The sequence below is a fragment of the Sulfitobacter sp. 1A12779 genome (assembly GCF_043557315.1).
GTDB lineage: Bacteria > Pseudomonadota > Alphaproteobacteria > Rhodobacterales > Rhodobacteraceae > Sulfitobacter > Sulfitobacter faviae.
The window spans coordinates 55549-166981 of the sequence record NZ_JBIFFU010000003.1 but is presented as its reverse complement, the minus strand read 5'-3'; the positions used below and the strand labels follow the sequence as shown (position 1 = coordinate 166981).

The window sequence follows — 111433 nt, the reverse complement described above, 5'->3', positions numbered from 1 at the left end:
ATAATCTTAGCCAGCGCAAAGGCGAAATGTTAAGCTATAGTTAAGAATTATAGCGATGCCCGTTGTTTAAGCAACATCCAAAATGGCGGATTGTTCCCCATCCCGGATGCTCAAATTCCATACAGTTCCGTGAACTTGTTTTCTAGGTAGGTCAGCAACGGTGCCTCCGTCGGCGGCTTCCCGCAAGCGCGGGTGATTACCTCACGCGGCTCATAAAGGCCCCCATGCTTTTGCACGTTTTCACGCAGCCAACCGGTAGCGGCGCTCGTATCTCCCCGTTCCAAGGCTTCGTCGAGATCGGGTACGGCCTCCCGCAATGCCTCGTGAAGGCATCCCGCATATACATTGCCGAGGCTATAGGTCGGGAAATAGCCCAGAAGCCCGACCGACCAATGCACGTCCTGCAAGACACCGTTTGACGGGCGGTCGACCGGATAGCCGAAATCAGCTTCGAAGCGATCGTTCCACGCCGCTTCCAACCCGTCGACCTGCAGGTCGCCCGACATCAGCGCCCGTTCAAGATCGAAACGCAGCAGGACATGGAGATTGTATTGAAGCTCATCCGCCTCGGTCCGAATAAAACCATCCGACACACGGTTGACGATCCGGTAGAAGGTCTCGGCATCCGGCACGCCGAAATCGCCATAGACCGCTTTCATCTCACCAAAGAGCCACCCGGTGAAGGCGCGGCTGCGGCCGATTTGATTTTCGTAGATGCGGCTTTGGCTTTCATGCACCCCCATCGACACGCCCCGGCCCAAGGGCGTCAGCAGATAGGCGCTGTCGATCCCTTGCTCATAGGCCGCATGGCCAACCTCATGCACGGTGGAATAAAAGCAGTTGAACGGGTCCAGGGCATTGGTTCGCGTGGTGATCCGCACGTCCAGCCCCGACCCGGAGGAGAAGGGATGCACCGCCTTGTCGATGCGCCCGGTGGCCAGATCATAGCCAAAACGCCGCGCCAGTTTGGCGGTGAGGGTCATCTGCGCCGCTTCGTCAAAGGCACCCTCCAACACCGGCGGCGCTTCGGCATCGCGGACGGCGGCGCGCAGTTCGGAGAGTTTTGGCCGCAACGCGCCGAACATGGCTTCGAGATCCGCCGCAGTGGTGCCGGGCTCGTAATCCTCTAGCATGGCGTCGTAAATCCCGATCCCGCGCCCTTCGGCCAGCGCGGCCCCCTCTTCGCGTTTGAGCGCGATCACTTCTTTCAAAGTAGGCGCGAAGGCCGGGAAGTCATCGGCGGCGCGGGCCTCGGCCCAAGTGCCTTGGGCGGCGGAGGTGACGCGGGCGATACGCGCCGCCAGATCGGCGGGCACGCGGGTGGCGCGGTCAAAATCGCGTTTGATGTGGCGCAGGTTCGCCTGCCCGACCGCGTCCAACACTGCGGGCTCGATCTGGGCCAGCCAATCCGCGATGCGCGGGTCGATGCGGCGGGCGTGGAGGACGCTTTCCATCGCCGCCATCTCCTCGGCCCGCTGCGGGGCCGCGCCCCGAGGCATGACCGTTTCCTGATCCCAGCCCAAACGGCCTGCGACCTGCGCCAGCGCCTCGGTGTCGCGCTGAAAAGCCATCAAATCATCATATGCAGTCATGTCTCAGCCTCTCAGCGATGTGGCGACGGGATAGGCCGCGAGGAAACGCGCGCGCAGGATCAGCACCCAAAGCAGCACGGCCAGCGCCTGATGCGCGAGCGCCAGATGCACGGGCGCGGCATAGAGCACGGTGGTGATGCCCAGAACCACTTGCAAAAACAACGCTGCCATCACGGCGTTGAAAGCAAAACGCGTGCGGGCATGGGCCGAGCGGCGACCGCGCAGCCAGACGATGACCCCGAAAGCAAAGAGCAGATAGCCCGCCATCCGGTGCATGAATTGCACCAACCCCGGGTTCTCAAAGAAATTCCGCCATGTCGGCGTGATGTCGAATGCCTCGGGCGGGAAGAACTGCCCCTGCATCAGCGGCCAATCGACAAAATAGCGACCTGCGTCAATCCCCGCGACCAGGGCGCCCAGCAGGATTTGCAAGGCAGCGAAGTGCAACAGGCCCGTTGCCATGCCGAATTGCTTGGCCTCCTTGGCGCGGCGGGCCTGAATCAGGTCGCGTTCGCTGCGGCCCAGCAAGAGCACATACCAAGTGATAAAACCGAGGATGACAAAGGCCAGCCCCAGATGCGTCGCCAAACGGTAGGAGGCCACATCCGTCACCCCCTGCCCGCTGGTCACGCCCGAGGCGACCATCCACCAGCCAATCGCCCCCTGCGCGCCGCCCAAAGCGCCGATAAAGAGCAGCCGTTTGGTCCAGCCGACAGGGATTTGGCGGCGCAGGAGGAAGTAGAGAAAGCCCAAGACCCAGACGAGGCCGATCACCCGGCCAAGCTGCCGATGCCCCCATTCCCACCAGTAAATGCGTTTGAAATCAGAGAGTTCCATCCAAGAGTTCTGGACCTGAAACTCATCGATCTGCTTGTATTTCTCGAATTCTGACTGCCAGTCGGCCTCGTTCATCGGCGGCAAGGCACCGGTCACCGGGCGCCATTCCGTGATGCTGAGGCCGGAGTCAGTGAGCCGCGTGAGCCCGCCGACGGCGATCATGACAAAGACCAGCGCAAAGAGGATCATCAGCCAGACCCGGATCGGCCCGCGCGCGCCGCCCCGGCCCTTGTCGATCGTGCCGGTTTGCACCGGGGCACGGCTAAGTTGGTCGGACCCGACCTCTTCGAACAGTTTGCGTTTCTCCGCCATGGCGCGCCTCTTTTTCCGTTTGGATAGAGTGGTATGACATGGGCAGAGAAAGGTCTAGCGGGGTGGGGTCGCCAGACAGGTGAGGACCATCGCCTGCCCGGGGGTGGCGATCCGGCGGGGTCGTCATGCCACTTTATGGCTCAGCGATGGTGCAACATGCGTAAGGCGTTGCATTGCTTTGCAAAATCGCCTCCCCGTGGGGCGGGCAGGCGATGACCCGGCGCCTGCGGCTTGATTCCGGGCCAGGCTTCGGCTCAGCTCTTCTCCTTCCAGCGGACCATTTGCCGCAGGATGCCATGCAACATCTGCACATCCGCCCGCGTCAACGGCATCCGCGACCACATGTTGCGAAGGTTAAGCTTCATCGAGGCGACCTTATGCTCGGGGAAGAAGAACCCGGCCTCCGTCAACTGCTCTTCGTAATGCCGCGCAAGATGGTCGATCTCGGCGCCCTTGGCCCAATCGGTGCCCGCCATCTCGACGACCTCATGGGTCACCTCGCCCTGCGCCCGCATCCATTCGTAAGACATCAACAGCACGCATTGCGCAAGATTGAGAGAGGCGAACTTTGGGTTCACCGGGACCGAGACGATGGCGTTGGCCTGCGCGATATCATCATTCTCAAGCCCTGCCCGTTCGGGTCCGAACAGCACCGCAACCCGTTGGGCCGCCGCGATTTTCTCTGCCGCCAGCCGCATCGCGGCTTCGGGGCTGTAGACCGGTTTGGTCAGGTCTCGGCTGCGCGCCGTGGTGGCAAAGGTGAAATCGCAATCGCCAAGCGCTTCGGGCAGATCGGCGCAATGCTGTGCCTCGTCCAACAGCCGCCCCGCCCCCGAGGCCATGGCCACGGCGGATTGACTCGGCCAGCCGTCGCGCGGGGCCACGACCCGCATGTGATCGAGGCCAAAATTCCACATCGCGCGCGCCGCGGCGCCGATGTTCTCGCCCATCTGGGGGCGGATAAGCACGATGGCCGGGATCGGCGCGGCCTGAACGGGGGAGGAGGATGTCTCTGTCATGCGCGCCTCATAGCCCCTGCGCCTGCGCACCGCAAGAAAGCCCGCGCGACGCACGCATATCCGTTTTCTTTTGCAACGCTCTGCGCTAGTCAGGCGCTCAGACCCGATTAAGGCCTAAGACTCGATTAAGGCCCCAGACTCGATTAAGGACAGTGACCATGGACGCGCCAGAACAGCCGCAGATTTACCTTATCACCCCGCCCGAAGTTGAGCTGAGCCAATTCCCCGCGCAACTCGCCGCCGTGCTCGACGCCCATCCGGTCGCCTGTGTGCGCATGGCGCTTTCGACCCGGGATGAAGACCGCCTCGCCCGCGCCGGTGACGCGCTGCGCGAGGTGACCCATGCGCGCGACGTGGCCTTGGTGATCTCGGATCATCTGCTGCTGGTCGAAAAGCTCGGCCTTGACGGCGTGCACCTGAGCGATGCCGCCCGCACCGTGCGCCATGCCCGCAAAGAACTGGGCGAAGATGCCATCGTCGGCGCCTTCTGCGGCACATCGCGGCATGAGGGGATGGCGGCAGGCGAAGCCGGGGCAGACTACATCAGCTTTGGCCCGACCCAAGCCAGCGCGCTTGGCGATGGAAGCTTTGCCGAGGCCGATCTGTTTCAGTGGTGGTCCGAAGTGATCGAAGTGCCTGTCGTCGCCGAAGGCGCGCTCGACATCAACATGATCCGCGATCTCGCCCCCCGGACCGACTTTTTCGGCATCGGGACCGAGATTTGGGACAAGGACGATCCGGTGGCCGAACTCGCCACCCTGATCGCCGCCATGCAGGGCTAAGCGGCCCCGAGGGCAGCCCGGTTAAAGGCTGCCCGCGCGCTTACAAAAACACCCGTTCGATGAACCAATAGGCCCCGACCGCCGCGATGACGCAGGAGGCGGGGACAGCGATGGCCCGGCGGTACCAATCGCGATTCATTGCCCAGCCGACCAGTACGAAGGCGATGGCGATCACCGCAAGCTGGCCCAGCTCCACCCCGATGTTAAAGCCGATGAGCGCAGGCACGAATTGCCCCGTAGGCAGGCCGAAGTCCCCCAGCACCGAGGCGAAGCCAAGCCCGTGCAACAGCCCAAAGCCAAAGATCACCAAGGGCCGCCAGCGGTTCAGGGCGGAGTGAAAGATATTCTCAACCGCGACATAGGTGATTGAGGCGGCGATCAGCGGCTCGACGATGGCACCGGGCACGTTGACCCAGCCCAAAGCCCCAAGCGCCAGCGTGACCGTATGGGCCAGCGTGAAGGCGGTGACCTGCCAGATCAAAGGCCGCAGACGGGTCGACAAAAAGAACAGGCCCAAGACGAATAGGATGTGATCCAACCCTTTGGGCAGGATGTGGTCGAACCCAACCGGGATGTAGCTGACGAAGGCCTGCCAGCCGCTTTCGGCATCACCGCCCCCAAGGGCGATTTCGGGGCTGGTCTCACCGCCCGACAGATAGCCCGTATAGGGCGCCTCCACCCCTTGCTGGCGCAGCACCAGCGCGCCCGCGCCATCCGGCCACGTCACCTGTACCTCTTCGGCGCCCCCAGGCACCGCGCCCTCCAGCCGCCACTGGCTATCGCGCGGCAGTTCGGCGTCGACCCCTTCGGGCACCTCGAGTGTCACACTCTCCAACGGCACGGCGGTACCATCGACGCTGAGCAGCGGCAGGCTGTTCCACTTCGGCAAAAGCTCGGGCGCGCGGTCGGCGATGCGCGCCGCGGGCAGGCTGCGCAGCGCATCGTAATCGCCCGCATTCTCGGCATTGTCGGTGTCGTCGACGGTATCAAGGTCGATGCCCGCCAAGAGCGCTTCGAGGTTGATGTCCAGCGCCAGCACCGCCCGCCCGTCGGCCACGGTCAAATCCGCGATCGTGGGTTTGACCTCATGCGCCTGTGCACCCGCGCCTGCCGAAAGCAGTACCGCGCTTGACAACAGCCACAGCAACGCCAGCTTGGTTCTTAACAAAATGAAAGTTCGCTTCATGAAACTATCCCAGTTGTCCGCTATTATTTTCAGTATCTTATCGGCGGCGCCTGCCTTTGCACATGAATACTGGCTGTCCCCGGTAAACTATCAAGTGGAAAGCGGTGAAAAGATCGCGGCGCATTTTCGCAATGGTGAGGAATTTACCGGCGCGGCCTTCCCCTATCTGCCCAACCGGTTCACGCGTTTTGCGGTCAAAATCGGCGGGCGAGAGGTCCCGCTATCGCCGCGCGCGGGCGACAGCCCTGCCCTGAGCTTCCCCGCACACGAGGGTGACGCGCTGGTGGTGGCGGTGGCCGAAACGACGCCCTCCAAAGTCACCTATGAGGACTTCGACAAGTTCCTCCGTTTCGCCACGCATAAGGACTTCCCCAAGGCCGAGAGCGATCACCGCGCGAACGGATGGTCGACCGAGAAGGTCGTCGAGAGCTACACCCGCCACGTCAAGACCCTGATCGCCCTCGGCGCGGGCGCAGGGCAGGATGCGCCCACCGGCATGGCGACGGAGTTCGTGGCACTGACGAATCCCTATGACGCAGATTTCGCGGGTGAGATGAAGGTGGCACTCCTCTATCAAGGCGCCCCCCGCCCCAACGCGCAGATCGAAGTTTTCGACCGCGCGCCGGATGACAGCGTGACCATCTCCCTCCACTGCACCGATGCGGCGGGCGAAGCGCTGATTCCGGTCACGGCGGGACATGAATACCTCTTTGACGCGGTGGTGCTGCGCCCGGCGGCAGAGGCGCAAAGGGGCGCGGGCTACGACCCCGATCAACCGGTCTGGGAAACGCTCTGGGCGGCGCTGACATTCGCGGTGCCACAATAACGCCGCTTGCGCGTGGGGAGATTTGGCGGCTAGAAGCGCCGCATGACCAAGACAGCTGACATCCTTTGCATCGGCTCCGTCCTTTGGGACGTGATCGGCCGCTCTGAAAACGCCATGCGCCAAGGCTCTGACATGCCGGGGCGGATCACCCGCCTGCCCGGCGGCGTGGCCCTGAACATCGGCATGGCGCTGGCCCGCTTTGGGCTGACGCCCGCGCTGCTTTCCGCCGTGGGGCGCGATGCGGAAGGGGATGAGTTGATCGCCGCCTGCGCCCTGCGCGGGCTGATCACCGATCACGTCTACAGCTCGGACGATCTGCCGACCGACCGTTACATGGCCGTCGAAGGGTCCAACGGGTTGATCGCCGCGATTGCCGATGCCCATTCGCTGGAGGCTGCGGGCGACAAGATCCTGCGCCCGCTGGAGGATGGCAGCCTGCCCAGCCCCTACGAAGGGGCCGTGGCGCTCGACGGCAACCTGACCGTCGAACTGCTGGCCCGCATGGCGCAAAGCCCGCTGTTGGCAAAGGCCGACCTGCGCGTCGCGCCCGCCTCTCCCGGCAAGGCGCTGCGGCTGACGCCCTTCCTCAAGGCCGGGCGCGGCACGCTTTATGTGAACCTCGAAGAGGCCGGGCTACTCTGCCAGTCGAGCTTTGACGATTCCCCCACCGCCGCCCGCGCCCTGCTGGCCCGTGGCGCACGCCGTGCCGTGGTGACCGACGGCGGCAACCCCGCCACCGTGGGCCAAGGGGACGAGATCATCACCCTCACCCCGCCGCAGGTGCATGTCGCCCGGGTCACGGGTGCAGGCGATACATTCATGGCGGCCCATGTGGCTGCTGAACTTGGCGGTGCTATTGCGCAATCCGCCCTCAAGGCAGCACTCGATGCCGCCGCCCTTTACGTTTCCGGAGAGACCAAGATATGACCACCGCCACATCCGCCCTGCCCCTGACCTTCAGCGCCGAGGTGGCCAAGGCCCGCGAGAACGCCGCGCCGATCGTGGCCTTGGAAAGCACCATCATCACCCATGGCATGCCCTATCCGCAAAACCTCGAAGTGGCGCGGCAGGTCGAACAGGACATCCGCGACGCAGGCGCCGTGCCTGCCACCATCGCCGTGATCCGCGGCGCGCTGCACATCGGTCTGGACGATGACCAACTGAGCGATTTGGCTCAAGCCAAGGACGTGGCCAAACTGTCGCGCGCCGATATGGCCGTCTGCATCGCTTCGGGCGGGACAGGTGCCACCACCGTCGCCGCCACCATGATCGCCGCCAATCTTGCGGGCATCGAAGTTTTCGCCACCGGCGGCATCGGTGGCGTGCATAAGGGCGCGGAAGAGAGCTTTGACATCTCCGCTGATCTCATGGAACTGGCCCAAACCCCCATCACCGTCATCGCGGCGGGCGCCAAGGCGATCCTCGACGTGCCGAAGACGCTGGAAGTGTTGGAAACCCAAGGCGTGCCGGTCATCACCGTGGGCCAAGACAGCTTCCCCGCCTTCTGGAGCGCAGGCTCGGACCTGCAATCGCCGCTGCGCCTTGATGATGCCGCAGCCCTTGCCAAAGCCCACCGCACCCGCGCCGCCATGGGCCTGCCCGGCGGCCAGTTGGTGGCCAACCCGATCCCCGCGGCAGAGGAAATCCCCGCCGCCGAACTCGCCCCGATCATCGCGCAGGCCCAGTCCGAGGCCGATGCCCAAGGGGTCCACGGCAAGGGCGTGACCCCCTTCTTGCTGCAACGCATCTTTGAGCTGACCGAGGGCCGTTCGCTGACCGCCAATATCGCACTGGTGCGCAACAATGCCCGGCTGGGGGCCAAGATCGCCGCAAACCTCGTCAACCTGCCGCGTTAAAGGCGAAAAACACCGCGGAGCCATTGCCGGGCCGGGGCATACGCCTTAGCTATGTTGCGATTAACTCTTCGGAAAACGGCGCAGATGAACACACCTTTTGATCCCGACCCAACGCAGGTTCGGCGTAGCCTTGTCGCAAGGCTACGCGCGTCTTTCCTGACCGGTCTGGTCGTGATTGCGCCTGTCGGGCTGACCATCTGGCTGATCTGGAGCGTGGTCGGCTGGATCGACGGTTTCGTGCTGCCATTGGTGCCCAAAGCCTACCATCCCGACCGGCTGCTCCAAGATTTCTTGGGCCTCGACCCGTCGATGCAGTTCAACGTGCGTGGCCTTGGGGTGGTGATCTTTCTGATCTTCACCGTCATGGTGGGCTGGGCTGCGAAAGGGCTGATTGGCCGTTCGATGATCCGCTTCGCCGAAAGTCTGGTGGAACGCACCCCCGTCGTTCGGACGATCTATTCCGGCATCAAACAGATTTCCGAGACGATCTTCGCCCAGTCCGAGCGAAGCTTTGAGACCGCCTGCCTGATCGAATACCCCCGGCGCGGCATCTGGGCGCTTGGCTTTATCTCGACCGAGGCGAAGGGAGAGGTCTTGGCCCGCACCAACGCGGGGGGCGAGATGCTCTCGGTCTTTCTGCCGACCACGCCGAACCCGACCTCGGGCTTCTTGCTGTTCCTGCCGCGGGAGGATGTGATCGAACTCGATATGAGCGTCGAAGACGCGGCGAAGCTGGTGATCTCTGCCGGGCTGGTCTATCCGCCGCGCCCCGGTGCTGATCTGCCCGAGGCGCTGGCGCTGTCGGACCCCGAAAGCTCAGCCGAACATCGCGGGTAGATCGACGCTGCTGCGCTGATTCAGATCGTCGAAGTGCTCCTCTAGAAACCGATCCGCCGCCGCCATGCCTGCCTCATGCAGCGCCCGGATCACCGCCGGGTTGGGCATCAGTTTCGTCGCCACCGACAGCTGCGCCATCAGCGCGTCATCGGCGATCATATGCATGTGCACCCGCTTCATCCGCCCCTCCGGCAGGGTGCCATCCGCAATCAGCCGCTGAACGAAGTCAATCGCCCGCATCTCGCGCAAGAGGCTGGAATTAAAGCTGATCTCATTGATCCGGTTCTGGATTTGCTGGGGCGTGACCGGCAGGTCTTCGCGGTCGAGCGGGTTGATGTTCACCACCACGATATCTTCGGGCAGGTCATCGCGGAACAGCGGAAACAGCGCCGGGTTGCCGGTATAGCCCCCGTCCCAAAACGCCTCGCGCTGGCCGGTCTGGGCGTCGTCAATCTCAACCGCCTTAAAGATCGTCGGCAGACAGGCTGAGGCAAGCAAGGCATCAGGCCCGATCTCATCCCCCTCAAACACCCGGATCTTGCCGTTGCGGACCCTTGTGGCGCAGACGAAAAAGAACGGCGGCTTATGCGCGCCCACTTTGCCGTAATCGAACCGCGCCACGACATCTTCGAGCGGATTGCGATAGAACGGGCCGTAAGCATAGGGCGACACGACTCGCGTCAGCGAATCCGAGATTGCCATGGGCAGCGAATATTCCATCGCCTGACTGAGCTTGTCCAAACCGAAAGGCGCCAGCCAATGGGACAGCCGCAGGTCCGAAATGCCAGAGACCTGCGCCCAAAGCCAATCAAGGTTCTCCCGTGCGCCCGCGCGACCGCCCGAGATCATCCCCGATTTCAGCGCCGCCCCGTTCAGCGCCCCCGCCGAGGTGCCCGAGATCCCGCAGATATCCAGATCGTCCTGCTGCAACAGCCGGTCGAGCACCCCCCAAGTGAAAGCGCCATGCGCGCCGCCACCTTGGAGGGCAAGGTTGATGCGTTTCTTGACCGCCACGGCGCTTACAAGGCCGTCCAGCCGCCATCGACGCTGATCGTCGTGCCGGTGATCTGCGCCGCTGCATCCGAGCATAGGAAGGTTGCCGTGCCGCCCATCTGTTCAACAGTGGCGAATTCGCGCGACGGCTGCCGGGTGAGCATGACCTGTTCGATCACCTCTTCGCGGCTCATGTCGTATTCCTTCATGGTGTCGGGGATCTGTTTCTCGACGATCGGGGTCAGCACATAGCCGGGGCAAATGGCGTTGCAGGTGATCGGGTCTTTCGCCGTCTCCAGCGCTGTGGTCTTGCTTAGGCCGACAATCCCGTGTTTCGCGGCGATATAGGCGGATTTATAGGGCGATGCCGTCAGACCATGGGCCGAGGCGATGTTAATCACCCGGCCCCACCCCGCCTTGCGCATCATCGGCAAAGCCTCGGCGGTGGTGTGAAAGGCTGACGACAGGTTGATCGCGATGATCGCGTCCCATTTCTCGGCCGGAAACTCAGGGATTGGCGCGACATGCTGGATGCCCGCGTTGTTCACCAGAATGTCACAGACCCCGGCTTCGGCAATCAAACGCCGACAGTCCGCCCCCTTGGACATGTCGGCCTTGATGTAGCGGGCGGTTACGTTGCATGTCTGCGCAATCTCCTGCGCCAGCGCATGATCCGCCTCGTCATCGGTAAAAGAGTTCAACACGATATCGGCCCCGGCGCGCGCCAATTCCCAGGCGATGCCCAGTCCGATTCCAGAGTTCGATCCCGTGATGACGGCTGTCTTGCCGGACAGGTCGATGGTGAAAGCCATGGCGCGTCTCCTTGTTCATGCTGCGCCTGCATCATGTACTGCGCGCGCGCCAAAGGGAAAGGGTTTGCGCGAAGGAGCTTAAGGGTCGGTGAAAATTGGCCAAAAAAAACGCCCGCGCGAGGCGGGCGTAAGTTATTGAGGCAGGTTTCATACAGGCAAGAAACCTATCGAGCAGTGACCTCTGTATACGCCTTTCACGCTCACAATCCAAGCTAAAAGTTTGATAAGGCGAGAATCCGCGGGTATGGAATAACTCCAACAAAATAAGGGCAGATCGTGATTGTTTCAAAAATGAGCTGGGAATTTTTCTCGAAAGCACGGGGCGTTGCGGCCCTTTCTTCACTGATTCTGCTCTCGGGGGCGGCATGGGCCGCCCCGCAACATGGAATCGCCATGTATGGCGAGCCTGATCTGCCGACCGATTTTGACGCCCTTCCTTATGTGAACCCCGAAGCCCCCAAGGGGGGTGAGATCGTGCTGGGCAATACCGGGGGATTCGACAGCCTCAACCCCTTCGTCCGCAAGGGCACCGCGCCTTGGCAGTTGCCGCATTTCACCCATGAGACCTTGATGGGGCGGTCCTGGGATGAACCCTTCGCGCTTTACGGGCTGCTGGCCGAGACGATCGAGGTGCCCGAGGACCGCTCTTGGGTGGAATTCACCCTGCGCGAGGAGGCGCGGTTTTCCGATGGCACGCCCGTCACCGTCGAGGATGTGATCTTTTCTTTCGATCTGCTCGGCACCGAAGGCCATCCCCGCTACCACGGGCTGCGCCAGCAGATCGACAGCATCGAACAGACCGGCCCGCGCAGCCTGCGGATGACTTTCAACAGCGACAACCGCGAGCTTGCCCTGCTCGCCGGGATGCGCCCCATCCTCAGCAAGGCGCAATGGGAGGGGCGGGACTTTGCCAATGCCCCCCTGTCCGAAATCCCCTTGGGCAGCGGCCCCTATACCATCACCGACTATCAGGCGGGCCGCCATGTCACGCTGACGCGCAATTCCGATTACTGGGGTGCAGAGGTGCCCTTTCGCCAAGGCACGCATAACTACGATGAGGTAAAGATCGACTTCTACGGCGATGCCAATGTGCTCTTCGAAGCCTTCAAGGCCGGTCAAATCTCAGCCGTGCGCGAATTCAACGCCGAGACTTGGGCCACGCAATACGACTTCCCTGCGATCACCCGCGGCGAGGTGGTGAAATCGACCTTCCCGCATAGCAAACCTTCGGGCATGACCGGTTTTGTCATGAACGCCCGCCGCGCGCCTTTCGACGATTGGCGGGTGCGCGACGCGCTTATTTCGGCCTTCAACTTCGAGTATATTAACGAGACGCTTACCGGCGGCACCCTGCCCCGGATCACCTCTTATTTCTCGAACTCCGACCTTGCCATGCGCGACGGTCCGGCGTCGGGGCGGGTTTTCGATCTGCTGGCCGATTACGCCGACACGCTGCCGCCCGGCACGGTGGATGGCTATCGGCTGCCGGTGGGTGACGGCTCTGCCCGCAACCGTGCGGGCATCCGCGCCGCGATGCAGCAGTTGAATGCCGCAGGCTATGAGGCCGAAGGCGGCGTCATGCGCCGGGGCGACGGCACGCCGCTGACCTTTACCATCCTTCTGTCCAAGGGAAGCCGTGAAAACCTAGCGATTGCAGAGCTTTACACGCAGGCCCTCAAGCGACTTGGCATCACCGCCGAGATCGAAACCGTGGATGATGCGCAATTCGTCGCACGGCAGAACAGCTATGATTTCGACATGACAACCTTCCGCCGCGCCCTGTCGCTCAGCCCCGGTACAGAGCAGCGTTTCTACTGGGGGTCGGAGGCCGCCGATCTGCCCGGCACGCGCAACCTCATGGGCGTGCGCTCTCCGGCGGTGGATGCGATGATCGACAGGATGTTGCAGGCCCGCGAAACGGCGGATTTCGTCGCCGCGACCCGCGCGCTCGACCGTATCCTCACCGCAGGGCGCTATGTCATCCCCTTTTGGCAGTTCGACGAAGGGCTGATCGCCCATGACGCGCGCATGGCCTACCCCGAGACGATCCCGCTTTACGGCGATGGGCCGAACTTCATGCCCGAGGTCTGGTGGTGGCAACCGGCGGAGGGGTCAGACCAGTGAGGTCACCCAGAGGATCGTCGCATCCTCATCGCTGAGCGAGACAACGTTATGCCCCATGGTGGCGTCGTAATAGGCGCTATCGCCCCGGCGCATGTCGACGGGCTCATAAAACTCGGTAAACAGCCGCACCATGCCGGTCAGCACATAGAGGAATTCCTCGCCGTCATGGCGCACCCAGCCGTCGAATTCCTCCATCCGGCGGGCGCGGATGCGGGCGCGGTAGGGCAGCATCTGCTTCTTGCGCAAGGCGTCGGCCAGCAGCACATGCTCATAGGTGCCGGTGGCCTTGGGCGCGCCTTCCTCGGCGCGGGTCACGGCCATGCGACCGGTGATCTTCTCCCCCGCGGGCGGGGTGAAAAGCTGCGGCACGGTGATCTCCAGCCCCACGGCGAGCTTTTTCAGCGCGTCATAGGTGGGCGACATCAGCCCGTTCTCGATCTTGCTCAGGGTGGAGCGCGCCAGCCCCGCCTGCCGCGCGGCCTGTTCCAGCGTCCAATTGCGCGCCTTGCGCAACTCGCGCACCCTTGCGCCAAGGTCGACCGGCGGGGCGGTCTCGCTCGCGCCGCTTTCGCGGGCGATCTGGATCAGGGATCGGGGCGGCGTATCTGTCATGGACCTGCTATAGCCGCGCCATGGGGCGCTTGCAACGCTGCCCGCTTGCGATACCGGCCCCGGCCCGCTATGCCCGTTGCGCAGCAATAGATGGGGCGCATCATGGCCGAAGCGATCAAACTCGATATCATGTCAGACCCGATCTGCCCGTGGTGCTATATCGGCAAGGCCCATCTGGACCGCGCATTGCAAGACCACCCCGACCATCCCTTTGCCATCGAATGGCACCCGTTCCAGCTCAACCCCGAGATGCCGCGCGAAGGCATGGACCGGCGCAGCTATCTTGAACGTAAGTTCGGCGGCAAGGAAGGCGCCGTGCGCGCCTATGCACCGGTCGTGGAACATGCCGAGAAGGCCGGGCTGAAGATCAACTTCGAGGCCATGCAGCGCACGCCCAACACGCTGGATGCGCACCGTCTGATCCACTGGGCCGGGATCGAAGGCCGCCAGACCGCAGCCGTCTCTGCCCTTTTCAAAGCCTATTTCGTCGATGCCCGCGATATCGGTGACGCCGAGGTACTGGCCGATATCGCCGACAGTATCGAGATGGACGCCGCCGTGGTCACCCGCCTGCTGAAATCCGATGTCGATGCGCAGGACATCCGCGACCGTGATGCCCATAGCCGCAAGATGGGCGTGAACTCGGTGCCGACCTTCATCGTTGCCAACACCCATGCCGTTCCCGGCGCGCAACCGCCCGAGCTATGGGCGCAGGTCATTGCCGATCTGACCAATCAGCAGGGCTAAACAGGGCGGCAATCATTGCCAAGTTAAGCGTTCTCGACTATCGAGAGCGCAACCACAAGTTATTCCCTGAATCCTGCCCAAACGGATCCGCCGTTCGGGACAATCGCCGGAGTGCGCCTTCGTGACCACCGAAAATCCAAAATTCTCCATGGGGCGGATCGAATTCGTCGGCCTTATCGCGATGATGATCGCCACCATCGCCTTTTCCATCGATGCGATGCTGCCCGCCCTGCCCGAGATCGCGGCGGAACTCTCGCCCGAGATGGCCCACCGCGCCCCGCTGATCCTGACAGCCTTCGTGCTGGGCATGGGGCTGGGCACATTCTTTAGCGGCGCGCTGTCGGATGCATTCGGCCGCCGCAACGTGGTCTTCGGCGGGGCGGCGCTCTATTGTCTTTCGGCCTTCGTCGCTTGGATGAGCAACTCACTCGAAGTCATGCTCGTAGCACGCATCTTCCAAGGGCTTGGCGCTTCTGGCCCGCGTGTGGTGGCCGTGGCGATCATTCGTGACCTCTATGCGGGGCGCGAGATGGCGCGGATCATGTCGGTGGTGATGATGGTCTTCGCGCTGGTGCCTGCCTTGGCCCCGATGCTGGGCGCGGGGATCATCCTGACGGCGGGCTGGCGCGCGATTTTCATCGCCTTCATGGCTTTCTCGCTCATCTCGGTCATCTGGATGGCCCTGCGTCTGCCCGAAACCCTCGCCCCCGAAGACCGGCGCCCGCTGCGCGCACGGCTGATCATTGGCGCGGTGCGCGAGTTGGTGGGTCACCCCACGGTGCGCCTGTCGATCCTCGTGCAGTCGCTCGCCATGGCGATGCTCTTCTCGATGCTGATGCTGGTGCAGCCGATCTATGACACCGTCTATGGGCGCGGCGAAAGCTTCCCGCTGTGGTTCGGCGGCATCGCCGTGGTGGCGGCCAGCGCCAGCCTGATCAACGCGCTTTTGGTCGTCCGCTACGGCATGCGGCGGCTGGTGACCATCGCCTTGGGCGTGCAAATCCTGCTGTCGGGCGCCATGTATTTCCTCAACCTCGGCGCCCTGCCCGACCCTTACGGCTTCGCCGCCTTCGTGTTCTTCCAGACCTGCCTGTTCTTCCAAGCGGGGCTGACATTGGGCAACCTCAACGCCATCGCGATGGAGCCGATGGGCCATATCGCAGGCATGGCGGCTTCGGTCGTGGGGGCAATTTCCACCGTGCTGGCAGCGCTGATCGCCTCCCCAGTGGGATTGATGTTCGACGGCACGACCAAGCCGCTGGCGCTGGCCATGCTGCTGATGGCAATCGCGGCCTATGCGCTGATGCTCTACATGGGGCGGGTGGAGAACCGGCAGCCGGCGGCGGCGGAATAACCGCCGCCTTTCGAAGGGCTTAGCCCTTCGCCTTGGCCTTTTTTGCGGTCTTTTCCTTGGCGATCACATGTTCGGCCAAGTCGCGTGCGATGGCAAAGGCGCCTTTGATCTTATCGGCATCCGTCTTCCAATCCCGGCGCACGACGATCTTGTTGTCCTTGACCTTGGCAAGCCCGCGCTGATCCTGAATGAACTTCACCAACCCCTCGGGCGAGGCGAATTTGTCGTTGTGGAACTGGATCGTCGCCCCCTTCGGCCCGCCATCAAGCTTGGCGATCCCGGCGCGTTTGCACATCGCCTTGATCCGCACCACCAGCATCAGCGTGTTGACCTCTTTCGGCAGCTTGCCGAAACGGTCGATCAACTCGGCGGCAAAGCCTTCCAGCTCGACCTTGGTCGAAAGCTCGCTGAGACGACGGTAGAGGCCAAGCCGCACGTCAAGATCGGGCACATAGTCCTCGGGGATCAGCACCGGCACGCCAAGGTTGATCTGCGGCGCCCATTGCTCGTCGGCCTCGGACAGCCCCTCAAGCTCGCCTGCCTTGATCTTGGCAATCGCCTCTTCCAGCATGGACTGATAAAGCTCGAAACCCACGTCGCGCATCTGGCCGGACTGTTCTTCGCCCAGAAGGTTGCCCGCACCACGAATGTCGAGGTCTTGGGACGCCAGCGTGAAGCCCGCGCCGAGCGTGTCGAGGCTGCCCAGCACCCGCAGGCGCTTCTGGGCCGTGTCGGTCAGTTTGGCGCGTGGCTTGGTCGTGAGATAGGCATAGGCGCGCGTTTTTGAGCGCCCCACCCGGCCCCGGATCTGGTAAAGCTGCGCCAGCCCGAACATATCCGCGCGGTGCACGATCATCGTGTTGGCGGTGGGAATGTCGAGGCCGGATTCCACGATGGTCGTGGCCAACAGAATGTCGAACTTTCCGTCGTAGAAAGCGTTCATCCGGTCGTCGAGCTCCCCCGGCGCCATCTGGCCGTGGGCCACGACGTAAGAAAGCTCGGGCAGTTGCGCCTTCAAAAACTCTTCGATCTCGCGCAGGTCGCTGACGCGCGGCACCACGTAGAAGCTCTGTCCGCCGCGGTAATGCTCGCGCAAGAGCGCCTCGCGGATGGTCACCGCGTCGAACTCGCTGACATAGGTGCGGATCGACAGACGGTCCACGGGCGGCGTGCCGATGATCGACAGATCGCGCACGCCGGTGAGCGACAGTTGCAAGGTCCGCGGGATCGGCGTGGCGGTCAGGGTCAGCACATGGATGTCCGTGCGCAGCGCCTTCAACCGCTCCTTATGGGTGACGCCAAAGTGTTGTTCTTCATCAATAATCAACAGGCCGAGGTCGTTGAAACGAATCCCCTTTGCCAGCAGCGCATGAGTGCCGATCACGATATCGACCGTGCCCTTGGCCATCCCCTCACGCGTCGCCGCTGCTTCCTTGGCCGAGACGAACCGGCTAAGCTGACGGACGTTGATCGGGAAGCCGCGGAAGCGTTCCGCGAAGCTCTTGTAGTGCTGCCGCGCGAGCAGGGTCGTCGGCGCGATCACCGCGACCTGCACGCCCGACATGGCCGCGACGAAGGCCGCGCGCATCGCCACCTCGGTCTTGCCGAACCCCACATCGCCGCAGACCAGACGGTCCATCGGGTTGCCGGAGGTCAGATCGTCGATCACATCACCGATGGCGCGGAGCTGGTCGTCGGTTTCCGTGTAAGGGAAACGGGCCGAGAATGCGTCCCACATCCCCGGCGGCGGGTCGAGCACGGGCGCCTTACGCAGGCTGCGTTCGGCGGCAATGCGGATGAGCTTGTCCGCCATCTCGCGAATGCGCTCTTTGAGCTTGGCCTTTTTCGACTGCCATGCGCCGCCGCCGAGTTTGTCGAGAAGCCCTTCCTCATGCCCGTAGCGCGACAGCAGTTCGATATTCTCCACCGGCAGGTAAAGCTTTGACTGTTCGGCATATTCCAGCACAAGGCACTCATGCGCGGCGCCTGCGGCGGTAACGACCTCCATCCCGTGATAGCGCCCGATGCCGTGGTCGACATGAACCACCAGATCGCCGGGGCTGAGGCTTTGCGCCTCGGTCAAGAAGTTCTCGGCCCGGCGCTTGCGTTTTGGCGCACGGATCAGACGGTCGCCCAGCACGTCCTGTTCTGAGATCACCGTCATCCCCGGCGCCTCGAACCCATGTTCCAGCGCCCAAACCGCCAGATGCAGCCCGCGCTTGCCGATGCGGGTGGCATCCATCACCGGGATCGCCTCGGCCAGACCTTCGTCTTCGATCAGCCCGGTCAGGCGCTCCCGCGCGCCTTCGGAGTAGCTGGCGATCAGCACCGGCCCAACTTCAAGCTTTGCTTTAATATGCGCGGCCAAAGCACCGAAAAGGCTAACGGATTCCTGCTGACGCTCAGGGGCGAAATTGCGCCCGAGCCGCGCGCCTGCATCCAGCACCCCCGGCCCCGTGGGCTGCGGCAGCGGGTTGAACTGGATCACCCGATGATCCAGCAACGCTTGGGTCCAAGCCTCATCGGTCAGGTACAGCCCCTCAGGTGGGGCAGGTTTGTACACGCTGTCCATCTTCGAGCGCGTCTTCATCGCCAGTTTGCGGGTCTCATACTGGTCTTCGATGGTTTCCCACCGCGCAATCCGCATCGGGGTCAATTGATCGTCTAGAGTGACCGTGGCCTTGGGCAGATAGTCGAAAAGCGTTTCCAGATCGTCGTGGAAAAACGCGAGCCAATGCTCCGCGCCCTGATGTTTGCGGCCCGCGCTGATTGCCTCGTAAAGCGGATCATCGGTGCCAGCGGCGCCAAACTCGATGCGGTAGTTCTGCCGGAACCGGGTGATCGCCGCCTCGTCGAGGATGACCTCGCTCACCGGGGCAAGCTCGACCAGATCAAGCTTTTCAGTGGTCCGCTGCGTCGCCGGATCAAACCGCCGCGCGCCATCCAGCACGTCGCCGAAAAGATCAAGCCGCACCGGGCCAAGATCGCCGGGCGGGTAAATGTCGATAATCCCGCCGCGCACGGCGTAGTCGCCCGGCTCCATCACCGTGGGGCTTTGCACAAAGCCCATGCGCACCAAAAACGCGCGCAACGCCTTTTCGTCGATCCGGCTGCCCACGCGGGCGGCAAAGGCCGCGTCGCGCAGGGTGTCGCGGGCGGGGATGCGTTGGCTGGCCGCGTTCAAGGTCGTCAGCAGGACGAACTGATCGGGCATCCCATGCACCAGCGCCGCCAGCGTCGCCATCCGCCGGGCCGAGATATCGGCGTTGGGTGACACCCGGTCATAGGGCAGACAATCCCAGCCCGGGAAGGTGACGACCGGCATGTCGGGGGCGTAGAACCGCAAGGCGGCCTGCATCGCCGCCATGCGTTTGTCATCACGCGCCACATGGACCACCGGCTGGCCGCCCTTGGCGATTTCATCGAGGATGGCGCGGGCATCATAGCCTTCGGGAACGCCGGAGAGGGTGATATTGCGCGGATCGTTCATCGGGTCTCAATTGGCCCTCGGAGGGGGGCTGTCAACCCGCCAGCGGGCCGATGCTTAGATTTTGATACATTCCCCAAAGCGCGGTCACGAAGATCGAGACCATGCCGATGATCTGGGTGTAAAGCCGGTGCCGCATCAATCGCCGCCGCAGCACCTCACCGGTTGAGCCTTCGATGCGAATGAGCCGCGCGGTCGACAGGCTTAAAAGCCCCACCAGCGACATGGGAAAACCCAAGAGCAGCAAGGCTTGGGCGAATTCGATGCCATAGACGAACCCCAAGAGCACCAGAGAGGTCAACGCGAAGAACCCCAGCCCCAAGAGCCACAGCCCCGAGACCTGCGAGATATAGAGCATTCGGTTCACGTTGATCCGCACGATGTCTTCCAGATCGGCCTCGGCCTCTCCGCCATAGCGGCGGGCGCGCAGGACCATGTCGAAGGGCACGCCCAGCACCCAGTGGCTTGCCGTTGACCACATCACAGCCAGCGCGATCCAGAACCAAAGGTTCGAGAAAGAGCGCATGTCGATCATTTCGAAAAGGGTTTGATACCAGTCCAAGGCGTGCTCGTCCGAATATTGAGTTCGGATCTCTTAGCGGTCCGGCGCGACAATTCATAGGGTTGAGGCGTTCAAAAATACATGGCAAGCCCTTGCCGAGCCATTCTGAGGTATAATTGATGCAACCCGTCCACGCCCCCTTCCCCGCCACACGCCTGCGCCGCACCCGTGCCAATGCCGGTATCCGCGCGCTGGTGCGCGAGAATGACCTGCACTTGGGCGATCTGATCTGGCCGGTTTTCGTGCGCGAAGGCGAAGGCGTGGAAGAGCCGATCCCCTCCATGCCCGGTGTCATGCGCCGCTCGGTCGACACCTTGGTCCCGGCGGTGCGCGCAGCCGCGGATCTGGGCATCGGCACGGTCTGCGTCTTCCCCTACACCGGGCCTGAGGACCGGACCGAGGATTGCGCCCGCGCATGGGATCCGCAGAACGCCACCAACCGCGCCATCGCCGCCATCAAAGAGGCGGTGCCGGAGATGGTGGTGATGACCGATGTGGCGCTCGATACCTATAACATCAACGGCCATGACGGTTTCGTCGAAGACGGCATAATCGTGAATGACCGCACGGTCGAGGCGCTGGTCAAGATGGCGCTGGCACAGGCCGAAGCAGGGGCGGATATCATCGGGCCTTCGGATATGATGGACGGGCGCATCGGCGCGATCCGCGCAGGTCTCGAAGAGGCCGGGCATCAAGATGTGATGATCCTGAGCTACGCCGCCAAATACGCCAGCGCCTTCTACGGCCCCTTCCGCGACGCGGTTGGCGCCTCTGCGGCCCTGACCGGCGACAAGAAGACCTATCAGATGGATCCGGCCAATAGTGACGAGGCGCTGCGGCTGGTGGCGCGCGACCTCTCGGAAGGCGCGGATATGGTTATGGTGAAACCGGGAATGCCCTACCTTGATATCTGCCGCCGGGTGAAAGACGCCTTCGGCGCTCCGACCTTCGCCTATCAGGTCTCGGGCGAATACAGCATGATCAAGGGCGCGGCAGACCAAGGTTGGATCAACGGCGAACGCGCGATGATGGAGAGCCTTCTGGCCTTTAAACGCGCGGGCTGCGACGGCGTGCTGACCTATTTCGCCCCCGATGTCGCCCGGCTTTTGCTCAAAAGCGCGTGACCTAAGGGCGTAAATCTGCGCAAAGGGGCCAATCAACATGACAAGCCGCGTGATTATGCGTAATCTCCCGCATAAGTCGGGAAAACCGGCAGCAGGCAACCGATCTTGAATATACAGGCAGAAAAGATGACCAATCAGACATACAACCGGCGCTTCGTGACATTGGGCGCCCTCTCGGCGCTCGGCGCGACCGCGGCCTGCGGCAATGGCGTGGGCGGACGCGGCAGCGCGATGATCGACGCGCGCGTGGATGCAACACTGGCCGAGATGTACCGCGGCTATCCCAACACCCGGCAATTGGCCGAAAAGGCCAATGGCATGTTGGTCATGCCGCTGGTGACGGAAGCGGGCCTCGGCTTTGGCGGTGCCTATGGGCGCGGCGCGCTGCGCGTGAACGACGTGACGGTGGACTATTATTCGGTGACCAAAGCCTCGGGCGGCTTGCAGATCGGCGCGCAGCAATATGCGCATGTGCTGTTCTTCATGACCGAACCCGCCCTGCGCGAATTCCGCCGCTCGCCGGGCTGGGCCGCGGGTGCCGGGCTGGAATACGTGATCTCCGACAAGGGCGACAGCGTGAACGCCGATACCACGACCGTGATGGCCCCGGTTCTGGCCGCCGTCTTTGGCCGCGCGGGCCTACGCATCGGCGCGACGCTGGAAGGCACGAAATACACGCGGATCATTCCCTAAGGGGCACCCGCGCCTGCGGAAAGCGAACGCCCGGCTTTAAGCCGGGCGTTTTTGTTTGGGGCGATGGGCAAAGCTGCCCGTCGCGGGTTACCCGAGGTTCTGCAACCGTTTGAACAGGCTCGACGTATCCCAACGCCCGCCGCCCATCTTCTGCACGTCCTTGTAGAACTGATCGACCAGCGCGGTCACCGGCAGGCTCGCCCCCGTCTCATCCGCCGCATCGAGACAGATGCCCAAATCCTTGCGCATCCAATCCACTGCAAAGCCGTGATCGAACTTGTCGTCGAGCATGGTCTCATAGCGGTTTTCCATCTGCCATGAGCCTGCCGCACCTTGGCTGATCACCTCGACCACCGCGCGGCCATCAAGCCCCGCCTTCTCGGCGAAATGCAGCGCTTCAGAGAGGCCCTGCACCAGCCCCGCGATGGCGATCTGGTTGCACATCTTGGTCATCTGGCCTGCGCCGCTCTCCCCAATGCGGCGGCAGATTTTCGCGTAGACCTCCATGATCGGCAGCGCCCGGTCAAAAGCGCCTTCGTCGCCGCCGCACATGATCGACAACTGGCCGTTTTCCGCACCCGCCTGACCGCCCGAGATCGGCGCGTCGACAAAGCTCACCTGCGCCTCATCGGCGGCGGCATAAAGCTCACGCGTCACGGCCGCCGAAACGGTGGTGTGATCGACAAAGATCGCCCCCGCCGTCATGCCGCCAAAGGCCCCGTCTTCCCCCAAACAGACCGAGCGCAGATCGTCGTCATTGCCCACGCAGGCGATCAGGAAATCCGCATCCTTTGCCGCCGCACGCGGGGTCTTGGCCATGGCGCCGCCATAGGTTTTCACCCAGTCGTCCGCCTTGGCTTCGGTGCGGTTGTAGACGGTCACATCGTGGCCCGCCTTTTGCAGATGCCCCGCCATCGGAGCCCCCATGACCCCCAGTCCCAAAAACGCGAGCTTTGCCATGTGCTTTTCCTTGTCATTCAGTTGCGTTATTCCCTGTCACTACACCTACCACCCTGCGCGCTCCGGTCAATCTGCGCGCCAGTCGAGGATCCCCCGATGGCATTGATGTTTCGCTGGCTTATCCGATTGGCGGTGTTTCTCGTCACGCTGAGCGTCGTGGTTTTGGTGCTGGTCTATTGGTTCGCCGCGCGGTCCCTGCCCGACTATGACGATACGGTCGAGGTCGCAGGCGTCAGCGCCCCGGTCGAGATCGTGCGCGACAATGCCAATGTGCCGCATATCTTCGGGCAGAGCGATGAGGATGTCTTTTTCGGCCTCGGTTTCGCCCATGCCCAAGACCGGCTGTGGCAATTGATCACCCTACGCCGCACCGCGCAGGGGCGGCTGTCCGAGGTTTTCGGCACTGCCACCATCACCACCGACAAGCTGATGCGGCGCTATGACATCTACCGGCTTGCCGTGGCAGCGGCGGATAAGCTCGACCCCGAAACCGAAGCGGCGCTTGAGGCTTATTCCGCCGGGATCAACGCGCGTCTCGACCAGATCAACACCGAAGCCTTGGGCCGCGGTGCGCCCGAGATGTGGCTCTTCAATGCGCCCATGGCCCCGTGGCGGCCCGCGGATTCACTCGCGATCACCAAGCTCATGGGCCTGCAAATGTCGGGCCATCTGGAGGCCGAGGTGCTGCGCGCGCGCGTGTCCTTGGAGTTGAGCGATCCGGACCGTCTGCGCGATATCCTGCCCGAAGCGCCGGGCAGCGGGGTCGCCGCCCTGCCCGAATATGCCGCCCTCTTCCCCGAGGTCACCCGCAGCCACGCCGCCGCAGCGCCGATAGCGCGACACCCGCTGTCGCCCTTCAAACGGCAGGCCTTCGCCGGGGCTTCCAACGCTTGGGCCGCCGCGCCCTCGCGCTCTGCCGCGGGGGGCACGCTTTTGGCCAATGACCCGCATTTGGGCTTCACCGCCCCCGCGATCTGGTATCTCGCCCGGTTGGAGCTTGAGACCGGCGGCGTGATCGGTGGCACCATTCCGGGGATGCCGGTGGTGCTTACGGGTCGCAGCGCCGACCTGGGCTGGGGGCTGACCACCGCCTATGTCGACGATCAAGACGTCTATATCGAAGAGCTGAACCCCGACAACGCCGAGGAATATCGCACCCCGGATGGCTTCAAGAAATTCCGCAAACGCGCGTCGATCATCAATATCGCCGATGCCGACCCGATCACCGTCACCCTGCGTTGGACCGACAATGGCCCCGTGCTGCCCGGCAGCCACTACAACCTTGGCAGCATCACCCCGCCGGGGCATGTGGCCGCTGTCGCCTCGACCCTCTTTACCGAGGAGGACACTTCGCTGGCCGCCGCGATGAAGGTGATGCGCGCGAAATCGGTGCAGCAGGCGATCAATGCCGCGACGGACTATGTGGCGCCAGCACAGAACCTCACGCTGGTCGACCGCGATACCATCGCGATGAAGACCATCGGCGCCATGCCGCGTCGCGATGCCAATCACCAAAGCGAAGGGCGCATGCCCAGCCCCGGTTGGATCGCCGCCAACCGCTGGGACGGGATGCTGCCCTATACCGCGAACCCCGAATTCATCGCCCCCGCAGGCGGCATCCTTGGCAATACCAACAACAAGACGGTCGACCGCCCCTTCCCCAACCATGTCTCCTTTGTCTGGGGCGACACGCAGCGGGTGCAGCGCTGGCAACGGCTGATGCAGAACCGCGAGGTGCACACCCGCGACAGTTTCATCGAAGCGCAGCTCGATACCGTCAGCCCCACGGCCCGCTCGCTGCTGCCGCTCATCGGCGCCGAGCTGTGGTTCACCGGAGAGGCCGCCCCCGACGGCACGCCGGAGCGCCAGCGCCAGCGCGCGCTGGATCTGCTCGCCGGTTGGTCGGGTGAGATGAACGAACACCTGCCCGAGCCGCTGATCTATGCCGCGTGGATCCGCGCCTTGCAGGACCGGCTGATCCGCGACGAATTGGGACCGCTGGCCGAGGAGTTCACCCATATCCAGCCGCTCTTCATCGAACGCGCCTTTCGCGATGTGCAGGGCGCTGCGAAGTGGTGCGACGTGCGCCAATCCGCCCCGGTGGAGACCTGCCACGACATGGCGCGGCTGGCGCTCGACGACGCGCTGCTCTGGATCAACGAAACATGGGGCACGCAGCTTGAATCCCTCCGCTGGGGCGACGCGCATCAGGCGACTCATGACCACCCCGTGCTGGGCGAGGTGCCGCTTTTGCGCTACTTCGTGAACATCCGCCAGTCGACCTCGGGCGGGGACAATACCCTGCAACGCGGGCTGACACGCGGCACCGGCAAAGACCCCTTCTTTAACGTGCACGGCGCAGGCTATCGCGGCGTTTACGATTTTGCCGATCCCGACAGTTCGGTCTTTGTCACCTCCACCGGGCAATCGGGGCATTTCCTGTCGCGGCATTACGATGATATGGCGCAACTCTGGCGGCGGGGCGAATATATCCCGATGTCGCTGGACGCCGAACTGGCCCGCGCCGCTGCCGTGGGCGTGACCCGATTGGAGCCTGCCCAATGACCGCCCGCGTGATCCTGCTGAACAAACCCTATGGCGTGCTGTCGCAATTCACCGACAAGGGCACCGAAGGCAGCACGCGGCCCACCCTCTCGGCCTATGTCGATGAAAAGGGGTTTTATCCTGCCGGGCGGCTCGACCGCGACAGCGAAGGGCTTTTGGTGCTGACAGACCACGGCCCGCTTCAGGCCCGCATCGCGCATCCGAAATACAAACGGCCCAAGAGCTATCTGGTGCAGGTCGAAGGCACGCCGGATGCCGCGGCGCTCGACGCGCTGCGCAAAGGTGTCGAACTGAAGGACGGTCTGACGAAACCCGCCCAAGTGGATCAGATCGACGCGCCTGATCCGCTTTGGCCGCGCGACCCGCCGGTGCGCTTTCGCAAGACGGTCCCCGACGCTTGGCTGCGCATCACCATCCGCGAGGGTCGCAACCGGCAAGTGCGGCGCATGACGGCCCATGTCGGCTTGCCCACCCTGCGGCTGATCCGCGAAAGCGTGGGCGATTGGACGCTGGCCGGGCTGCAGCCCGGCGCATGGCGCTGGTCGACCGAGACGGGCCGTTAGGTGAACGCACGGGTGATCGCCACACCCGCCGTCGCCGCCGTCCCGGTCAAGACCGAGCCCCAAGTGAAGTCGCGCGCGACCATGGCCCATGTCCAATCCTTGAGCGTCGCCAAATTGGTGAACTCATAGGTGCCATAGCCCATCGCCCCGATCAGCAGCGCATTGCCAAAGACCCAGAGCAGCGAATGATCCTGCACCATCGCGGGCCAAGACACGAACCACAGCACCACGGCCACGAAGAAGGCATAGAAGATCAGCGCCGGGGCCATGCGGAATTCATCCAACAGCCAGTTGCCGATATCACGCTCGAACGCAGGTTTGATGAGATAGGTCAGGCCAAGGTAATCCAGCCCGAGGAAGATGACGACGGTTGAGATATAGAGGATAACGAGGGTCATGTGGCGCGCTCCGTTTTTGGTCATAGGACCATATGCGGCGCGGGACCCGGAATTCGATGCCGGGGGCGGCAAAATTTCACCGCCCATGGCAAACCCGTCAAATTTGCTGGTATTCCGCCTCTTGCCGCGCGGACCAGCGCACGGTGATCTCGAACCCGTCGTCGGTCTGGCGCTCGCCCTCGACCACGTCCTGCGCAAACAGCCACGCGCGTTTCTTGCCGTCGGCGAAACCGAGGGTCAGCACAGCCTCGCGCACCGCACCTTGCAGCGCCTCGGCGATGGTTTCTTGCAGCGTCTCCAGCCCCTCGCCGGTGATGGCCGAGATCGCCAGCACATCATCATTGCGCGCGGCACGGGCGCGCATGGCCTCGGCCCGGTCTTCGGGCAGCAGGTCCAGCTTGTTCCAAACCTCGAAACTGCGGGTCTCTTTCGGCACGCCGAGAGAGGCGAGAATATCGCGCACGTTCTGGGCCTGCTCCTCGGTCTCGGCGTGGGAGACATCGCGCACATGGCAGATGATATCTGCGGCCAACACCTCTTCCAGCGTGGCGCGGAAGGCGGCGACGAGTTCCGTGGGCAGATCGCTGATGAACCCAACCGTGTCGCTGAGGATGATCTCAGGCCCATCGGGCAGCACGAGGCTGCGCATGGTCGGGTCGAGCGTGGCAAAGAGCATGTCTTTGGCCATGACCTCAGCCCCGGTCAAGCGGTTGAAAAGCGTGGATTTCCCGGCGTTGGTATAGCCCACCAGTGCAACGATTGGGAACGGCACCTTGGCCCGTGCGGCACGGTGCAACGCGCGGGTTTTCACGACCTTTTCCAACTGGCGGCGCAGGCGCACCAATTGGTCGTCGATGGCGCGGCGGTCAGCCTCGATCTGGGTCTCACCCGGACCGCCGACAAAGCCCAAACCGCCCCGCTGCCGCTCAAGGTGGGTCCATGCCCGGACAAGCCGCGTACGCTGATAGTTCAGCGCGGCCATCTCAACCTGAAGCACCCCTTCGCGGGTCGCCGCACGGTCACTGAAGATTTCGAGAATCAGCCCGGTCCGGTCGAGCAATTTGACGCCCCAAGCCTTCTCTAGATTGCGCTGCTGCACCGGGGTCACGGGGCCATCGACCAGCACGAGGTCGACCTCTGCCCCCTTCATGCGCTGCTCAAGCTCTTCGATCTTGCCCTTGCCGAACAGCATACCCGCATGCACCGTGCGCAGGGGCACGACTTCGGAGCCGACGACCTGCAACTCGGGCAGCGCCTCGGCCAATGCCACGGCTTCAGCCAGCGCGGGCTCTGGCGCGCGCCGGTCGTTGTCGGACTTGATATCAGGATGCAGCACCCAAGCGCGCGTTACGCGGGGCCCGTCGCTGTTGTCGATCTGAAATGCTGGACGGCTCAAGAAGCGTCTTCGCCCTCATATAGGCTGATCGGCTGGCTTGGCATGATGGTCGAAATCGCGTGTTTGTACACAAGTTGCGATTGACCGTCGCGGCGCAGCAGAACGCAGAAGTTGTCAAACCATGTAATGACGCCCTGCAATTTGACGCCATTGATCAGGAAAATTGTCACCGGTACTTTGGTCTTGCGAACGTGGTTAAGGAACGCATCCTGAAGGTTCTGTCTGTCTGACGCCATCGTAGTCTCGCCTTTTGTTCTTGCTGGCGTCCGCGTACCGGACCCCCCCATTGCCTCAAGTATGGAGTGCGAAAGCGTGAGTTTCCAGCCCCAATATCAGAGGACTAGGACGGTTCTAGCGCTAAACGTGTCAAGCGCGCCACAAATTCGGGGTCATCAGCGCAATAATCGCCAAGGTTTCCAGCCGCCCCAGCACCATGGCACCGCTGAGGATGACTTTGGCCGCCAATCCCAGTTCGATCAGGTGAATGGGCTTGTCGGCGGCATGTTCGATCAGCGGCCCCGTGGTGGAGAGCGTGGCCACCGACATGACCACCGCCGCATCGAAGGAGGCGCCGGTCAGGGTCAGCAGGAGGGTCACCCCGGCCAGTGACATGGCGAAGAGCATGAAGAAGATCCAAGCGATGAAAGCCCCGTTGCTTTGCAAACGCCGCCCGGCCGCCCCCGCCCCGCTGACGGAGTTGGGATAGACCAGCCGGTCCATCTCGCGCACCCCGTTTTGGTAAAGGGCGAAGACCCGCAGCAGTTTCACCCCGCCCGCCGTGGTAGCCACCCCGCCGCCGATCAGCGCAAGCCCCATGAGCACCAGCCCCGGCGTGCGCAGCCCCGACCAATTCTGCGCATCGGCCCAATGCTCAGAGACGAAACCGGTGGTCGACAGGAAGGAGAGCACCGTGAACAGCCCGCCCCAAAGCGCGTGCAAGGCGCGGGTGCCGTCAACTTCGACCTCGACCTCGACCTCAAAGGCGCCGATCCAATGGCGCGCGAACAGCAGCAGCGGCACGCCGATCACCACCAAAAGCCCGATGCGAAACTCAGGGTCGGTCATCAGCCCGCCTTGGGTCGCCGTGACGGTATCCTTGGAAAAGGTCAGCCGCGACAGGGCGAAAAGCATGAAGAGCATCATCACCGCCTCGCCCGTCACGCCGACCTGCGCCTCGGCCACGCCGCCGATGGGCGAAATGCCCGAAGTTGCCATGACCGACATGGCATGGCAAAGCGCCACCAAGGCCGTCTCTCCCCCGATGACCAGCAAGAGCCACAGCAGAAGTGTTAGCCCGAAGTAGATCGGCAGCAGCGCTTGGGTTGTGCGCAGCAGCCGTTGGCGCGGGGTGATCCGGCCCATCCGCGTGTTGATCCGGTCATCAGGCCGCCCCGGTTCGGCCTGCGCCGTGACCTCGAAGCCGCCCAAATGCAGCGGGGCCAGAATGGCCGAGGCCGTGACCCACATCAGCAGCCCGCCCATCCAGCCAACCTGCGCGCGCCACAGATGCAGCGTGTCACTCAGCCGTTCGGGGTTGAACATGGTGGCCCCGGTGGTGGTCAGGGCGCTGACCATCTCGAAATAGACGTTCATAAACCGCGTGGTCGGCAGCGCCTCAAGGAAGGGCACCGCGAAAAAGACCGGCAAGAACACAAAAGCCGACAGCAGCGACAAGAGCGGCCCAAGCGCGCCATCCAAGGGTTTGCGCCCGGCATGGGCGATGGCGATAAGCGTGAAGGCCACAAGCCCCAAAAGCCCCGCATAGAGAAAGGCGCGGCTGGCCAGATGGTCATTCATCACCAGCCCGTGGATCGACGGCAGGATCATCGACAGGGCAGAGACGCCGAACAATTGCAAGAACAGCGGCAGCTGCACGATCTCCCGGCGGATGCCGGTCGGGCCTATGCGGGTCGGTTGCGTCACAAAGGCGCTCCTGCGCTTAGAAAAAGTCGATCGAGACCTGCAAAAGCTGTTCGACCCGCGGCACATCCTCAGCCAGAGCAAAGAGGGCGACCACATCGCCTTCGTCGATCCGCGTGCTGCCCAGGGGGCGAATGACCTTGCCTTCCTTGCGCAGCATGCCGATCAAAACCCCTTCGGGGAAGTCGATTTCCGAGACTTTCTTGCCCGCAAGGGGCGAGGTCGACAGCACTTCGGCCTCGATCACCTCGGCCTCGGCGTCGCCGATGGAATAGACCGCCCGCACCCGGCCATGGCGGATGTGGCGCAGGATCGAACTCACGGTCGTGGCGCGCGGGTTGATATAGGCGTCGATGCCGAGGTGGGTCATCAGCGGCACCAGCGTTGGGTCGTTGATCAGCGCGATGACATAGGGGCAGCCCTCGGCCTTGGCGCGGACGCAAGACAGCATGTTGGTCTTGTCGTCGTCGGTCACCGCCAGCATCGCATCGGCGCGGCTGATGCCCGCCTCGGCCAGCAGCGCTGCATCCAGCCCGTCGCCATTGAGCACGATTGTCCGCTCCAACCCTTCGGCGGCACGCTCGGCGCATTTGCGGTTCTTCTCAATCATCTTGGTGCGCACGCGCAACGGCCCGCTTTCCAGATGCTGCGCCACGGTCAGGCCGACATTGCCGCCGCCCACGAGCACGACACGCTCTTGCTTGGTGGTTTGCTTGCCGAAAATCTCCATCGTGCGGACGATGTCGTCGTGATGCGAGAAGACATAGCAATCATCGCCCACGAAAAGCTGGTCCTTCGCCTCGGGCGCGAAAAGCGTGCCGTCGCGGCGCACGCCCACGACCACGGCGCGCAGGGTCGAAAAGAGATCGGTCAGTTGCCGCAGCGGCGTGTTCACCACCGGGCAATCGCTGTCGATCGAAATGCCCAGAAGCTGCGCCTGCCCCTCCATGAAAATCTCGGTGTCGAAAGCGGCGGGCGCACTGAGCCGCTGGAGCGCTGCGGTGGCGACTTCCTTCTCGGGCGAGATCACCACGTCGATCGGCATGTGATCGCGGCGATAGAGGTCGGAGTAGATCGCATCGAGATAGGACTGGCTGCGCAGCCGCGCGATCTTGCGGTTGATGCCGAATACCGAATGCGCCACCTGACAGGTCACCATATTGACCTCATCGGAATGGGTCGCGGCGATGATCATCTCGGCGTCCCGCGCGCCTGCACGGTCCAGCACATCAGGGTAGCTCGCAAATCCGGCGATGCCCTGCACATCCAGCGTATCGGTGGCGCGGCGGATCAATTCGGCATTGCTGTCGACCACGGTCACATCGTTGCGCTCTCCGCTGAGGTGACGGGCAATCTGCCAACCCACCTGCCCTGCGCCGCAAATGATGATTTTCATGAAGGCTTCCTTACCCTGAGCAAAGATCGTGTGAGGGTTGTCTTGGGTCGGTTAGAGGGCATGACAGATGGGTTGGCAAGGGTCAAATCAATTGTCTTTGCCCCGCAACGGCGGCATGATGGGGCCATGAAACCGATATCTCCCCGCCCCTCCCGCGCCGCTTTCGCCCTGACCTTTATCGGCTTGGCGGCGGCGGCCTGTGCGCCGCTCAACACCTATTACAAACCGGGCGCGAGCGTCGCGCAGGTCAATCGCACCACCACCGCTTGCGAGGTTCAGGCCCTGCGCGACGTGCCGATCTCGACGCAGATCCGCCGCGAACCGCCACGCTATGTGCCCGCGCGCCGCCACTGCGATGCCGATAACAATTGCACCACGCGGGGCGGTTTTTACGTGCCGGGGGAATTGGTGACCTTTGACCCGAACGAAGACCTGCGCAACCGGGTCGAGGCGCAATGTATGGCCGACAAAGGTTTCGCGCCCGTGTCGATCCCCGCCTGCCCCCGCAATGTGGCCCGCGCCGCACCAACGCGCGCGACGACCACGCTGCCCGCGCTCAACCCCAAGTCCTGCGTGATCCGCAACAGCGATGGGTCGTTCCAGATCGTCACCCAAGGGTGACGCATGCGCGCGCGGGGCAGCCCCCCTGCGCGCGACCGGCGGGGTTTAACCCGCCGCTTCGACTTCCTCGTCCACATGGGCCACGCGCACGCCCGCTTTGGCCGAGGTTACCACGCCAAGCGATTTCAGCTTGCGGTGCAGGGCGCTGCGCTCCATCCCCACGAAATTCGCGGTGCGGCTGATGTTGCCGCCGAAACGGTTGATCTGGGTCAGCAGATACTCCCGCTCGAAAGCCTCGCGCGCTTCGCGCAGCGGCAGCGTCGCCAAGGCCCCCGAGAGTACCACGCGCCCCTCATCGCCGCCATTCTCTTCTTCGCCCGGCAGTTCCCGCGCTTCGATCGGGCCGGTGCCGTCGCCAAGGATCAGCACCCGTTCGACAAGGTTCTTCAGCTGGCGCACGTTGCCGGGCCAGACCATCGTCTGCATCAGCGCCACGGCGTCTTCGGTCAACGCGCGCTGCGGCAGCCCTTGGGACGCGTTGAATTCCGCGATGAAATGTTCGGCCAGCAGCGGGATATCCTCGCGGCGCTCTTCAAGCGAGGGCACGGCGATCGGCACGACGTTAAGACGGTGATAGAGTTCCTGCCGGAAAGTATCGGCCTTGATCGCCTGATCCAGGTCGCGGTTCGTCGAAGAGATCACCCGCAGATCGACCCGGACCTTATCCGTCCCGCCAACGCGGGTGAATTGTTGATCGACCAAGACCCGCAGGATCTTGGACTGGGTGCCAAGCGGCATGTCGGCGACCTCATCGAAATAGATCACCCCGCCATGGGCCTGCTCCAGCAACCCCGGCTCGACCCCGCGGTCCGGCGTCTCGCGGCCAAAAAGCACCTCTTCCATCCGGTCGGGCGCCACCCCGGCGCAGTTGACGGTGACAAAGGGTGCGGAGGCGCGGGCGGAATGGGCGTGAATATAGCGGGCGGCCACTTCCTTGCCCGATCCGGCCGGGCCGGTCAGCATCACGCGGCCATTGGATTTGGTCACCTTATCAAGCTGGCCCAGCAAAGCACGATAGGGCGCGGAGGTCCCGATCATCTCGGAGGTTGCCACATCGCGGCGCTTAAGGTTCTGGTTCTCCCGGCGCAGACGTGAGGTTTCCATCGCGCGGCGGATCACCACCAGCAACTGGTCTATGTTGAACGGCTTTTCGATAAAATCGTAAGCGCCCTGTTTGATCGCCGCCACGGCAATCTCGATATTGCCATGGCCCGAGATGATCACCACCGGCACATCCGGGTTGTCGCGCTTGACCGTCTTGAGGATGTCGATCCCGTCCATGCGGCTGTCTTTCAACCAGATATCGAGGATGATCAGCGCCGGTGCCTCGGTGTTGATCTCGGCCATCGTCTCATCCGAATTGCTGGCCAATCGCGTGGCAAAGCCCTCATCCTCAAGGATGTCCGAGATCAACTCACGGATGTCGCGTTCGTCGTCTACAATCAGAATGTCACTCATCTGCCTTATCCCCTTGGTCTGTCGTTGCGTCGATGGCCACGGGCAGCGAAATGACTGCCATGGCACCGTGATGGTCTTGCCCGTCAAATGCGGGCGCGGTTTCGAGCGTCAGGCTGCCGCCGTGTTCCTCGATAATCTTTTTGACGATCGGCAGGCCCAGCCCCGTGCCTTCGCTGCGCGTGGTCACATAGGGCTCAAACAGCCGGGCGCGGTCTTCGGGCAGGCCGATGCCATTATCGGCGATGGTCAACCGCAAGAGCCGGTTCTCGGGCGCAAGCGTCACGCGGATCTGCGGTGCATGCCCTTCCGGCGCGCCTTCTTTCTTTAGGCTTTCAATGGCTTCGCCTGCGTTCTTGATCAGGTTGGTCAGCGCCTGCGAGATCATCGTGCCGTCGATATTGGCCATGACCGGCTGCGTGGGCAGGTCAAGCTTGATCACCACCTCTTCCTGCCGGCTTTGCTGAAGCAGCACCGCGTCGCGCAGCAACTGCCGGATGTCCTGACGGCTGGTTTCCGGCTCCGGCATCCGCGCGAATTTCGAGAATTCGTCGACGATTCGCCGCAGGTCACCCGTCTGGCGAATAATCACGCCGGTCATCTGCTCCAGCGCGTCATCATCGCCCTCGGCCATCTTGGGGCCGAACTTGCGGCGAATGCGCTCAGCACTCAGCTGGATGGGCGTCAGCGGGTTCTTGATCTCATGCGCGATGCGGCGGGCCACATCGCCCCATGCGGCCATGCGCTGCGCCGAGACCAGATCGGTCACATCGTCAAAGGCCACCACATAGCCTTCAAGATCGCCATCCTTGGACCGGCGGGTCGCCATGCGGACCAAAAGGTTCTCCATCGCCCCTTGGCGCGAGACCTTGACCTCGGCCTGCGCCACCTCATCCGAGGCGGCCTTGACCGTCTCGAACAGCGGGCCGAACTCCGGCACCGCAAGGGTCAGCGGCAGGCTTTGCTGATCTTCGGACCAATCCAGCAGCCGCATGGCCGAGCGGTTCACGAAGGTCACGCGCCCCTCGGGGTCGAGCCCCACCACGCCCGAGGTCACCGAACTCAGCACGGAATCGAAGAGGCGGCGGCGGCGTTCGATCTGGTCGGTATTCTCCAACAGCGTCTCACGCTGGCCCTTCAACTGCCGGGTCATCTGATTGAAGTAACGGCCCAGCATGGCGATCTCGTCATCGCCCTCTTCTTCGCGGACTTGCACGTTCAAATCACCCGCGCCCACCTGCTGCGCAGCCCCCGTGAGCCGCCCAACCGGGCCGGAAAGACGCTCGGCAAACCACAGGCCCAGCCAAACGGCGGCCAAGATCAGGATCACCGCGAAGCCCAGATAAACAAGGGCGAATTCGAACAGCAGCCGCCCGCGTTCGGATTCAAGCTGTTGGTAGAGGCGCACCGTCTCCTTGGTTTCATCCAGCAGGGCGAGAATTTCGCCATCTACCGCACGGGAGACATAGAGAAAACGATCGACATAGGCGTCCATCGGCACCAGCGCGCGGAATTCATTGTTGGGCCAGTCCTCGATGACCAAAAGCCCCTCTTCGCTGGCGGTTTCCAGCTGCGCCTCGGTGGGGGCCTCAAAATCAAAGAGATAGGACCGATCCCCCCGCGCCCGGATCTGCGCGGTGCTGTCGATCAGAAAGGCTTCGCGCAGGCCGCGTTGGATCTGGCGCTGGCCCTCGCCCAAAAGCTCACTGTCGCTGAGGTTAATGCCCTGTGCCCGGGCGCTGTCGATGCTGCGGGCAAGGGTCTGCGCGTCCAAGATAAGCGCCTCGCGCTGCTCGGCCTCGTAAGCCTCTGCTGCTGCCAAAGACGAGCCGACCACGCCGCTGACCCGGTCGGAAAACCAGCCTTCGAGCCCGACATTCACCGTGAGCCCCGCGAAAATCGCCACCGTGACCGTCGGGATCAGCGCCATCAGCGCAAAGACCCCCGTCAACCGCAGGTGCAACCGCGACCCCGCCGATTTGGCGCGCCGCGCCGAGATCAGCCGCCCGACTTGGATCAGCACCAGCGCCGCCACCAGCAGCACATAGACGAGGTCGGACAAGAGAATGAGCCGCAGGTTGAGCGTATCCGCCCCCTGCCCTAGCGGCCCGAGCGCCAGATAGGTCGCCAGCGCCAAGACCGGCCCCAGCACCACCAGCCCAAAGGTGGACCAATTGCGCAGCCGCTTGACCCGCCTGAGACGCCCCAACCGCTCGAGCTTGAACCTGCGTGACCGGGTTGCCACCCGCATACCTCACCGATGTTGTGATGCATCGCTGCATCAACCGCCATATTATGTGGTCCTGAACGGGGGAGTTCCCCGATGGCCACTGTTATGTGGCTCTTTTACATCATCTTGCGGCCCCGTGTCACCTCAATATCGAGGTCGGTGATCTTCTTGCGCAAAGTATTTCGGTTAATTCCCAGCAAAGCGGCACATTTCGCCTGATTCCCCGCCGTCGCGGCAAGGGCGATTTCGATCATCGGCAGTTCAACCTCACGCAAAATCCGCGCGTAGAGGCCCGGCGGCGGCAGCATGGAGCCGTGCAAATCGAAGTAGCGTTGCAAATGCCGCTCGACCGAGGCGCCCAGCCGTTCGGTATCGGCCTCGGTCTGCATCGGTGCCGGGCCGCTTTGCGCGCCCAGCAGTTGCTCGGCCTCGCTGGCCGTGATCTCAGCCGCTTGGCTGGCCAGCGCGAGTTGCCGCATCGCATGTTCCAACTGGCGCACATTGCCGGGCCATGGGAATTTCAGCAAGATCTGCGCGGCCTTGTCCGACAGTTTGCGCGGCGAGGCAGGGCCGGGATTGGCGCGGGCCAGAAAATGGTCGGCCAAAAGCGGGATGTCTTCGACCCGATCCCGCAGGGCCGGCACTTCGAGGGTCGCCCCAGACAGACGGTAATAGAGATCGCGGCGCAGCTTGCCCTCTTGCATCGCGGCATCCAGATCGCTCTGACTGGTGGCCATGAAGCGCGGCGCGTCATCGCCCGGCGCGTCCATCATCCGCACCAGACGGGCTTGGATATCTTGCGGGAAATCCGCGATCTCGTCGATCATCAGGGTGCCCCCGCCGACCCGCGCCAGCACCCGCGAGGGGCCTTCGATATCGGCAAGATCTGCATCCGTCACGGTCACGAACGGCAGGCTGCGCCGGTCGGAAAAGTCGTGAATAGCCCGCGCGATCAGTGACTTGCCCGAACCGCTCTCACCCCAGATCAGCACCGGCAGATCGGTGTTCATCACCCGCGCCACGGTGCGGTAGAGCGCCTGCATCACCGGGGTTCGGCCAATCATCGGCAGATCATCACGCTCCGCGTCGATCTCGGCACTATCATCGGCGGCGGCTTTACGGCTGAGCGTGGTGCGCTGCTCCAAGGCGCGCGCCGTGCGTTTCATCAGATCCGGCAAGTCGAAGGGTTTGGGCAGATAATCAAAGGCTTCGGCCTCTGCCGCCTTGATCGCCGTCATGATCGTGTTCTGCGCCGAGATCACGATCACCGGCAGGCCGGGCCGGTCCTGCGCGATTTTCGGCAACATTTCCAATCCGTTGCCATCGGGCATGACCACGTCAGAGATCACCGCGTCGCCCTTGCCCTCGCTGACCCATCGCATCAGGGTGGTCAGGCTTGAAGTGGCGTGCACCTTGCAGCCCGCGCGGGTCAGCGCTTGGGTCAGAACGGTGCGGATTGTGCGGTCGTCATCGGCGACGAGGATGGTGCCATCCATGTCAATTCTCCTTGAGGGCAGCGGCGCCTGCGCGCGGCAGCGAAATGCGGAATGCGGTTCGACCGGGGGCGGAACTGACAGAAATCCAGCCTCCATGGTCTGAGATGATCTTGCTCACCAAGGCGAGGCCCAGCCCGGTGCCATTCTCCCGGCCCGAAACGAAGGGATCGAAAACATCGGCGCGGATATGATCCGGCAGGCCGGGGCCATCGTCGATCACTTCGATCTGGAGGGGCAGCGGCTGGCCATCCCCATCGGCGCGGCGCAGTTGGAAGCCGTGTTCATAGAAACTGCGCAGCCGGATGGTGCCCCCCGCCTCGCCCGCCGCCTCAGCCGCGTTGCGAATGAGGTTGAGCAAAACCTGCAAAAGCTGGTCCTTGTCGCCAAGCGCGGGCGGCAGTGAGGGGTCGTAATCCTCGGTGATTTTCATGTGCGAGCCGAAGCCCAGCAAGGCCGATCGGCGGGCGCGGTCCAACACGTCATGCAGGTTCACGGGCTTGCGCTCAGGCGCCGTCAAATTTCCGAATTGTTCGACCTGCTCCAGCAGTTTCACGATGCGGCGGCTTTCGGCGACGATCAGATCGGTCAGTTCCAGATCATTCTTGGATAGGTTCATCGACAAAAGCTGCGCCGCGCCGGTGATCCCGGCCAGCGGGTTCTTGATCTCATGGGCCAGCATCTCGGCCATGCCGATGGCGGATTTGGCGGCGGATTTTACGCTGTGATCTTGGGTGATGCGCCCGGCCAATTCACGCGGGGTGATCATCAAGACCATCTCGCCTGCGCCGCCCACAAGCGGGGCGATCTGCAAGCCGCATTGCAAGGGGGCGCGCTGCATCGCGCCCACATCCACGTCATTGACGAAAAGCGGCGTGCCTTGCAGCCGCGCACGGGCGAATGCGGCCTCAAGGGGGTGATCCACCGCGATCAACTGCCAGATCGACTGGCCGATGGTGGCGCGGGCGGAGGCATTGAGGAAGCCTTCGGCTGAGGGGTTCAGATCGACGACCCGGTCATCGGCACCGACGATGAAGGCAGGCACCGGCAGAGAGGTCCAAACCTGCCGCTCCGGGGTCTCACTTCTCATGCTGCGGCCCGGGATTGGGCGGTGGCGGCGTCATATTGCATGGCCTCCGCGATGAGATCGAAAGTGGTTTTCACCTCCCGCGCCGTGAGCAGCGCGCGGCGCAGATCGGCAGGGGTGGCGCAGTGATCCATATACCAGCCCAGATGTTTGCGAGCGACCTTGGCACCTAGTTCGGCCCCGTAGAAACGCAGCATCTCGTCGTAATGTTCGGCCACCATCTCGGCCATCGCCTGCCCTTCCGGGATCACCGGCATGGGCCGTCCGTGCAGATCATAGGCGATCTGCGCCAGCAGCCATGGCTTCCCTTGCGCACCGCGCCCCACCATCACGCCATCCGCCCCCGACAGCCGCAGCGCCGTGCGCGCCATGTCACTGCCGATGATGTCGCCATTGGCGATGACGGGAACATTCACGGCCTCTTTCACCGCCCGGATCGCGGCCCAATCGGCGCGGCCCTTGTAGAACTGACAGCGCGTGCGCCCGTGGATCGTGATCATCTGCACGCCCACCTCTTCGGCCCGTTTGGCGATTGAGGCGGCGTTGAGCATATTGTCGTCCCAGCCAAGCCGGGTTTTCAGCGTCACCGGCACCTTGACCGCGCCGAGCACGGCTTCGATCAGCCGCAGCGCGTGATCGGGGGTCTTCATCAGTGCCGAGCCGGAGGCGCCCTGCGTCACCTTCTTGGCCGGGCAGCCCATGTTAATGTCGATGATCCGCGCGCCCATCGCCTCAACCATGCGGGCGGCTTCGGCCATCGGTTCGGCCTCGCGCCCGGCAAGCTGAACGGAGGTGCCGATGACATCCAGCCCAAGCTCCGCTTTCTCCCGCGTGCCGGGGCGGCGGCTGAGCAATTCTTGGCTGGCGACCATCTCGGACACGACCAATCCGGCCCCGAATCGCGCCACGAGGCTGCGATAGGGCAGATCGGTGATCCCGGCCATCGGGGCGAGGAATACCGGGAGGTCGAATGTCAGGGGGTCGGCGGTCACATGCTTAATCCTTGTGCGGTCCCTTGCTGTGTAGCTCTGCCACGGGGTGACCTCAATAAAACTACCCGGAAAAGCAGCTATGCGCCAAGGCGCTGCCCATTTTTTAGGCAGCCACCCCAGATTGCACCCCGCCGCCGCATTGCCTAGACAGGGCCATGGTCGCCAGCTTTTCCGGATTGCCCAAATGAGTATCGCAGCTCTGATCGTTGCCGCAGGACGCGGCAGCCGCGCCGGCGGTCCGCAGCCGAAGCAATGGCAGGCGCTGGCGGGGGCGCGGGTGATCGACCACACGATCGCCGCCTTTCGCGCCCTGCCCCAGATCACCGAGATCGTGTTGGTGCTGAACGCGGACGACATGGAACAGGCAGCGGCATTCACGATGGACGGCATCACCGTGACCACCGGCGGGGCGGAGCGCGCGGCTTCTGTCCAACGCGGGCTTTCGACGATCCGGCAGGCGACGAAGGTGCTGATCCATGACGCCGCGCGGCCCTGTGTTTCGGCTCAGATCATCTTAGGCGTGATCGACGCGCTTAACCAACATCAAGCCGCCGCGCCGGGGCTGCCGGTGAGTGACGCGCTTTGGCAGGGGCACGAAGGCCGCGTCACCGGCACCCAAGACCGCAGCGCCCTTTTCGCCGCGCAGACACCGCAGGGCTTTGACCTCACCGCGATCCGTGCGGCGCATGCGTCTTATGACGGCCAAGCGGCGGATGACGTCGAAGTCGCCCGCGCGGCGGGCCTAACCGTTGCTATCACCCAAGGCAGCGCCGATAACCTGAAAATCACCCGGCCCGAGGATTTCGCCCGCGCCGCCCGCATATTGGAGACCCGCATGGACATTCGCACCGGCAACGGATTTGACGTGCACGCTTTCGGCCCCGGAGATCACGTGACCCTCTGCGGCATCGACATCCCGCATAACCACGGGTTGGTCGGCCATTCCGATGCCGATGTGGCGCTGCACACGGTGACCGACGCCATCTACGGCGCGCTTGCACGCGGCGACATCGGCCAGCATTTCCCGCCGAGCGACCCACAATGGAAAGGCGCGCGCAGCGATATCTTCCTGCGTCATGCCGCAGAACTGGCGCGCGACATGGGCTTCACCCTCACCCATGTCGATTGCACGCTGATCTGCGAGAGCCCTAAGATCGGCCCCCATGTCCAGCCGATGCGCGCCGCGATGGCCGAGATGCTGGGGATTGAGATCGACCGCGTATCAGTCAAGGCCACCACGAGCGAGCGTCTCGGCTTTACCGGGCGGGGCGAAGGCATCGCCTGTATGGCCACGGCAACATTGGTGAAATCATGACTGCAGCACATCTGATCGCGACGCTTCTGGGCGTTGGCCATATCCGCCCCGCGCCGGGCACTTGGGGGTCGCTCATCGCCCTGCCCTATGCCTGGCTTTTGCATGTGTTGGGGGGCTTTCCGCTGCTGGTGATCGGGCTTTTGGTGGCCATTCCCTTGGGCTGGTGGGCCACCGGACGCTACACCGCAGGCGGCCCGGACCATGACCCCGGAGAGGTCGTGATCGACGAATTGGTCGGCCAGTGGATCGCGCTTTTGCCGCTGTCCTATGCCGCTTGGTCGATGCAAATCCCGATCCTTGCCATGTGGCCCGGTTGGATCGCCGCCTTCGCGCTGTTCCGGCTGTTCGACATCACCAAGCCGCTGATCATCGGCTGGGCCGACCGTTTGGGCGGGCCTTGGGGGGTGATGCTCGACGATATCTTTGCCGGGGTTTTCGCAGCCCTTGGTGTCATGGCGCTGGCAGCGCTTTATCACGGGGTCCTGTAAATGAGCCTCGCCGCGCAACTGTTGGAGAAGGCCCGCAAAACCGGCGCGATGGTCGCCTGTGCGGAAAGCTGCACCGGCGGCATGCTCGCCGCCGCGCTGACCGATCTGCCGTGCTCCTCGGCGCTGCTGGACCGGGGTTTCGTCACCTATAGCAATGCCGCGAAGATGGCAATGCTGGGGGTGTCAGAGGAGACGTTGGCGGATTGGGGTGCGGTGTCGGAACAGGTCGCCGCAGAAATGGCGGCAGGCGCACTGGCGCGGTCCGAGGCGCGGATCGCCGTCTCGATCACCGGCATCGCAGGCCCCGGCGGGTCAGAGCACAAACCCGAGGGGCGCGTCTGTTTTGGCCTTGCCACGTCGGCGGGCGTGCAGACCGAGACGATGGAATTCGGCGCACAGGGCCGTGATGCCGTGCGCTTGGCCGCCCGCGACCACGCGCTCGGCCTTTTGCTGCAAGGATACCTTTTGCTGCAAGGTTACGCGGCGCTTTAACCCTTGGGGCCGTAAAGCTCTTTCGCGCGGTTCTCAAAGGCGCGCACGATACGCTGCATCGCCTCATTGAAAACCACGCCGATGACCTTTTGCAGGATCGCGTTGCGGAATTCGAAATCGACGAAGAAATGCACCTGACAGCCTTCGAGGTTATCCTCAAAATGCCAGTTTGATTTCATATACTTGAAGGGCCCGTCGAGGTATTCCGTATCGATCTTCTTGGCCTCGGGCCACAGCACGACGCGGCTTGTGAACCGCTCCCGAAAGACTTTGAACGAGATCACCAAATCGGCGTCCATCACCCGATGATCGCCACGGTCCTCGTCGCTGCGAATGCGCGCGGCGGCGGTCCAAGGCAGGAATTCAGGATAGCGGCCCACATCGGCGACAAGATCATACATCTGTTGCGCGCTATAGGGCAGTTGGCGGGTCTCTGAGTGCGTAGGCATTGCGTTCCGTAGCGTTGCGGGTTAACCCCCTATTTCACGTCTCAACCCCGCAGATTCAAGGGCAAAACCATGGCACACGGGCCTTATGTCATCGACGAAATGATCTCGGCCAAGGCCATCGCGGCGCGGATTGAAGATCTTTGCCGTGAGATTCACGGTGAATTTGACGGCACCGATAAATTGGTCGTGGTCGGCCTGCTGCGCGGTTCTTTCGTCTTCATCGCCGATCTGGTGCGTGAGTTGGACCTGCCGATCGAAGTCGATTTCCTCGAAGCCTCCAGCTATGGCGACGGCATGGAGAGCAGCCGAGAGGTGCGCATTCTCAAAGACTTGCGCGGTGCCATTGAAGGGCGCGACGTGTTGGTTGTCGAAGATATCGTCGACACTGGCCACACGCTGCACCATGTCACCAACCTGCTGCGCTCGCGTGAGCCTGCGCGGTTGAAGTCCATCGCCCTGCTCGACAAACCCACCCGGCGTGAGGTCGACCTCAAGGCGGATTGGACCGGCTTTGAAATCCCCGATGAATTCGTTGTGGGCTATGGCATCGACTTTGCCCAACGCGACCGCAACCTCCCCTTCATCGGGAAAGTTCGCTTTACGTGATGGACCCGCGGTGGCTGCTGCGCATGTCCCAATGGGCGCGCAATCCACCTTCGGGCAAACGCGTGATCTTGGTCCTCGCGATCATCGCCGCCGCCCTTGCCGTGGGGCTTGTCGAATGGCTGGGCTATTGGCCTGACTGGGCCACGGCCGAACGTATCCCCCGCCGGTTCTGACCCTGCCCGCAGTCTTATCCCGCTGATCACATTTTTGTTTTTTGCGACCTGCCCCTGCCATGTTACGCTGCGGCAAGAAAAGGGAGATGACCATGCATTTGACCAAAAGCATTACCGCCATTGGTATCAGCGCCGCCTTGATTGCCACCGCAGGCTTCGCCGCCAGCCATAGTGAGAAAGCCGCCAGTGCGGCGGTGAACGCGCGCCATGCGCAGATGCAACTGATCGCCTATCATACCGGCATTCTGGGCGGCATGGCCAAGGGCGAGACGGAGTATAACGCCGAGATGGCCACCGCCGCCGCGACCAATCTGAACGCCGCCGCCAGTTTCGCGCCGGGCACCCTCTGGCTTGAAGGGACCGAGCAAGGCGCTGTCGAAGGTTCCCGCGCCAAGGCCGAAATCTGGAGCGATGCCGAAGGGTTCAACGAAGCGCTGAAGGCGCTGGAAACCGCCAGCGCGGATATGATCGAGGCCGCGGGCACCGATCTGGACGCGCTAAGGGCGGGCATGGGCGCAATCGGCAAGGCTTGCGGCGCTTGCCATGACGATTACCGCGGCCCCAAGAACTGATCCTTGCGAGGGGTCATTCCTATACTGCTGGGCTGTGCCGCTCTGGGCGCGGCCCTTGGCTGGGCGCTCACCCGGCCCGATCCGCTTGAGCCGTCCTATGGTGCCGGGAAGACACCGGACCCAGAGGCGGGCGCGCTAATCTTTGCCGCGGGTGGCTGCGTTTCCTGCCACGCCGCGCCCGAAAGTGAGGAGGATGAGCAGCTTGTGCTGGCCGGGGGGCTGCCCTTCGCCAGTGATTTCGGCACCTTCCACGCGCCCAATATCTCCCCCGACCCAGATCATGGCATCGGCGACTGGACCCTGCCGGAATTCGCCCGTGCCGTGACACGCGGCGTCTCGCCCGGGGGGCAGCATTATTATCCCGCCTTTCCGTACACCGCCTACCAACACCTCGCCCCCCAGGATGTGGTGGACCTCTTTGCCTATATGCAGACCCTGCCCGCCTCGGATACGCCGAGCCTGCCGCATGAGGTAGGGTTCCCCTTCAACATCCGCCGCGGGCTTGGCGCATGGAAGGCGCTGTTTTCACATGATGATTTCGTGATGACCGACGCGCCCGATGCTGAGGTCGAACGCGGGCGCTATCTGGTCGAAGGTCTTGCCCATTGCGGCGAATGTCATACGCCGCGCAATGCTTTGGGCGCGCTTGACCGGGGCGCTTGGCTGACCGGCGCGCCGAACCCTTCGGGCAAGGGGCGCATTCCCGGCATCACACCGGATCAGCTTGATTGGTCCAAACCCGATCTCGTGGCCTATTTCACCTCCGGCTTCACGCCGGAATACGACAGCGCGGGCGGTGAGATGGCCGAAGTGGTCAGCAACCTCGCGCAGCTCCCCGAAAGCGACCGCGAAGCGATTGCGGCCTACCTCAAAGCCCTGCCCGGCGGTTAACGCCGGGCACGTCTTTTCGATCAGGCAATCCCCAGTTTGCGATTCCGCGCCTCGCGCAGCCGCGCGAAATCGTCGCCTGCGTGGTAGCTCGACCGCGTCAGTGGCGTGGCCGAGACCATGAGGAAGCCCTTACCGTAGGCCGCCTTTTCGTAAGAGGTGAACTCTTCGGGGGTGACGAAACGGTCCAGCGCATGGTGTTTGGGCGTCGGCTGTAGGTACTGGCCGATGGTCAGAAAATCGATGTCGGCGGCGCGCATGTCTTCCATGACCTGAATGACCGCTTGGCGATCTTCGCCCAAACCCACCATGATGCCCGATTTGGTGAACATCGAGGGATCCAACTCCTTGACCCGCTGAAGCAGGCGAAGGGAGTGGAAGTAGCGCGCGCCGGGGCGTACTTCCGGGTAGAGGCCCGGCACGGTTTCAAGGTTGTGGTTGAACACATCCGGGCGTACTTCGACAACCTTTTCAAGGGCTTCGGGCCCGCAGCGGATGAAATCCGGTGTCAGGATTTCGATTGTCGTGTCGGGGCTGCGGTGACGCACGGCGCGGATCGTCTGGGCGAAATGCTCCGCCCCGCCGTCTTCGATATCGTCGCGGTCAACACTCGTGATGACCACATGGTTCAGCCCCAATTTGGCAACCGCATCGGCCACGCGGCCCGGCTCGAACACATCCAGCGCCTCGGGCGGCTTACCGGTGGCGATGTTGCAGAAAGTACAGGCGCGGGTACAGACCTCGCCCATGATCATCATCGTGGCGTGCCCCTGAGACCAGCATTCGCCGACATTGGGGCAGCCCGCCTCTTCGCAGACCGTGGTCAGCTTGTTGTCGCGCATGATCCGCGCGGTTTCGGCATAGCCCTTGCCGCCGGGCGCTTTGACCCTGATCCAGCTCGGCTTTTTCGGCTGGGCGTTGTCGGGCTTGCGCGCCTTTTCGGGGTGGCGCTGTTCGGGTATCTTCAGATCGCGCATCGGGGGCCTCTGATCATTGTGTCGCGCTCTGTTTATCACAGTCCTTAACCCGATGGCCACCTACTGCATACGCCCCCGCGACAAGGCTGCCATGCACAGGCGGCATCGCCCTAGGTCGTTGATTTAGAACGTTGATATGTAAACGTAAAATTACAATGCAGTTGCAGCATTGCGAGAGTTGCCGAGGCTTCCTATATGGGCTACCAAGCCACAAAGATTCCAATCCGAGAAAGAGAGACGCGATGAAACCCGGTATCAATGTCCCCAACGTCACCTTCAAGACGCGCGTGCGCGACGAAAGCATCGAAGGGTCCAACCCCTTCCGCTGGGAAGACAAGACCAGCGATGATTTCTTCAAAGGCAAGCGCGTTGTGCTCTTCTCCCTCCCCGGTGCCTTCACCCCGACCTGCAGCACCTACCAGCTGCCCGGGTTCGAGAACAATTTCGCTGCCTTCCAAGAGCATGGCATCGACGCGATCTATTGCCTGTCGGTCAACGACAGCTTTGTCATGAACAAGTGGAAAGAGATGCAGGGCGTCCAGAACATCGACGTGATCCCTGACGGTTCGGGCGAATTCACCCGCCGCATGGGCATGTTGGTCGCCAAAGACAACCTCGGCTTCGGCCCGCGCAGCTGGCGCTATGCGGCGATCATCAACGATGGTCAGATCGAAGCATGGTTCGAAGAGCCCGGCATCCGTGACAACCACGACGAGGACCCCTACGGCGTTTCCAGCCCTGAGACCCTGCTCGAATACCTCGAGAACCAGAAGCAAACCGAAGCGGCCTAAGCGCCCTTTATATGACCGGATCGGGCCATCTGGCCCGGTCCTTTGACACGCTGCGTTTGATCCGACAGGCCCCACCGCGCCTAGTATTTCGCGCGCAGTTCTCCGGTCAGCCCTTCCCCCACTTCCTTCAGCGTCTCGGCCAATTGCGCCGCCCAACCACTGCCCGGCGTCCCCGCCCGGCGGACGAGCCCGATTTGCCGCGCAGGTTCCGGCGCGCCGAAACGGTGCAGGCGCAGCCCCGGTGCGGCATCAAGCTCGGTCTTGGCGGCGATTTCGGGCATCAGGGTCATGCCAAACCCCGCCTCCACCAGCCGCGACAGCGTGGCGAGGGAAGACGCCCCGGTGTGAATGCCCGCCTGCGTGCGGTCGCGCTGGCAAACCTCCAGCGCCTGATCGGTGAGGCAGTGGCCGTCTTCCAGCAACATCAGCGGCGTGCGAGCCAGATCGGTCGGGCGGGCGACATCCGCCCCCGCCATCCGGTCAGCGGATCCCGCCAGCAGAAAACGATCCTCGAAAAGCGGCACCTCGGCGAGGCCCGTTTCGCCCGAGGGCACCGCCATCACCGCCGCATCCAGCGCCCCGGAGCGCAGATCGGCCAGCAATTGATCCGTCTGCGCCTCGCGCACCTCGACCCGAAGCGAGATATCCTGCGCGCGCAGCGCGGCCAGCACGCCGGGCAAAAGATAGGGCGCCACGGTCGGGATTAGACCGAGATTCAACGTGCCCGCCAGCCCCACCTGCTCCCGCGCCGTGGCCTCCAACAGCTTGGCGCGGCGCAAGATATCTTCGGCGCGGGTCAGCACCTCGCGGCCCAAGGGCGTCAGCACCGAAGCGCGGCTCTGCCGTTCGATCAGCCGCCCGCCGAGCGTTTCCTCCAAAGTGCGGATCTGCACCGAGAGCGCAGGCTGGGAGATATTGCTCGCCTCCGCCGCCCGCCCGAAGTTGCCCAAAGTCGCCAGCGCGCGAAAGTATTCCAGTTGTTTCAGGGTAAAGTTCATAACTTTTACCTATCGAAATTTTACAAAACTGCAATTGGTAATTATGGGCGGAATCGATCATCTTGCTGTCAGACAGTAACCGAGGGGAACCCAAGATGAGCAAGCGTCTCACCACCACCGCCGGCGCGCCGATGCCGACAAACGACACCAGCAAGACCGCGGGCGCCCGTGGCCCGGTCCTGCTGGACGACTACCAATTGATCGAGAAGCTCGCCCATCAGAACCGCGAGCGTATCCCTGAGCGTGCCGTTCACGCCAAGGGCTGGGGTGCCGAGGGCACCTTCACCGTTACCCATGACATCAGCCAATATAGCTGTGCTGCGATCTTCTCCGAAGTGGGCAAGACCTGCGAAATCATCTCGCGCTGGTCCACGGTGGCGGGCGAGCTTGGCGCCGCCGACAGTGAGCGTGACGTGCGCGGCTTCTCGGTGAAATTCTACACCGAAGAGGGCAACTGGGACGTCGTGGGCAACAACACCCCGATCTTCTTTGTGCGCGATGCCTATAAATTCCCGGATTTCATCCGCACCCAGAAACGCCACCCGCGCACCAACCTGCGCTCGCCTGAGGCGATGTTCGACTTCTGGGCGGCCCAGCCCGAATGTGTGCACCAGGTCACCATCCTGATGTCCGACCGGGGCATTCCGGTGAACCCGATGCATATGCACGGCTACGGCAGCCACACCTATTCGATGTGGAACGCCAAGGGCGAGCGTCACTGGGTGAAGTTCCACTTCCGCTGCCAGCAGGAAATCCGCAACCGCACCAATGAAGACGCGGAAAAGCTGATCGGCTCCACCCGTGAGAACTTCCAAGAGGATCTCTTCAACGCGATCGAAGGCGGCGACTATCCGAAGTGGGAGCTGAACATCCAAGTCATGCCCGAGGAAGAGGCCGAGACCTGCGGCTTCAACCCCTTCGACCTGACCAAGGTTTGGCCGCATGCGGATTACCCGCTGATCCCGGTCGGCATGTTGGAGTTCAACCGCAACCCCGACAACTACTTCCAGAGCATTGAGAACGCCGCCTATTCGCCGTCGAACAAAATCCCCGGCATCGGCTTCTCGCCCGATAAGATGTTGCAGGCGCGGGTGTTCTCCTATGCGGATGCGCACCGCTACCGTCTTGGCACGCATTACGAGGCCCTGCCCGTGAACGCGCCCAAGGCCGCGCCGATGCATCACTACCACAAGGACGGCGCGATGCGGTTCTTCCCGCAGCAGACCGGTCACCCGGACGCCTATTACGAGCCGAACCAATACGAAGGCTCGGCCCGTCCCGATCCATCGGTGCAAGAACCACCGCTGCGCATCTCGGGCGATGCGGACCGCTATGTGCAGGAAGAGGCGGATGCCGATTATGTCCAGCCGCGCAAGCTCTATACCGAAGTGTTCGATCAGGCGCAGCGTGACCGTCTGCATGAGAACATGGCCGGTGCCATGGCGCCTTGTTCGCAATCGGTGAAAGAACGCTGGTATGCGGTGCTTGAGAAAGTGCACCCCGACTATGCCGCCGGTGTGCGTGCCGCTTGCGAGAAAGACGAAGTGGCGATCTCGGTCACAGATGAGACGCCGGTAAAGGTCGCAGACTAAACAACCGGGGCGGCAGGGTTATCATCCTGCCGCCCCTTCTTTACCCGATCAGCATTTACCCGATCATCGGGCCACCCGGCCCCACGGTTTCATCGTAATGCCGTTTCAGCCGCATGAGTGCGATCCGAAGCACGATCTTGCCCGAACGCGCCGACCAACCGAGCCGTTTTTCGGTGGTCTCCAACCCGTCCCGATAGCAGCAACAGCGCAGCACCACGTCCGACAGGCCGGGGCCGAGGTCTGCCATGGCATCGGCCACCCTCTTGCGCGCCTCCGCCGCGGCCATGGCGCCTGCCCCATCTCGCCCGCCGCTAGGCTTAGCGCCTGGGGTCAGGAAGTGATCCCAATTCTGCGTAACCTCACCGCCCATCTGCGCCAGTTCGAAATCTTCACGCAGCCTTTCGCCCGCATGGACCAGCCCCTCGTTCAAGAAGGGCGCGCCGGATTTGTCGCGCCGCCGTGCGAGGGTCGAAAGCGGGCTTTCGGACAGGCAATAGCGGCCACGGCGCGGGGCCGTATCCGCATCTGCGCCCAAGTCTGCGGCGGGCGCGTCAGGCCCGCCCAGAAAGGCGGTCTGATCTTCGGCAAAGCCGTCTGCGGCTGCGCCCTGCTCTTCAAGCATGCGCCGCAGCGCCGCGCGCCCCGCGCTGGTGATATGATAGCGTGTCACCCGGCCCGTGCTGCCCGGCGCGATCCAATCTTTCAGCGCCATCGCCTGCGACACGGCGCTGTCGACCACGGCGGTGCGTGCGCCGGGGCCGGTGTCCGTCTCGCGCAGGACGACGGCCTTTTCCATCCCTTCAGCCACGGCAAGGATCGCGCCTGCCTCGTGCAGGCGCCGCAAAACGCGCAGCGCCTCGGCGGCGAAAGTGTCTTCGTCAAGAAGGGGGGCGGCGGGTTTCATCATTGTCGCTGTCTTTCCTGCTGGGGGGCCAGCAGTACAATCCAAGGCGCGCCGCACCGCCCCGAGCCTGCGCAGGGCGGCATCCACCAGCGGATCGTCGCGCCGTGTCTCGATACGGCGGATTTGGCGCATGATGGTCGAGGCATGACAGCCAGCTTGGCGTGCCAAGGCCCGGATCGGGGCGCCGGTCTCCGTATGTGCGAGGTAATGCAGGGCTCCGTGCGGCACCCATCCCGGCAGGACGGACTGTTGAATTTGGTGATGCGCCTTCAATTGACTGCCACTTCCATTTTGGCGGGTCCCCAAGCTGGGTGAGTTATCCCCAGAGTTATTCACAACCTATGGATGTTTTGGTTACCCGTTCGTTAAAATCGTCGCATTTGGCAATGATTGTTTCCAAAAGGTAAACGCCATCGAAAGGCGCCGTTCGCCGGGAACCCGCAACACGCAACACCCGGAAAGGTTGTGCAACACTTCGCCGATCCGGGGTGATTCACCCCTCAGAAATCGGAGAGTGTGATGCAAGATTTACTGACCATGTTGCAAAAACTTCACCGCCCGCGCCTGTTGATGCGGGCCGCCCGCATCGGGGCCGAAGACTACCGCCGCGGCACCCATCTGCCACGGATACTGGGCTTTGGCATATTGCCACGCCACGGCACCGCGCTGATCAAACTGATCGAGATCGAGGCCGCGTTGGACACCCAGCGCAAGACGGCGGATGCAAGCTATAGCCTGATCCGCCATGTAGATGTTCTTATTGCCATGGTTGGCGAGGCACGGTTCTTGAAGGCCGCGATGATGCCCAGCGCCTGAATTGCGATGCGGGGGATCGCCCCCGCCGCAAAGCCTTAGCTAAAACTATCGGGTTCCGCCGCCTTACGGGTCGCGACAAAGGCATCGAGCGCTTCGCGAATGGCCGGGTCCAATGCGGGCTGCTGGTAGTCGGCCAGCATCTTTTCGACCCGCGCGGTGGCAAGGCTCTGCGTATCACGCGCGCCCTCGTCCGACCATGTCTCGAAGGGTTTGTAGTCTAACAGATCAGACTTCCAAAAGGCATCGCGGAAATTGCTCTGCGTATGGGCGCAGCCGAGGTAATGCCCCCCCGGCCCCACTTCGCGGATCGCGTCCATGGCCTGTGCGTTCACGTCGATCTCCACCCCACGGGCAAGGTGATGCAACGTGCCCAGTTGATCCGCATCCATGACGAATTTCTCGAAAGAGGAAACAAGCCCCCCTTCCAGCCAACCACAGGCGTGCAGCATGAAGTTCACCCCTGAGAGCAATCCCATGTTCAGGCTGTTCGAGGTCTCATAAGCCGCCTGCGCGTCGGGCAGTTTCGAGCCGGTGAAAGACCCGGCGCTGCGATACGGCAGGTTGAGCCTGCGCGCCAGTTGCCCAGCGCCATAGGTGATATGCGCAGCCTCGGGCGTGCCGAATGTGGGCGCGCCGCTGTTCATATCGATGGAGGTGACGAAAGCCCCCATGATCACCGGCGCCCCGGGGCGGACCAACTGGCTATAGGCGATGCCCGCCAGCGTCTCGGCCAAGACCTGTGTCAGCGTGCCTGCCACACTCACCGGGGCCATGGCACCGCCCACGATGAAGGGTGAGATGATGCAGGCTTGGTTGTTCTCGGCATAGACCTTGAGCGCGCCCATCATCACATCGTCGAAGGTCATCGGCGAGTTGATGTTGATGAGCGAGGTCATCACCGTGTTTTCCTGCACGAAGTCCTTGCCGAAGAGGATACCGCACATGTCGACGGAATCCTGCGCCCGGCTGGGTTCGGTCACCGATCCCATGAAGGGTTTGTCGCTCAGCGTCATATGGGCATGCAGCATATCGAGGTGGCGTTTGTTCACCGGGATGTCCGTCGGCTCGCATACCGTCCCCCCCGAGTGATGCAGCCATTTGGACATGTAGCCCAGCTTCACGAACTTTTCGAAATCCGCCATCGTGGCATAGCGCCGCCCCCCTGCGGCATCGCGCACGAAGGGCGGGCCATAGACGGGGGCGAGGACAAGGTTCCTCCCCCCGATTACCACATCCCGATCCCGGTTGCGTGCCACTTGGGTGATCGTCGGAGGCGCGGTGGAGCAGAGCTTGCGTGCCAGCCCCCGTGGGATGCGCACCCGCTCCCCCTGCACATCGGCCCCGGCCTCACGCCAGAGCGCCAATGCCTCGGGATTGTCGGGAAAGTTCACGCCGATCTCTTCCAGCACCGCATCGGCGTTCTGCTCGATGATTTCCAGCGCCTCTTCGGTCAGCACTTCGAAGTTCGGGATATTCCGTTCGATATAGCGCGCTGTCTCGAAAGAGACGGCTGTGCGTGCCGCGCGTCTTGCCGCACCACCACCGCCGCGTGCCCGTCGTGCTGATTCCGCCATTGCTCTATCCTTCCCGCAAGTCTTGGCCCGTCACTATCCCATTCCCGGCAGGCGCTTCGCGCGGATAACGCCCCCTAGCGGCAAAAAGCGACATCGCGTGCCGTCCCCGCGCCACTTGCGCGAATTAAACGCGGGCGGCACCGGTCTTCGGCCTGCTAGAGACTTGCCAGAGCGCGCGCACGGGCCTAATCACAGCCCCATGACAGATATCACCCATGACCGCCTTCTCATCATCGACTTCGGCAGCCAGGTCACGCAGCTTATCGCGCGTCGCCTGCGGGAGCTGAATGTCTTTTGCGAAATCCACCCGTTCAACACGGTGGACGAAGCCTTCCTCAAGGAATTCGCGCCTAAGGCGGTGATCCTGTCAGGTGGCCCGTCCTCGGTGTTTGCCGAAGGCGCGCCGCGTCCGCCGCAGGCTGTTTTTGAACTTGGCGTGCCGATCCTGGGCATCTGCTATGGCCAGCAGGTGATGATGCACTGCCTTGGCGGCCATGTGGAGCGCGGCCATGGCACCGCTGAATTCGGTCGGGCCTTTGTCACCCCCACGGGCCAACAGCTTGATCTGCTCGAAGGCTGGTTCGCCACCGACCGCGAACAGGTCTGGATGAGCCATGGTGACCACGTCAGCAAAATCGCCCCGGGGTTCGAGGTCTATGGCACCTCCCCCAACGCGCCTTTCGCCATCACCGCGGATGTCGAGCGTCACTTCTATGCGGTGCAGTTCCACCCGGAGGTGCATCACACGCCCAACGGCCCGCGTCTCTATGAGAACTTCGTGCGTCTGGCGGGCTTCAAGGGCGACTGGACCATGAGCGCCTACCGTGAGGAAGCCATTGCCGCGATCCGCGAGCAGGTCGGCGATCAAAAGGTGATCTGCGGCCTTTCGGGTGGCGTCGACAGCTCCGTCGCCGCGGTGTTGATCCACGAGGCCATCGGCGACCAGCTAACTTGCGTTTTCGTTGACCACGGTCTGCTGCGCAAGGGTGAGGCCGAAGAGGTCGTCACCATGTTCCGTGACCATTACAACATGCCGCTGATCCACGCGGATGAGCAGGAGTTGTTCTTGGGCGAGCTTGAGGGCGTCAGCGACCCCGAGACCAAGCGCAAGATCATCGGGAAGCTCTTCATCGACGTCTTCCAGAAACACGCCAAGGAAGTGGGCGACGCCACCTTCCTCGCCCAGGGCACGCTCTACCCGGACGTGATCGAGAGCGTCTCCTTCTCCGGCGGTCCTTCGGTCACCATCAAGAGCCACCACAACGTCGGCGGCCTGCCTGAAAAGATGGGCCTGAAGCTGGTCGAGCCGCTGCGCGAGCTTTTCAAAGACGAAGTACGCGAGTTGGGCCGCGAGTTGGGCCTGCCGCCCTCCTTCATCGGCCGCCACCCCTTCCCCGGGCCGGGTCTTGCGATCCGCTGCCCCGGTGAGATCACCCGCGAGAAGCTCGACATCCTGCGCGAAGCCGATGCGGTCTATATCGACCAGATCCGCCGCCATGGGCTTTATGACGATATCTGGCAGGCCTTCGTGGCGATCTTGCCGGTGCGCACCGTGGGCGTGATGGGCGATGGCCGCACCTATGACTTCGCCTGCGCCCTGCGCGCGGTGACCTCGGTCGATGGGATGACGGCGGATTACTACCCCTTCTCGCATGATTTCCTTGGCGAAACCGCCACACGGATCATCAATGAGGTGCCGGGCATCAACCGCGTGACCTATGACATCACCTCGAAACCTCCGGGCACCATCGAGTGGGAATAAAATGCGGATGGCCCTGACCGGCCACCTACGCTGCGCCACCCGGGCCGAGGCGGACCGGGTGCGCGCAGGGCTTGACGCGCATCTGCGTCTCACCCGGGCCGAGCCGGGATGCCTGCGCTTCGACGTGACCCCGACCGACGACCCCCTTGTCTGGCAGGTATCGGAGCTCTTTACCGACCGGGCGGCCTTTGAGGCGCATCAGGCCCGTGCCGTAGCATCGGACTGGGCGCGGCTCACCGCCGGGATCGCCCGCGACTATCAGATCACAGAAACCGCATGAGCCCCACCTTTCGCGCCGCACTCTGGATGATCGGCTCCATCGGGTCATTCTCCACCATGGCCGTGGCGGGGCGCGAACTCTCGGCGCGGTTCGACACTTTTGAGGTGATGCTCTACCGCAGCGTGATTGGCGTGATCATCGTCCTGTCGCTCGCCGGGGCCACGGGCGCGTGGCGGCAGATCAACACCCGCAACTTTGGCCTGCAATTGCTGCGCAACCTTGCGCATTTCACCGGGCAGAACCTGTGGTTCTTCGCCGTGTCGCTGATCCCGCTGGCACAGGTCTTCGCGTTGGAGTTCACGTCGCCCCTATGGGTCATCGTCCTGTCGATCTTCCTGCTGGGCGAACGGCTGACCGCGACACGGGCGCTGGCCGCCATCATGGGGTTCATCGGCATCCTGATCGTGGCGCGTCCCGATATCGGCAACCTCAACACCGGCATTCTGGCGGCGGCGGGCTGTGCCGTCTTCTTTGCCCTGACCAATGTGCTGACCAAACGGCTGACGCGGACCCAAGGGATCACCACGATCCTCTTCTATCTCACCACGTTGCAACTGCTGTTCGGCCTGATCGCGGCGGGCTACGATGGCGATATCGCGAGCCCCACGGCTGAGACGATGCCCTTCCTGCTGCTGGTCGGCGCCTGCGGGCTGCTGGCGCATTACTGCCTGACCAACGCACTAAGCCTTGCCCCCGCGACCGTGGTGGTGCCGATTGATTTCGTCCGCCTTCCGGCCATCGCGGTTGTGGGCATGCTTCTCTATGCCGAGGCGCTGGATATCTGGGTCTTTGTCGGGGCCGCGATCATCTTTGCGGGCAACTATCTCAACATCTGGTTTGAGACCCGCAAAGCACACCCCAAGTAATGTTTGCCCAGATTTCAACCTGACCCAAGGTCAGCGATTGAAGCAAACGGCAGCAATCCGCTTAGATCGTTTCCAACCTGTGCCGGGGAGGATCCGCACAGAAGTCTTGGGAGGAGAGCAAATGAAAACCTATTTCTTGGCAATTCCGGCACTGTTGGCATCTACGGCAATCGTTCACGCTGGCGGCATCGATCGGTCGGGCCAATCCATCAACGCCCTGTTTGAAAGCGGCCGCTATGCGGAGTTCAGCTTTGGGCATATCGATCCATCCACCAGCGGGACGTCGACAATGGCAGTGCCGCCGCCATCGCTGTCGAATGTAAGCTCCGGCGATATGACCTCCAGCTATCTCCAGTTTGGCGCAGCCTATAAGGCCGACATCAACGACAAGCTGTCCTATGCAATCATCTATGATCAGCCGTTCGGCGCGGATGTCGATTACCCCACGCCCACCGGCTACTATGCACAAGGTGCCCAAGCGGATCTGGAAAGCCACGCGATAACCGGCCTGTTGCGCTACCGCATGAACGAGAACTTCAGCGTTCACGGCGGTCTGCGCGTCCAAACCATCGAAGCGGTCGCAGCTGTGCCCTTCGTCGCTGGCTATACGGTGAACGGCGAGCGTGACACCGGCGTCGGCTATGTTGCGGGTGTCGCCTATGAGCGCCCCGACATCGCCATGCGTGTCGCGCTGACCTATAGCTCCAGCATCGACCACGAGGTCGACACGACCGAGTTCGGCGCCATCATGAGCACGACCGAAATCGAAACCCCGCAGTCGGTGAACCTTGATTTCCAGACCGGCATCGCTGCTGACACATTGCTCTTCGGTGGCATCCGCTGGGTCGATTGGTCGTCCTTCGACATCACCCCCGCCCAATACCAAGGCGCGACGGGTGGCTCGCTTGTCAGCTACGATGACGACGTTTTCACCTACTCGCTCGGCGTCGGCCGCCGTCTGAACGACAACTGGTCGGTCTCGGCTTCCGTCGGCTATGAGAAGTCCAACGGCGGGTTCGCCTCCAACCTCGGGCCGACCGATGGCAACAAGAGCCTCGCTCTGGCCGCCGTCTATACCCGCGACAACATGAAGATCACCACCGGCGTGCGCTACGTCAACATTGGTGATGCAGAAACAACTTTGAACGGTGTGAATGCATCGGGCGAGTTCGAAGACAACGATGCTCTGGCCTTTGGCGTGAAGGTGGGCTTCACCTTCTAATCCACACCAGACCCGTCGCGATTACGCCGCCCGACGCCCTCGGGCGGCGTTTTTTATGCATGCGCATCTTTCGGGTCGTGCCGATCCGTGGAACAGCCTAAACCCAAGCAATGATCACACAGAAAACCATCCCCCCGCGCGCTTGGATCGAAATGGGCTTTCTCGCCCTGCTCTGGGGCGCGTCCTTTGTCGCCGTGCGGGTGGCCTTGGATGAGATCGGGCCGCTGACCTCGGTCGCGCATCGGGTGTTCTGGGCAATGCTGGTGCTTTGGGCCGCCGTCGCCACCATGCGCCTGCCATTGCCGCGCGACCCGCGCATCTGGGCGGCCTTCCTGCTGATGGGGCTTTTGAACAATGTGATCCCCTTTTCGCTGATGGCATGGGGGCAGCTGCACATCCCCTCGGGGCTGACCTCGATCCTCAATGCCGCCACCGCGATCTTTGGCGTGCTGGTCGCCGCGATCTTTTTGGCGGATGAGCGGATCACGCCGCGCAAGGCGATTGGCGTCTGCCTCGGCTTCGCGGGCGTCAGCACCGCCATCGGTCTGGAAAATCTCACGAATTTCGACCTCGGCAGCCTTGCCCAGCTGGCGGTTCTGGGCGGGGCAATGTCCTATGCCGTGGCCGGGATCTGCGCGCGCAAACTGCTGCCGGGCCAGCCGCCGCAACTGGCCGCCGCCGGGATGCTGACAGGGTCCGCGCTGATCATGCTGCCGCTGGCATGGGCCGTCGAAGGGCCGCTGACGCTCGACCTTGCCCCAGCCACGCTTGCCGCTATCGCCTATTACGCGCTGGCCGCGACGGCGCTGGCTTATCTGCTTTATTACCGCGTGCTCGGCATGGCGGGCAGCAGCAACCTGATGTTGGTGACGCTACTTGTCGCCCCCGTGGCGATCCTGCTGGGCGCATGGCTGCGTGATGAGACCCTGCGCCCCGCTGCCTATGGCGGTTTTGCCCTTCTTGCGCTCGGGCTTCTGGTGCTCGATGGCCGCATCTGGCGTCTGGTGAAACACTGGGGTAGTCATGGGAAACGAAGCACTTAACCTTGGTGATACATGCTCTACCCCACGGCTGACGATTGGCGCGCGGCGCCGCGGCGCAAAGTTCTGATCTTCGGCATGTCGGGCTTGGGCAAGACCCATCTCTCCAGCCTGCTGCGCGCCAGCGGGGATTGGTTTCACTACTCCATCGACTACCGCATCGGCACCCGTTACCTGGGCGAGCTCATCGCCGACAATGCCAAGGCCGAGGCGATGAAAGTGCCCTTCCTGCGCGATCTGCTGCTGAGCGACAGCATCTACATCGGCTCGAACATCACCTTCGACAACCTGTCGCCCGTAGCCACATGGCTGGGCAAACCGGGCGACCCTTCGCGCGGAGGGCTGCCGATGGAGGAATACGCCAAACGGCAACAGGCTTTCCGCCGGGCCGAGATCAACGCGCTGCAAGACACCGCCTATTTCGCCACCCGCGCCGAAGCGCTCTATGGCTATCCGCATTTCATCTGCGACACCGGTGGCTCGATCTGCGAATGGGTCGACCCCGAAGACCCGAATGACCCGCTGCTGCGACAATTGGCCGAGGAATGTCTGCTGGTCTGGATCAAGGGCGACGAAGCCCATACCGAGGAACTTATCCGCCGCTTTGACAAAGCGCCCAAGCCGATGGCCTATCAGCCCGAATTCCTCGCCCGGGCATGGGCCGATTATCTGGCGGAAAAGAACATCTCCGAGGACGCGGTGAACCCCGATGATTTCATCCGCTGGACCTATGCCGCCGCCCTGTCACACCGCCAACCCCGCTATGCGGCGATGTCGAAATGGGGTGTCACCATCACCCCCGCCGACATCGACGCGCTGAAAGCTCCCGAAGACTTTACCGACCTCATCGCCCGCCACCTGCCCGCGAGCGGTTGAACCCGCACCGCCCAAGATTATCTGACTGCACTGGCCACCCCTGAAAGACCTGTCTCATGCCCATCAAGATCCCCTCCCGCCTGCCTGCCTTCGACGTTCTGCGCAACGAAGGGGTCATGGTGCTGGACGAGGAACTGGCTTCGCGGCAAGACATCCGCCCCCTGCGCATCGCCCTGCTGAACCTGATGCCCAAGAAAATCCAAACCGAGAACCAGTTCGCCCGGCTGATCGGTGCCACGCCCCTGCAGATCGAGCTAAGCCTCATCCGCATGTCCGACCACCGGACCCGCAACACCGCCGCCGAACATATGGAAAGCTTCTATCGCCCCTTTGAGGAGATGAAGGCCGAGAAGTTCGACGGGCTGATCATCACCGGCGCCCCGATCGAACATCTCGACTTTGACGAGGTGACCTATTGGGACGAGCTGCGCGAGGTGATGGAATGGACCCAGACCAACATCCACTCCACCTTTGGCGTCTGCTGGGGCGGCATGGCAATGATCAACCACTTCCACGGCGTCAAGAAACACATGCTGAGCGCAAAGGCTTTCGGCTGTTTCCGGCACCGCAACCTCGCGCCCGCCTCGCCCTATCTGCGCGGCTTTTCGGATGATTGCACCGTGCCCGTCTCGCGCTGGACCGAGATGCGCCAGGACGAAGTCGACGCGCATCCCGGCCTGACCACACTTTTGGGCAGTGATGAAGTCGGCCCCTGCCTGATCGAAGACCCCGAGCACCGCGCGCTCTATGTCTTTAACCATTTTGAATACGACCGCGACACGCTCAAGCAAGAGTATGACCGCGATGTCGAGAATGGCGTGCCGATCAACGTGCCCTGCAACTACTACCCCGAGGATGACCCCGCGCGCACGCCGGTGAACCGCTGGCGCAGCCATGCGCATCTGCTTTATGGCAATTGGATCAACGAGATATACCAGACCACCCCCTTTGATATGAATGAGATCGGCCATTAAACTGCTGCTTGCCCTCCTCCTCGGGCTGGCGCTGCTTACCGCGCTTGTCCAATGGCGCGCCGCGCGGCATGAGGCGCGGGCCGAAGCCAGCCATCCGCCCGAGGGTGAGATCATCACGGTGGACGGCCTGCCGGTTCATGCCAGGATCATCGGCAGCGGGCCGGATCTGGTGTTGATCCATGGGGCCAGCGGCAACCTGCGTGATTTCACTCTAAGCTTCGCTGAGCGGTTGAGCGACCGCTACCGCGTCATCATGTTCGACCGTCTCGGCATGGGCTATACCGCCCGCCTTCCCGGCGCGCGCGGGCCTTGGAACCCGCGCGGCGAGTCGCCGCAGGAACAGGCCGCCCTTTTGCAGAAAGCGGCGGATCAACTGGGCGTCGAAAACCCCATCGTGCTGGGCCATTCCTTTGGCGGGGCCGTGGCGCTGGCTTGGGGGCTGCACCGCCCTGATGAGACCGCAGCGCTGGTGCTGGTCTCTGCCGTGTCGGAGCCTTGGCCCGGCGGTCTGGGCTGGCTCTATAACGTCAGCGCCTCACGGCTTGGCGGGGCGCTCTTTATCCCCGCCGTCACCGCCTTTGTCCCCGACAGCGTGGTGCAAAGCAGCATCGCGGCGATCTTTGCCCCACAACAAGCGCCCGAAGGCTATGCCGATCACATCGGCACGGGCCTCACCCTGCGCCGCAGCGCCAGCCGCGCCAATGCGCAACAGGTCCATCAACTCCGCCCGCATGTGGTTGAAATGGCAGCGCAATATGACCGTCTGACCATGCCTGTCGAGATCATCCACGGCGATGCCGATACCATTGTCCCGATGCATATTCACGCCGAGGAACTGATCCAAGACATCCCCAACGGCGCCCTGACCCGCCTGCCCGGCATGGGCCATATGCCCCATCACGCCGACCCGCAGGCAGTGGTCGATGCCATCGACCGCGCCGCCGCCCGTGCCGGTTTGCGTTAACCGCCTTAACATCCCATATTGAAACAAGAACAACCCGCAAGGAGCGCCCATGGACCTGCCCTTTGACGGCGCGATCAGCGCCTTTTACGAAAACGACGCCCCCGAGGACATCCGCCAAGCGATCCAACGGGCCGACAAGGACAATATCCTTTCGCCCAGCTATCCGCATGATGAACGCCTGTCGCGCAAGACCTATGAGCGCGACTATGACCGTTTGCAGATCGAAATGGTCAAACTGCAATCCTGGGTGCGCGAAACCGGGCAGCGCGTCGTCATGGTCTTCGAGGGCCGCGACGCTGCTGGCAAAGGCGGCACAATCCGCCGTATGCGCGAGAACCTCAGCCCGCGGTCTGCGCGGGTGGTGGCCCTGTCGAAACCCACCGAAACCGAGCAGGCCGAGTGGTATTTTCAACGCTATATCAAACATCTGCCCACGGCGGGCGAGATGGTTTTTTATGACCGCTCTTGGTACAATCGCGGGGTGGTGGAAAAGGTCTTTGACTTCTGCACCCCCGAACAACGCGCGCATTTCTTTGAACAGGTCACCCCGTTCGAGCAGATGCTCGTCGAAGACGGCATTCACCTGATTAAGTTCTGGCTCAACGTGGGCCGCGCCGAGCAGTTGCGCCGCATGTTGTCGCGAGAATCCGATCCGCTGAAACAGTGGAAACTCAGCCCCATCGACGTCAAAGGTCTCGCGAAATGGGAGGAGTATTCCGCCGCCATCGCCGAGACGCTGATGCGCAGCCATACGGATGAAACCCCGTGGACGGTGATCCGCTCTGACGACAAACGCCGCGCCCGTCTAGCGGCCATGCGCCATCTGCTGCACCGTTTCGACTATCCTCAGAAAGACGCCAAGGCGATCGGCAAGATCGACGACGAAATCTGCGGCGCACCGGACATCTGGGATGCCTAAGCGCGGCTACCACCACGGCAACCTGCGCCAAGCGCTGATCGACGCGACGCTTGAGTTGATCGAGCAGCGCGGCCCCACGGGTTTCACCCTTTCCGAGGCTGCCAAACGCGCGGGCGTCACCCCCGCGGCGGTCTATCGCCATTTTGAGGGCCGCGAAGACCTCATCGCCGAGGCCGCGCATCAAGGCTATGATATCTTTGCCGATTTGATGGAATTCGCCTATCAATCCGGCCAGCCCTCGGCGCTCAAAGCCTTTGAGGCGACGGGCCGCGCCTATCTTGCCTTCGCCCGCAAACATCCCGGCCATTATATCGCAATGTTCGAATCCGGCATCTCGGTCAACCGCACGCCGGAACTGGCCCATGCTGCCAACCGCGCCAATGCGGTGCTGGAACGCGCAGCGACCGACCTCAGCCAGCATATCCCGGCGGACAAACGCCCGCCCGCCTCGATGTTCTCGGCCCATATCTGGGCGATGAGCCATGGCGTGGTCGAGCTTTTTGCCCGTAACTCACCCGGTCGCGCCTCGCCCTTCCCGCCCGATGACCTGCTGGAAACCGGGATCGGGATTTATCTGCGTGGCTTGGGGTTGGTCAGCCCTGACGAGTGACAGCGGCGGCCCTTAGGCCGCCACTTTCATCTCCTGCAAGACATCCGCCGCAATCTCGAACGAGCGCAGGCGCGCGGAGTGGTCGTGAATCTGCCCGGTCAAGATCAACTCATCGGGTCGGTGCTGCGCGATCAGCGTTTCCAACTGGCGTTTCACCGTCTCACGGCTGCCCACGGCAGAGATGCGCAGGGCGTGGTCGACCCCTTGGCGCAGGCCCGCGCCGATCTCGGCATCAATGTCGCGCACCGGGGCTGGCAGCTTGCCGGGGCGGCCTGTGCGCAGACGGGCGAAAGCCTGCTGCATGGTGGTCCGCAGATAGGCGCCCTCCTCATCCGTCTCAGCGGCAAAGACGTTCACCGCCAGCATGAAACGCGGCTTAGGGCAGGCTTCGGATGGTTTGAAATCCCGGCGATAGATCGCCGTGGCCTCTTCCAAGGCGTCCGGCGCGAAATGTGAGGCAAAGGCATAGGGCAGCCCAAAATGCGCCGCCAATTGCGCCCCATAGAGCGAGGAGCCGAGGATCCAGATCGGCACATGCGTCCCCTCTCCCGGATGGGCGCGGACCGGCGCGCGGGGATCGGGCGCACCCAGATAGGCCATCAACTCGGCCACGTCATCGGGGAACTGATCGCCCGCGCTCATGCCCCGGCGCATGGCGCGCATCACCGCCTGATCGCCGCCCGGCGCGCGGCCCAGCCCCAGATCGATCCGGTCACCATGAATCGCCGCCAGCGTGCCGAACTGTTCGGCAATGGCCAAGGGCGCATGGTTTGGCAGCATCACCCCACCCGCGCCGACGCGAATCTCTTTCGTGTGGTCCGCCACATGCCCGAGCAGAACCGAGGTCGCCGCCGAGGCGATGCCGGGCATATTGTGATGCTCCGCCATCCAAAACCGGTGATAGCCCTTGGCTTCGGCGAGTTGCGCCAGAGCGACGGAATTGGCGATGGCGGTGGTGGTGTCCGACCCTTCGGGCACGGGCGCAAGATCAAGAACTGAATACTGCATGACTGTCTCCTGTGTTGGGGCTGATATAGGCAGGCACAGCCCCGCCCGGAACCACGTCGCCTGATAAAAACCAACGACTTGGGCGAAATTTCCGTCGATCACAATGTTATGTTCTAACGCATGCCAGATATGCGCAATCGGGCCTTGCCGCCCCCCGGTGAGCGCCCTATCCGAGGGGCCTTCACAACCTGACCTCGCCAGTCGCAGACAAGCTATGGTCCAAAACTAGGCAAATGCCAAGAATATCAAACATCTTATCGGGTTCGGCCTCACCGCCGGGCTGCTCTCCTCTGCTGCCTATGCGCAGGAAAACGTCACCACCGGTTTCGACCCGGTCATCGAAGACCGCAGCATGACCTCCATGGTTGGCTGGACCGCCGGCGTCTCTGCCGCGACACGGTTCAACACGTCGGATGATTTCGATCACGTTGAGAACGAAGTCGAAGGTTTTGTCGAGCTGACCTACGGCGGCTTCCACACCGGGCTGAGCGCGACTTCGCTTTACCAAGACCCCACCGATGACGTCGAATTCGAAGCAAACCTCGGCTACGGCGCGGACTTCGGTCAAGGCCTGAGCTGGGATCTGACCTATGGCTACATCTGGCTGAACGATTCTAAAGACCACAGCGAAGAGATCACCGCGACGCTGGGCTTCCCCATCGGGCGCGACGCCTCGGGCGCATTCGCCGTGATCATCGACCCCGACAATGGCGAAAGCGATCAGGAAGTCGCGTTTGAAGCGCCCCTGTCCGAGCGTTGGACCGCCGTTGGCCTCATCGGCAACAGCGACCGCGACGACAACATCTTTGCCGAAGCCGGTGCCGTTTATGACTTCGGTGACGGCGTCACCTTCGAAGCGCTTTACGAAGACACCAACGATGGCGACGGCGTGCTGGGCTTCACCGTGAGCTACGAAATCGGCGGCTAAGCCGTCTCGGGATCAGAAGCGATCCGACCCTAAGGCCGCTGCGGGAGACCGCGGCGGCCTTTTTCATGTGCCGCGGCCAACCCTGCCCACCGCAACGAAAAAGGGCCACCCCGGAGGGCAGCCCTTTCGCAAAATATGACCGGTAAGCTTAACGCTTGGAGAACTGGAAGCTCCGGCGCGCTTTGGCCTTACCGTATTTCTTACGCTCGACAACGCGGCTGTCGCGGGTCAGGAAGCCTGCCGCTTTCAGCGCACCGCGCAGGGAGGGATCGTAGAGCTGCAGGGCCTTGGAGATGCCGTGCTTGACCGCGCCCGCTTGACCGGACAGACCGCCGCCTTTGACAGTCGCGATCACGTCGAACTGACCTTCGGTGTTGGTGATGCCGAAAGGCTGCGCGAGGATCAGCTGCTGCACGGGGCGCGCGAAGTATTCGTTCTGCGGCTTGCCGTTCACGATAACCTTGCCGGAACCCGGCTTGATCCAAACGCGGGCGACCGCGTCTTTACGTTTGCCGGTGGCATAGGCGCGGCCCAGTTCGTCACGAACCGGCTCACGGGGGGTCACTTCGGTCTCGGTGCCCTGCACGCCGCCGATGTTGTCGGTCACGGCTGCTTCCAGACCGTCGAGGGATTTGATTTCGTCAGCCATGCTCATGCACTCCGCGTGTTTTTCTTGTTCAGGGATTTGACATCCAGAACTTCGGGGCTCTGCGCCTCATGGGGGTGTTCGCTACCTGCATAGACGCGCAGGTTGGTCATGATCTGGCGGCTCAGGCGGTTGCCGGGCAGCATGCGCTTGACCGCTTGGGTCACAACACGCTCAGGATGTGCGCCTTCGAGGATCTGTGCCTTGGTGCGCGATTTGATGCCACCGGGGTGGCCGGTGTGCCAGTAGAAGTGCTCTTCGCGCTTCTTGCCGGTCATCTGCACCTTGTCGGCGTTGATGACGATCACGTTGTCGCCGCAATCCATATGCGGCGTGAAGGACGGCTTGTGCTTGCCGCGCAGGCGCATGGCAACGATCGAGGCGAGACGGCCCAGCACGACGCCTTCGGCGTCGATGATGATCCATTTCTTGTCGATATCTGCCGGTGTCGCAGAAAAGGTTTTCATGGATGAATTCCCGTTTGAGGTTGGTCGGAACGAGGAATCCCCGCCCGTTGTCTGATGGAGGCGTTATAAACACCTGCATCGCCGGGTCAAGCGCAGCAATACCTGATTTCATCAGCTAAAACAATACGTTATAATTTAGGTATAATAATACCCCATATTTCTACACGCTGATCTGCTCCGGTGGATTGTCCAGAAGGCAGCGCAGCCGCTGCATCGCCGCCTCGAAAGAGCGCAGGGAGACATGGGCATTCACGGCAATGCGCACCGCATGGGGTGCGCGGCCATCGCGCAGGGCAAATTCATCGGCCGAGCGGATCTGCACGCCCTGCGCCTCTGCCGCGCGGCAGAACCCGGCGGCCCGCCACCCCGGCGGCAGTTGCAGCCAGAGGAAGGGCACATCGCGCGACCATTCCAAGGCATGGCCGCCCAGATGGTTCACCGCCACTTCGACATATTCCGCCAGTCTTTCACGAATATCCGCGCAGATCCCTTTGAGCCTTGGGTCCGTCAGCAGAATCCGCGTGGCTTCGGCCAAGGGACGCGCGAGGCCGAAATAGCCATATTCCGCCACCCGCCGCAGGTCCGCCGCGCGGCCTGCGGGCGCCAGCGCAAACCCCACCCGCAAGGCAGGCGTCAATTCCTTTGAGATCGAAGAGACATGCCAGACATGCTCGGGCCAAAGCGAGCGATAGCTCGGCGCGCGGGCGTGGCCCATGCGGTAGCAGTCATCCTCCAAAATCTCCAACCCATGCCGTTTGGCGACTTCCAAAAGCGCACGCCGCCGTTCAAGGCTGGTGTGGCTGCCCGTGGGGTTATGCACCTCCGGCGTCGTGCAAAAGACCTGCGCCCCGCTGTCGCGCGCGGCCTTGTCCAGCGCCTCTGGCAGCACGCCCTCTGCGTCCATCGCCACGCCGACCACCTCGGCCCGCAGCACCTCCGCCGCGCGGCGAAACCCGGCGTAGGAGAGGTCTTCGACCAGCATCACCGGCTTCGGCCCTGAAAGGATCGCTTGCAGTACCAATACAATCCCGCTCTGCCCACCGTGCGACAGCACGACGTCACGCTCGCTCAGCGGCCCGAGCGCGAGATGCGACAGCCAGTCGACCACTGCTTGCCGCACCGGGGCATAGGCGTCGCGGGTGGGATAGTTCATCAGGTCTTCGCCCGGCACATCCGCCACCTGTCGCAGGGCGCTGCGGATCAGCGCCACCTGCCCCATGTCCGGCAGGCGTGGGCTGAAGAGGCTGACCGCATCCGTATCGGCAACCTCCAACTCCTTGATCCAACTATCTTGTTCGCGATTCCAGACATCCTCGCGGATGGCCGCCTGCGGCGGGGCGATAAAGGTGCCACGGCCCACCTCGGCCTCCAACAGACCCTCATCCGTGAGGATGGTATAGGCCCGCGCCACGGTGCCGGGGGTAATCCCCAATTGCCACGCCAGTTCCCGCACCGGCGGCAGCTTATCCCCCACCGCCAGAGCGCCGGAGTCGATCCCCTGCCGGATGGTCAGCGCGACGAACTTGTACTTCGGCCCCTGCCCCTCGGCCAATGTCGGCTGCCAAATTGTACCCATTACAATATTCCTGTGGTCAAATTGTATCGCGCTTTGTACCTTGTACCTGTAGGCATTCTACACTTTGTGTCAATACAATTTCGCCAATACAAATTCAAGGAGTTCCCCCATGACACAGGCACGCCCCCTTACCGCTGATGCAATGACATTGATGACATACCGCGCGCTGCCGGTCCCTGCGGTGATTGCGCTGCGCTTTGCGGCGGTCGTGACCACATGGGCGGCCCGCCGACGCACCCGGATCGCGCTTGCCGCGCTTGAACCGTGGGAGCTTGAAGATGCGGGACTTACACCGGAACAAGCCTCGGCCGAGGCTTCCCGCGTGTTCTGGCAGGCGTAGCTTCCCTGTGGCGACTGCCAGATCTCTTCCTCGGGCCGGGTTTTCCCGGCCCTTTTTTGTGGCCTCTGAGAATTCCTCGGCCCGGAATCAAGCCGCAGGCGCCGGGCCATCGCCTGCCCGCCCCGGCGGGCTGGCGATTTGGGGAGGCGGGGCGCTTCTGCGAGAAGGCGCATCACGGCTGCGCCATAAAGTGGCATGGACCGGCGTCGCAATCGCCACCCCACGGTCAGGCGCTGGCCCTAAACTCTGCCCCTCACCCCATCGACGCTGGCGGAATCGCATAGGTCAGCCCGGCCCGCGCCACGGGCTTGTCCGACCCTTCGGAATAGATCAACACATCCGTCACCGACAGCTGTCGCCCCAGCTTCAGCAGCTTGGCATGGGCCACCAGCGGCACATCCGCCAGCGGTTTACGCATGAAATCAATCGAGCAATTTGTCGTCACCGCCAGCGCCTTGGGCCCGATCATCGCCAGTGTCACCAGATAGGCCGAGACATCCGCCAGCGCGAACATCGACGGGCCTGAAACAGTCCCTCCGGGACGCAGATGGCGACGGCTGGTCAACAGGCGCATGGTGATCTCGTTCTCGGCCACATGATCCACGGCGAAATCATCCGCCACCTGATCGAACACCTCCCGCATGAAGGCTTCCAACGCCTCCGCATCCATCACCACGGCCATACTTGTCCTCCCTGCTGTCCTCGGCGTAACGTTGGCGTGATCAACCGGGGAGGGCAAGGTGGCAATTCTTGACGTTACGGCACGCGGGCCGGTGACCCACCTGCGCATGAACGCCCCCGAACGGCTGAACGCCCTGTCGGACGAAATGCTGGCCGCCCTGCACGCGCGCTTCGACAAATTGGCCCAGGACCGCGCCACGCGGGTCATCGTCCTTTCCGGCGCTGGCAAAGCCTTCTGCGCGGGCCACGACCTGCGCCAGATGACCGCCATGCGCCAAGCCGAAGACGGGGGAGCGGCGGGCTTCAAAGATCTTTTCGACCGCTGCGCCGCCCTGATGGCCCGCATCCAAAGCCTGCCGCAGCCCGTCATCGCGCAAGTACATGGCATCGCCACCGCCGCGGGCTGTCAGCTTGTCGCCACCTGCGATCTGGCCATCGCCGCGGATGACTGCCGCTTCGGCGTCAACGGCGTGAACATCGGCCTCTTCTGCTCGACCCCAATGGTCGCCCTGACCCGCAACATCCCGCGCAAACAGGCGTTTGAGATGCTCACCACCGGAGACTTCATCTCCGCCCACCGCGCTGCTGAACTAGGCCTGATCAACCGCGCCGTGCCGGGCGACCAACTGGCCCAAGAGACCGAGGCACTGGCCGAGAAGATCGCCGCCAAACTCGGCACCGCCGTCGCGCATGGCAAAGGCGCCTTTTACCAACAGATGCAGATGCCCAGCGAACAGGCCTACGCCTTCACCGGTGAGGTCATGGTCCGCAACATGCTTGAGGCGGAAACACGCGAAGGCATCGACGCCTTCTTGGAAAAACGCCGCCCCGATTGGTCCCAATGATTGTTTCCAAAACCGCCAGCCTTTGTTGCCACGCTGGGGCTGGCAAATCTGGCGAAATCACGGCATAGTTATGTTAGGGGATAGAAACCCTGATGATTTTGGGTCGCCGCAGGCGGAAGGTCCCTCCGGGTCAGCCTCTCACTGACCGACCATTCCCGCCGCGGCGACCCCAAAACCATTCCTCTCCCGCAGCCTCATCGCGCCCTCTTGCCTGTTGCGTGCGGCGCTGCCCTGCCCTACATCGCCCCCATGACAGATACATTGCACATCATCGGCGGCGGCATGGCCGGATCAGAGGCGGCTTGGCAAGCGGCAAACGCGGGCGTGAAGGTCGTGATCCACGAAATGCGCCCCAAGGTTGAAACCTTCGCCCACCAAACCGGGCTTCTGGGCGAGATGGTCTGCTCCAACTCCTTCCGCTCGGATGACGATGAGCAGAACGCCGTCGGCCTGCTGCATTGGGAAATGCGCGCCGCCAACGGGCTGATCATGGCCTGCGCCGACAAAAACCGCCTGCCCGCAGGCGGCGCATTGGCGGTGGACCGCGACCCCTTCGCGCAGAGCGTCACAGACACGCTGCTCGCCCACCCCAATATCACCGTGGAATATGGCGAGATCGCCGAACTGCCCCGCGACGGCAAATGGATCATCGCCACCGGTCCGCTGACCTCAGGCAAGCTCGCCGAAGCCATCGCGGCTGAAACCGGCGCCGAGGCGCTGGCCTTTTTCGACGCCATCGCGCCGATCGTCTATTTCGACAGCATCGACATGTCCAAAGCTTGGATGCAGTCGCGCTATGACAAGGGCGAGACCGAAGAAGAGCGCACCGCCTACCTCAACTGCCCGATGGACAAGAAGCAATACGAGGATTTCATCGACGCGCTTTTGGCCGCCGAAAAGACCGAGTTCCGCGAGGGCGAAACCGCAGGCTATTTTGACGGCTGCCTGCCCATCGAAGTGATGGCCGAACGGGGCCGCGAAACCCTGCGCCACGGCCCGATGAAACCCGTGGGGCTGACCAATCCGCATCAGCCCGAGGTCAAGGCCCATGCCGTGGTGCAATTGCGCCGCGACAACAAACTGGGCACGCTTTACAATATCGTCGGCTTCCAGACCAAGATGAAGTACGGCGCGCAAACAGATGTTTTTAAACGTATTCCGGGCCTAGAAAACGCGCGCTTCGCCCGTTTGGGCGGCATCCACCGGAACTCCTTCATCAACTCGCCGACACTGCTCGACGACCAGATGCGCCTGCGCAGCCGCGACAATATCCGCTTTGCGGGTCAGATCACCGGTGTCGAAGGCTATGTGGAAAGCGCCGCCATGGGCCTGCTGGCGGGCCGTATGGCCGCTGCCGAAATCAAGGGCGGCAGCCTGCCCACCCCGCCCGACAGCACCGCCATGGGCGCGCTGATCACCCACATCACCGGCGGGGCCGAGGCAAAAACCTTCCAGCCGATGAACGTGAACTTCGGCCTTTTCCCCCCGGTCGAAGGGCTGAAATCGGGCCGCCGTGGCCGCAAGGACCGCTACAAAGCCTATACGGACCGCGCCAAGGCCGATTGGCAAACATGGCTTAATCAAGGTTAAGGCGACGGGGGTTAACACTGGATCCTCCCGCCCATCCCCCATATCCTAGGGACATGACACAGCATTTCTTTGACAAGGCCTATGCGGCGCGGGACACCAATGTGATCCGCAGCCTCTATGACGAATGGGCAAGCAGCTATGACGAGGACATCAAGGCGCAGGGCTATGCCACGCCCAACCGCGCCGCTGCCACGCTTGCAGAATTCCTCGACGACAAAGACCTGCCGATCTTCGACATCGGCTGCGGCACCGGGCTGTCCGGCGCGGCGCTGAAACAGGCGGGTTTCACCACCATCGACGGCGGTGATGTATCCGCCGCCATGCTGGAGGAAGCGCGCAAAAAAGGCATATACCGCAACCTATTAGAACTCGAAGTTGACGCGCCACTTCCCTTTGCGCCCGGAACTTATGCAGCGATCAGCGCCATCGGCGTGATCGGCCCCGGTGCGGCCCCGATCACCCTCTTCGATACGCTGATGCATGGATTAGAAAAGGACGGTAAGCTCCTATTTTCACTTAATGAAAAGGCGTTGGAAGATCGCGGCGCTTTGGGCATGATCCACGAATGGACCGATTGCGGCGCGGCGATCCTTCTCTTTGCCGAGGAAGGGCCGCACCTGCCCGGGATCGACATGAAGTCTACCGTCTATCTGATTGAAAAGAATTGACTCTTACCACCAGATTCGCGCCATCTCCGACCGGACCACTGCACCTCGGCCATGCCTATTCCGCGCTCTTGGCCCATGATCTGGCAAAGGCCGCAGGGGGCGATTTTCTGCTGCGGATTGAAGACATCGACCAATCCCGCGCGCGTGCGCATTGGGAGGCGCAGATCTACGAAGACCTCGCGTGGCTGGGCATCGACTGGCCGCAACCCGTCATGCGGCAATCGGATCGAATGGCGGCCTATGAAGCCGCCATAGATGTCCTCTGGTCGCGCGGTCTGCTCTATGCCTGCACCTGCAACCGCCGCGACATTGCCGCTGCCACCAGCGCGCCGCAAGAGGGAGCAGAACCCGTCTACGGCCCCGATGGCCTCATCTACCCCGGCACCTGCCGCACGGCAGGCCACTCCAAAGGCTCCGGCGCCCTGCGCCTCGATATGCGTAAGGCACTGGGAACCCTTGACAATACCAAGCTAAGCTTCACCGAGAACGGCCAGGGGCCGAATGCCGAAACCGGAAAGATCACCCTTTCCCCCGATCAGTTGATCGGCACGGTCGGGGATGTGGTCTTGGCCCGCCGCGACATGGGCACGTCCTATCACCTGTCGGTCGTGCTCGACGACGCCGCGCAGGGGGTGACGCTGGTCCCGCGCGGGGCCGATCTGTTTGAGGCGACCTATATTCATGTGGTGCTACAGGCATTGCTGGACCTGCCGACGCCGCTCTATCACCACCACCGGCTGATCCGCGATGAGAGCGGCAAACGACTGGCCAAACGTGATGACGCCCGCGCCATCGCGCTCTATCGCGAGAACGGCGCCACCCCCGGCGAAATTCGTGAAATCGTCGGGCTTTAGCGCACGCTCTTAATCCATTGGCTTCATCAGTTCGACCTCTTCACCGTCCTGAATGCCGGTGTAAAAGCAGCTCCGCCGCCCGGTATGACAAGCCGGCCCGGTCTGATCCACCATCACCAACAGGCAGTCCCGGTCACAATCGACGCGCATCTCGACCAGCTTTTGCACATTGCCGCTGGTTTCGCCCTTCACCCAGAACGCCTGCCGCGAACGGCTCCAATAGGTGACCTTGCCGGTCTCGAGGCTGCGCGCGATGCTCTCAGCATTCATCCACGCCAGCATGAGCACCTCATGGGTCTCGGCGTCCTGCGCGATGGCCGGGATCAACCCCGCTTCGTTGAACTGAACGCTAGCAGGATCAAATGTCATCGGGCACCTCGTGGAAATATTTGCATCTGTCTCTGCGGCGCTTATGTAGGGTTTCAGCACGAAAAGGAACAGCCCATGTCGGATGAGACGGACCTCATCAAGCTCTACTCCGCGCGCATTCTCGCGCTCGCGGCTGAGATCCCCCACTTGGGCCGCATGGAGGCCCCGCAGGCCAGCGTGAAACGCCGCTCGCCGCTCTGCGGCTCCACCGTGACGGTCGATGTGCGGGTTGAGGATGGGCATCTGGCCGAGATGAAGCAGGACGTGAAAGCCTGCGCCTTGGGGCAAGCCGCCGCCGCCGTGGTGGGCGATGCCGCCCCCGGCAGATCGCTTGCGCAGATCGCAACCGCACGCGATCAACTGCGCGCCATGCTCAAGGGCGAAGGCCCGGTGCCGGATGCCCCTTTCGACGGTTTCGAAGTGCTGACCCCCGCCACGGCCTATAAAAACCGCCATGCCTCCATCATGCTCAGCATCGAAGCATTGACGGAAGCGATGCAAGAGGCCGAGGCACCTGCCGAAGCGGGCGAGCGCTGAACGCGGGCAACCTCAGCCCCCTTTCCCCCCTGAAAAGCTAAAAAAAAAACGCCGCACATCCTGCGAAGGATGGCGGCGTCAGTCGGCGTGCCTCATGTGGGACCCACTTTGCCGAAACCCGACGCGGACAGGCAAGTCGGAGCATCAAAATTGGGACGGATGCAGCGGCAAAGCGGCATGAGAGCCTTGGCAGAACTCAGATAAAGGCGGGCAGATGCAGACCCACCACCAGCATCACGATCAAAGCGGCGGCCCCCACTGCATCTTGCAGCAATGTGGCCTGTGATCTGACGGCGATAGATTTCAGCGCAGTGTAAGTCATCATCAATACCTCCTTATCTGTGTTGCTTCTTTGTTCTCATTTCTTCGCCCACAAGTAAAGAACTTTTTGAGAACATTCGCGAACATAATGAGGTTTTGACTACTAACCCACTGTTATCAAACGGATCGCCTCATCCTGGCGCATGAGCCACAAAAGCACCCTCACGGCCTTGCCGCGCGGCCCTTCGAGACTGGGGTCATCGACCAGAAGCTTGCGGGCATCCGATTGTGCCACCGCCATCAGGCCCGCCTGACGCTCCAAATCCGCCACGCGGAAACGCGGCACGCCGGACTGCGCCGTGCCAATCAGATCCCCCGTGCCGCGCATCTTCAGGTCGGTTTCGGCGATGACAAACCCGTCCTCGGATTCGCGCAGCACCTCAAGCCGCTGACGGCCCGTCTCGCTCAGCGGCGCTTGATACATCAAAAGGCAGGTCGACGCGCCTGAGCCCCGCCCGACGCGACCCCGCAACTGGTGCAGCTGCGCGAGGCCGAAAATTTCGGCCCGTTCCACCACCATGATTGTTGCATTGGGCACGTCGACGCCGACTTCGATCACCGTGGTGGCGACCAGCACCTTGGTCTCCCCCGCTTGGAAGGCGCGCATGGCGGCGTCCTTCTCGGCGGGAGGCATCTGGCCGTGGACCAGCCCGACAACGCCCTCGCCCAGAGCGGCACGCAGACGTTTAAACCGGTCCTCCGCCGCCGTGAGATCACTGACCTCGCTTTCCTCGACCAGCGGACACACCCAGTAGCATTGCCGCCCCTCGCTGATCGCATGGCGCATCCGGTCGATGACCTCATCCATCCGTGCGGTCGAGACGAGCGCGGTGCGAATGGCCTGCCGCCCGGGAGGTTTTTCGTCGAGAATCGAGACATCCATATCGCCGTATTGCGCCAGCGCCAGACTGCGCGGGATCGGCGTGGCGGTCATCACCAACACATCAGCGAGCTTCCCCTTGCGGCCCAGTTCCAGCCGCTGCCGCACGCCGAAACGGTGCTGTTCGTCAACCACGGCGAGGCGCAGATCGGCAAAGCTGACATCGGCCTGAAAAACCGCATGAGTGCCGACGAGGATTTGGATATCGCCGCGTTCCAGCGCCGCGAGCTTGGCCCGACGCTCGCCCCCCTTGTCGCGCCCGGTGAGCAGTTCCAGCACAACGCCCGCCTGTTCCGCCAGCGGTTGAAGCCCCATAAGGTGCTGACGGGCAAGGATTTCCGTCGGCGCCATCAGCACCGCTTGCCCCCCGGCCTCCACCGCGCGCAAGAGCGCCATGAAAGCCACCAGCGTCTTGCCCGCCCCGACATCGCCCTGTAACAGGCGGTTCAACCGCGTCTCGCGGCCCATGTCGGCGGTGATCTCTTCGATCGCGCGCTGTTGCGCACCAGTGGGGCGATAGGGCAAGGACGACAGCACCCTTTGCTGCAGCCGTCCGTCGCCCCGGTTCGCCCGCCCCATCTTGCGCCGCTCATTCTGTCGCGCCAGCGCCAAGGTCACCTGATGGGCGAAAAGCTCATCATAGGCCAACCGCTCGCGCGCAGGCGCGGTGGCGGTCAGGTCTTCGGCCTTCTGCGGATCATGCGCGGCCTCTGCGGCGGCGGCAAAATCGGGCCAGCCGGCCTGCGCCACCTGCCCCGGATCGGCCCATTCGGCCACCACCGGCAGCCGTTTCAACGCGCCGCGGGTGGCCTTGTACATCAGCTTTTGTGTCAGTCCGAAGGTCAGCGGATAAACCGGCTCAAAATCGGGAATGCTGCTGGCCTGATCCTCCGGCACCGCGAAATCGGGGTGGACCATCTGCGCCATCCCGTCGAAAAACTCCACCCGGCCCGAGACGATGCGGCGGCTGCCTTCGGGCAATTGGCGCTGCCAGTAATCGCCCCGCGCGTGGAAATAGACCAGTTGAAAACTGGTCTGCGCGTCCTCAACCATGATGCGATAGGCGCCGCCCTTGTTGCGGGCCTGGCGATGCGCACCGATGGTGACCGCGACGGTCAATGTCGCGGGCAGATGCGCGTCCTTCACGCTGTCGCGCAAACGGCGGTCGATGCCGGAATGCGGCAGGGTAAAGATCAGGTCGCGCGGCGCTTGGATGCCCAATTGCTCCAGCAATTGCGCGGTTTTGGGCCCCACCCCTTCGAGCGTTTCCAGCCCGGCGAAAAGCGGGAAAAGCTGTTCCGGTCTGCCGCTCATTGGCCGTCGATCAGGGCCAGCCAGCCGTCTTCATCCAAGGTCTCGATCCCCAGTTCGGCAGCCTTTTTGGCCTTGGACCCCGCCCCCGGCCCCGCGACCAGGATGTCGGTCTTGCCGCTGACCGAGCCCGAAACCTTGGCCCCCAAACGCTCCGCGCGGGCCTTGGCCTCGGCACGGCTCATCTTCTCCAAGGTGCCGGTGAAGACGACCGTCTTGCCCGCCACGGGGCTGCCTTCGGTGTCGGGCCGCTCGGCAGGAATCACGGTCAGATGCGCCACCAACCGGTCAATCGAGGCGCGCTCCGCCTCTTGCGCGAAGGCTGAAACGAGCGAGCCTGCCATGACGCTGCCCACCCCATCGACGCCGATCAGATCGTCCCACGCCGGGCCGTCCAGCCCGCGCGCCTCGGCCATGGCGGCCTCGAAACTCTGCCAATCGCCGTAGTGGAGCGCGATCAGGTTCGACGCCGCCTCGCCCACATGGCGGATGCCGAGGGCAAAGATCAGCCGCGCGATGGGGATTTCACGACGATCTTCAATGGCTTGGAACAGGTTTTCGGCCGATTTCGGCCCCCAGCCTTCGCGGTTTTTCAACTGCTGCACGCCGCTGCCGTAACGCTCTTTCAGGGTGAAGATATCCGCAGGCTCTGCAATCCAGCCGTCGTGGTAGAACTGTTCGACCTGTTTGGCCCCCAGACCGTCGATGTCAAAGGCTTTGCGGCTGACGAAATGGATCAGCTTTTCAACGGCTTGGGCCGGGCAGATCAGCCCGCCCGTGCAGCGTCGCACCGCATCGCCCGGCTCGCGGATCGCATCCGATCCGCATTCCGGGCAGGTGATCGGAAAGACGAAAGGCGCCGCATCCTCGGGGCGTTTCGACAGGTCCACATCGGCCACTTTGGGGATCACATCGCCCGCGCGGTAGATCTGCACCCAGTCCCCGACGCGCACATCCTTGCCACCGCGGATTTCGGCGCCCTTGCTGTCGAGCCCTTTGATGTAATCCTCATTGTGCAGCGTGGCGTTGGAGACGACGACACCGCCCACCGTCACCGGCTGCAACCGCGCCACGGGGGACAATGCGCCGGTGCGGCCGACCTGAATGTCGATGCTTTCAAGCCGGGTCCATGCCAGTTCGGCGGCGAATTTATGGGCCACGGCCCAACGCGGCGTGGTCGAGCGAAAGCCGAGCCGGTCCTGCAGCGCGAGGTCATCGACTTTGTAGACCACGCCGTCGATGTCATAGCCAAGGGTGGCGCGCTGCGCCTCGATCGCCTCATAATGGGCGACCATATCGCCCGGCCCCTCGCAAAGCGCGGTCAAAGGGTTGGTCGAGAACCCCAGTTCCGCCAAACGGTCGATGGCGCCCTTTTGGGTGTCAGCAAAGGGCGCCGAAAGCGCGCCCCAAGCATAGGCGAAGAACCGCAGGGGCCGTGCGCGGGTGATTTCGGGGTCCAATTGTCGCAGCGATCCGGCAGCGGCATTGCGCGGGTTGGCGAAAGTCTTGCCGCCCCTTTCCGCCTGCCGCGCGTTCAGGGCCGCGAAATCGGCGTGGCTCATATAGACCTCGCCGCGCACCTCCAGCAGATCGGGCGCATTCTTGAGCTCTTGCGGGATGTCTTTGATCGTGCGAGCGTTCGCGGTGACATTCTCGCCCACGGCGCCATCGCCGCGGGTGGCGGCTTGGACCAGCACGCCGTTTTCGTAGCGCAGAGAAAGCGACAGCCCGTCGATCTTGGGCTCGGCCGTATAGGCCAGCGGCGCATCGGCGCCGAGGCCGAGGTATTTGCGGATTCGTGCGTCGAATTCGGTGACTTCCTCGGCGTCGAAAGCATTGGCGAGCGAGAGCATCGGCACCGCATGGCGTATCTTCCCAAAACCTTCGGCGACCGGCGCGCCGACCTGTTCGGAGGGGCTATCGGCGCGCTTGAGGTTTGGGAAACGCGCTTCGATCTCGGCATTGCGGCGTTTGAACGCGTCATATTCCGCATCGGAGATTTCCGGTGCATCTTCCGTATGATAGGCGGTGTTCGCCGCGCGCAACACCTCGGCCAGCCGGGCCAATTCCGTCTCTGCCTGCGCTTTGGTCAGCGCTTCAACCTCGATCTGGGATGTCACGATCTGCCCCCGATATTGTCATCTGTCGCTTAGATAGGTGGCGATCAGGGGCAGGTCTAGCGATTTCAGGGCGAATGATTTCAAGCCCGGACCGAACGGGATCAGGCGCTGGCGGCCAAATCCATTTCCACCGGGTCAGGATCGCGCAAGACATAGCCGCGGCCCCAGACCGTCTCGATATAGCTCTCCCCGCCGGTGGCTTGGCTCAGCTTCTTGCGAAGTTTGCAAATGAAGACATCGATGATCTTCAACTCAGGCTCATCCATGCCGCCATAGAGGTGGTTGAGAAACATTTCCTTGGTGAGGGTCGTGCCCTTCCGCAGGCTCAGGAGTTCGAGCATCTGATATTCCTTGCCGGTCAAATGCACGGGGGTATCATTCACGCTGACGGTCTTGGCATCAAGGTTCACCGCCACTTGGCCCGTCTTGATGATGGATTGCGAATGCCCCTTGGACCGCCGAATGATGGCATGGATCCGGGCGACCAATTCCTCCCGATGAAAGGGTTTGGTCAAATAATCGTCGGCGCCGAAGCCGAAGCCCCGCAGCTTATTTTCCGTATCGTCGGAGCCCGAGAGGATCAGGATCGGCGTCTCGATCCGGGCGAGCCGTAACTGGCGCAGCACGTCATGGCCGTTCATATCCGGCAGATCGAGGTCGAGCAGGATCAAATCATAATCGTAAAGCTTGGCCAGATCGATTCCCTCTTCGCCCAGGTCGGTGGCGTAGACGTTGAGATTCGCATGGGTCAGCATCAGTTCGATACTGCGAGAGGTCGTTGGGTCGTCTTCAACTAACAATACACGCATTTCGGTTACTCCGGCTCATCTTGGACGATGGGCTCACCCTGAGCAAAAAAGGTTAACTACCCGTTACCGATACTCGATAGGATAGGTTAACAACTTAAAGTTGTCTATATTTTTTCAAGGCCGTGGCTTTCAGCGCCGCCTCCCCATGTTCGGTAACCGCATGTAACCACTCCATAAATTCTTCGTCACTGATACCGTAACGCTCCAGCGCTTCGGATTGGGTGATCAGCCCATAGACCACCCCCCGCACCACCGCCGCCTTGCGCGAGGCGACCCATCTGTGGGTATCGGCGCTTGGCAAATCGGCGCGGGACATCACGCTCCCGTCAGCGAGGGTAACAGACCGTGGCCCATCGACTTTTTTCAGGTACATCGCATCATCCGCCATTGTTTTGGCGTCCAATAACCCCCACCTGCCTTAACGCGGCGTGAAGCCCGCCCTTGTGACTAGGTAGGATTTTCCTATATTCGCGCACAAACTCCGGAGAGACCCATGGCCCTTGATCAGACCCCGCCGCTCAATTCGCTTGGCTTTGCCAAAGCGCCTGCCGATACGCGCGTCGTCGTGGCGATGTCGGGCGGCGTGGACAGTTCCGTCGTCGCGGCCATGCTCAAGGACGAGGGCTATGACGTCGTAGGCGTCACCCTACAGCTTTACGACCACGGTGCCGCGCTGGCCAAGAAAGGCGCCTGCTGCGCGGGGGTCGACATTCAGGATGCCCGCCGCGTGGCCGAGGAGATGGGCTTCCCGCATTACGTCTTGGACTATGAGAACGTCTTCAAGGACGCCGTGATTGACGAGTTTGCCGACAGCTACCTCGGCGGCGCCACGCCCGTGCCCTGCATCCGCTGCAACGAGCGGGTGAAGTTCAAGGACCTGCTGGAAACCGCCAAGGATCTGGAGGCCGACTGCATGGCCACCGGTCACTATATCCAGCGCAAGATGGGCGAGAACGGACCGGAGTTGCATGCCGCTGCCGATGGCAACCGCGACCAGAGCTATTTCCTCTTCTCCACCACCGAAGAGCAGCTGTCCTACCTGCGCTTCCCGCTGGGCCATCTGCCGAGCAAGGACGACACCCGCAAGCTCGCCGCGAAATACGGGCTTGAGGTCGCCGACAAGCCCGACAGTCAAGACATCTGCTTTGTCCCGAACGGCGACTACGCCGCGGTGATCCGCAAACTGCGCCCCGAGGCCGCTGATCCGGGCAATATCGTCGACACTGAGGGCAATGTGCTCGGCAGCCACGAGGGCGTGATCCATTACACCATCGGCCAGCGCCGCGGCCTCGGCATCGGTGGTTTGGCCGATCCGCTTTATGTCGTGAAGCTCGACCCAGAGCGCAAAGAGGTGGTCGTCGGTCCGAAATCCATGCTCGCCACTCGCAAGATCCCGGTGCGCGAGATCAACTGGCTGGGCGATGCGCCCCTAACCTCGCAGGCGGAATGGAACATCGCCGTGCGCGTGCGCTCTACCCGTCCGCCACGCGATGCGATCCTGCGCCCGATTTCCGAGACAGAGGCCGAGGTCGAGCTACTCACCGCTGAGGAAGGCGTCTCTCCCGGGCAGGCCTGTGTTTTCTATGACACTGACAGCACGCGCATTTTCGGCGGCGGCTGGATCCACCGCGGCTGACAGCCCCTAGAGCCGCGCCAGCACCGCCCGCGCGGCGCGCAGGCCGGGAGCCTCACCCCCCTGCCCCAAACGCGCCATCGTCAGCGCCATGGCGTCCTTCTGGGCGCCGGGCGCGCGCAGCACTTGCAAAACCCCTTCGGCAATCGGGCCGGGGCGGCAGTTCGCGCCGATGAATTCCGGCACCACGCGGGTTTCCGAAACGAGGTTGACCAACGTTACCGTATCCACCCGCAGCATCCGCCCGATGATCTGGCGGCTGATCCAATTCATGTCATAAGCGATGACCATCGGCGTGTTCATCGCGGCAAGCTCCAGCGACACGGTGCCCGAGGCCGCAAGCGCCACATCCGCCGCGCGGAAGGCGGCGCGTTTGCTGGCGGTGAAAGCCTCGGCACTTTGGTCGCGCGGGTCCAGCACCAGCGGGCTGCCCGCCCAGTTGCGCGTGACCTGTTTGACCAAGGCCGCCACGGGGGCCGCCGCAGGGACGACGACGCGCAGGGACGGCTCGGCCTCGACCAATCGCGCGACGACCTGCTGAAACACCGGGGCCAGCCGCGTGACCTCCCCCCGGCGCGAACCGGGCAAGGCAAGCAGCAAGGGCGCATCGGCGAGGCGGTGTTCGGCGCGGAACGACGCGGCGGCGGCGTCATCGGCCACGGGCTCGGCCACCACCGGGTGGCCGACGAAATCGCAGGCCATGCCTGCCGCTTCCATATAGGGCGGCTCGAAGGGGAACAGGGCGAGGACGTGATCGACGGAACGGGCCATTTTCTCGGCCCTGCCGGGGCGCCATGCCCAGACGGTTGGGGCCACGTAATGCACTGTTCTGATGTCAGATTTCTCTTTCACCTTACGCGCCACGCGCAGTGAGAAATCGGGGCTGTCGATGGTGATGAGCACATCTGGCTTGGTTTCAATCACCGCCTGTGCCGTCTCATTGATCCGGGCCATCAGTGCGCGGTATTTCGGCAGGATTTCGGCCAGCCCCATGACGCTGAGCTCATCCATGTTAAAGCGGCTTTCCAGCCCCTCAGCCGTCATCTGCGGCCCGCCGATGCCGTCGAATGTCACCTCGGGACAGAGCTCTTTCAGCCCCGCCATCAGCGCGCCGCCCAACCGGTCGCCCGAAGGCTCGCCCGCCAGAATGAACACCTTCATCCCGCGTCCCCCTCTCGGACCCAAAGCACCAATCCCAATTCATCGGCCAGCGCCACGCAAGCGTCCCGCTCCAGCAGCATCACACCACCGGCTTTGACCACCACGCCCGCCAGCCCCGCCGCATGGGCGGCGCGCAGCGTGTCGGGGCCGATGGTGGGCAGGTCGATCTCACGAATTTGGCCAGTTTTCGGGCCTTTGCAGAGCACCGCGCGCGCGCCCTGCACCGCTTCTGGCAGGGTTGCGAGCAGGTGATCCGTGCCCCCAATGGCCTCAACCCCGTAGACCTGTTCGCGCCCGATCACGCAGGCCTGCCCGATGTCCAAGCTTGCCAACCCGTCCAGCACCGCCGTGCCGCGCGCCGCATCCCGGCGCATCTGATCGTCGGGCAGCTCGCGGGACAGCACACCGCTATCGGCCAGCAGGTCTGGGACGAGCTCATCGGCCCCAACCACCCGCAGGCCATGGTCTTCGAAAATTGTCTTGATCACCTCAAGCGCGCCATTGTCCCCCGCCGCAAGGGCGGCTTTGAACTGCGGCACCAAGGGCGCCGTGCGCATGTCGAGCTTGGCAGGATCGAGCGTAGGCCGGTCAATCGCACCGCAGAGGCAAACCTCGCGGATGCCAAGGCCCAGAAGATGCGCAAGCAGGCTGCCCAAAGTCTCCAACCGGAAGGTCAGATCGGCCTTCAGCCCATCGGGCGCGCAGCCCTCATAGGCGCAGACCAAAGGCGGCACGTCCTGCGCCGCCGCCACCCGCGCGGGCAGGCCGCCGCGCCCGGCGATCAGCGCAAGGCTCATTTCGGCGTCAGGAAATGGCGGCCCGTGTCGGCCATGACGAAATCGACGATCTGGCGGACGTAATCGCTTTGCGTCTCGTTCCCCAAACGCCGCGCCCGGTCGGAGAATGTCCCCTCGCCCTGCGCCAGCATCTGGAACGCGGCCCTGAGCGCCGTGATATCGCTGCGCGCCACGCCCGCGCGTTTCAGCCCGACGAGGTTCAGCCCGTCGAGATCACCGCGCGGCGCTTGCACAAGGCCGTAGGGGATCACGTCATTGGTGACCATGGTTACCGCGCCGATGATCGCACCCTGCCCGATCCGCACCCATTGGTGAATGCCAGACAGCCCGCCGATGATCACGTCATCTTCAAGCACGCAATGCCCGGCGACGGCGGCGTTGTTCACCACGATCACGCGATTGCCAACCACAGCGTCATGAGCGATGTGGCAGCCGGCCATGAAGAGCCCGTCATCACCCACGCGGGTCACCCCGCCGCCCCCTTCGGTGCCGCAGTTCATGGTGACATGTTCGCGGATGCGGTTCCGCTCCCCGATGACCAGACGGCTGGCTTCGCCCTTGAACTTCAGATCCTGCGGAATCTCACCGATCACCGCGAAAGAGAAGATCACCGTGCCCGCGCCGACCTCGGTCCGGCCAGTGACGACGACATGGGATTTCAGTTCCACATCCGCCTTTAACACGACCTCGGGCCCGACCACGCAGAAAGGGCCGACGCGCGCCGAAGGGTCGATCTGCGCGCCCTCTTCGATCACGGCACTGGGGTGGATATTGCTCATGCCGCGTCCTGCGGGAGGTCCAACATCGCCATGAACTCGGCCTCGGCGGCCATTTCGCCCTCAACGGTGGCCACGCCGCCGAATTTCCAGATCTTCGCCCCGGGCTTGCCGCGCAGGGTCTTGAGGTCCATCCGCAGCACATCGCCGGGGCCAACCTTGCGGCGGAACTTACATTTGTCGATGGACATGAAATAGATCAGCATGTCGCGGTCCTGCATGCCAAGGGCCGTGCCCACCATCACGCCCGCGGTCTGGGCCATTGCCTCCACAATCGTCACGCCCGGCATGATCGGCGTGCCGGGGAAATGGCCCTGAAAATGCGGCTCGTTCATGGTGACGTTCTTGTAGCCAACAGCACTCTCGGTGCCCGCGATCTCTTCGACCTTGTCGACCAGCAAAAAGGGATAGCGGTGCGGCAAGATGCGCTGGATCATTTGGATATCGGCGCGCAGCAGCTCTTCGGTCATGGACTGTCCTTTGTCTCAGAAGGTTGCTGAAGGGCTACCAATTCGGGCGGCTGGGGGCAAGCATCCCGGCAGGGGCGGCGCTTACTCGGCGTCCGTCAGCCCGCTGCCGATCGTCTCGTCCAAAAGCGCAATCGCCTCATCCGTGACCTCGATCGCGGAGGACGAGACAAAGACCCGCCGCCGCTCCAAAATGACCGCCGCGTCGGAATTGCGCATCAACTGTTCAAGCACCGGGGCCGCAGCGGCCAGAAACCGCTCGCGTTCAAGATCCAGCGCCTCGCTCAGCGCCCGGTTCTTCGCCGCCTGCTCTGCCCTTGTGCGCTGCACCTTCTCGTCAAAAGCATCGGCCAGCAGCCGGAACTGCGCCGGTTTCAGCTGAGAGCGTTTTTCGGTAAGTTCGCGTTCTTCCGCCTCAAGCGCCGCTTCGATCTCGCGGTTCTCGGCGGCAAGCTCCTCGCTCTGGGCTTCGATCTCGCGGCTGACGCGCTGGCCAAAGGCACTGTCGCGGAACAGGCGTTCGGAATCGATGGTCAGCACCGGGCTGATCACGCCGCCCCGCGCCGGGGCGGGCGTGCTTGTCTGAGGCTCTGCCAAGGGCCCCTGCTGCGCAAGGCCGGGGGCGGCCCCGGCCAGCATCATCACCAAGGGGATGAAGGCGCGGCGCATGGGCTTAGAACGTGGTCCGCAGGGTGACCTCAAAGCTCTGCTCTTTGTCAAAGCTCTCTTTCTTCAGCGCGTCGGAGACGTTGAACTGAAGCGGGCCAAGCGGCGTGTCCCAGAAGACCGAGACGCCGATCACATGGCGGAACGAACCGCTTTCGCCGACGATGGTGCCGCCGCTGGTGTCGACATCGCTCAGGTCCCACAGGTTGCCCACGTCATAGAAGACGCCGCCGGTGATGCCATATTCCTCAGGCAGACCCAGTGGGAACTCCGCCTCGAAACGGGCAACGGCAAAAAGGTTGCCGCCAAGCGCGTCGTCTACCCCGTTGCTCTGGTCGCGCGGCCCGATGCCGCCCGGCTCAAAGCCGCGCATGATGGATGGGCCAAGGATGAAGCGGTCAACCGCGCGGTTGGTGCCGCTGTTCCAAGACAGCGCACCACCTTCGAGCGTGGCACGCAGGGTGACTTCCTCGTTAAAGATGCGCTTTTCGCCCGCGATCTTGGCCGTGGTCTTGATATATTCGTTGTCCCCGCCCAGCCCGGCGAAGTCCTGTCCGAACTCGAACAGAACGCCCTGCGTCGGGTCCAGCCCGCTGCGACGGGTATCATAGGTATAGGTGTAGCCGACGGAGGAGGAGAAAAGCGCGCCCTCTGCGATTTCATTCGCGATTGTAGCGCTGTTGTCTTCGTCCTCCCGCTCCAGCATCTCGATCCCTTCGAGGGTATAGCGCGTCGACAGACGGCCATTCTCGCTGACCGGGAAGGTCAGGCTGGGCTGGAACACCAGACGTTCGGTGTCATAGCTGGTGTAGGAAGAATTGGTCTCGGCATAGTCCAGCTTGAGGCCAAGCGCCACGTCGCGGCCAAGGAAGCGCGGCTCGACAAAGGTCACGCCATAGCGGGTGGCATCCTCGGCGGTGGAGATCGACAGGTTCAACCGCTGGCCGCGCCCGAGGAAGTTTTCCTCTTGGAAGCTGACCGCCACACCGAAACCGTCGTTGTTCGAGAAGGAGCCGCCGAAGTTCAGCGAGCCTGTGGGCTTCTCTTCCACATCCACGTCGATCACGACCTGATCGGGGCTGGAGCCTTGGCGGGCGTTGACCTCTGCCGTCTCGAAATACTGCAACGCGCGGATGCGTTCTGCCGCTTGGCGGATTTCGCGCGGGTTGAAGGGGTCACCCTCAACGCTGTCGAACTCGCGCCGGATCACGCGGTCAAGCGTGGTGGTGTTGCCTTCGATGTCGATCCGCTCAACAAAGATGCGCTCCCCACGGGAGAGTTTGTAAGTGACGTTAAGCGACAGATCGCGGTCGTTGCGGTCAATCACCGGCTCGACGCGCAGGAAATCGACGCCATCGCGGATCGCTTGGCGCTCGATCCGGGCGATGTCATTCTCGATCAGGGTCGGGGAATAGATCACGCCGGGGCGGATCTTGAGCAGGTCGCGGTACACGGCGGCGTTCAGCCCCGGCACTTCGGACTCGACCGACACCTCGCCGAAACGGAACTGCTGCCCCTCGGTGATGTTATAGGCCACAAAGACGCCATCACGCTCTTCGGTCAACTCTGCATTCACCGCCTCGGTGCGCATGTCGACATAGCCGCGCGACAGGTAGAAATCCCGCAGCAACTGTTTGTCAGCCTCGACGCGGCCCTCGACATAGGTGTCGCGCTTGACCAAACGGCGGAACAGACCGGCCTGTTTGGTGCCAAGCACGCGGCGCAGGCGACGGTCGGAATAGACGCGGTTGCCGACAAAGCTCAGACGCTCGATCTCGACATTGTCGCCTTCGAAAATCTCGAACACCAGATCGACGCGGTTCTGATCGCGGCGGATGATGCGCGGCTGCACGCGGGCCGAGAGGCGGCCTTCGTTGCTATAAGCCTCCGCAATGGCAGCGGCGTCTTGCTCGGCTTGGCTGGGGTTGAACACCCGCCGCTCGGTCGAGCCGATGAGTTCGGCCAGCATCTCATCCTTGATGCGGCGGTTGCCTTCAAAGCTGACGCGGTTCAGCGTCGGCAGTTCGACCACCGTAATCACCAGCGTGCCGCCCTGCGGCTCAAGCGAGACGGATTCGAACAGGCCCGAGTTTTGCAGGTTCTGATAGGCGTCGTTCAACTGACCGCCCGTCACCGCCTGCCCGCGCCCGATGCCCGCGCGGCGGAGGATGGCGCTATCGCCAATCCGCTCATTGCCGTCGATGACGACCGTGTTGAACTGATATTGCTGCGCCTGCGCTTGGCTGCCGGGCACGAGCCACGCGACGGACAACATGACACAAAGCGATGCCCCCCGAAGGGTCTTGCCGACATTGCTGCGCTGCGCCCATTCGACGGGCATTCTGCCCTCGTTCCTCAGTCCCATTACACCGACCCGTTTTTTTACGACATTGTTGTCAACCTGACTACGCAGGTTAACGGGGTTTGTCAAAAGCAACGGCGGGAAAAATATACCATATCATGCGGCATCTTGGGCCAGAATGACATGATGAGACAAGATCGTGTGAAACTGCCCGATCCGGCAGCTCGCAGCGGTCAGAGAGAGGCGACAAAGGCCCCGGCAGAAAGCGCCGCGGCAATGGCCGCGCCAAAGAACGCACGGTCCCAGTTCAGGTCCAAAAGCAGGCTCAGGCCGCGGTATGTTCCTTGCAAGACGTGCATCTTCGGTTCCTTCTCGATGAAGGGGAACAATAGCCAGAGATTGCGGCACGATTTTGTTCAATTGTGGCCATTTGAAGGCATTGCGCCCTGCCACGGGGGGCAAGGCGCAGGCTGTCTTTCGCTGTCGTTGCGCCGCTTACGGGCAGAACAGATCATTGCCGAGCGCAAAGAGCATCAGGGTCAGCACCAAGGCGATACCGATGCTCATCAAAAAGCGCAGCGCGCCATCGCTGGGCGGTTTGCCGGTCACCGCCTCATAGGCGTAGAACACCAGATGCCCGCCGTCCAAGGCCGGGATCGGGAAGAGGTTCAGCAGACCGACCGCCGTGCTCAGCACCGCGATGAAATAGATGAAGGACTGCGCCCCTTGGCTGGCCATCGCGCCCGAGGTCTGGGCGATGCCCACCGGGCCGCTGAGGTTGCAGGTGCTGATATTGCCGACGATCATCTCACGCAGACCCGAGATCGACCCGGTGATGATGCGCCAAGTGTTGTCCAAACCGGTGCCGAGCGCCTCACCCACGCCGGGGGTATCAGTCGCAGGCACGAAGGCCATGCCGCCAACGATGCCGATGCGCAGGTTCTGTTTGAAACTGCCATCGGGCTGCGGCTCATCCGTGGCTTTGGGGACGAGGGTGAAAGGCAAGCTCTCGCCATCGCGCCAGACGGTCAACTCCTGGGGGGCCCCTTCGGAGGCTTCGACCACCTCTTTCAATTCCCCGAAGGCCACGATCTCTTGCCCATTTACCGCGGTGATCACATCGCCGCTGCGCAGACCGGCCTCTTGCGCTGCCGATTGCGGGGCGACGTTGCTGACCAGCGGCGGCATCAGATAGGGGCCGGGCACGGTTAGCTCTTCGCCATCACGGGTGATGTCATAGCTCAGTACCGCTTCCTGCGGCAGGTTGGTCAGGAAATCGCTATAGCCTTCCCCGGCAGAGAGGGACGGCACCGGGGTGCCTTCGACCGCGCGCAGAATATCGCCCGGAGCCAGCTCATAGGCGTCACTCGGCAGCGCGCGCAGCGCGCCCACCGTCAGCGGATCACGGGCGGTGCCCGCCGTCATCGCCACGGCGAAGAAGATGATGATCGACAGGGCAAAGTTGAACACCGGCCCCGCCGCCACGGTCAGCGCGCGGGCATAGAGCGGCGCGCCGTGCATCGTGTGGCGCAGCGCCTCGGGGTCGTCGGCGAGCGCTTCCATCGCAGTCTCATCCTTGCCGGAGGCCGCGTTGGAGTCGCCTGCGAATTTCACATAGCCGCCAAAGGGCAGCAGCGCGAACTGCCAGCGCGTGCCGCGCCTGTCGACGCGGGAAAAGAGCACGGGGCCGAAGCCCAGACTGAAGACATCCGCCTTGATCCCGGTCCAACGGCCAACGATGTAATGCCCGTATTCGTGGATCGCCACGATCACCGACAGCGCCACGACAAAGGCAAGTATCGTCCAGATCAGCCCGCCGAACTCCGGCAAAAATCCCATGATGTCCAACGTGCTACCCTGCCCTTTTCTGAATTGCGGCCTCTGCCGCCTTGCGTGCGAGATGGTCCGCCTGCGCCACCAGTTCAAGTGTCATGTCGTCCCGGCCCTGCGCGGCCTCTTCGGCGCGGCGCTCCAACACCTCTTCGACGATCTCGGCCATCTGCGTGAAGCGCAGCCGCCCGTCGATGAAACCATCAAGCGCCACTTCCTTGGCCGCGTTAAAGACCGCGCCCATCAGACCGCCCGCTGCCATGACGTCCCGCGCGAGCCGCAGCGCGGGCCAGCGGGCGTCATCGGGGGCGGTGAAATCGAAACGTCCGATCTTGGTCAGGTCCAACCGCTCAATCGGGAGATGCCCGCGCGCGGGGTGGTGCAACGCATAGCCGATGGCATGGCGCATATCCGCGGGGCCGACATGGGCCATCAGCCCACCGTCGCAGAAACCTACCAGCGCATGGATCATCGACTGCGGATGCACCAGCACCTCGATCGCCTCCGGCGAGACGCCAAAAAACTCACGGGTTTCAATGACTTCCATCGCCTTGTTAAACATCGACGCCGAGTCGATGGTGATGCGCTGCCCCATGTCCCAATTGGGATGGCTTGAGGCTTGGTCGAGCGTCGCATGGGGCAGGTCTTCGAGCGGCCAATCGCGAAACGCGCCGCCGCTGGCGGTGATGATAACACGCTCAACCGCGGTCATGTCTTCGCCGACCAGCGCCTGAAATACGGCGGAATGTTCACTGTCCACCGGCAGGATCGTCGCGCCGTGGCGCGCGGCCTCGCCCATGATGAGCGCCCCGGCGCAGACCAGCGATTCCTTGTTGGCCAGGGCCAGCGTGCCACCTTGGCGCAGCGCCGCCAAACCCGGTGCCAGCCCCGCCGCGCCGATGATCGCCGACATGGTCCAATCCGCAGGGCGCGATGCGGCCTCGGTGATGGCCTCGGCCCCCGCTGCGGCTTCGACCCCGCTGCCGCTGAGCGCGTCGCGCAGATCATCCAGCAGGTCTTCGCGGGCGGTGACGGCGACATCAGCCTTCAGCGCAATGGCATCCTTGGCCAATTGCGCGATATTGCCCGCGCCGGTCAGGGCCACGACCTCATAGGCGTCGGGCGCGCGGCGGATCAGGTCAATCGTGTTCTGACCGATGGACCCGGTCGCCCCCAGTATCGAAATCTTGCGCGGCATAGCGGGTCAGTTCACACCCGGCGGGAAACCGATCAGCGGCCCGACGATCAGCAAGAAGACGGCAGCGCCCAGCATCCCGTCAAAACGGTCCAACAGACCGCCATGGCCGGGGATCAGCGCGGAGCTGTCTTTGACGCCCATCTTCCGCTTCATGCCCGACTCCGCCATATCGCCCATCTGAGAGGCCATCGACAGCGCCACCGAGATGCCGACGAGTTGCAGGCCAAAGCCCGTGTTGAACGAGAAAATCAGCCCGACAACAGCCGCCCCGACCCAGCCCGAGGCGGTGCCGGACCATGTTTTCTTGGGGCTGACCTTGGGCCAGAATTTGGGCCCGCCGATGGCGCGGCCTGCGAAATAGCCCACCACATCGGTCACCACGACCACCAGCACCAGCCACATCAACCAGCCAAAGCCCATGTCATCGCGCAGCTGGATCAGACCAAAGCCCGCCAGCAGGATCAGCGCGGTAAAACTCATGTAAAGCGTGCGGTTGGCGCTCAATAGTGCGAAACCCGCCAGCGCCGGGGCCAGCAAAAGCGGCAGGCCAAAGCCCACCGGCAGATAGACCGAGGCCAGCACCGCCGCCGCGGTCACCAGCCCCAATTGCCAAGCCGCCGCTTGCCCCTGCCCGCGCAGCATGCCGACCAATTCCCAGACCATCATGCCGCAGATCAGCGCCACCAGCAGATGAAAGACGGTGCCGCCCAACCAGATGCCCAACAGACCGATCAGGATCATCGCACTGGCCGATAGCATACGGGCGCGTAGGTCGGACCATTGTTCAGGTGATTTCATCGCAGCTCTCCTCAGGTCTTGACCGCACCGAACCGCCTGTCACGCCCGCCATAGGCGGCGCAGAGCCGGGCGAATTCCTCGCGGGTGAAATCCGGCCACAGCGTGTCGATGAACTCATATTCCGCATAGGCCGATTGCCACAGCAGAAAGTTCGAAATCCGCGCCTCGCCGCTGGTGCGGATCACCAGATCGGGGTCAGGCAGGACATGGGTATCGAGGTAGCGCGGCAGGGTCTCTTCGTCCACGCTGTCGGGGTCGAGCTTGCCACTGGCGACATCTTGGGCCAAGCGATGCGTGGCACGGGCCACCTCGTCGCGGCCGCCATAATTAAGCGCGATGGTTAGATTGATGCGGGTGTTGTGGGCGGTATGGGCCTCAAGCTCTCCCATGAGCTTGATCAGCTTGTCATCTAGCCGGTCGCGATCCCCAATGAACCGCACCCGCGCGCCATAGTCGCTGAGGCTGCGCATTTCCTTGGAAATATAGCGCCGAAACAGGGACATAAGCCCTGCCACTTCGACCTGCGTACGCTTCCAATTCTCGGTCGAGAAGGCAAAGATCGTCAGATACTCCACCCCTACATCGGGGCAGCATTCGACGATCTCGCGCACGCGTTTGGCGCCGGCGTGATGCCCAAAAAGCCGGGGCCGCCCGCGTTGGGTGGCCCAACGGCCATTGCCGTCCATGATGATCGCCACATGGCGTGGCCCGCCGGGTATCGTTTGGGGCTGAATTTCGGCGGTGCTCATGTCTCGACCTTTTTCTTTCAAGTTCTGTTTCCCTGCGTCTTAGCGGGGTCAGACTTGCATGATTTCGGCCTGTTTCGTCTCAAGCTGTTCATCGATGAGCGTAATGAAACGGTTGGTCAGATCCTGCACTTCGCCTTCCCAGATTTTCTGGTCGTCCTCGGACATAGCGCCGTCGTTCTTGGCTTTCTTGATCTGGTCCATCCCGTCGCGGCGGATGTTGCGGATCGAGACGCGCGCGTGTTCGGCATATTGGCCTGCGACCTTGGTCAACTGGGTGCGGCGCTCTTCGTTCAATTCGGGGATCGGCAGCATGATGATGGTGCCATTCAGCTGCGGGTTGATGCCCAGACCGCTTTCGCGAATGGCCTTCTCGACCTTGCCGACGAGCCCCTTGTCCCAGACGTTGATCGTGACCATGCGCGGCTCAGGCACGTTGACGGTGCCGACTTGGTTCACCGGGGTCATCTGGCCGTAAGCCTCGACCATCACCGGCTCCAGCATGGAGGCCGAGCCACGCCCCGTGCGCAGCGATGCGAACTCGGTCCGAAGCGACGCGATTGCGCCGTTCATCCGCCGTTCAAGATCATCGGTATCGAGCATAAATTCGTCTGACATGGCGAGCCTGCTTGTTGTTTCCTTGCGTTACGGCTTTCTAACGGTGGCGCGGCGCTTTCACAACTGCCCATTGTTGCGCCACCATACGCGCCCCGCGCCCCTGTTGTGAGGGACGCGGGCAGCATCAGGTCAATCGCCCCGCCGTGGGGCGATGCCTTGGAATGCGGGTCGGAATTACCCGACGCGGGTATAGGTGCCCTGCCCCGCCAAGATGCCTTGGAAGCCGCCCGGCTCATCCAGCGAGAAGACGATAATCGGCAGGTTGTTGTCCCGCGCCAGCGCGATGGCAGAGGCGTCCATCACGCCGAGCCGCTTTTGCAGCACGTCGTCATAGCTCACCAGATCATAGCGTTTCGCATCGTCGAACTTGGCCGGGTCCTTGTCATAGACACCGTCGACCTTGGTGCCCTTGAAGATCGCCTCGCAGGACATCTCATTGGCGCGCAGGGTCGCGGCGGTGTCGGTGGTGAAATAGGGGTTGCCGGTGCCCGCGGCAAAGATGCAGACCCGCTTCTTCTCAAGGTGGCGCACGGCACGGCGGCGGATATAGGGCTCGGCCACTTCGTTCATGGTGATCGCGCTGATCACGCGGGTGTGGATGCCCAGACCTTCGAGCGCCGATTGCATCGCCAGCGCGTTCATGACGGTGGCGAGCATCCCCATGTAGTCCGCCGTGGTCCGCTCCATCCCCTGCGCCGAGCCTTGCAGCCCGCGGAAGATGTTCCCGCCGCCGATCACCATGCATATTTCGACGCCCAGACTGTGCACCGATTGCACCTCACGGGCGATGCGTTCGACGGTTGGCGGATGCAGACCATAGCCGAGGTCACCCATCAGCGCCTCCCCGGAAATCTTTAGCATCACGCGGTTAAAGGAGACTTGGGGGGTGTCTTGGGACATCGGGCACACCTTACTATTTCACCAACCGGGGGAGATTTAAGCCTTGCGGCGGTGAAGGGTTTTCATTTCGCGCCAAAATGTCGCAAATACGCCCAAGGTTCAATGCGGGACGTAAGGAAGACGCAAAGAAATGCCGGATATTCCCAAGGCCCAGATGGACGCCCTGTTGCAAGGCTTGCCGCCCGAACGGCCGGTGTTGATCGCCGGGCCGACTGCCAGTGGCAAATCCGCCCTTGCCCTCGCCATTGCCGAGGCGCAGGGCGGCGTGATCGTCAATGCCGATGCCAGTCAGGTCTACGCCCCCCTGCGCATCATCAGCGCCCGCCCCTCGCCCGAGGAAGAGGCCCGCGCGCCGCATCTGCTCTATGGCCATCTGGCCGAAGACGCGCCCTATTCCACCGGCCATTGGCTGCGCGAGGTGGCCCCGCTGCTGGGCGGCGATCAGCGGGTGATCATCACCGGCGGCACCGGGCTTTACTTCTCTGCCCTGACGCAGGGGCTGGCTAAGATCCCGGCCACCCCGGTAGAGGTGCGCGCCCATGGCGACGAGATGGCGCTCGAAGACCTGTTGGCGGGGCTGGATGCCGAGACCGCCGCAGGCCTCGACCAGCGCAACCGCGCGCGGGTGCAACGCGCTTGGGAAGTGTGGCAGGCCACCGGGCGCGGCCTGTCGGACTGGCAGCGCGACACCGGCGCGCCGCTTTTGCCGCTGGCGGATTGTCTGCCGATCGTCTTCGATGTCGAACGGGATTGGCTGAACGCGCGGATCGCGCAGCGGTTTGACTTGATGCTAGAGCAAGGTGCCTTGGAAGAAGTCGCTGCCCTCCGCCCGCGCTATGACCCATCCCTGCCCGCCCATCGCGCCATCGGCGTGCCGGAACTGATCCGCCACCTCGACGGCGACTGGCCGCTGCACCGCGCTCGCGAGGCTGCCGTGGTCGCCACCCGCCGTTTCGCCAAGCGGCAGCGCACTTGGATGCGCAGTAAGATGGCAGATTGGCAGCGGGTGACGCCAGAATAGCCGCCGAGCAGGCAGAATTTCTTGCGTTATCCCAACCCTCCGCTAGCCTGACGTTGAAGATTACCCTTGTAAGGTTTCCATTTCTCAACGAAAGCGCCGCGTGCCCGAGACAGAGATTCAGACCCAGTCCCTAGCCCAGCTTTCAGCGGGGCAAGACTGGCGGCTGACCCTCGCCCACGACCGCGACCACCATCTTTTGATCTGGATCACCCGGGGCCAAGGTCGTCTGCTGCTCGATGGCCAACGCCGCGGCATCAGCCCGCATAATGCGCTTTGGATACCGGCGCGGTCGCTCTTCGCGCTGGAGCTGGGCTATCAATGTCTGGGCCATGCGGTGCTGATCCCCGAAGACAGTGACGAAAGCCTGCCCGAGACCCCGCGCCAATTGCGCATCCGCGATGGGGCCGCGCAATCGGAGATCGCAACCCTCATCGAACAGACCCAACGGGAGGTCCAACAGGCCCGCCCCCTGCACCAAGATGCGCTCAAAGCGCAGGTGGCGCTGATGTCGGTCTGGCTGCGCCGCCAGATCATGGCGGAGGCCCATACCGCCCCCCGGCCCAAGGCAGGCGACAGGCTGAGCGCGCGCTTCTGCGCCTTGGTCACTCAAGGCGCCCCCAAGGGCACCAGCATGGCCGAACACGCCGCGGCACTCGGCGTGACCCCAACCCATCTGACCCGCGCCGTGAAGGCGGCTACCGGCAAATCCGCGGCTGACCTTCTGACCGAGCGCAGTTGCCATGCCGCCCGTCGCCTGCTGGCCGAGACCGATCACACCGCTGCCGAGATCGCCGCCACCTTGGGCTTCGGCTCTGCCGCCTATTTCACCCGTTTCATGCAACAACACAGCGGCCTGCCCCCCAGCAAACTGCGCTGAGAGCCGGGCCGAAATGTCGCTTTCAGACCCTCAGCATGTCGCAAAAACTCCTCCAAACTCCTCAGCCGAATGTTGACGCGCGGGTGATTTCCGTGCCTCATGGCTGAACCCCTCTGCACAGGGGCGGGGCAATGAACAAGCGCAGGCTGCCAAAAAGACCGCCAAAAGGTTTCGGCACCCCAGCGTCACAAGGCAGAAAAACCTGCCACACACAGAACCGGCGCCCCCAAGGCGCCGCACGAATTAAAAAGGCCAAAAGGCCGCATCGTCGGGCCAAGTCACCGCCCGACCCTGCTACAGGGGACCACATGGGACTATTCATTTTGCGCCGGCTGGGTGTGATGTTGCTGACGGCGCTCTGCCTGACGTTCATCGTATTCTGGCTGACCAATCTCTATCCGAACCTCGAAAAACTCGCCAAGACCCAAGGCAACTTCCGCATGTCGGACGAGGCCGTGGCCAGCTACCTCAAAGACCGCGGCTACCTGCAGCCCACGGTCGACAAATTCGGCGAATGGCTGGGCGTGCTGCCCGGCTGGGTCACGGAAGGCGAGACGCCCGAGGAAACCTTTGGCCGCTGTTTCGCCCCCGGCACCCCGGAGGAAGACCGCCCCACCCGCTGCGGCATCCTGCAAGGCGATTGGGGATTCTCGACCGTCTTCAAAGAACCCGTGGGCGAGACGGTGCTGACCCGTCTGGCGCTGACCGGCAAGCTGATGTTCTGGGTGCTGGTGCTGATGGTCCCCTCGGCGCTGATCGTCGGCGTGCTGGCGGGGATGCGCGAAGGCTCCAAGCTCGACCGCTCGCTCTCCACCTTCTCCATCGCCACCACGGCGACGCCGGAATATGTCTCGGGGGTGATCTTCATCGCGGTACTCGCCTCCTCTCGCTTTGGCCTCTCGCCACTGTTGGCCGAATGGGGCTGGATCGACAGCAAGACACTGTTTCTGGGCTCGGCCACCTCTGCCATGAAAGACGCGAACTTCTGGAACTTCTTCCTGCCGGTGCTGACCATCTCGCTCTACGGCATGGGCTATATCGCGCGGATGACACGGGCCTCGATGACCGAGGTGATGACCGCGCAATATATCCGCACCGCAAGGCTTAAGGGCGTGAAATTCTCGGAGATCGTGCTGAAACACGCGCTGCGCAACGCACTCATTGCGCCCTTCACCGTGATCATGCTGCAAATCCCGTGGCTCTTGAACGGCGTGGTGATCGTCGAGACCCTGTTCAACTACAAGGGCTTCGGTTGGCTGCTGGTGCAGGCCGCGGCCAATAACGACATCGAACTGCTGCTGGCGGTCTCGGTCGTGTCGGTGATCGTCGTCCTTGTGACGCAGCTGATCTCGGACATCGGCTATGTTTTCCTCAACCCGCGCATTCGCATTTCTTAAGGGAGCATGGACATGGAACCTTTGACATGGACCGGGTCGCTTGCGGGGCTCAACATCATCTTCCTCGGGCTCGCGGTGCTTCTGGCCTTGGCCGTGGCGGTGCAGATCGTCGTTTCCTTCTTTCCCGCCAGTGAGGCACGCCAGATCAACCCGGACGGCACCGTCGCCCGGCAAGGCGGGCTGGCCGGCGGGGTGAACCGGGCGGTGATCCTGCTCCTTGCGTTGCTGATCCTCGTGCTGCTGATCTATATCATCGCAGGCGCCTTCATGGGGCCGCAGGCGGGCATCATCGGCGGCATGTCGCAGCAGATGCTGCCCGTGTGGATCGCGCTGATCCTGACCTTCGCGCTTTCTATCCACTTCAAGCGGCGGCTCGGCCTATACGGCAAGCTTTTCGACAGCACCGTCGGCATGATCGGTTTCGCCATCGTCATGTTCTGGGTCTACACCGGTATCTTCGGCGGGCTGTTCGACCTGTTGGTGACGCATGACAGCCTCAGCCAGACCTCGGGGATGAAGAACAAACTGCCCGGCACGCCCCTGCGCAGCCCGGATGAAGGCGAATACCCTTGGTTCCTTCTGGGCGGTGACAACCTTGCCCGCGATGTCTTTTCCCGGCTGATCAAAGGGTCTTGGGTCGTGGTGCAGATCGCGCCGATGGCAACGCTCTTTGCCTTTATGGTGGGGATCACGCTGGGCCTGCCTGCGGGATACTATGGCGGGCGGCTGGATACGATCCTCAGCTTTCTGGCGAACCTGATCCTCGCCTTCCCGGTGATCCTGCTCTTCTACCTGCTGGTCACGCCCGAGATCGTGCTCACCGGCATCCCGAACTACATGGCGGTCTTCCTGTTCATCTTCCCGCTGATCTTCCTCGCCGTGCTGTTGAACGCGCGCTACTACACGCAACCTTCGTTCCGCACGCCGCTTCTGATCGTGGTGCTTGGGGTGGTCGGCTGGCTCTACCTGTCGCTGGTCTCCACCGACGGGGCGATCGTGGCGACGGACAGCTACCGTATCCCCGGCCTTCCCAGCATGATCGACCTCTTCGACATCGACCCCGGCGTGCTGGTGGTCTTTGTCTCGGTGGTCTTCGTGAACTCGCCCACGGTGTTCCGCATCGTGCGCGGCTTGGCACTCGACATCAAAACCCGCGACTACGTCGCCGCCGCCCAGACCCGTGGCGAAGGCCCGTGGTATATCATGCTATGGGAAATTCTGCCCAATGCGCGCGGTCCGCTGATCGTCGATTTCTGCCTGCGCATCGGCTATACCACGATCCTTCTGGGCACGCTGGGCTTCTTTGGTCTGGGGCTGGAGAGCGAGAGCCCCGACTGGGGCAGCACGATCAACGCGGGCCGCCGCCTGCTGTCGCTCTACCCGCATGCCGCTATTGCGCCTGCGCTGGCGCTGCTGAGCCTCGTGCTGGGTCTGAACCTCTTGGCCGATGGCCTGCGCGAAGAATCTCTGCGTGACTAAGAAGAATCCTCCGGGGGGCCAGCCCTCCCGGCCCCTTTTGATCCCCCGACTGGGAGAGCCAAATGCCAAAGACTGACTACGACGGTCCCATTCTTGAGATCAACAACCTGTCGATCTCTTTCTTCACCCGCCTGCGGGAGATTCCCGCCGTGATGGATTTCTCCGTCAACGTCCAACCCGGCGAGGCCGTGGGGCTGGTGGGCGAAAGCGGCTGCGGCAAATCCACCGTGGCGCTGGGCGTGATGCAGGATCTGGGTCGCAATGGCCGGGTCGTAGGCGGCTCCATCAAGTTCAAAGGCCGCGACCTGAGCGAGATGAGCACGGAAGAGCTACGCGACATTCGCGGCAGCGAAATCGCGATGATCTACCAAGAGCCGATGGCCAGCCTGAACCCCGCCATGCGCATCGGCAAGCAACTGATGGAAGTGCCGATGATCCACGCCGGCATGTCCGAGAAGGAAGCCTATGCACGGGCCCTGCAAGTGGTCACGGACGTAAAGCTGCCGGACCCCGAGCGCATCCTGAAGGCCTATCCGCATCAGCTATCAGGCGGGCAGCAGCAGCGTATCGTCATCGCCATGGCGCTGATGTCCGAACCCTCGCTCCTGATCCTCGATGAGCCGACGACCGCACTCGACGTGACCGTTGAGGCGGCGGTGGTGGAACTGGTGAAGGACCTGGGCAAGAAATACGGCACCTCGATGCTGTTTATCTCGCACAACCTCGGGCTGGTCCTGGAAACCTGCGACCGGATCTGCGTGATGTACTCGGGCGAAGCGGTCGAGAAAGGCTCGATCGAGGATGTCTTTGACGAGATGCAGCATCCCTATACGCAGGCGCTGTTCCGTTCGATCCCGCTGCCGGGGGCCGACAAGAACGCGCGGCCCCTGAAGGCCATCCCGCGCAATTTCCCCCTGCCCCACGAGCGCCCGCCGGGCTGTAACTTCGGCCCGCGCTGCGACTATTTCGTCCCCGGCCGCTGCGACGCCGCGCCGATCCCGATGGAGAGCGTGCCCGCCAACGACCGGCACGAGACCCGTTGCATTCGGTTTCAAGAGATCGACTGGCAAGCGCCCTTGGAGCTGGCCGAAGTCAAGGAAAAAAGCGATGTCGGTGAGGTCGTCCTCAAGATGGACAAGCTCAAGAAATACTACCAAGTCGCGGCCAATGCCATGTTCGGCGGCGGCAATACCAAAGTGGTCAAAGCCAATGAAACCCTCAGCTTCGAGGCCCATGAAAGTGAAACCCTCGCCATCGTGGGCGAGTCGGGCTGTGGCAAGTCCACATTCGCCAAGGTGCTGATGGGGCTAGAGACGGCGACCGAGGGGCATATCTACCTCGACGGGCGGGACATCGGCGGCGTGCCGATTGATGACCGCACGACCAAGAACGTGGCCGATGTGCAGATGGTGTTCCAAAACCCCTTCGACACGCTCAACCCCTCGATGACCGTGGGGCGGCAGATCATCCGCGCCTTGGAGATTTTCCGCATCGGCAAGAATGAGAAAGAGCGCCGCCAGCGCATGCTCGAACTGCTCGATCTGGTAAAACTTCCCCGCGAATTCGCAGGCCGGATGCCGCGCCAACTCTCGGGCGGGCAAAAACAACGCGTCGGCATCGCCCGCGCCTTTGCCGGGGATGCGCGGATCGTGGTGGCGGACGAGCCGGTCTCGGCCCTTGATGTGAGCGTGCAGGCCGCCGTCACCGACCTGCTGATGGAAATCCAGCGCGAGCAAAAGACGACGCTTTTGTTCATCTCCCACGACCTTTCTATCGTGCGCTATCTCTCGGACCGGGTGATGGTGATGTATCTGGGCCATGTGGTCGAACTGGGCGACACCGATCAGGTCTTCGCCCCGCCCTATCACCCCTATACCGAAGCGCTGCTGAGCGCGGTGCCGATTGCCGATACCAAGGTGAAAAAGAAACACATCGTACTCGAAGGCGACGTGCCCTCGGCCATGAACCCGCCCCCGGGCTGCCCTTTCCAGACGCGCTGCCGGTGGAAGTCGCAGGTGCCCGGCGATCTGTGCGAACGCGAGGTGCCGCCGATGGTGACCATGGCCGATGGGCATCAAATCAAATGCCACCTCTCGGCCCAGCAGTTCGCCGAGATGGAACCGGTGATCGAGACAGGCACGGCGGCGGAATGAAAAAAGGCGCGGTTCCGAAGAACCACGCCTCATACCTCAGGCTATCTAAGGGGGAACGGCCTGAGGCTATAACGATCCGGCCAGCATGGCCAAATCAAACCCGGATTTAGGGATCAACGGGCGAACCGGCGGTGTTCACATTGGCCAGACCTTCAGCCACAACATCCGCGAAGGTAGAGACGAGCGCCACATAGAACTCAGTCTCAGAGGGCTGCACGTTGACATAGCCTTCGGGCGCGATCTCATCGCCGCTATAGGCCGAGATCATGACCGGGAAGCTCAGACCAGCGTTGTCGCCGGTGGGGCTTGTGATATCAACAACGCCTTCCAACTCGTTGAATTCTTTGCTGTCGGGCAGCATTGTCGCGCCGTTCAGAGAGATTTTGCGGATGTCGATCTTGATCTGCGGATCGGACCCATCGCTGCTCATCGGCACGCGCTCTGCCACTTCGGCGCGCAGGTCTTCTTCCAGATCAGGATAGAAATCCATGGCATTGCTGTCTGCCGCGGCGGCGACAGAGGATTCAACGTCGATTTTCGAGACCATGATCTTGTCATCGGCGAAGGCAGAGCCGCTCAGCGCGATAACGCTTACACCAGCGGCAAGAGCGATGTTTTTCATATTCGTCAGCATGTCGTTCTCCTTTGATCTTTCCTCTCCGCGGCGAGAATGCCCCGCTGCAAAGTTTCTGATCAGAGAACACCACGATTGCCCCGACGGTTCCCAAGGGGGCCGATGCCAGACGGGCTTACGGGGGTGCAAATAGGCGGACAAACGCCCAAGCGCCCCTCCCAGTCCATAAATATCAATAACTTAGCTGCCCGTGATCACTTTAACGTAATTGCGGGTTTCCTTGTAGGGCGGGATGCCCCCGTATTTCTTCACCGCCCCCGGCCCCGCGTTATAGGCGGCCAGCGCCAGCTCCCAACTGCCGAAAGCGCGGTACTGCATCTTGAGGTAACGCGCCCCGCCTTCGAGGTTTTGCACCGGATCGGCGGGATCGACACGCAGCGCCCGCGCGGTCTGCGGCATCAACTGCGCCAGCCCCATCGCCCCCTTGTGCGACAGCGCCTTGGGGTTCCAGCCGCTTTCCTGCTGCACCAACCGCAAAAACAGATCGACCGGGATGCCATGGCGCGTGGCCGCGGCGCGGGCATGGGTTAGAAAGGCCCCTTTGTAAGACCCGTTGTATTTCGGCACATCCCATTTCGTCGGGGTGACGACCTTGGGCGGTTGCAGCCGCACGGAGGCGGAATATTGTTTGGATGCCCGATTATCGAGGATGCTTTTCTGCGAGGCAAAGAGCCCCGCGCGGTTCTTGCTGGCGAACATATCGGCAGCCGCTGGTGCCGCCCCCATCGCGATGATCCCGGCTGCCGTCAAACTCACCGCGGCCAGACCGGCCAAAAGTCCCGTCTTTCGCATATCTGCCCCCTGCCGTTGCATTGCGCGCAGTATACTTAAATGCGCCCCTTCTACCAGCCCCCGAAATCCCGGCCATTTCGCGGGCCGTGGCGATGGGCTGCGGGATGGAAAGCCGGTGTCATCCGGCGAACAAGCACGATATAAACAGCCGAATTGGGCGCGCTCGGATTCGCGCCCGACGCAATGACACAGCAACGATAAACGAGGGGGCAAGATGGCCGGCTCAGTGAACAAAGTGATCCTTATCGGCAACCTCGGGCGCGACCCCGAGGTGCGGTCGTTCCAGAACGGCGGCAAAGTGTGCAACCTGCGCATCGCCACCTCGGAGACATGGAAAGACCGCAACACCGGTGAGCGCCGCGAGAAGACCGAATGGCATTCAGTGGCGATCTTTCAAGAAGGGCTCGTCCGCGTGGCCGAGCAATACCTCAAGAAGGGCTCCAAAGTGTATATCGAGGGCCAGTTGCAGACCCGCAAATGGCAGGACCAATCGGGCGCAGACCGCTATAGCACCGAAGTCGTGCTGCAAGGCTTCGGCGGCACGCTGACCATGCTCGACGGTCCCGGCGGCGGCTCCGGCGGCGGCGGTGGCGGCGGCGGCTACGGTGGTGGCGGCGGTGGCGGCTACGGCGGTGGCGGCAACGACTACGGCGGCGGCTATGACAGCGGCCCGTCCTCGTCGGGCGGCGGTGGCGGCGGCGGCAGCCGTGACCTCGATGATGAGATTCCGTTCTGATTTAGACTGTTGGGTGGGGCGCTGGAGCGCCCTGCCCGCCTTGAGCGACGGCTCAAGAATACCACCCAGCCCGGAATCAAGCCGAAGGCGCCGGGCCATCGCCTGCCCGCCCCACCGGGTAAGCGATTTGGTGAAGTTAGCCGCGACTTTGCGGGCGCACATCACGGTTGAGGCATAAAGTGGCACGAAACGAGGTTGGATCGCCGACCCGCGGGCAGGCGATGGCCCTCGGCTAGACAGTAGCCTCGCGCAGAGACACGTCTCAGGCCAACTGATCCGAAAATTACCTAGCCCGAATTTTAACTGCAGGCGATGGCCCTTTACGCGAAGCCGTAGCCGTGGGGCTTCAGCCGAGCGCATCCCGCAGCAGCCCAAGCACCTGCTCGTTCTCCACCTCGGCCCCCGCAAAGGCCTGCCCGATGCCCCGCGCCAGAACGAAACGCAAACGGCCATCGACGACCTTTTTGTCCTGCCCCATCAGCCGCAGCAGTTCCTCGGCTTCGGGCAGGTCGCCGGGAATGTCGCGCAGGTCGGTCTTCATGCCCATCTGCACCAAATGGGCGCGCAGACGGCTTGGGTCTTCCTGCGGGCAAAGCCCCAGCCGCGCGGAAAGCTCAAACGCCAGCGCACAGCCAATCGCCACCCCTTCGCCATGCAGCAGCCGGTCGGAATAGCCCGTCGCCGCCTCAAGCGCATGGCCGAATGTATGGCCAAGGTTCAAAAGCGCACGGTCGCCCTGCTCTGTCTCGTCGCGCTCCACGATATCGGCTTTCATCTCAACCGACCGGCGCACCGCTTCGATCCGGGCGGCCATATCGCCTGCCGCAAGGGCCGGGCCCTGCGCCTCCAGCCAGTCAAAGAACGCCGCATCGCCGAGTAGCCCGTATTTTACTACTTCGCCATAACCGGCAAGGAAATCCCGGTTGGGCATGGTGCTCAACACCTCGGTATCCGCCAGCACGAGGCTGGGCTGGTGGAAGGCCCCGATCAGGTTCTTGCCTTGGCGCGCGTTGATCCCCGTCTTGCCGCCCACCGAACTGTCGACCTGCGCCAAAAGAGAGGTGGGGATCTGCACGAAACGCACCCCGCGCCGCAGCACGGCGGCGGCGAAACCCACCAGATCACCGATCACCCCGCCACCAAAGGCCACGACGATATCACCTCGCTCCACCTGCTCATCAAGCAGCCAGTCCACGCAGCGTTGAAGATTGGCCCAATCCTTGGTCCCCTCGCCGGGGGCGAGTTCCAGCGCAGACATCGCGATGCCCTCGGCGGCCAAGCCCTCCCGTAGCGCGTTTAAATGCAATGCGGCGACGCGGCTTTCCGTGATGACGGCCACCCGCTTGCGGCGCAGCAGCGGCGCGATCAGCGCGCCCGCGTCCGCCAGCAAGCCCGGCCCGATAACCACGTCGTACTCCCGCCCCGGCAGGGCGACGGAAACCGTCTCACGCATCCAATCTCTCCAAAACATCGGGCCTTGTCAGCAGCTTGTCGATCACCCGGTTGGCCATGGCGTCAATCGACAGACGCGGATCGCAGCGCACCGAAAGATCAGCCAGCCGGTACAGCGGCACCCGGTCGCGGTAAAGCGCCGCCAGCGTGGCCTTGGGATCAGCCGTGCGCAGCAGCGGACGGCTGTCCTTGTAGCGCACCCGGTTCCACAGCAGATCCAAATCCGCATCCAGCCAAAGCGCCACACCGTAAGCTGCGATATTGTCGCGGTTCACCTCGGCCAGAAAGGCGCCGCCGCCGGTCGACAGAATGCAGCGCTCCTCGGCCAAAAGCCGCGCGATCACCTCGGTCTCGCGCTTGCGAAAGAACGGCTCCCCGTCCCGTGTGAAAATCTCAGGCACGCTGAGATTGGCCGCTGCTTCGATCTCCGCATCGCTGTCCAGAAAAGGCGCGCCCAGTTTGGCCGAGACCGCACGTCCCACCGCCGTCTTGCCCGCGCCCATCATGCCAACCAGCGCCACCGTCTTGTTCAGACGGTAGCGGGGCGGCGTTTCTTCGCCATCGGTGATGCTGTGCTTAATTCCGCTCATTTTTCTCTGAATGACGTGATCTTGCCGAAAAGGCCATATATAGTTTGGCAAAATAGCAGAATTCCGGGCAGGCATAAATCATGGGTAAACTTTTTAAGCTTTTGATATTTCTATTGATTGTCGGCTTCATCGGTCTTGTGGGCTATGCCTATGTCGGGCCTTTCTTTGGCGTGGATTTTTCGCCCGAGCAGATTGAGACGCGCCAGCCTGTCACGCTGACAGCGGATTGAGCGGCGTGGCCAACGCCCTGTCCAAAGGCAAATGGGCCCTTTGTGCTGCATTGATCTGTTCGGTCAGCGCCACAGCCCTGCTGGCCGAATCCGAAGAAGACCGCAATCTGGGCCGCGAATCGCGACAGGCGTCTGAACGGCAAGAACAGCCCCCCGCGGCCAATGATCAGCCGCTGTCGGTGATCGACTGGCTGGGCGCGCAATCGCCGCCCGAAAACCGGCCCAAACGCCCGCCCAACCCGGGCCGGGTGCCGGAACCGCCCGTGGCCGACAGCGCCGTGCCGCCGCCCGTGCAGGTCACGCCCCTGGGCGATGGCGCGCCGCGCCGCATCGGGCTGGTGCCCGGCTCTGTCACCGGGCTGCGCGGGGACATCTGGCTGGGCAGCGACACGACCGCCCTGATCGACCGCATCCGCGACCTGCCGGACCTGCATCTGCCCGCCGCGCAGGCGCTGCTCTACACCGTGCTTCTGGCCGAGGCACAGGCCCCGCAGGGCGAGGCGCGCAACGGCGATCTTTTGGCGCTGGCGCGGGGCGAAAAGCTGATGGAGCTTGGCGCGCTAGACCCTGCGCTGTCGCTCATCGAACAGGCCGGGGTGACCACCTCGACCGCGCATTTCGACCTGTGGATGCAGCTTTCCCTGCTTACCGGGACCGAACATCGCGTCTGCGAACGGTTGGTGAAATCGCCGCATCTGACCCGCGACTATGGCACCCGGATTTTCTGCAACGCCCGCGCCGGCAATTGGGAAAACGCGGCCCTGACCTTTGGCTCGGCCCAAGCGCTTGGCCTGCTGCCCGAGGCGCAGCTCGAACTCTTTGACCGTTTCCTGAACCCGGATTTCTACGAAGGGGCCGAACCGCTGCGCGTGCCGCGCCAGATGGACCCAATGACCTTCCGCCTGTTTGAGACCATTGGCGAGCCCTTGCCCTCTAACATCTTGCCGCGTGCCTATGCGGTGGCCGATCTGCGCGACATCGCCGGATGGAAGGCCCAGCTTGAGGCCGCCGAGCGGCTGACCCGCGCGGGCGCCCTGCCCGACAACCTGCTGCTGGGGCTTTATACTGATCGTCAGCCCGCCGCCTCTGGCGGGGTCTGGGACAGGGTCGCGGCGCTGCAACGGTTTGAGACGGCACTGCGCACCGGCAGCGCCGAGGCGGTGGCCAAGACCCTGCCGCCCGCTTGGGAGGCGATGCGCGAAGCCTCTCTCGAAGTGGCCTTTGCCGCGCTCTTTGCCGAACCGCTCTCGACCATTCCTCTGGCGGGCCGTGCCGCGCGTCTGGCGCGGGATGTGGCGTTGCTGTCGCCTGAGTATGAGGCCGCCGCGGCGCGGGTGATCGGCAAGTCCCCCGAGGACGAATTGCTGCGCGCCGTGGCCGTGGGCGACGCGCCCAAAGGCCCCGCGCCCGATGCGCCATTGGCCGCCGCGGTGCATGACGCTTTCGCCAACCCCAGCCCCCGCGCCGACCTGATGGCGCTGGCGCGGGACAAGGAATTGGGCATGGCGATTTTGCGCCTATTGTCGCTCTTGCATGACGGGGCGAGTGGTGACACATCGGCGCTCCGCGACGCCCTAGCCACCCTACGCGCCCTCGGGTTGGAAGACACCGCCCGACGTGCCGCCTTGCAGATTGTATTGCTCCAGCAATGATGATGTCCCAGACCCCGACCTTTCATTGGATCTCCAGCTTTCTGGAGGCCGCCGCCGCCGAACAGGGTGCCGCCACCAACACGCAGCTGGCCTATGGCCGCGACCTGAAGGATTTCGATTCCTTTCTCGCGCAGCGCAACCATGACTTCCTGACCGCCAGCCGCGGCGAGGTCGAAGATTACCTTGTTTATTGCGATGCGCAGGGGCTGGCCAAATCCACCCGCGCGCGGCGGCTCTCGGCGATCAAACAGCTTTACCGCTTTGCCTTTGAGGAAGGGCTGCGCGAAGACAACCCAGCAGTGCAAATCGCCGGGCCGGGGCAGGACAAACGCCTGCCCAAGATCCTGTCCGAGGAAGAGGTCGACCGGCTGCTCGATGCCGCGCGCAACTCTGGCCGGTCGCTGGCCGATCGACTGCGCAACACCTGCTTGATGGAGCTGCTCTATGCCACCGGCATGCGGGTCAGCGAATTGGTCAGCCTGCCGGTCAGCGCCGCGCGGGGCGATCCGCGCCTGCTGCTGATCGCGGGCAAGGGGGGCCGCGAGCGGCTGGTGCCCCTGTCAGAGCCCGCGCGCGACGCGCTGGCGGCATGGCTCGTGGTGCGCGACAAGGCGGATGAGGCGGCCCAAGCCAAGGGCAAACCGCCTGCGCGGCACCTCTTCCCGTCCCGCGGGGCGACGGGGCATCTGACGCGGCATCGGTTCTATCTGCTGATCAAGGAATTCGCCGTCACCGGCGGTGTGCCGCCCGAGAAAGTCACGCCCCACACCCTGCGCCATGCCTTTGCCACGCATCTGCTGGCCAATGGCGCCGATCTGCGGGCGATCCAGACCATGCTGGGCCACGCCGATGTCGCCACGACCGAGATCTATACCCATGTCTTGGAAGAGCGCCTCTCGGACCTCGTGCTGGAGCGTCACCCCCTCGCCAAGGACGGCACCCGCAATTCCGGCGGCAACACGTCTTCCGAAGGCCAGTAACCGCTTTGTAGCGCGTCTGCATAGGCGCGCGGCAAGCCCGCCTTGGCCATATCGGCTACGGCCCCGGCCACATCGTAACTCAGCCGGTGAAAGCCCACCTCACCCCCGTCGAGCAGCGCCACCCGCGTCTGCTGGCCGCCGTCATGGGGCGGCATCCCGATCACGCCTGCGTTGATCCAACGCCCGCGCGCTGTCTCGCGTATGAAGGGCAGACCGGAGTGGCCCGCGATGATGTGATCGACGGGGCCGACAGCCGCCTCCAAGGCGCGCCATTCCTCCTCGAATACCGCCTCTGCACTCTCGGACCAGATGAACCGCGCCACATCGCGCACCCCGCCGTGGATCACGCCATAGCGCTGGCCCTGATGGCGGAACACGGCCACATCTGGCAGGCGACCCATCCAGTCTTTCGCGCCTGCGTCCAACTGGCCTGCCGCATGGGCGTACCACGCGCCCGAGAGCATGTCGCAACTGCTGCCCGGCGCAAATCCGCAACCGCAATCCTCGGCCCCGCTGGCCAATTGCACCTCGCAATTGCCTGCCACCACCGCGCAGCCAAGCGCCCGGATTGCTGCCACGCATTCGCACGGCGCGCCGCAATAGGCAACAATGTCGCCGGTGCAGATCATCTGCCCCCCGTCGATGCCGCGCGCCGCGGCGAAAGCCGCCAGCGCCTCGACCGCCTGAAGGTTGGAATAGGGCCCGCCAAAAAGCAGCAGCGGCCCGTCCAAAACCCCAAGCTCCGCGCAGTTGATTTTCGCCTGCATCGCACCACCCTGCCCCGTTGCAACCCTTGAATGACGCAGCCCCTGCGCCCATAACATTCGCAACACATAATGGATGGATTTAGACCTCATGGAAACGGGCCCCGCCCTTTTTGACACCGCTTTCTGGATCAGCACCGGAATTATCCTGTTCCTCCTTGTCCTCTCGGGCTTCTTCTCAGGCTCCGAGACCGCCCTGACCGCCGCCTCGCGCGGCAAGCTGCGGGCGCAGGCCGACAAGGGCGCAAGCGGCGCGATCCGGGCGCTCAAGATCACCGAGGATAACGAGCGGCTGATCGGCTCGGTCCTTTTGGGCAACAACTTGGTCAACATCCTTGCCGCCTCCATGGCGACAGCGCTCTTCACCCGGCTCTTCGGTGAAAGCGGCGTGGCGCTGGCGACGCTGGTGATGACGCTTCTGGTGCTCGTCTTTGCCGAGGTGCTGCCCAAGACCTATGCCATCACCAATGCCGAAACGGCGGCGGCGCTGGTCTCGCGCCCGATTAGCATCGTGGTGCTTATCTTCTCGCCCGTGGTGACGGCGGTGCGCTATTTCGTGCGCGGGGTGCTGCGGCTTTTCGGCGTGCAGATCGACCCCGACAGCAACATTCTGGCGGTGCGCGAGGAAATCGCCGGGGCGCTGCAACTGGGCCATTCCGAAGGCGTTGTCGAAAAGGAAGACCGAGACCGTATTCTGGGCGCGCTCGACCTGCGCGAACGCGCGGTCGAAGAGGTCATGCTGCACCGTTCGGGGATCGAGATGATCGACGCGGATTCAGACCCGACCGACATCATGGAGAAATGCCTGCAATCGAACCACACCCGCCTGCCGGTCTTTCGCGATGACCCTGAAAACATCATCGGCGTGATCCATGCCAAGGACCTGTTGCGCGCCATGTACAAGCTGATCGGCGGCCCCAACGGCGATGCCGCAGCGCTTAACGGGTTCAACGTGGCCGATGTGGTGATGAAACCCTATTTCGTGCCCGAAACCTCGACCCTGGACGAACAGATGCGCCAGTTCCTGCGCCGCCGCACGCATTTTGCACTGGTGGTGGACGAATATGGCTCGCTCCAAGGGCTGATCACGCTCGAAGACATCCTCGAAGAGATCGTGGGCGAGATCACGGATGAGTTTGATCCCGATGCGGATCACCCGCTGAAACAGTCGGACGACGGGCATCTGATGGTCGAAGGCGCGATGACGATCCGCGACCTCAACCGCGCCACCGATTGGTCCCTGCCCGATGACGAGGCCAATACCGTGGCCGGGCTGGTCATCCATGAGGCGCAGATGATCCCCACCGTGGGGCAGGTCTTCTCCTTCCACAACTTCCGCTTTGAGGTGATCGAACGGGACGGCAACCGGATCACCCAGCTCAAGATCCGCCCCCTCTGATCCGGCTTAGGCCGGGGTGTCCACCGCTGCCTGCACGTCCTTGCAGGCGGCGGACCAGATGCGCGCCCGGTCGGGGCCGAAGGGCACCTCTTCGAAGGCGCGGCGCAGATGATCTTCTGCCGCGTCACGGGCGGCGGCAGACAGGCCGGGGTCAGGGTGCTGCATCAGCCCTGTAAGCACCTCTTGCAAGACCATCTGCACATCGACGACCGAGGCGCCATCCCGCGCCAGCGCACCAAATCCGTCTTCGATCAGCGCCTCCGCCGGGATCGGCGGGATATGCAGGTTCGGCAGCGCGACCTTGCCGCCCGGCTTGGCCTCATCCGAATAATAGGACAGCACGCGCCCGATGCGGGTGATCACGTCAATCGCCGTGCCGCCATCGTTGATCCCCGGCGACAGCGCCTTGGAGGCAACCTCGCCCAGCACCCGCAAGCCGAAACGGGGGTCTTGGTCAAAGGTGCGCAGATCGCCCAGTTGCACGGTCTCCAAAACCTTTTGCTCTAGACTGTCCCAATCATGTTCCGCGTCCTGCGGGCTGCCCCGCCGGGTGACCATGACCAAAGGCTCTCCGACAAAGACGAAATCACCGATGCGCCGGGGCATATAGATCGCCACCCCATGGTCGCGCGCCTGCTGGTCCAGCGCCTCGGGGTAGATATGTTTGATATAGCCGCTCTCGGGGGCAAAGATCGGGCGGGCGTCATCGGGCACAGGACCGGTCAGGGGATGGCCGCCCATGCAGGGCGTTTTCAGCCGTTCCTTGAACAATGAGGTGGTCACCGTCTCGATCTGGCGGGTGGTGTCGATCAGGCTGCCGAAGCTTTGCAGATGCAGCACCCAGCGGATAAGGAAGATCACGATGATCGCCAGCACCAACACCGTGGTCAGGAACAGCACGAAAGAGCGTTCATCGACATAGATGCCCAACTCGCGCATGATGATCGCCACCAGCGCATAGACATAGGCGCCGATAAAGACGGCCAGCGTGTTCTGGGTGGTGCGGTCCTGAATGATCAGCCGATGCGCCCGTGGCGTGAACTGGGCCGAGGACGAGCGGTAGACCGTGACCATGATGGTGATGGAAAAGATCGTGACCGCCAGCATCGCATCGGCGATGATCTGCAACAGACGATCCGCCGCTTCGCCGGTCAACCTCGTGGCGACTTCCTTGGGCACCAAGGGCTCAAAAAGCTGGGTCAGCCCGAGGGCGACGAAGGCCAGCAGCCCCATGAAGACCACCCGCACCCAAAGTTTGCGAGAATATTCGCGGGCTTTGCGAAACAGCGTGTACGGGATCAGGTCCTTGATATTCATGGGGAAAGGGTAGCACGAAAAAGCGCCCTGCCAACGGCGGTTTAGCGGAATTTGCACTCTGGCCCGGCGCGAAACGCCGCCCCACGGCGCGGGGGCAAGAAAGCCCTTATCCTCGCCCCCCGTGCCCGGTAGGTTGGGTGGCATGACGATAGCCCCTTTGCCCGTGATCCTCCTCGCCGCCGGGGCCTCAACTCGGATGCGGGGACGTGACAAATTGATGGAAGACATAGGCGGTGAGCCCTTGCTGCGTCGTCAGGCACGGCTGGCGCAGGGCATTGGCCCCGTCACCGTCGCCCTGCCGCCCGCGCCGCATCCGCGCTACACAGCGCTCAGCGGGCTGGATATCACGCCGCTTCCCGTTCCCGATGCAGAGGAAGGCATGGGCGCCAGCCTGCGCCGCGCCTTCGCCGCCCTGCCGTTGGACACGCCCGCCGCCATGGTGCTGCTGGCCGATATGCCCGCGCTTGGGGCCAGCGATCTTGCCCGCCTCGCGGCTGCGGTGGACCTGACGGGCGAGACTCTGATCTGGCGCGCGACCACGGCGGACGGCAAGCCCGGGCACCCCATCATCTTTGCCGCCGCGCTTTTCGATCAGTTGAAACAGCTGCGCGGCGATGACGGGGGCCGCGCGGTTGTGCGCGCTGCCGCAGACCGGATGCAGCTTGTGCCCCTGCACGGCCAGCGCGCACGGCGCGACCTCGACACGCCCGAGGACTGGACGGCGTGGCGCGCAGAGCAGGGATAGCCCGCAGATGAAAAAACGGGGCGGTCGCCCGCCCCGTTTTCAAACTGTGTCACGCTCAGCTCTTGCCGGATTACTTCACCAGCAGGCTGGCCTCGTGCTTTTTCAGCGAACGACGCGCGGCGGTGTAGCCTTCGATCCCGTCCTTTGTCGCCAGTTCGGGGAACAGTTCAAAGATTTCCTGACGCTGCTCTTCACCGATACCGGCCAGCGACATGTCACCGGGCTGGAAGCTCTCGGTCCATGTCCCGTCGGAGAGGATCACCTCGTGACGGTCGAACATCACATGGATGTAGCTGGTGCCCGAAACCTCGACCACGTCGATGCCTTCCATCCCGGTCAGATGTTTCGCCGCAACGAGCACCTCACGCTCTTCGAAGTAGAGCGCGGTCTTTTCGTTGGCGACCAAGACGCGGTGGTTGGGGCTGACCATCATGTCACGCTCAGGCAGATCGTTGCCAAGCGCGCCTTTGCGGATCAGCACCGGCTTGAGATGGGCGGCCATTTCGAACTCGGCCCCGGTCATCTCACGCGCGCCGACCCAGCGGATCGTCTGGATGCCATTGTCGCGGGTGATGACCCGGTCACCGACCTGAAGCGCCTCGACCGGTACCTCACCGCGCGGTGTGGCGATCTTGGTCCCCGGTGTGAAACAGGGGATCACATTCTCGATCTCGACGAAATTCAAACGCCCGGCATCGCTGCCATCTTGGTTGAAGTAGTCAACGAAACCGTCTTCGCGGTCATCGGAGGTATAGGTGATCTCCAGACGGCCACCTTCGGGGGCAGAGCCGCGCAGGTCGAGCGTGTCGTAATCCACGCCCGCGCTGCCACCGTCGACATCATCGCCCGCGTTGACGTTGACGAAGCTGTCCTGATCGGCACCGCCGGTCATCACGTCGACGCCTGCGCCACCGTCGAGCAGATCGTCGCCCCGACCGCCTTGCAGTTCGTCGTCGCCTTCGCCGCCCATCAGCGTGTCATTCTCACCGCCACCGTCGAGCAGGTCATTGCCTTCGCCGCCGACCAGCAGGTCGTCGTCCCGGTTGCCGCGCAGGGTGTCGTCGCCGGTGCCGCCGTCAAGCTCGTCATTGCCCTGACCGCCCGACAGGCTGTCATCGCCCTGACCGCCCAGCAGCGTGTCGTCGCCGGTGTTGCCCGAGATGACGTCATCGTCGATCTGACCGTCGATATAGTCATCGCCCGAGCCGCCGCGCAGCATGTCCGCATCGTCGGCGCCATAGATCACATCATTGCCCGCGCCACCGTCGACCGTGTCCATCCCGTTGTTCGGATTGCGGTCGGGGGTGAAGGGGTTGGACGCATCCTCTTCGTCGGGGATGTCGAGCACGTCGAGACCCAGATCAGGGTCATTGCCCGCATAGATCGTGTCGTTGCCAGCGCCGCCGAGCAGACTGTCGTTGCCCTCGCCGCCGACGATCCGGTCGTCGCCGTCACCGCCGTCGACGATATCGTCGTCGATGCCTGCGTTGATCACGTCATCGCCGGTGCCGCCGGTGATGGTGTCGCGGTCGTCGCCTGTGCTGATCGTGTCATTGCCCGCCCCGCCATCGACGGAGTCGCGGTCATTCTCGGGGTCGGCGTCGGGGTCAAAGCCCAGATCGTCGCTGTCGCTTTCCGGGTAGCCCAGATCGGGGGCGAGGTCATCATTGCCGGTGGTGATCATGTCATCACCCTCACCGCCCTCGACCACGTCGGAGCCTGCGCCCGCCTCGACGATATCATCGCCGTCGCCCGCCAGAATGGTGTCGTCACCGTCCCCCGCGCGAACATAGTCGTCGTCGCCTTCGGCATCGGGCAAGATCGCGTCGTCATTGTCGATCATGTCGCCATCGGGGTCGCCGGTATAGGCGGTGTCGATCAGGTCGTCGCCATCCGTGCCATCGACATAGCCGTCACGATCTGTTGGCGGCGGCGGGGGCGGTGTGCCGCCGTCCTCCACGGTAACGGTTACCGAGCCTTCGTCGGTCAGCCCGTCGGGGTCCGCCACGGTATAGGTGATCGTCGCGTCACCGGTGAAATCGTCATTGGCGACAAAGGTGATGGTGCCATCGTCATTGATGGTCACGGTGCCATCATCGCTCGACGCATCTGTGACGCTCAGGGTGTCGCCGTCGACATCGGTGTCATTGTCCAGAACCGGGATCACGACCGGATCGGTGCCTGTGGTGTCGGCGCTGTCATCATTGGCGACGGGGGCGTCGTTCACCGGGTTCACGGTGACATTCACGGTGCCGGTGTCGGTGCCGCCATTGCCGTCATCCACGGTATAGGTGATCGTGGTGTCACCATTGAAATCCGCGTCCGGCGTGAAGGTCAGCGTGCCATCGTCATTGATGACGACCGGGCCCGCCGGGCAGGTCGCCATGGTGACGG

At 63.1% G+C, this 111433-nt stretch carries 108 protein-coding genes (1 of these 108 cut by a window edge); 52 read left to right on the top strand and 56 right to left on the bottom strand.

Going from position 1 to position 111433, the window contains the following annotated elements; genetic code table 11:
• Positions 1-110: 110 nt before the first annotated feature.
• The 3 genes from ACGYLQ_RS05965 to ACGYLQ_RS05955 all read right to left on the bottom strand — a co-directional run bounded on the left by ACGYLQ_RS05965 (position 111) and on the right by ACGYLQ_RS05955 (position 3760).
• Complete coding sequence (locus ACGYLQ_RS05965; protein WP_394441112.1) at positions 111-1592, bottom strand: carboxypeptidase M32; 1482 nt, start codon at positions 1590-1592, stop codon at positions 111-113.
• A gap of 3 nt (positions 1593-1595) precedes the next feature.
• Complete coding sequence (gene ctaA / locus ACGYLQ_RS05960; protein ID WP_394441110.1) at positions 1596-2741, bottom strand: heme A synthase; 1146 nt, start codon at positions 2739-2741, stop codon at positions 1596-1598.
• A 254-nt stretch (positions 2742-2995) separates the two neighbouring features.
• On the bottom strand, positions 2996-3760 hold the full coding sequence (locus tag ACGYLQ_RS05955) for an RNA methyltransferase (protein WP_394441107.1): 765 nt from the start codon (positions 3758-3760) through the stop codon (positions 2996-2998).
• Between the two features lie 158 nt (positions 3761-3918).
• Here ACGYLQ_RS05955 and ACGYLQ_RS05950 point away from each other — a divergent pair, with 158 nt between their 5' ends.
• Positions 3919-4542, top strand: a complete 624-nt coding sequence (locus tag ACGYLQ_RS05950; RefSeq protein WP_067262045.1) for a thiamine phosphate synthase — start codon at positions 3919-3921, stop codon at positions 4540-4542.
• Positions 4543-4582: 40 nt separating this feature from the next.
• Here the strand turns inward: ACGYLQ_RS05950 and ACGYLQ_RS05945 are convergent, their stop codons facing one another.
• Positions 4583-5728, bottom strand: coding sequence for a HupE/UreJ family protein (locus ACGYLQ_RS05945; RefSeq protein WP_394441105.1), 1146 nt, complete (start codon positions 5726-5728; stop codon positions 4583-4585).
• Between ACGYLQ_RS05945 and ACGYLQ_RS05940 the strand changes: the two genes are divergently transcribed.
• The 4 genes from ACGYLQ_RS05940 (at position 5712) to ACGYLQ_RS05925 (ending at position 9247) form a co-directional block, all read left to right on the top strand.
• On the top strand, positions 5712-6554 hold the full coding sequence (locus ACGYLQ_RS05940) for a DUF4198 domain-containing protein (RefSeq protein ID WP_394441103.1): 843 nt from the start codon (positions 5712-5714) through the stop codon (positions 6552-6554). The two genes, ACGYLQ_RS05945 and ACGYLQ_RS05940, sit on opposite strands and share 17 nt — an antisense overlap.
• 42 nt (positions 6555-6596) lie before the next feature.
• Positions 6597-7481: a PfkB family carbohydrate kinase gene (locus tag ACGYLQ_RS05935; protein WP_394441101.1), complete on the top strand. Its 885-nt coding sequence runs from the start codon at positions 6597-6599 to the stop codon at positions 7479-7481.
• Entirely contained in the window at positions 7478-8410 is a 933-nt protein-coding gene (locus tag ACGYLQ_RS05930) for a pseudouridine-5'-phosphate glycosidase (protein ID WP_394441098.1), read from the top strand. Before ACGYLQ_RS05935 ends, ACGYLQ_RS05930 begins: the two co-directional genes overlap by 4 nt.
• Positions 8411-8494: 84 nt before the next feature.
• Positions 8495-9247 carry a DUF502 domain-containing protein gene (locus ACGYLQ_RS05925; protein ID WP_394441095.1) on the top strand — a complete coding sequence of 251 codons (753 nt, stop codon included), beginning with the start codon at positions 8495-8497 and terminating at the stop codon, positions 9245-9247.
• Here ACGYLQ_RS05925 and ACGYLQ_RS05920 read toward each other — a convergent pair.
• Together ACGYLQ_RS05920 and ACGYLQ_RS05915 are read right to left on the bottom strand one after the other, a co-directional pair.
• A complete protein-coding gene (locus tag ACGYLQ_RS05920) occupies positions 9227-10261 on the bottom strand; it encodes a patatin-like phospholipase family protein (RefSeq protein ID WP_394441253.1) in 1035 nt (344 codons plus the stop codon). The genes ACGYLQ_RS05925 and ACGYLQ_RS05920 overlap by 21 nt on opposite strands.
• A 5-nt stretch (positions 10262-10266) precedes the next feature.
• On the bottom strand, positions 10267-11052 hold the full coding sequence (locus ACGYLQ_RS05915; protein ID WP_247744649.1) for a 3-hydroxybutyrate dehydrogenase: 786 nt from the start codon (positions 11050-11052) through the stop codon (positions 10267-10269).
• A 393-nt stretch (positions 11053-11445) separates the two neighbouring features.
• Between ACGYLQ_RS05915 and ACGYLQ_RS05910 the strand changes: the two genes are divergently transcribed.
• The gene (locus ACGYLQ_RS05910; RefSeq protein ID WP_394441251.1) at positions 11446-13176 is read left to right on the top strand and encodes an extracellular solute-binding protein; all 1731 of its coding nucleotides are present in this window, start codon (positions 11446-11448) and stop codon (positions 13174-13176) included.
• Here the strand turns inward: ACGYLQ_RS05910 and ACGYLQ_RS05905 are convergent.
• Positions 13165-13788: a helix-turn-helix domain-containing protein gene (locus ACGYLQ_RS05905; protein ID WP_067262060.1), complete on the bottom strand. Its 624-nt coding sequence runs from the start codon at positions 13786-13788 to the stop codon at positions 13165-13167. The two genes, ACGYLQ_RS05910 and ACGYLQ_RS05905, sit on opposite strands and share 12 nt — an antisense overlap.
• Positions 13789-13890: 102 nt before the next feature.
• Here ACGYLQ_RS05905 and ACGYLQ_RS05900 point away from each other — a divergent pair, with 102 nt between their 5' ends.
• Complete coding sequence (locus tag ACGYLQ_RS05900) at positions 13891-14535, top strand: DsbA family oxidoreductase (protein ID WP_394441093.1); 645 nt, start codon at positions 13891-13893, stop codon at positions 14533-14535.
• A 148-nt stretch (positions 14536-14683) separates the two neighbouring features.
• Complete coding sequence (locus ACGYLQ_RS05895) at positions 14684-15889, top strand: multidrug effflux MFS transporter (RefSeq protein ID WP_209218961.1); 1206 nt, start codon at positions 14684-14686, stop codon at positions 15887-15889.
• Positions 15890-15908: 19 nt separating this feature from the next.
• Here the strand turns inward: ACGYLQ_RS05895 and mfd are convergent, their stop codons facing one another.
• Together mfd and ACGYLQ_RS05885 are read right to left on the bottom strand one after the other, a co-directional pair.
• Positions 15909-19379, bottom strand: coding sequence for a transcription-repair coupling factor (gene mfd / locus ACGYLQ_RS05890; RefSeq protein ID WP_394441091.1), 3471 nt, complete (start codon positions 19377-19379; stop codon positions 15909-15911).
• A 31-nt stretch (positions 19380-19410) separates the two neighbouring features.
• Positions 19411-19938: a component of SufBCD complex gene (locus ACGYLQ_RS05885; protein ID WP_136720314.1), complete on the bottom strand. Its 528-nt coding sequence runs from the start codon at positions 19936-19938 to the stop codon at positions 19411-19413.
• Positions 19939-20057: 119 nt separating this feature from the next.
• Between ACGYLQ_RS05885 and hemB the strand changes: the two genes are divergently transcribed.
• Both hemB and ACGYLQ_RS05875 read left to right on the top strand, forming a co-directional pair.
• Positions 20058-21062: a porphobilinogen synthase gene (gene hemB / locus ACGYLQ_RS05880; protein ID WP_394441090.1), complete on the top strand. Its 1005-nt coding sequence runs from the start codon at positions 20058-20060 to the stop codon at positions 21060-21062.
• 126 nt (positions 21063-21188) lie between these two features.
• Positions 21189-21755: a YSC84-related protein gene (locus ACGYLQ_RS05875; protein WP_209218849.1), complete on the top strand. Its 567-nt coding sequence runs from the start codon at positions 21189-21191 to the stop codon at positions 21753-21755.
• 87 nt (positions 21756-21842) lie between these two features.
• Here ACGYLQ_RS05875 and ACGYLQ_RS05870 read toward each other — a convergent pair whose 3' ends face one another.
• Positions 21843-22715, bottom strand: coding sequence for an NAD(P)-dependent oxidoreductase (locus ACGYLQ_RS05870; RefSeq protein ID WP_394441087.1), 873 nt, complete (start codon positions 22713-22715; stop codon positions 21843-21845).
• Positions 22716-22811: 96 nt separating this feature from the next.
• Here ACGYLQ_RS05870 and ACGYLQ_RS05865 point away from each other — a divergent pair, with 96 nt between their 5' ends.
• Entirely contained in the window at positions 22812-25280 is a 2469-nt protein-coding gene (locus ACGYLQ_RS05865; protein ID WP_394441085.1) for a penicillin acylase family protein, read from the top strand.
• Positions 25277-25843, top strand: a complete 567-nt coding sequence (locus ACGYLQ_RS05860) for a pseudouridine synthase (protein WP_271687376.1) — start codon at positions 25277-25279, stop codon at positions 25841-25843. Before ACGYLQ_RS05865 ends, ACGYLQ_RS05860 begins: the two co-directional genes overlap by 4 nt.
• Here the strand turns inward: ACGYLQ_RS05860 and ACGYLQ_RS05855 are convergent.
• The 5 genes from ACGYLQ_RS05855 to trkA form a co-directional block, all read right to left on the bottom strand.
• Positions 25840-26241, bottom strand: a complete 402-nt coding sequence (locus tag ACGYLQ_RS05855) for a DUF2177 family protein (RefSeq protein WP_209218853.1) — start codon at positions 26239-26241, stop codon at positions 25840-25842. The two genes, ACGYLQ_RS05860 and ACGYLQ_RS05855, sit on opposite strands and share 4 nt — an antisense overlap.
• Before the next feature lie 97 nt (positions 26242-26338).
• A complete protein-coding gene (gene hflX / locus ACGYLQ_RS05850) occupies positions 26339-27637 on the bottom strand; it encodes a GTPase HflX (RefSeq protein WP_394441082.1) in 1299 nt (432 codons plus the stop codon).
• Positions 27634-27873, bottom strand: a complete 240-nt coding sequence (hfq, locus tag ACGYLQ_RS05845; RefSeq protein ID WP_007119530.1) for an RNA chaperone Hfq — start codon at positions 27871-27873, stop codon at positions 27634-27636. Before hfq ends, hflX begins: the two co-directional genes overlap by 4 nt.
• 130 nt (positions 27874-28003) lie before the next feature.
• A complete protein-coding gene (locus ACGYLQ_RS05840) occupies positions 28004-29560 on the bottom strand; it encodes a TrkH family potassium uptake protein (RefSeq protein ID WP_394441081.1) in 1557 nt (518 codons plus the stop codon).
• Between the two features lie 16 nt (positions 29561-29576).
• Entirely contained in the window at positions 29577-30953 is a 1377-nt protein-coding gene (trkA, locus tag ACGYLQ_RS05835; protein ID WP_394441079.1) for a Trk system potassium transporter TrkA, read from the bottom strand.
• A gap of 126 nt (positions 30954-31079) precedes the next feature.
• Between trkA and ACGYLQ_RS05830 the strand changes: the two genes are divergently transcribed.
• A complete protein-coding gene (locus tag ACGYLQ_RS05830) occupies positions 31080-31574 on the top strand; it encodes a hypothetical protein (protein ID WP_394441076.1) in 495 nt (164 codons plus the stop codon).
• Positions 31575-31619: 45 nt separating this feature from the next.
• On the opposite strand, the gene ACGYLQ_RS05825 is transcribed toward ACGYLQ_RS05830, so the two are convergent.
• The 5 genes from ACGYLQ_RS05825 to dusB form a co-directional block, all read right to left on the bottom strand.
• Positions 31620-33032 carry a sigma-54-dependent transcriptional regulator gene (locus ACGYLQ_RS05825; protein ID WP_394407573.1) on the bottom strand — a complete coding sequence of 471 codons (1413 nt, stop codon included), beginning with the start codon at positions 33030-33032 and terminating at the stop codon, positions 31620-31622.
• The gene (locus ACGYLQ_RS05820; protein WP_394441074.1) at positions 33025-35280 is read right to left on the bottom strand and encodes an ATP-binding protein; all 2256 of its coding nucleotides are present in this window, start codon (positions 35278-35280) and stop codon (positions 33025-33027) included. The genes ACGYLQ_RS05825 and ACGYLQ_RS05820 overlap by 8 nt, the downstream gene beginning before the upstream one ends.
• Positions 35281-35375: 95 nt before the next feature.
• Complete coding sequence (locus ACGYLQ_RS05815) at positions 35376-36755, bottom strand: response regulator (RefSeq protein WP_067264060.1); 1380 nt, start codon at positions 36753-36755, stop codon at positions 35376-35378.
• Between the two features lies 1 nt (position 36756).
• Positions 36757-37842 (bottom strand): nitrogen regulation protein NR(II), encoded by a 1086-nt coding sequence (locus ACGYLQ_RS05810; RefSeq protein ID WP_067264058.1) that lies wholly within the window; start codon positions 37840-37842, stop codon positions 36757-36759.
• Positions 37839-38831: a tRNA dihydrouridine synthase DusB gene (gene dusB, locus ACGYLQ_RS05805; protein WP_394441071.1), complete on the bottom strand. Its 993-nt coding sequence runs from the start codon at positions 38829-38831 to the stop codon at positions 37839-37841. Before dusB ends, ACGYLQ_RS05810 begins: the two co-directional genes overlap by 4 nt.
• A gap of 184 nt (positions 38832-39015) precedes the next feature.
• Here dusB and ACGYLQ_RS05800 point away from each other — a divergent pair, with 184 nt between their 5' ends.
• From ACGYLQ_RS05800 to ACGYLQ_RS05790, 3 genes are read left to right on the top strand one after another with little or no spacing between them, the layout of a single operon-like run.
• Positions 39016-40146 carry a bifunctional 2-C-methyl-D-erythritol 4-phosphate cytidylyltransferase/2-C-methyl-D-erythritol 2,4-cyclodiphosphate synthase gene (locus tag ACGYLQ_RS05800; RefSeq protein WP_394441068.1) on the top strand — a complete coding sequence of 377 codons (1131 nt, stop codon included), beginning with the start codon at positions 39016-39018 and terminating at the stop codon, positions 40144-40146.
• On the top strand, positions 40143-40634 hold the full coding sequence (locus tag ACGYLQ_RS05795) for a phosphatidylglycerophosphatase A (protein ID WP_394409071.1): 492 nt from the start codon (positions 40143-40145) through the stop codon (positions 40632-40634). Before ACGYLQ_RS05800 ends, ACGYLQ_RS05795 begins: the two co-directional genes overlap by 4 nt.
• Positions 40635-41126 carry a CinA family protein gene (locus ACGYLQ_RS05790; protein ID WP_394441067.1) on the top strand — a complete coding sequence of 164 codons (492 nt, stop codon included), beginning with the start codon at positions 40635-40637 and terminating at the stop codon, positions 41124-41126.
• On the opposite strand, the gene ACGYLQ_RS05785 is transcribed toward ACGYLQ_RS05790, so the two are convergent.
• Complete coding sequence (locus ACGYLQ_RS05785) at positions 41123-41575, bottom strand: type II toxin-antitoxin system RatA family toxin (RefSeq protein ID WP_168613460.1); 453 nt, start codon at positions 41573-41575, stop codon at positions 41123-41125. The two genes, ACGYLQ_RS05790 and ACGYLQ_RS05785, sit on opposite strands and share 4 nt — an antisense overlap.
• 69 nt (positions 41576-41644) lie before the next feature.
• Here ACGYLQ_RS05785 and hpt point away from each other — a divergent pair, with 69 nt between their 5' ends.
• From hpt to ACGYLQ_RS05765, 4 genes are all read left to right on the top strand, one after another.
• A complete protein-coding gene (gene hpt / locus ACGYLQ_RS05780) occupies positions 41645-42181 on the top strand; it encodes a hypoxanthine phosphoribosyltransferase (protein WP_259944499.1) in 537 nt (178 codons plus the stop codon).
• Positions 42178-42354, top strand: coding sequence for a hypothetical protein (locus tag ACGYLQ_RS05775; protein WP_259950144.1), 177 nt, complete (start codon positions 42178-42180; stop codon positions 42352-42354). The genes hpt and ACGYLQ_RS05775 overlap by 4 nt, the downstream gene beginning before the upstream one ends.
• Positions 42355-42446: 92 nt before the next feature.
• On the top strand, positions 42447-42926 hold the full coding sequence (locus tag ACGYLQ_RS05770) for a c-type cytochrome (protein ID WP_394441064.1): 480 nt from the start codon (positions 42447-42449) through the stop codon (positions 42924-42926).
• Between the two features lie 3 nt (positions 42927-42929).
• Entirely contained in the window at positions 42930-43817 is an 888-nt protein-coding gene (locus ACGYLQ_RS05765) for a c-type cytochrome (RefSeq protein WP_394441062.1), read from the top strand.
• Between the two features lie 20 nt (positions 43818-43837).
• Here ACGYLQ_RS05765 and lipA read toward each other — a convergent pair whose 3' ends face one another.
• Positions 43838-44791 carry a lipoyl synthase gene (lipA, locus tag ACGYLQ_RS05760; RefSeq protein WP_394441059.1) on the bottom strand — a complete coding sequence of 318 codons (954 nt, stop codon included), beginning with the start codon at positions 44789-44791 and terminating at the stop codon, positions 43838-43840.
• 242 nt (positions 44792-45033) lie between these two features.
• Here lipA and ACGYLQ_RS05755 point away from each other — a divergent pair, with 242 nt between their 5' ends.
• Positions 45034-45582, top strand: a complete 549-nt coding sequence (locus tag ACGYLQ_RS05755) for a peroxiredoxin (RefSeq protein WP_067266850.1) — start codon at positions 45034-45036, stop codon at positions 45580-45582.
• A gap of 80 nt (positions 45583-45662) precedes the next feature.
• Here ACGYLQ_RS05755 and ACGYLQ_RS05750 read toward each other — a convergent pair whose 3' ends face one another.
• Positions 45663-46580 (bottom strand): LysR substrate-binding domain-containing protein, encoded by a 918-nt coding sequence (locus ACGYLQ_RS05750; RefSeq protein WP_394441056.1) that lies wholly within the window; start codon positions 46578-46580, stop codon positions 45663-45665.
• Between the two features lie 95 nt (positions 46581-46675).
• On the opposite strand from ACGYLQ_RS05750, the gene ACGYLQ_RS05745 reads away from it, so the two are divergent.
• Entirely contained in the window at positions 46676-48172 is a 1497-nt protein-coding gene (locus ACGYLQ_RS05745) for a catalase (protein WP_209218870.1), read from the top strand.
• 55 nt (positions 48173-48227) lie between these two features.
• Here the strand turns inward: ACGYLQ_RS05745 and ACGYLQ_RS05740 are convergent, their stop codons facing one another.
• Positions 48228-49316 carry a DUF6456 domain-containing protein gene (locus ACGYLQ_RS05740; protein WP_394441249.1) on the bottom strand — a complete coding sequence of 363 codons (1089 nt, stop codon included), beginning with the start codon at positions 49314-49316 and terminating at the stop codon, positions 48228-48230.
• 279 nt (positions 49317-49595) lie between these two features.
• Between ACGYLQ_RS05740 and ACGYLQ_RS05735 the strand changes: the two genes are divergently transcribed.
• Entirely contained in the window at positions 49596-49892 is a 297-nt protein-coding gene (locus ACGYLQ_RS05735) for a DUF6477 family protein (protein ID WP_271687411.1), read from the top strand.
• Positions 49893-49927: 35 nt separating this feature from the next.
• Here ACGYLQ_RS05735 and ACGYLQ_RS05730 read toward each other — a convergent pair whose 3' ends face one another.
• On the bottom strand, positions 49928-51466 hold the full coding sequence (locus ACGYLQ_RS05730; protein WP_394441054.1) for a trimethylamine methyltransferase family protein: 1539 nt from the start codon (positions 51464-51466) through the stop codon (positions 49928-49930).
• Between the two features lie 199 nt (positions 51467-51665).
• On the opposite strand from ACGYLQ_RS05730, the gene guaA reads away from it, so the two are divergent.
• The 10 genes from guaA (at position 51666) to ACGYLQ_RS05680 (ending at position 60979) form a co-directional block, all read left to right on the top strand.
• Positions 51666-53228, top strand: coding sequence for a glutamine-hydrolyzing GMP synthase (guaA, locus tag ACGYLQ_RS05725; RefSeq protein WP_168612961.1), 1563 nt, complete (start codon positions 51666-51668; stop codon positions 53226-53228).
• A 7-nt stretch (positions 53229-53235) separates the two neighbouring features.
• On the top strand, positions 53236-53508 hold the full coding sequence (locus tag ACGYLQ_RS05720; RefSeq protein ID WP_394441246.1) for a putative quinol monooxygenase: 273 nt from the start codon (positions 53236-53238) through the stop codon (positions 53506-53508).
• Positions 53505-54374: a DMT family transporter gene (locus tag ACGYLQ_RS05715; protein WP_394441052.1), complete on the top strand. Its 870-nt coding sequence runs from the start codon at positions 53505-53507 to the stop codon at positions 54372-54374. The genes ACGYLQ_RS05720 and ACGYLQ_RS05715 overlap by 4 nt, the downstream gene beginning before the upstream one ends.
• Positions 54375-54495: 121 nt before the next feature.
• The gene (locus ACGYLQ_RS05710) at positions 54496-55596 is read left to right on the top strand and encodes an OmpP1/FadL family transporter (RefSeq protein ID WP_394441049.1); all 1101 of its coding nucleotides are present in this window, start codon (positions 54496-54498) and stop codon (positions 55594-55596) included.
• A 110-nt stretch (positions 55597-55706) separates the two neighbouring features.
• Positions 55707-56639, top strand: coding sequence for a DMT family transporter (locus ACGYLQ_RS05705; RefSeq protein ID WP_394441048.1), 933 nt, complete (start codon positions 55707-55709; stop codon positions 56637-56639).
• A gap of 12 nt (positions 56640-56651) precedes the next feature.
• Positions 56652-57512: an ATPase gene (locus tag ACGYLQ_RS05700; RefSeq protein WP_394441045.1), complete on the top strand. Its 861-nt coding sequence runs from the start codon at positions 56652-56654 to the stop codon at positions 57510-57512.
• A gap of 56 nt (positions 57513-57568) precedes the next feature.
• Positions 57569-58486, top strand: a complete 918-nt coding sequence (gene metA, locus ACGYLQ_RS05695; protein WP_394441043.1) for a homoserine O-succinyltransferase — start codon at positions 57569-57571, stop codon at positions 58484-58486.
• Complete coding sequence (locus tag ACGYLQ_RS05690) at positions 58470-59450, top strand: alpha/beta fold hydrolase (RefSeq protein WP_394441040.1); 981 nt, start codon at positions 58470-58472, stop codon at positions 59448-59450. Before metA ends, ACGYLQ_RS05690 begins: the two co-directional genes overlap by 17 nt.
• A gap of 49 nt (positions 59451-59499) precedes the next feature.
• Positions 59500-60369 (top strand): polyphosphate kinase 2, encoded by an 870-nt coding sequence (gene ppk2 / locus ACGYLQ_RS05685; RefSeq protein WP_394441037.1) that lies wholly within the window; start codon positions 59500-59502, stop codon positions 60367-60369.
• Positions 60362-60979 carry a TetR/AcrR family transcriptional regulator gene (locus ACGYLQ_RS05680; protein ID WP_394441035.1) on the top strand — a complete coding sequence of 206 codons (618 nt, stop codon included), beginning with the start codon at positions 60362-60364 and terminating at the stop codon, positions 60977-60979. Before ppk2 ends, ACGYLQ_RS05680 begins: the two co-directional genes overlap by 8 nt.
• 12 nt (positions 60980-60991) lie before the next feature.
• Here ACGYLQ_RS05680 and ACGYLQ_RS05675 read toward each other — a convergent pair whose 3' ends face one another.
• Entirely contained in the window at positions 60992-61987 is a 996-nt protein-coding gene (locus tag ACGYLQ_RS05675; protein ID WP_394441033.1) for an LLM class flavin-dependent oxidoreductase, read from the bottom strand.
• Between the two features lie 352 nt (positions 61988-62339).
• Here ACGYLQ_RS05675 and ACGYLQ_RS05670 point away from each other — a divergent pair, with 352 nt between their 5' ends.
• A complete protein-coding gene (locus ACGYLQ_RS05670; protein WP_394441030.1) occupies positions 62340-62915 on the top strand; it encodes a hypothetical protein in 576 nt (191 codons plus the stop codon).
• 148 nt (positions 62916-63063) lie between these two features.
• Here the strand turns inward: ACGYLQ_RS05670 and rpsI are convergent, their stop codons facing one another.
• The 3 genes from rpsI to ACGYLQ_RS05655 form a co-directional block, all read right to left on the bottom strand.
• Positions 63064-63564, bottom strand: a complete 501-nt coding sequence (rpsI, locus tag ACGYLQ_RS05665) for a 30S ribosomal protein S9 (RefSeq protein ID WP_067266905.1) — start codon at positions 63562-63564, stop codon at positions 63064-63066.
• A 2-nt stretch (positions 63565-63566) separates the two neighbouring features.
• Positions 63567-64028 carry a 50S ribosomal protein L13 gene (gene rplM, locus ACGYLQ_RS05660; protein ID WP_067266879.1) on the bottom strand — a complete coding sequence of 154 codons (462 nt, stop codon included), beginning with the start codon at positions 64026-64028 and terminating at the stop codon, positions 63567-63569.
• Positions 64029-64188: 160 nt separating this feature from the next.
• Entirely contained in the window at positions 64189-65604 is a 1416-nt protein-coding gene (locus tag ACGYLQ_RS05655) for a PLP-dependent aminotransferase family protein (RefSeq protein ID WP_394441027.1), read from the bottom strand.
• A 109-nt stretch (positions 65605-65713) separates the two neighbouring features.
• Between ACGYLQ_RS05655 and ACGYLQ_RS05650 the strand changes: the two genes are divergently transcribed.
• On the top strand, positions 65714-65944 hold the full coding sequence (locus tag ACGYLQ_RS05650) for a DUF1127 domain-containing protein (protein ID WP_067266882.1): 231 nt from the start codon (positions 65714-65716) through the stop codon (positions 65942-65944).
• Between the two features lie 253 nt (positions 65945-66197).
• Here the strand turns inward: ACGYLQ_RS05650 and ACGYLQ_RS05645 are convergent, their stop codons facing one another.
• Positions 66198-66626, bottom strand: a complete 429-nt coding sequence (locus ACGYLQ_RS05645; protein WP_209218884.1) for a PaaI family thioesterase — start codon at positions 66624-66626, stop codon at positions 66198-66200.
• 58 nt (positions 66627-66684) lie between these two features.
• On the opposite strand from ACGYLQ_RS05645, the gene ACGYLQ_RS05640 reads away from it, so the two are divergent.
• From ACGYLQ_RS05640 to gluQRS, 4 genes are all read left to right on the top strand, one after another.
• Complete coding sequence (locus tag ACGYLQ_RS05640; protein ID WP_394441025.1) at positions 66685-67470, top strand: enoyl-CoA hydratase; 786 nt, start codon at positions 66685-66687, stop codon at positions 67468-67470.
• Between the two features lie 249 nt (positions 67471-67719).
• On the top strand, positions 67720-69060 hold the full coding sequence (gene trmFO, locus ACGYLQ_RS05635; RefSeq protein ID WP_394441022.1) for a methylenetetrahydrofolate--tRNA-(uracil(54)-C(5))-methyltransferase (FADH(2)-oxidizing) TrmFO: 1341 nt from the start codon (positions 67720-67722) through the stop codon (positions 69058-69060).
• Between the two features lie 53 nt (positions 69061-69113).
• Positions 69114-69728 (top strand): class I SAM-dependent DNA methyltransferase, encoded by a 615-nt coding sequence (locus ACGYLQ_RS05630; protein ID WP_394441019.1) that lies wholly within the window; start codon positions 69114-69116, stop codon positions 69726-69728.
• The gene (gluQRS, locus tag ACGYLQ_RS05625) at positions 69725-70582 is read left to right on the top strand and encodes a tRNA glutamyl-Q(34) synthetase GluQRS (RefSeq protein WP_394441016.1); all 858 of its coding nucleotides are present in this window, start codon (positions 69725-69727) and stop codon (positions 70580-70582) included. Before ACGYLQ_RS05630 ends, gluQRS begins: the two co-directional genes overlap by 4 nt.
• A gap of 9 nt (positions 70583-70591) precedes the next feature.
• Here the strand turns inward: gluQRS and hisI are convergent, their stop codons facing one another.
• The gene (gene hisI, locus ACGYLQ_RS05620) at positions 70592-70951 is read right to left on the bottom strand and encodes a phosphoribosyl-AMP cyclohydrolase (RefSeq protein ID WP_394441014.1); all 360 of its coding nucleotides are present in this window, start codon (positions 70949-70951) and stop codon (positions 70592-70594) included.
• Between the two features lie 75 nt (positions 70952-71026).
• On the opposite strand from hisI, the gene ACGYLQ_RS05615 reads away from it, so the two are divergent.
• Positions 71027-71488, top strand: a complete 462-nt coding sequence (locus tag ACGYLQ_RS05615; protein WP_394441011.1) for an iron-sulfur cluster assembly scaffold protein — start codon at positions 71027-71029, stop codon at positions 71486-71488.
• Between the two features lie 196 nt (positions 71489-71684).
• Here ACGYLQ_RS05615 and ACGYLQ_RS05610 read toward each other — a convergent pair whose 3' ends face one another.
• From ACGYLQ_RS05610 to ACGYLQ_RS05590, 5 genes are all read right to left on the bottom strand, one after another.
• Positions 71685-71813, bottom strand: a complete 129-nt coding sequence (locus ACGYLQ_RS05610; protein ID WP_394441008.1) for a hypothetical protein — start codon at positions 71811-71813, stop codon at positions 71685-71687.
• Between the two features lie 99 nt (positions 71814-71912).
• Entirely contained in the window at positions 71913-74003 is a 2091-nt protein-coding gene (recG, locus tag ACGYLQ_RS05605; RefSeq protein ID WP_394441006.1) for an ATP-dependent DNA helicase RecG, read from the bottom strand.
• Positions 74000-76120, bottom strand: coding sequence for an NAD-dependent DNA ligase LigA (gene ligA, locus ACGYLQ_RS05600; protein ID WP_394441003.1), 2121 nt, complete (start codon positions 76118-76120; stop codon positions 74000-74002). Before ligA ends, recG begins: the two co-directional genes overlap by 4 nt.
• Before the next feature lie 101 nt (positions 76121-76221).
• Complete coding sequence (gene ctrA / locus ACGYLQ_RS05595) at positions 76222-76929, bottom strand: response regulator transcription factor CtrA (RefSeq protein ID WP_136720308.1); 708 nt, start codon at positions 76927-76929, stop codon at positions 76222-76224.
• Positions 76930-77023: 94 nt separating this feature from the next.
• Positions 77024-77302 carry a DUF1153 domain-containing protein gene (locus tag ACGYLQ_RS05590; RefSeq protein ID WP_394441243.1) on the bottom strand — a complete coding sequence of 93 codons (279 nt, stop codon included), beginning with the start codon at positions 77300-77302 and terminating at the stop codon, positions 77024-77026.
• Positions 77303-77422: 120 nt separating this feature from the next.
• Here ACGYLQ_RS05590 and mnmA point away from each other — a divergent pair, with 120 nt between their 5' ends.
• Positions 77423-78565 (top strand): tRNA 2-thiouridine(34) synthase MnmA, encoded by a 1143-nt coding sequence (gene mnmA, locus ACGYLQ_RS05585; RefSeq protein ID WP_394441000.1) that lies wholly within the window; start codon positions 77423-77425, stop codon positions 78563-78565.
• Between the two features lie 6 nt (positions 78566-78571).
• Here the strand turns inward: mnmA and lpxB are convergent, their stop codons facing one another.
• The 13 genes from lpxB to pyrH all read right to left on the bottom strand — a co-directional run bounded on the left by lpxB (position 78572) and on the right by pyrH (position 90821).
• Positions 78572-79723 carry a lipid-A-disaccharide synthase gene (gene lpxB / locus ACGYLQ_RS05580; protein ID WP_394440997.1) on the bottom strand — a complete coding sequence of 384 codons (1152 nt, stop codon included), beginning with the start codon at positions 79721-79723 and terminating at the stop codon, positions 78572-78574.
• On the bottom strand, positions 79720-80520 hold the full coding sequence (locus tag ACGYLQ_RS05575) for an LpxI family protein (protein ID WP_394440994.1): 801 nt from the start codon (positions 80518-80520) through the stop codon (positions 79720-79722). The genes lpxB and ACGYLQ_RS05575 overlap by 4 nt, the downstream gene beginning before the upstream one ends.
• Positions 80517-81299 carry an acyl-ACP--UDP-N-acetylglucosamine O-acyltransferase gene (lpxA, locus tag ACGYLQ_RS05570; protein WP_394440992.1) on the bottom strand — a complete coding sequence of 261 codons (783 nt, stop codon included), beginning with the start codon at positions 81297-81299 and terminating at the stop codon, positions 80517-80519. Before lpxA ends, ACGYLQ_RS05575 begins: the two co-directional genes overlap by 4 nt.
• Complete coding sequence (fabZ, locus tag ACGYLQ_RS05565; RefSeq protein ID WP_067264885.1) at positions 81296-81766, bottom strand: 3-hydroxyacyl-ACP dehydratase FabZ; 471 nt, start codon at positions 81764-81766, stop codon at positions 81296-81298. Before fabZ ends, lpxA begins: the two co-directional genes overlap by 4 nt.
• An 81-nt stretch (positions 81767-81847) precedes the next feature.
• The gene (locus tag ACGYLQ_RS05560; protein ID WP_394440990.1) at positions 81848-82432 is read right to left on the bottom strand and encodes an OmpH family outer membrane protein; all 585 of its coding nucleotides are present in this window, start codon (positions 82430-82432) and stop codon (positions 81848-81850) included.
• Positions 82433-82436: 4 nt separating this feature from the next.
• Positions 82437-84770 carry an outer membrane protein assembly factor BamA gene (gene bamA, locus ACGYLQ_RS05555; RefSeq protein ID WP_394440987.1) on the bottom strand — a complete coding sequence of 778 codons (2334 nt, stop codon included), beginning with the start codon at positions 84768-84770 and terminating at the stop codon, positions 82437-82439.
• 194 nt (positions 84771-84964) lie between these two features.
• Positions 84965-85090 (bottom strand): hypothetical protein, encoded by a 126-nt coding sequence (locus ACGYLQ_RS05550; protein WP_269451576.1) that lies wholly within the window; start codon positions 85088-85090, stop codon positions 84965-84967.
• A gap of 136 nt (positions 85091-85226) precedes the next feature.
• Positions 85227-86570 (bottom strand): RIP metalloprotease RseP, encoded by a 1344-nt coding sequence (rseP, locus tag ACGYLQ_RS05545; protein ID WP_394440985.1) that lies wholly within the window; start codon positions 86568-86570, stop codon positions 85227-85229.
• Positions 86571-86583: 13 nt separating this feature from the next.
• The gene (gene dxr / locus ACGYLQ_RS05540; protein ID WP_394440983.1) at positions 86584-87759 is read right to left on the bottom strand and encodes a 1-deoxy-D-xylulose-5-phosphate reductoisomerase; all 1176 of its coding nucleotides are present in this window, start codon (positions 87757-87759) and stop codon (positions 86584-86586) included.
• Positions 87760-87765: 6 nt separating this feature from the next.
• Positions 87766-88557 (bottom strand): phosphatidate cytidylyltransferase, encoded by a 792-nt coding sequence (locus ACGYLQ_RS05535; protein WP_067261564.1) that lies wholly within the window; start codon positions 88555-88557, stop codon positions 87766-87768.
• An 11-nt stretch (positions 88558-88568) separates the two neighbouring features.
• A complete protein-coding gene (uppS, locus tag ACGYLQ_RS05530) occupies positions 88569-89306 on the bottom strand; it encodes a polyprenyl diphosphate synthase (protein ID WP_067261562.1) in 738 nt (245 codons plus the stop codon).
• Between the two features lie 48 nt (positions 89307-89354).
• Positions 89355-89921 (bottom strand): ribosome recycling factor, encoded by a 567-nt coding sequence (gene frr / locus ACGYLQ_RS05525; RefSeq protein ID WP_067261561.1) that lies wholly within the window; start codon positions 89919-89921, stop codon positions 89355-89357.
• A 174-nt stretch (positions 89922-90095) separates the two neighbouring features.
• The gene (gene pyrH, locus ACGYLQ_RS05520; protein ID WP_067261559.1) at positions 90096-90821 is read right to left on the bottom strand and encodes a UMP kinase; all 726 of its coding nucleotides are present in this window, start codon (positions 90819-90821) and stop codon (positions 90096-90098) included.
• Positions 90822-90951: 130 nt separating this feature from the next.
• Between pyrH and miaA the strand changes: the two genes are divergently transcribed.
• The 5 genes from miaA (at position 90952) to ACGYLQ_RS05495 (ending at position 97748) form a co-directional block, all read left to right on the top strand.
• Complete coding sequence (gene miaA / locus ACGYLQ_RS05515; RefSeq protein WP_394440981.1) at positions 90952-91842, top strand: tRNA (adenosine(37)-N6)-dimethylallyltransferase MiaA; 891 nt, start codon at positions 90952-90954, stop codon at positions 91840-91842.
• Between the two features lie 100 nt (positions 91843-91942).
• Positions 91943-92719 carry an AraC family transcriptional regulator gene (locus ACGYLQ_RS05510; protein ID WP_271693610.1) on the top strand — a complete coding sequence of 259 codons (777 nt, stop codon included), beginning with the start codon at positions 91943-91945 and terminating at the stop codon, positions 92717-92719.
• A gap of 308 nt (positions 92720-93027) precedes the next feature.
• A complete protein-coding gene (locus ACGYLQ_RS05505) occupies positions 93028-94116 on the top strand; it encodes an ABC transporter permease (protein ID WP_394440979.1) in 1089 nt (362 codons plus the stop codon).
• Between the two features lie 12 nt (positions 94117-94128).
• Positions 94129-95595 (top strand): ABC transporter permease, encoded by a 1467-nt coding sequence (locus ACGYLQ_RS05500; protein WP_394440977.1) that lies wholly within the window; start codon positions 94129-94131, stop codon positions 95593-95595.
• Positions 95596-95657: 62 nt separating this feature from the next.
• Positions 95658-97748 carry a dipeptide ABC transporter ATP-binding protein gene (locus ACGYLQ_RS05495; protein WP_394440975.1) on the top strand — a complete coding sequence of 697 codons (2091 nt, stop codon included), beginning with the start codon at positions 95658-95660 and terminating at the stop codon, positions 97746-97748.
• Between the two features lie 106 nt (positions 97749-97854).
• Here ACGYLQ_RS05495 and ACGYLQ_RS05490 read toward each other — a convergent pair whose 3' ends face one another.
• The gene (locus ACGYLQ_RS05490; protein ID WP_209218906.1) at positions 97855-98382 is read right to left on the bottom strand and encodes a hypothetical protein; all 528 of its coding nucleotides are present in this window, start codon (positions 98380-98382) and stop codon (positions 97855-97857) included.
• Between the two features lie 180 nt (positions 98383-98562).
• A complete protein-coding gene (locus ACGYLQ_RS05485) occupies positions 98563-99108 on the bottom strand; it encodes a lytic transglycosylase domain-containing protein (protein ID WP_271689979.1) in 546 nt (181 codons plus the stop codon).
• Between the two features lie 280 nt (positions 99109-99388).
• On the opposite strand from ACGYLQ_RS05485, the gene ACGYLQ_RS05480 reads away from it, so the two are divergent.
• Complete coding sequence (locus tag ACGYLQ_RS05480) at positions 99389-99910, top strand: single-stranded DNA-binding protein (RefSeq protein WP_067261546.1); 522 nt, start codon at positions 99389-99391, stop codon at positions 99908-99910.
• Positions 99911-100256: 346 nt separating this feature from the next.
• On the opposite strand, the gene aroB is transcribed toward ACGYLQ_RS05480, so the two are convergent.
• Both aroB and ACGYLQ_RS05470 read right to left on the bottom strand, forming a co-directional pair.
• Complete coding sequence (gene aroB / locus ACGYLQ_RS05475) at positions 100257-101363, bottom strand: 3-dehydroquinate synthase (protein ID WP_394440973.1); 1107 nt, start codon at positions 101361-101363, stop codon at positions 100257-100259.
• Positions 101356-101952, bottom strand: coding sequence for a shikimate kinase (locus tag ACGYLQ_RS05470; RefSeq protein WP_067266987.1), 597 nt, complete (start codon positions 101950-101952; stop codon positions 101356-101358). The genes aroB and ACGYLQ_RS05470 overlap by 8 nt, the downstream gene beginning before the upstream one ends.
• Positions 101953-102032: 80 nt before the next feature.
• Here ACGYLQ_RS05470 and ACGYLQ_RS05465 point away from each other — a divergent pair, with 80 nt between their 5' ends.
• The 3 genes from ACGYLQ_RS05465 to ACGYLQ_RS05455 are packed head-to-tail and all read left to right on the top strand — an operon-like array spanning position 102033 to position 104814.
• A complete protein-coding gene (locus tag ACGYLQ_RS05465; protein WP_007120408.1) occupies positions 102033-102182 on the top strand; it encodes a hypothetical protein in 150 nt (49 codons plus the stop codon).
• A gap of 5 nt (positions 102183-102187) precedes the next feature.
• Entirely contained in the window at positions 102188-103834 is a 1647-nt protein-coding gene (locus ACGYLQ_RS05460) for a hypothetical protein (protein WP_394440971.1), read from the top strand.
• Complete coding sequence (locus ACGYLQ_RS05455) at positions 103831-104814, top strand: tyrosine recombinase (RefSeq protein ID WP_394440969.1); 984 nt, start codon at positions 103831-103833, stop codon at positions 104812-104814. Before ACGYLQ_RS05460 ends, ACGYLQ_RS05455 begins: the two co-directional genes overlap by 4 nt.
• Here the strand turns inward: ACGYLQ_RS05455 and ACGYLQ_RS05450 are convergent.
• On the bottom strand, positions 104751-105581 hold the full coding sequence (locus ACGYLQ_RS05450) for a metallophosphoesterase family protein (RefSeq protein ID WP_394440967.1): 831 nt from the start codon (positions 105579-105581) through the stop codon (positions 104751-104753). The genes ACGYLQ_RS05455 and ACGYLQ_RS05450 overlap by 64 nt on opposite strands.
• An 88-nt stretch (positions 105582-105669) precedes the next feature.
• Between ACGYLQ_RS05450 and ACGYLQ_RS05445 the strand changes: the two genes are divergently transcribed.
• Positions 105670-106977 (top strand): HlyC/CorC family transporter, encoded by a 1308-nt coding sequence (locus tag ACGYLQ_RS05445; protein ID WP_271687478.1) that lies wholly within the window; start codon positions 105670-105672, stop codon positions 106975-106977.
• A gap of 6 nt (positions 106978-106983) precedes the next feature.
• On the opposite strand, the gene ACGYLQ_RS05440 is transcribed toward ACGYLQ_RS05445, so the two are convergent.
• Entirely contained in the window at positions 106984-108438 is a 1455-nt protein-coding gene (locus ACGYLQ_RS05440; RefSeq protein WP_394440965.1) for a DUF2254 domain-containing protein, read from the bottom strand.
• Between ACGYLQ_RS05440 and ACGYLQ_RS05435 the strand changes: the two genes are divergently transcribed.
• Positions 108437-109039, top strand: a complete 603-nt coding sequence (locus ACGYLQ_RS05435) for an NTP transferase domain-containing protein (RefSeq protein ID WP_394440963.1) — start codon at positions 108437-108439, stop codon at positions 109037-109039. The two genes, ACGYLQ_RS05440 and ACGYLQ_RS05435, sit on opposite strands and share 2 nt — an antisense overlap.
• Before the next feature lie 70 nt (positions 109040-109109).
• Here ACGYLQ_RS05435 and ACGYLQ_RS05430 read toward each other — a convergent pair whose 3' ends face one another.
• Positions 109110-111433, bottom strand: partial view of a Hint domain-containing protein gene (locus tag ACGYLQ_RS05430; protein WP_394440961.1) — the 3' portion only. Its footprint extends 610 nt past the window's final position; the window shows 2324 of its 2934 coding nt (coding positions 611-2934); its start codon lies off the right edge, out of view; the stop codon is at positions 109110-109112.

What these genes read in the sequence shown, in the direction of transcription:
- ACGYLQ_RS05495 (WP_394440975.1), top strand. Translation starts at nt 95,658, where the DNA reads ATGCCAAAGACTGACTACGACGGTCCCATTCTTGAGATCAACAACCTG.
- ACGYLQ_RS05965 (WP_394441112.1), bottom strand. Translation starts at nt 1,592, where the DNA reads ATGACTGCATATGATGATTTGATGGCTTTTCAGCGCGACACCGAGGCG.
- ACGYLQ_RS05895 (WP_209218961.1), top strand. Translation starts at nt 14,684, where the DNA reads ATGGGGCGGATCGAATTCGTCGGCCTTATCGCGATGATGATCGCCACC.
- guaA (WP_168612961.1), top strand. Translation starts at nt 51,666, where the DNA reads ATGACAGATATCACCCATGACCGCCTTCTCATCATCGACTTCGGCAGC.
- ACGYLQ_RS05675 (WP_394441033.1), bottom strand. Translation starts at nt 61,987, where the DNA reads ATGCAGTATTCAGTTCTTGATCTTGCGCCCGTGCCCGAAGGGTCGGAC.
- ACGYLQ_RS05925 (WP_394441095.1), top strand. Translation starts at nt 8,495, where the DNA reads ATGAACACACCTTTTGATCCCGACCCAACGCAGGTTCGGCGTAGCCTT.
- ACGYLQ_RS05870 (WP_394441087.1), bottom strand. Translation starts at nt 22,715, where the DNA reads ATGGCAAAGCTCGCGTTTTTGGGACTGGGGGTCATGGGGGCTCCGATG.
- ACGYLQ_RS05490 (WP_209218906.1), bottom strand. Translation starts at nt 98,382, where the DNA reads ATGCTGACGAATATGAAAAACATCGCTCTTGCCGCTGGTGTAAGCGTT.
- ACGYLQ_RS05900 (WP_394441093.1), top strand. Translation starts at nt 13,891, where the DNA reads ATGGCCGAAGCGATCAAACTCGATATCATGTCAGACCCGATCTGCCCG.
- mnmA (WP_394441000.1), top strand. Translation starts at nt 77,423, where the DNA reads ATGGCCCTTGATCAGACCCCGCCGCTCAATTCGCTTGGCTTTGCCAAA.
- ACGYLQ_RS05715 (WP_394441052.1), top strand. Translation starts at nt 53,505, where the DNA reads ATGAGCCCCACCTTTCGCGCCGCACTCTGGATGATCGGCTCCATCGGG.
- ACGYLQ_RS05755 (WP_067266850.1), top strand. Translation starts at nt 45,034, where the DNA reads ATGAAACCCGGTATCAATGTCCCCAACGTCACCTTCAAGACGCGCGTG.
- ACGYLQ_RS05500 (WP_394440977.1), top strand. Translation starts at nt 94,129, where the DNA reads ATGGAACCTTTGACATGGACCGGGTCGCTTGCGGGGCTCAACATCATC.
- ctaA (WP_394441110.1), bottom strand. Translation starts at nt 2,741, where the DNA reads ATGGCGGAGAAACGCAAACTGTTCGAAGAGGTCGGGTCCGACCAACTT.
- ACGYLQ_RS05465 (WP_007120408.1), top strand. Translation starts at nt 102,033, where the DNA reads ATGGGTAAACTTTTTAAGCTTTTGATATTTCTATTGATTGTCGGCTTC.
- hemB (WP_394441090.1), top strand. Translation starts at nt 20,058, where the DNA reads ATGCAACCCGTCCACGCCCCCTTCCCCGCCACACGCCTGCGCCGCACC.
- ACGYLQ_RS05670 (WP_394441030.1), top strand. Translation starts at nt 62,340, where the DNA reads ATGACCTCCATGGTTGGCTGGACCGCCGGCGTCTCTGCCGCGACACGG.
- lpxA (WP_394440992.1), bottom strand. Translation starts at nt 81,299, where the DNA reads ATGAGCAATATCCACCCCAGTGCCGTGATCGAAGAGGGCGCGCAGATC.
- hfq (WP_007119530.1), bottom strand. Translation starts at nt 27,873, where the DNA reads ATGGCGTCAGACAGACAGAACCTTCAGGATGCGTTCCTTAACCACGTT.
- ACGYLQ_RS05560 (WP_394440990.1), bottom strand. Translation starts at nt 82,432, where the DNA reads ATGCGCCGCGCCTTCATCCCCTTGGTGATGATGCTGGCCGGGGCCGCC.
- ACGYLQ_RS05800 (WP_394441068.1), top strand. Translation starts at nt 39,016, where the DNA reads ATGAGTATCGCAGCTCTGATCGTTGCCGCAGGACGCGGCAGCCGCGCC.
- rplM (WP_067266879.1), bottom strand. Translation starts at nt 64,028, where the DNA reads ATGAAAACCTTTTCTGCGACACCGGCAGATATCGACAAGAAATGGATC.
- ACGYLQ_RS05875 (WP_209218849.1), top strand. Translation starts at nt 21,189, where the DNA reads ATGACCAATCAGACATACAACCGGCGCTTCGTGACATTGGGCGCCCTC.
- ACGYLQ_RS05865 (WP_394441085.1), top strand. Translation starts at nt 22,812, where the DNA reads ATGGCATTGATGTTTCGCTGGCTTATCCGATTGGCGGTGTTTCTCGTC.
- metA (WP_394441043.1), top strand. Translation starts at nt 57,569, where the DNA reads ATGCCCATCAAGATCCCCTCCCGCCTGCCTGCCTTCGACGTTCTGCGC.
- pyrH (WP_067261559.1), bottom strand. Translation starts at nt 90,821, where the DNA reads ATGTCCCAAGACACCCCCCAAGTCTCCTTTAACCGCGTGATGCTAAAG.
- ACGYLQ_RS05915 (WP_247744649.1), bottom strand. Translation starts at nt 11,052, where the DNA reads ATGGCTTTCACCATCGACCTGTCCGGCAAGACAGCCGTCATCACGGGA.
- ACGYLQ_RS05770 (WP_394441064.1), top strand. Translation starts at nt 42,447, where the DNA reads ATGCATTTGACCAAAAGCATTACCGCCATTGGTATCAGCGCCGCCTTG.
- ACGYLQ_RS05735 (WP_271687411.1), top strand. Translation starts at nt 49,596, where the DNA reads ATGCAAGATTTACTGACCATGTTGCAAAAACTTCACCGCCCGCGCCTG.
- trmFO (WP_394441022.1), top strand. Translation starts at nt 67,720, where the DNA reads ATGACAGATACATTGCACATCATCGGCGGCGGCATGGCCGGATCAGAG.
- ACGYLQ_RS05750 (WP_394441056.1), bottom strand. Translation starts at nt 46,580, where the DNA reads ATGAACTTTACCCTGAAACAACTGGAATACTTTCGCGCGCTGGCGACT.
- ACGYLQ_RS05720 (WP_394441246.1), top strand. Translation starts at nt 53,236, where the DNA reads ATGGCCCTGACCGGCCACCTACGCTGCGCCACCCGGGCCGAGGCGGAC.
- ACGYLQ_RS05480 (WP_067261546.1), top strand. Translation starts at nt 99,389, where the DNA reads ATGGCCGGCTCAGTGAACAAAGTGATCCTTATCGGCAACCTCGGGCGC.
- ACGYLQ_RS05550 (WP_269451576.1), bottom strand. Translation starts at nt 85,090, where the DNA reads ATGCACGTCTTGCAAGGAACATACCGCGGCCTGAGCCTGCTTTTGGAC.
- ACGYLQ_RS05455 (WP_394440969.1), top strand. Translation starts at nt 103,831, where the DNA reads ATGATGATGTCCCAGACCCCGACCTTTCATTGGATCTCCAGCTTTCTG.
- ACGYLQ_RS05930 (WP_394441098.1), top strand. Translation starts at nt 7,478, where the DNA reads ATGACCACCGCCACATCCGCCCTGCCCCTGACCTTCAGCGCCGAGGTG.
- ACGYLQ_RS05855 (WP_209218853.1), bottom strand. Translation starts at nt 26,241, where the DNA reads ATGACCCTCGTTATCCTCTATATCTCAACCGTCGTCATCTTCCTCGGG.
- ACGYLQ_RS05745 (WP_209218870.1), top strand. Translation starts at nt 46,676, where the DNA reads ATGAGCAAGCGTCTCACCACCACCGCCGGCGCGCCGATGCCGACAAAC.
- hpt (WP_259944499.1), top strand. Translation starts at nt 41,645, where the DNA reads ATGGCACACGGGCCTTATGTCATCGACGAAATGATCTCGGCCAAGGCC.
- bamA (WP_394440987.1), bottom strand. Translation starts at nt 84,770, where the DNA reads ATGCCCGTCGAATGGGCGCAGCGCAGCAATGTCGGCAAGACCCTTCGG.
- ACGYLQ_RS05860 (WP_271687376.1), top strand. Translation starts at nt 25,277, where the DNA reads ATGACCGCCCGCGTGATCCTGCTGAACAAACCCTATGGCGTGCTGTCG.
- ACGYLQ_RS05610 (WP_394441008.1), bottom strand. Translation starts at nt 71,813, where the DNA reads ATGATGACTTACACTGCGCTGAAATCTATCGCCGTCAGATCACAGGCC.
- miaA (WP_394440981.1), top strand. Translation starts at nt 90,952, where the DNA reads ATGCCGGATATTCCCAAGGCCCAGATGGACGCCCTGTTGCAAGGCTTG.
- ACGYLQ_RS05680 (WP_394441035.1), top strand. Translation starts at nt 60,362, where the DNA reads ATGCCTAAGCGCGGCTACCACCACGGCAACCTGCGCCAAGCGCTGATC.
- ACGYLQ_RS05630 (WP_394441019.1), top strand. Translation starts at nt 69,114, where the DNA reads ATGACACAGCATTTCTTTGACAAGGCCTATGCGGCGCGGGACACCAAT.
- ppk2 (WP_394441037.1), top strand. Translation starts at nt 59,500, where the DNA reads ATGGACCTGCCCTTTGACGGCGCGATCAGCGCCTTTTACGAAAACGAC.
- ACGYLQ_RS05935 (WP_394441101.1), top strand. Translation starts at nt 6,597, where the DNA reads ATGACCAAGACAGCTGACATCCTTTGCATCGGCTCCGTCCTTTGGGAC.
- ACGYLQ_RS05905 (WP_067262060.1), bottom strand. Translation starts at nt 13,788, where the DNA reads ATGACAGATACGCCGCCCCGATCCCTGATCCAGATCGCCCGCGAAAGC.
- ACGYLQ_RS05945 (WP_394441105.1), bottom strand. Translation starts at nt 5,728, where the DNA reads ATGAAGCGAACTTTCATTTTGTTAAGAACCAAGCTGGCGTTGCTGTGG.
- ACGYLQ_RS05705 (WP_394441048.1), top strand. Translation starts at nt 55,707, where the DNA reads ATGATCACACAGAAAACCATCCCCCCGCGCGCTTGGATCGAAATGGGC.
- ACGYLQ_RS05485 (WP_271689979.1), bottom strand. Translation starts at nt 99,108, where the DNA reads ATGGGGGCGGCACCAGCGGCTGCCGATATGTTCGCCAGCAAGAACCGC.
- ACGYLQ_RS05910 (WP_394441251.1), top strand. Translation starts at nt 11,446, where the DNA reads ATGTATGGCGAGCCTGATCTGCCGACCGATTTTGACGCCCTTCCTTAT.
- ACGYLQ_RS05940 (WP_394441103.1), top strand. Translation starts at nt 5,712, where the DNA reads ATGAAAGTTCGCTTCATGAAACTATCCCAGTTGTCCGCTATTATTTTC.
- lpxB (WP_394440997.1), bottom strand. Translation starts at nt 79,723, where the DNA reads ATGAAGGTGTTCATTCTGGCGGGCGAGCCTTCGGGCGACCGGTTGGGC.
- ACGYLQ_RS05790 (WP_394441067.1), top strand. Translation starts at nt 40,635, where the DNA reads ATGAGCCTCGCCGCGCAACTGTTGGAGAAGGCCCGCAAAACCGGCGCG.
- ACGYLQ_RS05825 (WP_394407573.1), bottom strand. Translation starts at nt 33,032, where the DNA reads ATGAGTGACATTCTGATTGTAGACGACGAACGCGACATCCGTGAGTTG.
- ACGYLQ_RS05445 (WP_271687478.1), top strand. Translation starts at nt 105,670, where the DNA reads ATGGAAACGGGCCCCGCCCTTTTTGACACCGCTTTCTGGATCAGCACC.
- uppS (WP_067261562.1), bottom strand. Translation starts at nt 89,306, where the DNA reads ATGAGCACCGCCGAAATTCAGCCCCAAACGATACCCGGCGGGCCACGC.
- ACGYLQ_RS05815 (WP_067264060.1), bottom strand. Translation starts at nt 36,755, where the DNA reads ATGGATGGCACCATCCTCGTCGCCGATGACGACCGCACAATCCGCACC.
- ACGYLQ_RS05830 (WP_394441076.1), top strand. Translation starts at nt 31,080, where the DNA reads ATGAAACCGATATCTCCCCGCCCCTCCCGCGCCGCTTTCGCCCTGACC.
- ACGYLQ_RS05505 (WP_394440979.1), top strand. Translation starts at nt 93,028, where the DNA reads ATGGGACTATTCATTTTGCGCCGGCTGGGTGTGATGTTGCTGACGGCG.
- ACGYLQ_RS05785 (WP_168613460.1), bottom strand. Translation starts at nt 41,575, where the DNA reads ATGCCTACGCACTCAGAGACCCGCCAACTGCCCTATAGCGCGCAACAG.
- ACGYLQ_RS05810 (WP_067264058.1), bottom strand. Translation starts at nt 37,842, where the DNA reads ATGAGAAGTGAGACCCCGGAGCGGCAGGTTTGGACCTCTCTGCCGGTG.
- ACGYLQ_RS05650 (WP_067266882.1), top strand. Translation starts at nt 65,714, where the DNA reads ATGACACAGGCACGCCCCCTTACCGCTGATGCAATGACATTGATGACA.
- aroB (WP_394440973.1), bottom strand. Translation starts at nt 101,363, where the DNA reads ATGCGTGAGACGGTTTCCGTCGCCCTGCCGGGGCGGGAGTACGACGTG.
- rseP (WP_394440985.1), bottom strand. Translation starts at nt 86,570, where the DNA reads ATGGGATTTTTGCCGGAGTTCGGCGGGCTGATCTGGACGATACTTGCC.
- ACGYLQ_RS05590 (WP_394441243.1), bottom strand. Translation starts at nt 77,302, where the DNA reads ATGTACCTGAAAAAAGTCGATGGGCCACGGTCTGTTACCCTCGCTGAC.
- ACGYLQ_RS05690 (WP_394441040.1), top strand. Translation starts at nt 58,470, where the DNA reads ATGAGATCGGCCATTAAACTGCTGCTTGCCCTCCTCCTCGGGCTGGCG.
- ACGYLQ_RS05820 (WP_394441074.1), bottom strand. Translation starts at nt 35,280, where the DNA reads ATGCGGGTGGCAACCCGGTCACGCAGGTTCAAGCTCGAGCGGTTGGGG.
- ACGYLQ_RS05450 (WP_394440967.1), bottom strand. Translation starts at nt 105,581, where the DNA reads ATGCAGGCGAAAATCAACTGCGCGGAGCTTGGGGTTTTGGACGGGCCG.
- trkA (WP_394441079.1), bottom strand. Translation starts at nt 30,953, where the DNA reads ATGAAAATCATCATTTGCGGCGCAGGGCAGGTGGGTTGGCAGATTGCC.
- recG (WP_394441006.1), bottom strand. Translation starts at nt 74,003, where the DNA reads ATGAGCGGCAGACCGGAACAGCTTTTCCCGCTTTTCGCCGGGCTGGAA.
- ACGYLQ_RS05795 (WP_394409071.1), top strand. Translation starts at nt 40,143, where the DNA reads ATGACTGCAGCACATCTGATCGCGACGCTTCTGGGCGTTGGCCATATC.
- frr (WP_067261561.1), bottom strand. Translation starts at nt 89,921, where the DNA reads ATGTCAGACGAATTTATGCTCGATACCGATGATCTTGAACGGCGGATG.
- hisI (WP_394441014.1), bottom strand. Translation starts at nt 70,951, where the DNA reads ATGACATTTGATCCTGCTAGCGTTCAGTTCAACGAAGCGGGGTTGATC.
- ACGYLQ_RS05655 (WP_394441027.1), bottom strand. Translation starts at nt 65,604, where the DNA reads ATGGGTACAATTTGGCAGCCGACATTGGCCGAGGGGCAGGGGCCGAAG.
- ACGYLQ_RS05955 (WP_394441107.1), bottom strand. Translation starts at nt 3,760, where the DNA reads ATGACAGAGACATCCTCCTCCCCCGTTCAGGCCGCGCCGATCCCGGCC.
- ACGYLQ_RS05440 (WP_394440965.1), bottom strand. Translation starts at nt 108,438, where the DNA reads ATGCCACCCAACCTACCGGGCACGGGGGGCGAGGATAAGGGCTTTCTT.
- ACGYLQ_RS05575 (WP_394440994.1), bottom strand. Translation starts at nt 80,520, where the DNA reads ATGAGCCTTGCGCTGATCGCCGGGCGCGGCGGCCTGCCCGCGCGGGTG.
- ctrA (WP_136720308.1), bottom strand. Translation starts at nt 76,929, where the DNA reads ATGCGTGTATTGTTAGTTGAAGACGACCCAACGACCTCTCGCAGTATC.
- lipA (WP_394441059.1), bottom strand. Translation starts at nt 44,791, where the DNA reads ATGCGCGATCTGAAGATACCCGAACAGCGCCACCCCGAAAAGGCGCGC.
- mfd (WP_394441091.1), bottom strand. Translation starts at nt 19,379, where the DNA reads ATGAACGATCCGCGCAATATCACCCTCTCCGGCGTTCCCGAAGGCTAT.
- ACGYLQ_RS05950 (WP_067262045.1), top strand. Translation starts at nt 3,919, where the DNA reads ATGGACGCGCCAGAACAGCCGCAGATTTACCTTATCACCCCGCCCGAA.
- ACGYLQ_RS05700 (WP_394441045.1), top strand. Translation starts at nt 56,652, where the DNA reads ATGCTCTACCCCACGGCTGACGATTGGCGCGCGGCGCCGCGGCGCAAA.
- rpsI (WP_067266905.1), bottom strand. Translation starts at nt 63,564, where the DNA reads ATGGCTGACGAAATCAAATCCCTCGACGGTCTGGAAGCAGCCGTGACC.
- ACGYLQ_RS05615 (WP_394441011.1), top strand. Translation starts at nt 71,027, where the DNA reads ATGTCGGATGAGACGGACCTCATCAAGCTCTACTCCGCGCGCATTCTC.
- ACGYLQ_RS05710 (WP_394441049.1), top strand. Translation starts at nt 54,496, where the DNA reads ATGAAAACCTATTTCTTGGCAATTCCGGCACTGTTGGCATCTACGGCA.
- ACGYLQ_RS05645 (WP_209218884.1), bottom strand. Translation starts at nt 66,626, where the DNA reads ATGGCCGTGGTGATGGATGCGGAGGCGTTGGAAGCCTTCATGCGGGAG.
- ACGYLQ_RS05470 (WP_067266987.1), bottom strand. Translation starts at nt 101,952, where the DNA reads ATGAGCGGAATTAAGCACAGCATCACCGATGGCGAAGAAACGCCGCCC.
- ACGYLQ_RS05730 (WP_394441054.1), bottom strand. Translation starts at nt 51,466, where the DNA reads ATGGCGGAATCAGCACGACGGGCACGCGGCGGTGGTGGTGCGGCAAGA.
- fabZ (WP_067264885.1), bottom strand. Translation starts at nt 81,766, where the DNA reads ATGACCGAAGAGCTGCTGCGCGCCGATATCCAAATGATCCAGCGCATC.
- ACGYLQ_RS05435 (WP_394440963.1), top strand. Translation starts at nt 108,437, where the DNA reads ATGACGATAGCCCCTTTGCCCGTGATCCTCCTCGCCGCCGGGGCCTCA.
- ACGYLQ_RS05535 (WP_067261564.1), bottom strand. Translation starts at nt 88,557, where the DNA reads ATGAAATCACCTGAACAATGGTCCGACCTACGCGCCCGTATGCTATCG.
- dxr (WP_394440983.1), bottom strand. Translation starts at nt 87,759, where the DNA reads ATGCCGCGCAAGATTTCGATACTGGGGGCGACCGGGTCCATCGGTCAG.